General features: G+C 34.0%; 101 protein-coding genes, 2 tRNA genes and 6 pseudogenes (2 of these 109 cut by a window edge). 64 read left to right on the top strand and 45 right to left on the bottom strand.

Annotated elements, in window-relative coordinates; all coding sequences use genetic code 11:
- The 3 genes from P5P89_RS07800 to nadD all read left to right on the top strand — a co-directional run.
- Positions 1-733, top strand: the 3' portion of a protein-coding gene (locus P5P89_RS07800) for a YicC/YloC family endoribonuclease (protein WP_278011427.1). It extends 128 nt beyond the left edge of the window; only the last 733 of its 861 coding nucleotides appear in the window; the start codon falls outside the window, past its left edge; its stop codon occupies positions 731-733.
- A gap of 64 nt (positions 734-797) precedes the next feature.
- Complete coding sequence (gene gmk / locus P5P89_RS07795) at positions 798-1370, top strand: guanylate kinase (protein ID WP_031455082.1); 573 nt, start codon at positions 798-800, stop codon at positions 1368-1370.
- 107 nt (positions 1371-1477) lie between these two features.
- Positions 1478-2059, top strand: coding sequence for a nicotinate (nicotinamide) nucleotide adenylyltransferase (gene nadD, locus P5P89_RS07790; protein WP_278011426.1), 582 nt, complete (start codon positions 1478-1480; stop codon positions 2057-2059).
- A gap of 158 nt (positions 2060-2217) precedes the next feature.
- Here the strand turns inward: nadD and P5P89_RS07785 are convergent, their stop codons facing one another.
- The 11 genes from P5P89_RS07785 to P5P89_RS07735 all read right to left on the bottom strand — a co-directional run bounded on the left by P5P89_RS07785 (position 2218) and on the right by P5P89_RS07735 (position 11028).
- Positions 2218-2811 carry a rhodanese-like domain-containing protein gene (locus tag P5P89_RS07785; RefSeq protein ID WP_278011425.1) on the bottom strand — a complete coding sequence of 198 codons (594 nt, stop codon included), beginning with the start codon at positions 2809-2811 and terminating at the stop codon, positions 2218-2220.
- Between the two features lie 47 nt (positions 2812-2858).
- Positions 2859-4328, bottom strand: coding sequence for a nicotinate phosphoribosyltransferase (locus tag P5P89_RS07780; protein ID WP_278011424.1), 1470 nt, complete (start codon positions 4326-4328; stop codon positions 2859-2861).
- Positions 4329-4335: 7 nt separating this feature from the next.
- On the bottom strand, positions 4336-4788 hold the full coding sequence (locus tag P5P89_RS07775; protein WP_110307111.1) for a nucleoside 2-deoxyribosyltransferase domain-containing protein: 453 nt from the start codon (positions 4786-4788) through the stop codon (positions 4336-4338).
- The gene (locus tag P5P89_RS07770; protein ID WP_278012000.1) at positions 4742-5332 is read right to left on the bottom strand and encodes an RNA 2'-phosphotransferase; all 591 of its coding nucleotides are present in this window, start codon (positions 5330-5332) and stop codon (positions 4742-4744) included. Before P5P89_RS07770 ends, P5P89_RS07775 begins: the two co-directional genes overlap by 47 nt.
- Positions 5333-5374: 42 nt before the next feature.
- Positions 5375-5902, bottom strand: a complete 528-nt coding sequence (locus P5P89_RS07765; RefSeq protein WP_278011423.1) for an NADAR family protein — start codon at positions 5900-5902, stop codon at positions 5375-5377.
- A gap of 10 nt (positions 5903-5912) precedes the next feature.
- Positions 5913-6995 carry an adenylosuccinate synthetase gene (locus P5P89_RS07760; protein WP_278011422.1) on the bottom strand — a complete coding sequence of 361 codons (1083 nt, stop codon included), beginning with the start codon at positions 6993-6995 and terminating at the stop codon, positions 5913-5915.
- 3 nt (positions 6996-6998) lie between these two features.
- On the bottom strand, positions 6999-7859 hold the full coding sequence (locus P5P89_RS07755; RefSeq protein ID WP_278011421.1) for a hypothetical protein: 861 nt from the start codon (positions 7857-7859) through the stop codon (positions 6999-7001).
- A 2-nt stretch (positions 7860-7861) separates the two neighbouring features.
- The gene (locus P5P89_RS07750) at positions 7862-8197 is read right to left on the bottom strand and encodes a hypothetical protein (protein WP_031455095.1); all 336 of its coding nucleotides are present in this window, start codon (positions 8195-8197) and stop codon (positions 7862-7864) included.
- Between the two features lie 152 nt (positions 8198-8349).
- Positions 8350-9183, bottom strand: a complete 834-nt coding sequence (gene prs, locus P5P89_RS07745; RefSeq protein ID WP_278011420.1) for a ribose-phosphate diphosphokinase — start codon at positions 9181-9183, stop codon at positions 8350-8352.
- 73 nt (positions 9184-9256) lie between these two features.
- The gene (locus P5P89_RS07740) at positions 9257-9949 is read right to left on the bottom strand and encodes an NUDIX hydrolase (protein WP_278011419.1); all 693 of its coding nucleotides are present in this window, start codon (positions 9947-9949) and stop codon (positions 9257-9259) included.
- Between the two features lie 179 nt (positions 9950-10128).
- Positions 10129-11028 carry a LysR family transcriptional regulator gene (locus P5P89_RS07735; protein WP_278011418.1) on the bottom strand — a complete coding sequence of 300 codons (900 nt, stop codon included), beginning with the start codon at positions 11026-11028 and terminating at the stop codon, positions 10129-10131.
- An 85-nt stretch (positions 11029-11113) separates the two neighbouring features.
- Between P5P89_RS07735 and P5P89_RS07730 the strand changes: the two genes are divergently transcribed.
- From P5P89_RS07730 to P5P89_RS07720, 3 genes are all read left to right on the top strand, one after another.
- Positions 11114-11878 carry a type 1 glutamine amidotransferase domain-containing protein gene (locus P5P89_RS07730; protein ID WP_278011417.1) on the top strand — a complete coding sequence of 255 codons (765 nt, stop codon included), beginning with the start codon at positions 11114-11116 and terminating at the stop codon, positions 11876-11878.
- Between the two features lie 4 nt (positions 11879-11882).
- Positions 11883-13040, top strand: a complete 1158-nt coding sequence (locus P5P89_RS07725) for an iron-containing alcohol dehydrogenase (RefSeq protein ID WP_278011416.1) — start codon at positions 11883-11885, stop codon at positions 13038-13040.
- A gap of 422 nt (positions 13041-13462) precedes the next feature.
- Positions 13463-14458, top strand: a complete 996-nt coding sequence (locus P5P89_RS07720; protein ID WP_223682261.1) for an NAD(P)H-dependent glycerol-3-phosphate dehydrogenase — start codon at positions 13463-13465, stop codon at positions 14456-14458.
- Positions 14459-14533: 75 nt separating this feature from the next.
- On the opposite strand, the gene P5P89_RS07715 is transcribed toward P5P89_RS07720, so the two are convergent.
- The 8 genes and pseudogenes from P5P89_RS07715 to P5P89_RS07680 all read right to left on the bottom strand — a co-directional run bounded on the left by P5P89_RS07715 (position 14534) and on the right by P5P89_RS07680 (position 23849).
- Positions 14534-15280, bottom strand: a complete 747-nt coding sequence (locus tag P5P89_RS07715; protein WP_223682260.1) for a tetratricopeptide repeat protein — start codon at positions 15278-15280, stop codon at positions 14534-14536.
- 41 nt (positions 15281-15321) lie between these two features.
- A complete protein-coding gene (locus P5P89_RS07710) occupies positions 15322-17070 on the bottom strand; it encodes a BatD family protein (RefSeq protein WP_223682259.1) in 1749 nt (582 codons plus the stop codon).
- A 141-nt stretch (positions 17071-17211) separates the two neighbouring features.
- A pseudogene (locus P5P89_RS07705) lies at positions 17212-17977 on the bottom strand (tetratricopeptide repeat protein).
- A gap of 40 nt (positions 17978-18017) precedes the next feature.
- The gene (locus tag P5P89_RS07700) at positions 18018-19052 is read right to left on the bottom strand and encodes a vWA domain-containing protein (protein ID WP_223682257.1); all 1035 of its coding nucleotides are present in this window, start codon (positions 19050-19052) and stop codon (positions 18018-18020) included.
- Positions 19053-19140: 88 nt separating this feature from the next.
- Positions 19141-20142 (bottom strand): vWA domain-containing protein, encoded by a 1002-nt coding sequence (locus tag P5P89_RS07695; RefSeq protein WP_278011415.1) that lies wholly within the window; start codon positions 20140-20142, stop codon positions 19141-19143.
- Positions 20142-21774, bottom strand: a pseudogene (locus P5P89_RS07690) (hypothetical protein). Before P5P89_RS07690 ends, P5P89_RS07695 begins: the two are co-directional and overlap by 1 nt.
- Positions 21775-21900: 126 nt before the next feature.
- Positions 21901-22764: a DUF58 domain-containing protein gene (locus P5P89_RS07685; protein ID WP_223682254.1), complete on the bottom strand. Its 864-nt coding sequence runs from the start codon at positions 22762-22764 to the stop codon at positions 21901-21903.
- A gap of 80 nt (positions 22765-22844) precedes the next feature.
- Complete coding sequence (locus tag P5P89_RS07680; protein WP_017497457.1) at positions 22845-23849, bottom strand: AAA family ATPase; 1005 nt, start codon at positions 23847-23849, stop codon at positions 22845-22847.
- A 223-nt stretch (positions 23850-24072) separates the two neighbouring features.
- Here P5P89_RS07680 and P5P89_RS07675 point away from each other — a divergent pair, with 223 nt between their 5' ends.
- The 3 genes from P5P89_RS07675 (at position 24073) to P5P89_RS07665 (ending at position 27156) form a co-directional block, all read left to right on the top strand.
- Positions 24073-24945 (top strand): aldo/keto reductase, encoded by an 873-nt coding sequence (locus tag P5P89_RS07675; protein WP_278011414.1) that lies wholly within the window; start codon positions 24073-24075, stop codon positions 24943-24945.
- Positions 24946-25066: 121 nt separating this feature from the next.
- Positions 25067-25822: an SDR family NAD(P)-dependent oxidoreductase gene (locus P5P89_RS07670; protein ID WP_278011413.1), complete on the top strand. Its 756-nt coding sequence runs from the start codon at positions 25067-25069 to the stop codon at positions 25820-25822.
- A gap of 194 nt (positions 25823-26016) precedes the next feature.
- Positions 26017-27156, top strand: coding sequence for an ATP-binding protein (locus P5P89_RS07665; protein ID WP_223682251.1), 1140 nt, complete (start codon positions 26017-26019; stop codon positions 27154-27156).
- A gap of 36 nt (positions 27157-27192) precedes the next feature.
- On the opposite strand, the gene P5P89_RS07660 is transcribed toward P5P89_RS07665, so the two are convergent.
- Positions 27193-27936, bottom strand: coding sequence for a DUF3298 and DUF4163 domain-containing protein (locus tag P5P89_RS07660; RefSeq protein WP_278011412.1), 744 nt, complete (start codon positions 27934-27936; stop codon positions 27193-27195).
- A 105-nt stretch (positions 27937-28041) separates the two neighbouring features.
- Here P5P89_RS07660 and P5P89_RS07655 point away from each other — a divergent pair, with 105 nt between their 5' ends.
- A complete protein-coding gene (locus tag P5P89_RS07655; protein ID WP_278011411.1) occupies positions 28042-29184 on the top strand; it encodes a cystathionine gamma-synthase in 1143 nt (380 codons plus the stop codon).
- A 57-nt stretch (positions 29185-29241) separates the two neighbouring features.
- Here P5P89_RS07655 and P5P89_RS07650 read toward each other — a convergent pair whose 3' ends face one another.
- Positions 29242-30027, bottom strand: coding sequence for a THC0290_0291 family protein (locus P5P89_RS07650; protein WP_278011410.1), 786 nt, complete (start codon positions 30025-30027; stop codon positions 29242-29244).
- A gap of 324 nt (positions 30028-30351) precedes the next feature.
- Between P5P89_RS07650 and gdhA the strand changes: the two genes are divergently transcribed.
- From gdhA to P5P89_RS07570, 16 genes and pseudogenes are all read left to right on the top strand, one after another.
- The gene (gdhA, locus tag P5P89_RS07645; RefSeq protein ID WP_278011999.1) at positions 30352-31695 is read left to right on the top strand and encodes an NADP-specific glutamate dehydrogenase; all 1344 of its coding nucleotides are present in this window, start codon (positions 30352-30354) and stop codon (positions 31693-31695) included.
- Positions 31696-32147: 452 nt separating this feature from the next.
- Positions 32148-34145 carry a type IX secretion system anionic LPS delivery protein PorZ gene (porZ, locus tag P5P89_RS07640; protein ID WP_340696532.1) on the top strand — a complete coding sequence of 666 codons (1998 nt, stop codon included), beginning with the start codon at positions 32148-32150 and terminating at the stop codon, positions 34143-34145.
- 34 nt (positions 34146-34179) lie between these two features.
- A complete protein-coding gene (locus P5P89_RS07635) occupies positions 34180-35238 on the top strand; it encodes an acyltransferase family protein (protein ID WP_278011409.1) in 1059 nt (352 codons plus the stop codon).
- Between the two features lie 52 nt (positions 35239-35290).
- A complete protein-coding gene (gene recO / locus P5P89_RS07630; protein WP_278011408.1) occupies positions 35291-36004 on the top strand; it encodes a DNA repair protein RecO in 714 nt (237 codons plus the stop codon).
- Between the two features lie 84 nt (positions 36005-36088).
- The gene (locus P5P89_RS07625; protein WP_278011407.1) at positions 36089-37981 is read left to right on the top strand and encodes an outer membrane protein assembly factor BamB family protein; all 1893 of its coding nucleotides are present in this window, start codon (positions 36089-36091) and stop codon (positions 37979-37981) included.
- Between the two features lie 364 nt (positions 37982-38345).
- Positions 38346-39956, top strand: coding sequence for a hypothetical protein (locus tag P5P89_RS07620; RefSeq protein WP_278011406.1), 1611 nt, complete (start codon positions 38346-38348; stop codon positions 39954-39956).
- 205 nt (positions 39957-40161) lie between these two features.
- Positions 40162-43562, top strand: a pseudogene (gene ileS / locus P5P89_RS07615) (isoleucine--tRNA ligase).
- A 10-nt stretch (positions 43563-43572) separates the two neighbouring features.
- Positions 43573-43953 (top strand): TraR/DksA family transcriptional regulator, encoded by a 381-nt coding sequence (locus P5P89_RS07610; protein ID WP_163395408.1) that lies wholly within the window; start codon positions 43573-43575, stop codon positions 43951-43953.
- Between the two features lie 88 nt (positions 43954-44041).
- Positions 44042-44638 (top strand): lipoprotein signal peptidase, encoded by a 597-nt coding sequence (locus tag P5P89_RS07605; protein WP_278011405.1) that lies wholly within the window; start codon positions 44042-44044, stop codon positions 44636-44638.
- Positions 44639-44777: 139 nt separating this feature from the next.
- Positions 44778-47936 carry a UvrD-helicase domain-containing protein gene (locus P5P89_RS07600; RefSeq protein WP_278011404.1) on the top strand — a complete coding sequence of 1053 codons (3159 nt, stop codon included), beginning with the start codon at positions 44778-44780 and terminating at the stop codon, positions 47934-47936.
- An 82-nt stretch (positions 47937-48018) separates the two neighbouring features.
- Positions 48019-49212, top strand: coding sequence for a glycine C-acetyltransferase (kbl, locus tag P5P89_RS07595; protein ID WP_278011403.1), 1194 nt, complete (start codon positions 48019-48021; stop codon positions 49210-49212).
- 111 nt (positions 49213-49323) lie between these two features.
- The gene (locus P5P89_RS07590; RefSeq protein ID WP_278011402.1) at positions 49324-50787 is read left to right on the top strand and encodes an OmpA family protein; all 1464 of its coding nucleotides are present in this window, start codon (positions 49324-49326) and stop codon (positions 50785-50787) included.
- 104 nt (positions 50788-50891) lie between these two features.
- Positions 50892-51092: a transposase gene (locus tag P5P89_RS07585; RefSeq protein WP_278011401.1), complete on the top strand. Its 201-nt coding sequence runs from the start codon at positions 50892-50894 to the stop codon at positions 51090-51092.
- A gap of 29 nt (positions 51093-51121) precedes the next feature.
- Entirely contained in the window at positions 51122-51319 is a 198-nt protein-coding gene (locus P5P89_RS07580) for a hypothetical protein (protein ID WP_278011400.1), read from the top strand.
- A 14-nt stretch (positions 51320-51333) separates the two neighbouring features.
- The gene (locus tag P5P89_RS07575; protein ID WP_278011399.1) at positions 51334-52185 is read left to right on the top strand and encodes an IS3 family transposase; all 852 of its coding nucleotides are present in this window, start codon (positions 51334-51336) and stop codon (positions 52183-52185) included.
- A gap of 54 nt (positions 52186-52239) precedes the next feature.
- A complete protein-coding gene (locus P5P89_RS07570; RefSeq protein ID WP_278011398.1) occupies positions 52240-55005 on the top strand; it encodes a PD-(D/E)XK nuclease family protein in 2766 nt (921 codons plus the stop codon).
- Positions 55006-55654: 649 nt separating this feature from the next.
- Here P5P89_RS07570 and P5P89_RS07565 read toward each other — a convergent pair.
- Together P5P89_RS07565 and P5P89_RS07560 are read right to left on the bottom strand one after the other, a co-directional pair.
- A pseudogene (locus P5P89_RS07565) lies at positions 55655-56432 on the bottom strand (alpha/beta fold hydrolase).
- Positions 56433-56596: 164 nt separating this feature from the next.
- A complete protein-coding gene (locus P5P89_RS07560) occupies positions 56597-57400 on the bottom strand; it encodes a TIGR00266 family protein (protein ID WP_278011397.1) in 804 nt (267 codons plus the stop codon).
- Positions 57401-57575: 175 nt separating this feature from the next.
- Between P5P89_RS07560 and P5P89_RS07555 the strand changes: the two genes are divergently transcribed.
- Positions 57576-57842: a hypothetical protein gene (locus P5P89_RS07555; RefSeq protein WP_278011396.1), complete on the top strand. Its 267-nt coding sequence runs from the start codon at positions 57576-57578 to the stop codon at positions 57840-57842.
- A 179-nt stretch (positions 57843-58021) separates the two neighbouring features.
- Positions 58022-58540, top strand: coding sequence for a ferritin (locus P5P89_RS07550; protein WP_278011395.1), 519 nt, complete (start codon positions 58022-58024; stop codon positions 58538-58540).
- Positions 58541-58599: 59 nt separating this feature from the next.
- Here the strand turns inward: P5P89_RS07550 and P5P89_RS07545 are convergent, their stop codons facing one another.
- On the bottom strand, positions 58600-59892 hold the full coding sequence (locus P5P89_RS07545; RefSeq protein WP_278011394.1) for an aminopeptidase P family protein: 1293 nt from the start codon (positions 59890-59892) through the stop codon (positions 58600-58602).
- Positions 59893-60260: 368 nt separating this feature from the next.
- On the opposite strand from P5P89_RS07545, the gene P5P89_RS07540 reads away from it, so the two are divergent.
- The 3 genes from P5P89_RS07540 to P5P89_RS07530 all read left to right on the top strand — a co-directional run bounded on the left by P5P89_RS07540 (position 60261) and on the right by P5P89_RS07530 (position 62585).
- Complete coding sequence (locus P5P89_RS07540; RefSeq protein ID WP_278011393.1) at positions 60261-61064, top strand: SMI1/KNR4 family protein; 804 nt, start codon at positions 60261-60263, stop codon at positions 61062-61064.
- A 312-nt stretch (positions 61065-61376) separates the two neighbouring features.
- Entirely contained in the window at positions 61377-62111 is a 735-nt protein-coding gene (locus P5P89_RS07535) for an alpha/beta hydrolase (RefSeq protein ID WP_278011392.1), read from the top strand.
- 15 nt (positions 62112-62126) lie between these two features.
- Positions 62127-62585 (top strand): SRPBCC family protein, encoded by a 459-nt coding sequence (locus tag P5P89_RS07530; protein WP_278011391.1) that lies wholly within the window; start codon positions 62127-62129, stop codon positions 62583-62585.
- 81 nt (positions 62586-62666) lie between these two features.
- On the opposite strand, the gene P5P89_RS07525 is transcribed toward P5P89_RS07530, so the two are convergent.
- The gene (locus P5P89_RS07525; RefSeq protein ID WP_278011390.1) at positions 62667-64028 is read right to left on the bottom strand and encodes a hydroxymethylglutaryl-CoA synthase family protein; all 1362 of its coding nucleotides are present in this window, start codon (positions 64026-64028) and stop codon (positions 62667-62669) included.
- A 361-nt stretch (positions 64029-64389) separates the two neighbouring features.
- Between P5P89_RS07525 and P5P89_RS07520 the strand changes: the two genes are divergently transcribed.
- From P5P89_RS07520 to P5P89_RS07505, 4 genes are all read left to right on the top strand, one after another.
- Complete coding sequence (locus tag P5P89_RS07520; RefSeq protein WP_278011389.1) at positions 64390-65055, top strand: succinate dehydrogenase cytochrome b subunit; 666 nt, start codon at positions 64390-64392, stop codon at positions 65053-65055.
- A gap of 15 nt (positions 65056-65070) precedes the next feature.
- Positions 65071-67071 carry a fumarate reductase/succinate dehydrogenase flavoprotein subunit gene (locus tag P5P89_RS07515; RefSeq protein ID WP_278011388.1) on the top strand — a complete coding sequence of 667 codons (2001 nt, stop codon included), beginning with the start codon at positions 65071-65073 and terminating at the stop codon, positions 67069-67071.
- A gap of 52 nt (positions 67072-67123) precedes the next feature.
- Positions 67124-67870, top strand: coding sequence for a succinate dehydrogenase/fumarate reductase iron-sulfur subunit (locus P5P89_RS07510; protein WP_278011387.1), 747 nt, complete (start codon positions 67124-67126; stop codon positions 67868-67870).
- An 80-nt stretch (positions 67871-67950) separates the two neighbouring features.
- On the top strand, positions 67951-68718 hold the full coding sequence (locus tag P5P89_RS07505; protein ID WP_278011386.1) for an amidohydrolase: 768 nt from the start codon (positions 67951-67953) through the stop codon (positions 68716-68718).
- Here the strand turns inward: P5P89_RS07505 and P5P89_RS07500 are convergent.
- The gene (locus P5P89_RS07500) at positions 68715-70409 is read right to left on the bottom strand and encodes an Ig-like domain-containing domain (protein ID WP_278011385.1); all 1695 of its coding nucleotides are present in this window, start codon (positions 70407-70409) and stop codon (positions 68715-68717) included. The two genes, P5P89_RS07505 and P5P89_RS07500, sit on opposite strands and share 4 nt — an antisense overlap.
- 183 nt (positions 70410-70592) lie before the next feature.
- On the opposite strand from P5P89_RS07500, the gene P5P89_RS07495 reads away from it, so the two are divergent.
- The 5 genes from P5P89_RS07495 (at position 70593) to P5P89_RS07475 (ending at position 74913) form a co-directional block, all read left to right on the top strand.
- Positions 70593-71597 carry a hypothetical protein gene (locus P5P89_RS07495; RefSeq protein ID WP_278011384.1) on the top strand — a complete coding sequence of 335 codons (1005 nt, stop codon included), beginning with the start codon at positions 70593-70595 and terminating at the stop codon, positions 71595-71597.
- Entirely contained in the window at positions 71557-73914 is a 2358-nt protein-coding gene (locus tag P5P89_RS07490; protein WP_278011383.1) for a hypothetical protein, read from the top strand. The genes P5P89_RS07495 and P5P89_RS07490 overlap by 41 nt, the downstream gene beginning before the upstream one ends.
- A gap of 20 nt (positions 73915-73934) precedes the next feature.
- Positions 73935-74339 (top strand): methylmalonyl-CoA epimerase, encoded by a 405-nt coding sequence (gene mce / locus P5P89_RS07485; protein WP_278011382.1) that lies wholly within the window; start codon positions 73935-73937, stop codon positions 74337-74339.
- A gap of 136 nt (positions 74340-74475) precedes the next feature.
- A tRNA-Ile gene (locus tag P5P89_RS07480) sits at positions 74476-74549 on the top strand.
- A 157-nt stretch (positions 74550-74706) separates the two neighbouring features.
- Complete coding sequence (locus P5P89_RS07475) at positions 74707-74913, top strand: hypothetical protein (RefSeq protein ID WP_278011381.1); 207 nt, start codon at positions 74707-74709, stop codon at positions 74911-74913.
- 33 nt (positions 74914-74946) lie between these two features.
- Here P5P89_RS07475 and P5P89_RS07470 read toward each other — a convergent pair whose 3' ends face one another.
- Complete coding sequence (locus tag P5P89_RS07470; protein ID WP_278011380.1) at positions 74947-75537, bottom strand: riboflavin synthase; 591 nt, start codon at positions 75535-75537, stop codon at positions 74947-74949.
- Between the two features lie 57 nt (positions 75538-75594).
- Here P5P89_RS07470 and pdxA point away from each other — a divergent pair, with 57 nt between their 5' ends.
- From pdxA to accC, 6 genes are all read left to right on the top strand, one after another.
- Positions 75595-76644 carry a 4-hydroxythreonine-4-phosphate dehydrogenase PdxA gene (gene pdxA, locus P5P89_RS07465; protein WP_278011379.1) on the top strand — a complete coding sequence of 350 codons (1050 nt, stop codon included), beginning with the start codon at positions 75595-75597 and terminating at the stop codon, positions 76642-76644.
- A 106-nt stretch (positions 76645-76750) separates the two neighbouring features.
- Entirely contained in the window at positions 76751-77293 is a 543-nt protein-coding gene (locus P5P89_RS07460; protein WP_278011378.1) for a YceD family protein, read from the top strand.
- 9 nt (positions 77294-77302) lie between these two features.
- Positions 77303-77497 (top strand): 50S ribosomal protein L32, encoded by a 195-nt coding sequence (gene rpmF, locus P5P89_RS07455; protein ID WP_008465217.1) that lies wholly within the window; start codon positions 77303-77305, stop codon positions 77495-77497.
- 173 nt (positions 77498-77670) lie between these two features.
- Positions 77671-78669 carry a beta-ketoacyl-ACP synthase III gene (locus P5P89_RS07450; protein ID WP_278011377.1) on the top strand — a complete coding sequence of 333 codons (999 nt, stop codon included), beginning with the start codon at positions 77671-77673 and terminating at the stop codon, positions 78667-78669.
- A 23-nt stretch (positions 78670-78692) separates the two neighbouring features.
- Positions 78693-79181, top strand: a complete 489-nt coding sequence (gene accB, locus P5P89_RS07445) for an acetyl-CoA carboxylase biotin carboxyl carrier protein (RefSeq protein WP_110307307.1) — start codon at positions 78693-78695, stop codon at positions 79179-79181.
- A gap of 98 nt (positions 79182-79279) precedes the next feature.
- Positions 79280-80626, top strand: coding sequence for an acetyl-CoA carboxylase biotin carboxylase subunit (accC, locus tag P5P89_RS07440; protein WP_163395367.1), 1347 nt, complete (start codon positions 79280-79282; stop codon positions 80624-80626).
- Positions 80627-80913: 287 nt separating this feature from the next.
- Here the strand turns inward: accC and P5P89_RS07435 are convergent, their stop codons facing one another.
- Entirely contained in the window at positions 80914-82164 is a 1251-nt protein-coding gene (locus P5P89_RS07435) for an OmpA family protein (RefSeq protein WP_278011376.1), read from the bottom strand.
- A 451-nt stretch (positions 82165-82615) separates the two neighbouring features.
- Here P5P89_RS07435 and P5P89_RS07430 point away from each other — a divergent pair, with 451 nt between their 5' ends.
- The 5 genes from P5P89_RS07430 (at position 82616) to P5P89_RS07410 (ending at position 85317) form a co-directional block, all read left to right on the top strand.
- Positions 82616-82912, top strand: coding sequence for a hypothetical protein (locus P5P89_RS07430; RefSeq protein WP_269233667.1), 297 nt, complete (start codon positions 82616-82618; stop codon positions 82910-82912).
- A gap of 27 nt (positions 82913-82939) precedes the next feature.
- Positions 82940-83227, top strand: a complete 288-nt coding sequence (locus tag P5P89_RS07425; protein ID WP_278011375.1) for a hypothetical protein — start codon at positions 82940-82942, stop codon at positions 83225-83227.
- A gap of 14 nt (positions 83228-83241) precedes the next feature.
- A complete protein-coding gene (locus P5P89_RS07420) occupies positions 83242-83538 on the top strand; it encodes a PepSY-like domain-containing protein (RefSeq protein WP_278011374.1) in 297 nt (98 codons plus the stop codon).
- A gap of 15 nt (positions 83539-83553) precedes the next feature.
- Entirely contained in the window at positions 83554-83850 is a 297-nt protein-coding gene (locus P5P89_RS07415) for a hypothetical protein (protein ID WP_278011373.1), read from the top strand.
- Positions 83851-83976: 126 nt separating this feature from the next.
- Positions 83977-85317: a sigma-54-dependent transcriptional regulator gene (locus tag P5P89_RS07410; protein ID WP_278011372.1), complete on the top strand. Its 1341-nt coding sequence runs from the start codon at positions 83977-83979 to the stop codon at positions 85315-85317.
- On the opposite strand, the gene P5P89_RS07405 is transcribed toward P5P89_RS07410, so the two are convergent.
- Entirely contained in the window at positions 85314-87755 is a 2442-nt protein-coding gene (locus P5P89_RS07405) for an ATP-binding protein (RefSeq protein WP_278011371.1), read from the bottom strand. The two genes, P5P89_RS07410 and P5P89_RS07405, sit on opposite strands and share 4 nt — an antisense overlap.
- Before the next feature lie 134 nt (positions 87756-87889).
- Positions 87890-89790: pseudogene (locus P5P89_RS07400) on the bottom strand (S9 family peptidase).
- Between the two features lie 293 nt (positions 89791-90083).
- Here P5P89_RS07400 and P5P89_RS07395 point away from each other — a divergent pair.
- From P5P89_RS07395 to P5P89_RS07380, 4 genes are all read left to right on the top strand, one after another.
- Positions 90084-91196, top strand: coding sequence for an NAD(P)/FAD-dependent oxidoreductase (locus tag P5P89_RS07395; RefSeq protein WP_278011370.1), 1113 nt, complete (start codon positions 90084-90086; stop codon positions 91194-91196).
- The gene (mtgA, locus tag P5P89_RS07390; protein ID WP_278011369.1) at positions 91196-91963 is read left to right on the top strand and encodes a monofunctional biosynthetic peptidoglycan transglycosylase; all 768 of its coding nucleotides are present in this window, start codon (positions 91196-91198) and stop codon (positions 91961-91963) included. Before P5P89_RS07395 ends, mtgA begins: the two co-directional genes overlap by 1 nt.
- 18 nt (positions 91964-91981) lie before the next feature.
- Positions 91982-92905 carry a lipid A deacylase LpxR family protein gene (locus tag P5P89_RS07385; protein ID WP_278011368.1) on the top strand — a complete coding sequence of 308 codons (924 nt, stop codon included), beginning with the start codon at positions 91982-91984 and terminating at the stop codon, positions 92903-92905.
- A 115-nt stretch (positions 92906-93020) separates the two neighbouring features.
- On the top strand, positions 93021-93350 hold the full coding sequence (locus P5P89_RS07380) for a YegP family protein (RefSeq protein ID WP_278011367.1): 330 nt from the start codon (positions 93021-93023) through the stop codon (positions 93348-93350).
- A gap of 200 nt (positions 93351-93550) precedes the next feature.
- On the opposite strand, the gene P5P89_RS07375 is transcribed toward P5P89_RS07380, so the two are convergent.
- Entirely contained in the window at positions 93551-94114 is a 564-nt protein-coding gene (locus tag P5P89_RS07375; RefSeq protein WP_278011366.1) for a DUF6642 family protein, read from the bottom strand.
- 153 nt (positions 94115-94267) lie between these two features.
- On the opposite strand from P5P89_RS07375, the gene P5P89_RS07370 reads away from it, so the two are divergent.
- Positions 94268-94471, top strand: a complete 204-nt coding sequence (locus P5P89_RS07370; protein ID WP_278011365.1) for a hypothetical protein — start codon at positions 94268-94270, stop codon at positions 94469-94471.
- A 360-nt stretch (positions 94472-94831) separates the two neighbouring features.
- Here the strand turns inward: P5P89_RS07370 and P5P89_RS07365 are convergent, their stop codons facing one another.
- The 3 genes from P5P89_RS07365 to P5P89_RS07355 all read right to left on the bottom strand — a co-directional run bounded on the left by P5P89_RS07365 (position 94832) and on the right by P5P89_RS07355 (position 96382).
- Positions 94832-95695, bottom strand: coding sequence for a hypothetical protein (locus P5P89_RS07365; protein ID WP_278011364.1), 864 nt, complete (start codon positions 95693-95695; stop codon positions 94832-94834).
- A gap of 308 nt (positions 95696-96003) precedes the next feature.
- On the bottom strand, positions 96004-96258 hold the full coding sequence (locus tag P5P89_RS07360; RefSeq protein ID WP_278011363.1) for a GIY-YIG nuclease family protein: 255 nt from the start codon (positions 96256-96258) through the stop codon (positions 96004-96006).
- A gap of 50 nt (positions 96259-96308) precedes the next feature.
- Positions 96309-96382 (bottom strand) — tRNA-Ala (locus P5P89_RS07355).
- Between the two features lie 177 nt (positions 96383-96559).
- Between P5P89_RS07355 and P5P89_RS07350 the strand changes: the two genes are divergently transcribed.
- The 3 genes from P5P89_RS07350 (at position 96560) to P5P89_RS07340 (ending at position 98745) form a co-directional block, all read left to right on the top strand.
- On the top strand, positions 96560-97324 hold the full coding sequence (locus P5P89_RS07350) for an enoyl-CoA hydratase/isomerase family protein (protein WP_278011362.1): 765 nt from the start codon (positions 96560-96562) through the stop codon (positions 97322-97324).
- A gap of 161 nt (positions 97325-97485) precedes the next feature.
- Positions 97486-97938: a 6-pyruvoyl trahydropterin synthase family protein gene (locus P5P89_RS07345; RefSeq protein ID WP_163395349.1), complete on the top strand. Its 453-nt coding sequence runs from the start codon at positions 97486-97488 to the stop codon at positions 97936-97938.
- A 63-nt stretch (positions 97939-98001) separates the two neighbouring features.
- Positions 98002-98745, top strand: a complete 744-nt coding sequence (locus P5P89_RS07340) for a UDP-2,3-diacylglucosamine diphosphatase (protein WP_278011361.1) — start codon at positions 98002-98004, stop codon at positions 98743-98745.
- On the opposite strand, the gene P5P89_RS07335 is transcribed toward P5P89_RS07340, so the two are convergent.
- The 7 genes and pseudogenes from P5P89_RS07335 to P5P89_RS07305 all read right to left on the bottom strand — a co-directional run bounded on the left by P5P89_RS07335 (position 98746) and on the right by P5P89_RS07305 (position 105968).
- Positions 98746-99693 (bottom strand): cytochrome c3 family protein, encoded by a 948-nt coding sequence (locus tag P5P89_RS07335; RefSeq protein WP_278011360.1) that lies wholly within the window; start codon positions 99691-99693, stop codon positions 98746-98748.
- A gap of 339 nt (positions 99694-100032) precedes the next feature.
- Complete coding sequence (locus P5P89_RS07330) at positions 100033-100389, bottom strand: hypothetical protein (RefSeq protein ID WP_278011359.1); 357 nt, start codon at positions 100387-100389, stop codon at positions 100033-100035.
- 157 nt (positions 100390-100546) lie between these two features.
- Positions 100547-101830, bottom strand: coding sequence for an MFS transporter (locus P5P89_RS07325; RefSeq protein ID WP_278011358.1), 1284 nt, complete (start codon positions 101828-101830; stop codon positions 100547-100549).
- Positions 101820-103519: pseudogene (recJ, locus tag P5P89_RS07320) on the bottom strand (single-stranded-DNA-specific exonuclease RecJ). The gene P5P89_RS07325 and the pseudogene recJ overlap by 11 nt, the downstream one beginning before the upstream one ends.
- Positions 103520-103726: 207 nt before the next feature.
- Complete coding sequence (locus P5P89_RS07315; protein ID WP_278011357.1) at positions 103727-104071, bottom strand: HopJ type III effector protein; 345 nt, start codon at positions 104069-104071, stop codon at positions 103727-103729.
- A 117-nt stretch (positions 104072-104188) separates the two neighbouring features.
- The gene (gene rsmI, locus P5P89_RS07310) at positions 104189-104914 is read right to left on the bottom strand and encodes a 16S rRNA (cytidine(1402)-2'-O)-methyltransferase (protein WP_278011356.1); all 726 of its coding nucleotides are present in this window, start codon (positions 104912-104914) and stop codon (positions 104189-104191) included.
- 37 nt (positions 104915-104951) lie between these two features.
- Positions 104952-105968, bottom strand: a complete 1017-nt coding sequence (locus P5P89_RS07305) for a hypothetical protein (protein ID WP_278011355.1) — start codon at positions 105966-105968, stop codon at positions 104952-104954.
- 230 nt (positions 105969-106198) lie between these two features.
- Between P5P89_RS07305 and P5P89_RS07300 the strand changes: the two genes are divergently transcribed.
- Complete coding sequence (locus P5P89_RS07300) at positions 106199-106783, top strand: thymidine kinase (protein ID WP_278011998.1); 585 nt, start codon at positions 106199-106201, stop codon at positions 106781-106783.
- Between the two features lies 1 nt (position 106784).
- Entirely contained in the window at positions 106785-107231 is a 447-nt protein-coding gene (locus P5P89_RS07295) for a hypothetical protein (protein WP_278011354.1), read from the top strand.
- A 66-nt stretch (positions 107232-107297) separates the two neighbouring features.
- Here P5P89_RS07295 and rpoN read toward each other — a convergent pair whose 3' ends face one another.
- The 4 genes from rpoN to P5P89_RS07275 all read right to left on the bottom strand — a co-directional run bounded on the left by rpoN (position 107298) and on the right by P5P89_RS07275 (position 113625).
- Positions 107298-108758, bottom strand: a complete 1461-nt coding sequence (gene rpoN, locus P5P89_RS07290; protein ID WP_278011353.1) for an RNA polymerase factor sigma-54 — start codon at positions 108756-108758, stop codon at positions 107298-107300.
- A gap of 142 nt (positions 108759-108900) precedes the next feature.
- A complete protein-coding gene (gene asnS, locus P5P89_RS07285; RefSeq protein WP_278011352.1) occupies positions 108901-110346 on the bottom strand; it encodes an asparagine--tRNA ligase in 1446 nt (481 codons plus the stop codon).
- 334 nt (positions 110347-110680) lie between these two features.
- Positions 110681-111211 (bottom strand): STM3941 family protein, encoded by a 531-nt coding sequence (locus tag P5P89_RS07280; RefSeq protein WP_278011351.1) that lies wholly within the window; start codon positions 111209-111211, stop codon positions 110681-110683.
- Positions 111212-111258: 47 nt separating this feature from the next.
- Positions 111259-113625: an efflux RND transporter permease subunit gene (locus tag P5P89_RS07275; protein ID WP_278011350.1), complete on the bottom strand. Its 2367-nt coding sequence runs from the start codon at positions 113623-113625 to the stop codon at positions 111259-111261.
- A 179-nt stretch (positions 113626-113804) separates the two neighbouring features.
- On the opposite strand from P5P89_RS07275, the gene P5P89_RS07270 reads away from it, so the two are divergent.
- The 3 genes in view from P5P89_RS07270 to P5P89_RS07260 are tightly spaced (at most 10 nt apart) and all read left to right on the top strand, a layout consistent with a single transcriptional unit that may run on beyond the window.
- Positions 113805-114134 carry a DMT family transporter gene (locus P5P89_RS07270; protein WP_278011349.1) on the top strand — a complete coding sequence of 110 codons (330 nt, stop codon included), beginning with the start codon at positions 113805-113807 and terminating at the stop codon, positions 114132-114134.
- Between the two features lie 10 nt (positions 114135-114144).
- Positions 114145-114906 carry a sensor histidine kinase gene (locus P5P89_RS07265; RefSeq protein ID WP_278011348.1) on the top strand — a complete coding sequence of 254 codons (762 nt, stop codon included), beginning with the start codon at positions 114145-114147 and terminating at the stop codon, positions 114904-114906.
- Positions 114869-115343: the 5' portion of a LytR/AlgR family response regulator transcription factor gene (locus P5P89_RS07260; RefSeq protein WP_278011347.1), read on the top strand. 245 nt of this gene lie beyond the right edge of the window; only the first 475 of its 720 coding nucleotides appear in the window; its start codon is at positions 114869-114871; its stop codon lies off the right edge, out of view. Before P5P89_RS07265 ends, P5P89_RS07260 begins: the two co-directional genes overlap by 38 nt.

The raw sequence follows: 115343 nt of genomic DNA, 5'->3' as shown, positions 1-115343 counted from the left end.
TGAAATGGAATTGGGTTTACGAACCCTGATTTCAACCAGACTGGAAAGAGGAAAAGTCGATTTTGCGATTTATGTTGAAAGTACTTCAGAGCAGACTTCTACGAAGGTAAATGTTCCGGTTGTAAAAAATTATATAGTCCAGTTAAGAGAAGTTTATCGGGATGCTGATGAAACCGAATTGATGAAAATGGCGGTCCGTATGCCGGATGTTTTGAAAACAGAGCGTGAGGAAATAGACGAAAACGACTGGGAGCAGATTCAGGTAATCATTGATGAGGCATTGCAAAATATTTTAAGTTTCAGAAAAGACGAAGGAGAGTCGCTTGAGAAAGAATTCAACCTTCGAATTGGTAATATCCGCCAATATATGAATGATGCGCTGGCTCTTGATCCGGAACGTGTTCAGGCGATAAAAGACCGTTTGCATACAGCCATTTCTGAACTTCAGGTAAATGTAGACGAAAACCGTTTTGAACAGGAATTGATCTATTATTTAGAAAAACTGGACATTACTGAGGAAAAAGTTCGTTTGACGAATCACTTAGATTATTTCATTGAAACTTTAAACGGAAATGAAGCTAACGGCCGTAAACTGGGTTTTATTACTCAGGAAATGGGGCGTGAAATCAATACCATGGGTTCAAAATCGAATCATGCCCAAATGCAGAAACTGGTAGTGATGATGAAGGATGAACTGGAGAAGATTAAGGAACAGGTACTAAACGTATTATAAAGTAATCAGTAAGTGAATAATAATTAGCTATTCACCAATTACTAATTACTAATTGCATATAAAAATGAATAAAGGAAAATTAATTGTTTTTTCGGCACCTTCAGGATCCGGAAAAACAACGATAGTAAAGCATTTGCTGAAACAGGAAGATTTAAATTTAGAGTTTTCAATCTCAGCAGCTTCCCGTGACCCGCGCGGAGAAGAAGTCAACGGGAAAGATTATTATTTTATTTCGCTTGACGAATTCAAAAAACACATCAAAGCAGAAGATTTCCTGGAATGGGAAGAAGTATACCGAGATAACTTTTACGGTACTTTAAAATCGGAAATTGAAAGAATCTGGGCTTTGGGTAAAAATGTAATTTTCGATATTGATGTGGCCGGAGGATTGCGCATCAAACATAAATTTCCCGAACAGACTTTAGCCGTTTTTGTAAAACCACCAAGTGTTGACGAATTAAAACGCCGATTAAAAGAACGCTCTACAGAAAGCGAAGATAAAATCAATATGCGTATTGCAAAAGCTTCGGTTGAACTTGCGACGGCTCCTCAATTTGACGTGATTATTAAAAATTATGATTTAGCTGTAGCTTTAGAAGAAGCGCATCAGTTGGTAAAAGACTTCGTAAATAAGTAATTATTCCACAAAGATACACAAAGACAAAGCGCCGAGATTCGCAAGTATTTTTTTAAACTTTGCGAATCTTTGTGCTATCTTAGCGAATCTCTGTGAAACCTCAAAAAATGAAAATAGGCCTCTACTTCGGAACATATAACCCCATTCACATTGGTCATTTGATTATTGCCAATCATATGGCGGAGTTTGCCGGTTTAGATCAGGTTTGGATGGTGGTTACGCCTCATAATCCTTTAAAAAAGAAAGCTACTTTGCTCGATGATCATCACCGTTTACAAATGGTGTATCTGGCAACTGAGGATTTTCCAAAAATAAAACCTTCGGATATTGAGTTTAAATTGACCCAGCCGAATTATACTGTAAATACACTCGCACATTTGCATGATAAATACCCCAATCATGAGTTTTCATTGATTATGGGAGAGGATAATCTCAAAACACTTCACAAGTGGAAAAACTATGAAGTACTTTTAAATAATCATGATATTTACGTTTACCCGCGTATTTCAGAAGAACCGGAAAATACCGAACTAAAATCGCATCCAAAAGTTCATATTATTGATGCGCCTGTTGTAGAAATTTCGTCTACTTTTATTCGGGAGAATATTAAGAAAGGGAAAAATATTCAGCCACTTTTACCTTCAAAAGTATGGGAATATATTGATCACAATAATTTTTATAAAAAGTAAAACGCAATTTTTGTCATTTCGAGGAACGAGAAATCACATAAAGTGAAGACACACAGTACGTCGCTCTCTGGATGTGATTTCTCGTTCCTCGAAATGACAAACTAGTACAAAAAAGCCTGAATGGATAAAATTCAGGCTTTCATTTTTTATGATGTTTCTTATTTCACTTCGGTTCCTTCAAATTGTATTCTCGAATCATTCACATTGACCAGCTCATCGAGTTCATAGATATTTTTATAACCGTATCCATAAAGGTTAATGTGTGTTGGAATATTCAATGCCAGCATAATGGGTTTTCTGTTGGACAGAATCTGGGTTTCGATATTGGTTTTGGGTTTCGCCATCTTCGAAGCAAAATCTATTGGATCTCCATCAAAATTATTATTGCAGTAAATCAATATTCTGGTATTTGGATCCGGAATTAACTTTAAAAGGTTTTCCTGCGTAAAGTCAGTAAAATCAAGATGAATCGCTCCTTTTAAATGTTTTCTGTTGAAACGAAAATCGGAACGGGAATCCAAAATTACTGTGTTTTCTTCCTTTGCCATTTTCAAAAAAACATCCAGACTCACTAAGTTTTTTTCTCGTTGCTTTTCTAATTCGCTCACCAGATTTTTAAAATCATCATAATCAACCAGTGCTTTTGGATATTGGGTGTCTTTTTCCATCTTTTTTCTTTTGTTTACCTGTGAATGGATAATGCCGGTTATAAAACAGCAGCCAGCTAAAATGATAAGAGCTGTAATTTTCATAGTTTTATATTTAGTTCAGATTAAATCTGTTTATAACCGGCGTATTTTTATGCCTCAACACTTATACCTGCACTGACACGGGCTCTTATATCACTTAAAGACTGATCTGCCAAAAGTTTCCCGTCTCTGAAAACTTCTTTCAGTTCACCTTGTTTTTCTTCATCCCATGAAACATTATCTGTTAAATGATATACACCGTCAACCAAATCAATTTTCATAAGGCCTTTTGCAGATTTTTTGGTTCCGTCATCCGTGATCGGATCTTTGAAGATCGCTCTTCCTTCTCCATCAACTTCGCCATAAGTAGCTTTCATCGCAAAACCAAAAGTATCTCTGGTATTATATTGATACGTAAAAGAACCAATTCCCAAAACTACATTGGTAGAAGCGAATCCTTTTGCTTTTAATCGCTCACAAATCTGAATCGCTCTTGTTACCGTAATACTATCGCCGTAAATAGCGCCAATTTGCGGTACTAATTCTTTAAAACCTTTGTCATTTACACTTCCGCCAAAAACATCCCAGATAAGTTCGATAACACCTTTCTTTTCCTGTTCTGTTTTACCGTTCGGGTTTCCGCAGATGATATCTACCGGATCACCGCTGTCAGGACGGATTACCACTTTTCCTTCTCTTGAAATGATTTCTTCTTTTAAGCGCGGCAGATAATCAGTCAAAACTTTCCATAAATCCCATGTGTCAGAAACGATAGAAACAATTCCTTTTGGATATACTTCTGTAATTAATCTTTTGAAAGTTTCACATTCGCCTTCTGTAGTTCCCATACACATTACAGAATGTTCAGTTGCGGCAACAGAACCTGCGATTAATTCGGTATCAGAATTGGCATTGTAATATTCTTCGAAGAAATCAATCGCCGGAATGGTATCTGATCCTGTAAAACTCAATAAGTGTCCGGCTGCAGAAGTCACGGCAGCTTCGATTCCGCCCATTCCTCGCATAGAGAAATCATGTCCCTGCCAGTTGACAAAATCAGGTACAGATGAAGTCTCTTCCGCATATTTGTCTAGTACTTTTCTGTATTCTCTTGCGATGGTAGCTGAGTTACATGGCAGCCAGATTACGGCAGAAAGCAAGGTTTCGAAATAATTCGTCAGCCAGAAAAATTCCGGAATGGTATTGTACATCGTAAACATTGGCACTCTCAACGGAACGCTTGCACCTTCCGGCAACGCTTTAAAAACCATCGGGATATAGCCTAAATCATGTAAATCTTCGATATGTTTAGTCCCTACCTGGTTTTCGCCCAAATAATTATTGATTCTTCGGGCGTATTTTTTAACCACTTCCTCTTTTGGCTGTTTAAAAAAATACGTATCAAAATCATGAATAATGTATTTTTTGATGAAATACTGCAATCCGAAAAACACCACTTCTTCAAGACCTTCGATTCTTGATTTTCTGGGTGTCCAGTTAGAATATACTAAAGTGGTTTTGTCCGGGTATTGCCTTCTGTGGTCAACTTTGTAACCATCGGTTAATAATAGTGGGTTCATGTACTTGTTATTTTAGTAAATTAAGGATTAACTCTTCTAATGTTTTAAATTGTTCTACTGCATATCTTTTACATACAATATCGATGTTGCCTTTACGCCAAAAATCTTCTTCTACAACCACTTTTATTTTCTTCGATTGTGCATAAAGACCAAATTCAAGTAAGGATATTGGTGACATTGTATTTCCTGCAAAATACATAATTATAATGTCTGCTTTTTCTAATGCATTCAATTCCCAGGTTACTTGTTCATTGAAATTATCATTTTCTATGGTTTGTGACCAGCTGGAATCCCACTCATTTCTTCTGGGATTAAAAAGGATAAATTTATTTTCTAATAATTCCTCACACTTTTTTTGCCAATTTATCGCTTTGTCCATCTCAATAGATCCAGCTAAAAATATGGTTTTTATATCATCCTGCAGTGGAATTTCTTCTGGAGATCTGTAAATTCTTTTCATGATTAAACTCAATATATTTTGGAGGAACTTCATCAGTCAGCCAGACATTGTTTTCAGATAAATAAAATCGAAATCCATCTTTAAACATTTCACCGCTTTTAATTTTAAGAATTTGAGCAATTCCTCTTCGGCTTCCTACTTTTATTGCCGTTTCTTTATCTTTTGAAAGATGTACGTGTTGCCGGCTCATTTTTTTTAAACCTTCTTTGCGGATACTTTCCATAAACTTTCCAACTGTTCCATGATACAAATATTCAGAAGGTTCAGTTTCGGCCAGATTTAATTCAACTGAAATCGAATGTCCCTGACTTGCGCGAATTCTAGTTTTATCCTCGTTATAAGCGAAACGCTTTTTATCATTATTTTCCACTACGTAATCTAAAAGTTCGGCGTCCATACGATTCCCTTTTTTATTACATCTCTCTATTAATTCATTGACATCTGCCCAGCCATTTTCGTCGAGTTTTAATCCGATTTTTTCTGGTGAATGTCTGAGCACCAGACTCAAAAACTTGCTGGCGCTCTTTGCTATATTTTCATTCATTACCAATGATATGTTCCAATAGAACATTTTTATTATTTATAATTATTTCAATTCATCTCTAACCTCCATTAAAGCAAAACCTAAAAGATTCAAGCCTTTCCACTTTTCAGGATTTAAAGCATCTTTATGGTTTCCTGCCATTCCGATTCCCCAAATTTGGTCAACCGGACTTGCTTCTACTAAAACTCTTTCTTTTGTATTTAATAAAAAGGTTTTCAAATCAGCATTTTGACTGAATTTATGATAGTTCCCTTCTTTTACAATTTCATATCGGTTTTCTAACCAAACCGTATCAACATAATTTTTGACTTCTCTACCCAATTTTTTAGCTTCAGCTGGAGAATCAGCTTCAAGAATTTTTTCTAAAATTTTCTGATCCTGAAATAATTCTGCTTTCTTGGCCATCATCCAGTGTTCGGCAGTCTTATAAGTTATTTTATCTACTTTAAAAGAACTTAACCACCATTGACTGAAACAGGTTTTTGTGATTTTTCCGTCTTTGTTTGGCTGATGTCCCCAGAAAAATAAAAACTTACTTTCCGGAGCTATAGTATTTATAGTGTATTTCATTTTTCTCTTTTTATTGAAACAAAGAAGTAATGTTTTTAAAATCTTTCGAATCAGGTGAAAATGATCCGTAGATTTCATTGAATTCCGTTGTGAGGCTTTCAAACTCATAATCCTGCTCCAGCTGATCCATACAGGTTACAACCAAATTTCGTTTTGCCATTGGGCTGTAAGCTGCATCGAGTTTTAGAGCATAATTTAAAAGTTCATAATTCAGACTTCCAAATCGTAAGTGTTTTTGGTATTCGTTAAAAACACAAGTTTCTTCTTCGTTGTTTCTTAATTTTATTTCTCCTTCATTTGCCATCCAGCCGTGTCCGTGGCGGGTTGCATAACTTCGGGTTACATAATACACTGCTACATCTTCAATCTTTAGTTTATTACAAATTTCAATGGCATTTTTTGAAGTTGTATTGGCATAGGTTACATTTGGGAAAACACCGTGATCCATGTCTAGCAGAATTCCCTGACTGCCTTCAAAAATGAGATTTTCGTATTTTGAAAGGAACGTATAATCGACAATATTCCATTTCAATTTATCGATTGCTTCCAGATATTGAATGACTTCTTCGTCAATTTCACTTTCGTTTAAAAAACCATAATAATAGGCGATTTGGTTTAATTTTTCTAAAAGCATTTCGCGGGGCGCAATCAAATCGATGGCAAACAATTTATACGGACCTTCGTTTCTTTTCATGGTGGAACCAATGCCTTTTCCGCAGGTTCCGTTTTCGATGTTTCGCACATTTCCTCTGTTGTGCCATACATCAAAAGGAGTGGTGACTTTTGCTAAAGGATGAATGTACAAATCCAGATTAGCGTCTTTTTCTTTTAATTCTTCTCTTTCATTATATAAAAAGAGTGGATGAATCGTGCAATGCTCGCTGTAATAAGAAGGTAATCCCCTAAGTGCACCGCTCGCAAAACTCGAATGAATGTGTTTTTTACCATTAATCATTACGGTATGCGCCGCTTGCTGTCCTCCTGAAAACCGTATAACTATAGATTCAGGATTTTGTCTCGCCAGAAAATCTGTTGTTATGCCTTTTCCTTCATCACCAAATCCTAAACCTATAACTATTTTTGCTGTTTTCATGTTCTAGAGCATTTCAATATTATCTAATCCGTCAAGCGGAATTGTTCCTAAACCTAAACCAGAATTTTTATGTTTATCGCAAATGATCTTGGTAATGATATTTGGAATTTCCCTGTGATCTTCGATAGACAAACAGTTTTGTCCCAATAATTCTTTCCACGCTACATTTGCTGTTATTGCCTGATCAGAATGTAAAACACTAATATGATATACTTCGTATCGTTTTTGCGCTTCTTTTAATAATTCAAGAGCAGTATAAGTTTGTTGTCCCTGACCCATAATTTCCTTTATGGCTGATGCTGGAAGTGTGCCTAAATTTGGTTCATCACCAACAGTAAACAACAATCCTTTTTGTCCTCTTTTTTCGAAAGCGTCGGTTTTGGTATGAAAAGCGGCAAAATACCATGCCAAAAGATAACTTTCTCCGGCGTTTCCACCACCGCCTGATTCAATATACGTTCTGGTTAACCACATATCCAGCTCTTCGTCTCCAGATTCAAACTGACCGACCTGAAGTGGATATCTGTCACATTCGTGATCGCCAATTCCTAAAAATAAAAGTGCGGGATCCGGAACGCCACCCTGAATAATTCCACCCATCAATTTTGGCAATCCTTCTTTAATCAATTCGTGTGGAATATGTCCCATGCTTCCCGTAACATCCAGTCCTAAAATAATCGGAACTGAATTGGGATGCACTTCAGAATCTCTGGCTTCCCGAAAAGTTATGCCATTCGGATTCATAGATTCATGTGCCATTCGTAAAGAATTCTGTGTGAAAATTTCACTTGCAGATTTTTTTCCATAACCTGCTGCTTCTGCTCTGCTTAAACGAGCTCCTAAATCATATCTTGTACCTCCCATAACTAAAATGTTTTACCAAATAAATATTCGAATCGTTTTTTTGTAACTTCAAACTGAATATTTAGATTTCTGATTGTTAATGATAATTCCATGTCTTTTTGTACAAAAGCTTCCGGTTGAAAATCGGCAAAAGTCAGACTGTTTTTATCCAGCGGACTAATATCAATTAATCCTTCTTGTTCTCTTTCGAGCCTTTTGATTTTTAATTCAATATCTTCGACTCTTCTTCTGTAAATTAATTCAGAATCCTCACCAATTGTTTTGGCTCTGTCTTCTCTAATCTGATCATTGTTTCTTTTTAAAGATTCAATAAATCTTGGTTTTAAATCGTCGCTCATAATTTTTGTGGTTTTGTTTCAGGTTTTCTTTGTTTCAGGATTCAGGTTCCAATAAACTTGAAACTGAAATGCTAAACATGAAACGGTTAATAGAATTTTATTTTAGGTTTCACCTTAAGCAGATAACTTGAAACCTGAAACTTGAAACTTTTTTAAATTAACGTTTCAAGCCCAATTACCTGAACACTTTCACCTTCAAAATCTTTTACAGAATTCGTTGTAAATATTTTGTCAAAACAATCTAAAACTTCAAATCCTTTATTGAAAATTCCGTGGCTTACGGCTAGGTATAATTTACCTGCATTTTTCTTTTTTAGTTCTTCGGCTAATCCTACGAAAGTTCCTCCTCCGTCGCAGATATCGTCTACAATCAAACAATCTATTCCGTTTAAATCGTCTTCATACACTTTGAAACCAGATAATTTTCCGGTTTTTACGTCACGGCTTTTGCTGCATTCTACTACATCAATTCCGCCTAAGAATTCAGAAACTTTATAGATTTTCTTCAAAGCACCACCATCGGGAGAAATCAATTTTACGTTTTCGCCAATTACCTTTAAAACTTGTTGGATAAAAGTATGATTCGGAACCACTTCGCAGTTGTTTACCAATGCGGGAGTAACTTCAGAGTGTGCATCAAAAACATAAACTTTATTTAATTGAAGTGTATTGATAATATCTGCATACACTTTTACAGATAAAGATTCTCCTTTAATCATTACACGATCTTGTCTTGCTGCCGGGAAATACGGAATAAAAAGATCAATGATTTTAACGTCCATTCTGCGTAAAGCATCAACAGTAATACACAACAAACCTAAATCGTTGAATGAATTTAACCGGTGAGTTATGGTTACTTTTTGTGTTGTATCAAAATCAGGATTGATTTTAATATGTGGTTCTCCTCCAGAAAAGGTAAAACTTTGAAACTGGATTTCTTCCTGGTTAAGGATAGGAGCGAATTTTGGGTCGAGATTTAGTATCATAGTTTTTAGTTTGCGTTAATTATACGCAAATATAGAATTATATTTTTGATTGACAATTTATTTTGTGTAAAAATTACGCAAACTTTATTTCAAAGTGAAAGCCTTTTTTAGTTAATTCACTATATTTCAATTTGTTAAACTTAAAAAGTTTTGCCGGACGCCCGCTTTTTGAGGATCCAAATTGTTCTGTTTCTTCAATGATTTCAAAACTTAATATCTTTTTTCTGAAATTTCGTCTGTCAATTTCTTTCTCTAAAATGGTACAGTATAAGTTTTCAAGTTCAGAAAAAAGGAATTCTTTAGGCAGTAAGTCAAAGCCAACCGGCTCATAAGTAAGCTTCGCTTTTAGGCGTTCAATAGCCTTTTTTAGAATATTGTTATGATCAAATGCTAAGGTTGGAACCTCATTAATTTTGAACCACTGTGCATGTTCGGCATCAGAATCGGCTTTGATGGTTAATTTGGAAGGGTCAACCAGGGCAAAATAGGCCACAGAAATCACACGATTTCTCGGATCTCGATTTACATCATCACCAAAAGTAAAGAGCTGTTCAAAATAAGTAACGGTAACATTGGTTTCTTCTTTTAATTCTCTTTTTACTGCATCCTGCAACGATTCGTCATTTTTGACCAAACCGCCCGGCAACGCCCAATACGATTCCTGTGTACCAAATTTCTGTTGTATTAAAAGGACATACAATTGATTGTGCTGGTAGCCAAATACAATTGCATCAACAGCTACTCTGATATTTTGAATGTTAGTCATATTCTAAATGCGTAAGATTTACACAAATATAAAGTTTTATATTTCTTACGCTGAGCAATTTAAATTTTAACCCACAAAAAAAGATTGGGATAAACCTGATTTTGCTATAGAACAAATTTAATGTGCAATAAAATATCCATGCTCATCATTTTTGATGATTTTTTTTGGAGTAATGATTTTTAAGTAGATAATGCAATTCTGACTTCGTTGGCAATGATATCAAAAAACGTCTTCAAATTGTTGTTTTTAGCCGCCAACAAATAAACATATTCTTCAGGAACATGAAAGCTATTCCATATCAGTTGTAATTTATTTTGCTGAATAAATTTTCTGGCATTACAATTCCACGTTACAGCAACACCGGAATTTTTCGAAAGTATTTCCAGCATTTCATATTCTGATGGGATAATATAATTGGGAACCATTGACGGTCTCTTTTTATGGAAAGCATAAAGCCAGAACAATTTTATATGTGGAATTCTGGCATCATGTGAATACCATTTTTGTTCGTTCAGCCACTGTTCCGCTTCAGCAAAATTATCTGATTTTAGTTTCTGACGAAATTCAGTAATATCTAAATTTGTTGGTCCAACCAATACTAATTTAATCTTAGCAACCGTTTCCTGAATGGTATCAAACGTATCGTATTTTTTGGAAACAATGGCAAAGTCCAGTTTTTTAGAATCGACTAATGAAAACAGCGTGTCATCATCGGCAAAAGTAAAATCGATTAAATCAAATTTTGCAATTAAAGCATGGCCAACACTGCTGAAAAGATGTTTTGAGATGCCCACAGAAATTAAGCGCGTAGCATCTTCAGCTTTTGACCTAAAAGTAGTTTCTACATTTTCAAGACGGTCAAGTGCATCTATAATCAAGTTATTCAGTAACTTAGCATACTCTGTTGGTTCTACGCCTTTAGACTTTCGAATAAATAATTTATTTCCAACATGAGCTTCCAACATTGAGATTTGCTGACTAACTGCCGGCTGACTCATAAAAAGCTCTTTTGCGGCAACAGAAAAGTTTCCGTTTTTGTAGACCGCCTTAAATGTTCTATACCATTCTAAATTGACCATAGCTATAAATTTACTTATAACAAACATAGTTTATTTTATTTTTACAAATATCATATAAGGTGTAAATTTGTTTAAAATTAATCAAATGAACAAAATAGCATTATTTGCAATCATAATCTTAACAGCGAGTAGTATTTCGACTACTGCTCAAAAATTAAATAAAAAAAAGATGAAAAAAGTATTATTTGTGCTTACGAGCCATGACAAATTAGGAGATACAGGTGAAAAAACAGGATTTTGGACAGAAGAATTTGCTGCGCCATATTATACCCTTATAGATCAGGGATATGTTGTCGAAATTGCAAGTCCTTTAGGTGGCCAGCCGCCAATTGATCCAAAAAGTAATGATCCGAGTGCTGCTACAGAAGACACTAAACGCTTTGATGCGGATTTAGCTTTACAGGAAAAGTTAAAACATACGCATAAAATTACAGAAGTGGATCAGAAAGATTATGATGCGGTTTTTTATCCGGGTGGTCACGGACCAATGTGGGATTTGGCCGTTGATCAAAATTCTATCGCTTTGATTGAATCTTTTTACAATCATAAAAAACCAGTAAGTTTTGTTTGTCACGCGCCGGCAGCATTAAAAAATGTAAAGATTGATGGTTCTTATCTGGTAAAAGACAAAAAAGTTACGGGATTTTCAAATACTGAAGAAGAAGCAGTTGGATTAACAAAAGTGGTTCCGTTTTTATTAGAAGATGCCTTGAAAGCAAATGGTGGTGAATATTCAAAAGGAGCTGATTGGGCAGCTTATGCAGTAGAAGACGGTTTGTTGATTACAGGTCAAAATCCGGCTTCATCAAAACTGGTAGCTGAAAAATTAATGTCAAAATTAAAAAAATAAGCAGATGTTAAACTTTGAATTATACAATCCGACAAATTTAATTTTCGGGAAAGGACAAATTGAAAAACTTTCGACTTTGGTTCCAAAAGACGCTAAAATATTATTGGCTTACGGTGGTGGAAGTATTTTTAAAAACGGAATTTACGATCAGGTAATCAGCAATCTGAAAGGTTTTGAAATCGTAGAGTTTGGCGGAATCGAACCAAACCCTAGATTCGAAACTTTGATGAAAGCGGTTGATGTTATTAAAGCTGAAAAAATTAATTTTATTCTCGCAGTAGGAGGAGGATCTGTTATTGATGGTGTAAAGTTTATTTCGGCAGCTGTAAATTTTGATGGGAATCCGATTGATATTCTTCAAAAGAGAATTTTAATTAAAGAAAATGCAATGCCGTTTGGAACAATTTTGACTCTTCCTGCAACAGGAAGCGAAATGAATTCAGGATATGTGGTTACGATCGAAGCGACTCAGGAAAAATTAGCTTCAGGCGGAAGTGCATTATTTCCACAATTTTCTATTTGCGACCCAACTGTAATTGCATCTTTACCTAAAAGACAACTTGAAAATGGTGTTGTAGATGCTTATACTCACGTTATGGAGCAATATTTAACGTATCCAACCGATGCTTTTCTTCAGGATCGAATTGCAGAAGGAATTTTGCAGACTTTAATAGAAGTTGGTCCAGGCGTTGTAGAAAACCCAACCGATTATACTTTGGCTTCTAACTTTATGTGGAGCTGTACAATGGCTTTAAACGGATTAATCCAGAAAGGTGTTCCAAGCGACTGGGCAACGCATATGATTGGCCATGAACTGACAGCTTTATACGGAATTGATCATGCCAGAACTCTGGCAATTATTGGTCCAAGTTTATATAAAGTCATGTTTGAAACCAAAAAAGGAAAATTAGCACAATACGGAAGGAGAATTTTCAACTTAACTGGTTCAGACGATGAAGTTGCCAAAGAAGCGATCAATAAAACCGTAGAGTTTTTCCATACAATGGGAATGGATACCAAACTTTCACAATACACGAATGATTACGACAGAACAGCAGATTTTATTGTAGGCCGTTTTGAAGAAAGGGGATGGAAAGGCTTAGGCGAAAAGCAGCTGGTAACGCTGGATAAAGTGAAATCTATTGTAGAAATGAGTTACTAAAAAATAAAATTTCAAGTTTTTTTAAATTCCAAATTCCAACAGTAACCTAAATTATTGGAGTTTGGAATTTTTGTTTGAAGTTGAAATACCCATTTAATATCAATAAATAGAAATTGTTATTTGGAGCTTAAATTTTGGAATTTGCATTAAAAAAAGGCGTTCTTAAATTTTTTTAGGAACGCCTTTTTAAAATACTAAAACAAAACTAACTAACTCAATTCTTACTAAATTCATTTAATAATCTAATTAATAGTAGTTTACAACGTAACTGTTTGTTTTTTATTGTATAGGAGGAGAAATATTTTTCATTTTTTCGAAATTTTTTAAAAATGTTGTATTTAAAGCTGTTTTGAAAAATTCTTAAATCACATTTTGTGATATTACTGCATTATTAAGTACTTTTGCTTTAAATTAATAAAATAATGAGCCAAAATTTAAAATTTGCAGTAATTGGTGGTGGGAGCTGGGCAACAGCTATTGCAAAAATGTTGTGTGTGAACCTGGATGAAATTTCGTGGTATATGCGAAATGATGCTGCGATAGAACATCTTTTAAAATATAAGCATAATCCAAATTATTTGAGTTCAGTTGAGTTTGATATCAATAAACTTAAATTAACCAACGATATAAACGAAGCGATTGAATATGCAGATTACCTTATTTTTGCAATTCCTTCTGCTTTTTTAAATGCTGAATTAGAACATTTGACAGTTTCTCTTGAAAATAAAATTATCTTTTCAGCCATTAAAGGAATTGTTCCTGAGACAAGTTTGATTGTGGGTGAACATTTTCACATTCAGTACGATATTCCATACTACAATATAGGGGTTATTACAGGACCCTGTCATGCTGAGGAAGTAGCTTTAGAAAGACTTTCATATTTAACGATTGCCTGCGGTGATCCGGAGAAAGCCTGTACAGTTGCAAAATCCTTATCCAGTAATTATATAAAGGCTAAAATTTCAGATGATATCATCGGAACTGAATATGCGGCAATGCTGAAAAATATTTATGCAATAGCTGCCGGAATTGCACATGGTCTGGGATATGGCGATAATTTTCAGTCTGTATTGATGAGCAACGGAATCCGTGAGATGCGAAAATTTATCAAGAAAGTACACAGAATGAAACGAAATATCAATGATTCTGCTTATTTGGGGGATTTACTGGTAACAGGATACTCTGTATTTTCAAGAAACCGAATGTTCGGCAATATGATCGGAAAAGGGTATACTGTAAAAAGTGCTATGATGGAAATGAGTATGGTTGCCGAAGGATATTATGCAACTAAAAGCGCTTATAAATTAAATCAGGGTTATGGTGCCAAAACACCAATTATTGATGCGGTTTATGCAGTATTGTATGAAGGAAAGAATGCCAAGACTGTTTTCAAAAAACTAACAGAATCTTTAGATTAAGAATTAAAAAGTTCAAGATATACAAAAAGAGTTCGTTTCTATCGCAGAAGCGGACTCTTTTTGTATAATAATTTTCTATTTTACTTCTTTTATAGCAGAAGCATCAATCCAGCCTTCGGTGCCATCCGTCAATTCAATTTTTTTCCAGTTTTCAAGGGATTCGGTTACATAAACCTTAGCACCTTCGTGCAATAAGAAAATACTTGATGCTCCTTTTTGAGGTTCACTTCGTACTTCTGTCATTTCAGCAAAAACGATTGCAGGACGATCATTATTATAATGATCTTTTTCAGTTATTCCTGCTGAAACACTTAATAATAAGGCAAACAGTAAAATAAACATTCCGATAAAATAGATTCTTTTGGAAAGTGTAAGCTGTGAAAAATAATAGCCAATAAAACTAAGCAGAAAAGCAAATGCAATTCCTACCGAAATCCAAGCCCATGTATTGTAATTAAAAATACCTGTAAAATTCTGAACCAGCTTTGCAAAACCAACCTTTGGGACTTCTTTAATTTCGTCTATTGTGAGTTTTTTGGCAAATTTGAGATTGTTTAAAGTTTCAGCATCATGTGGTTTCAGGACAAGAGCCTTTTCATAATTATAAATCGAAAGGGCCACTTTATTAAGTTTGTAATAACAATTCCCTAAGTTAAAATACAACTCGGCAGAGTGTTGTTTTTCATCCTTAATAATGCTTTCATAAGTTTGTGCTGCTTCCTGGTATTTTCCCTTTTGATATAAGGCATTTGCTTTTTCAAAACTGCCCTGAGCAAAGAAAACCTGTGAGATTAATAAAAAGAGATATACTATATTTTTCATTTTCTGTAAATTTTAACCTTTCGTAAACTTTGACGTTAGGTTTAAATAATTTGTTTTTCTAATTCCGAAATAATCAAAACAGCTTTGTCATAATCCTGTTGGATAGATGTGCCTGATGCAGGTGCATATCTCGCAAACTCGCAGTTCTCGGTCAAATTAATAAAGTTCTGAACCGTTTCCGGATTTACACTTCTTGATAACAGCAATTTGCGAATATTGTCTTTGCTCATTTCTGAGGTCTCAATGTGTAATTTGGCTTTCAGGAAATTATGCATTGCTTTTTCAAGGGCAATATAAAAAGGTTCTTTATTATTAAGCTGTTTCTTGGCTTCAGACAAATATTTCTTCGCCAGTTTGTTATTCATTTTAATTCTGTTACCGGTAACATCACTATCGATTGCCTCTTTTTTCTTCTTGGCAATTACAATAATTGGTAAAATGACAAAAGGCAGTAACAATAAACTGTAATATAAATCGGAGCCGTAAAAATCATCTTTTGCAGTCGAAACTAAAACCGTTTTTGGTTTGATATATTTAAATTGCTCTGATTTTGTAATCACATTTTTAGATGTATGTGAGGCCACTGCTTCAGCCTGAACAGGACCATCCAAAACATCAATCATGATTTCAGGAGAAGTTATGGTTTTATAGCTTCCGGAATTCAAATCAAAATACGAGAATTCCATTGGTTTTATAGCATACTTTCCTTTAAATTGAGGTATGATGGTATATTTGTCCGAAATTTTTCCAGACATTCCTGCAAGTGATGTATTTACTTTTTCGTCATGAACCGGATCATACATTTCTAATGCATTAGGTACAACTGGTTTTGGCAAGGTAAATAGTTTCATGTTACCTGTTCCGTTTGCACTAACAATCAAATCAAGGCTTTCTCCACTTTTTAAGGTAGTTTTTGATGGGGTAACGGTAAAATCAAATTTACCTACAGCTCCGGTAAAACCAATAGGTTTATTTGCCTCAGGAAGTGCTCTTACATTGATTGTTTTGGCTCCGGCAGAAACGGTTTTGTTTGCGTCATCCAGCATCATCTGACCAAACATGTTCCGGCCTCTTGGTACCTGAATTCCTATGTCTAAAGAAAGCGGTTCAATAGTAAGTTTTCCTGATTTTTGAGGGTATAAAATCGTTTTTTTAAGGACTACAAAGTAAGAGCGTTCACCTTTGTACATTCCCTCTTCAATTTGAAGCTGTTTGATGTCAATATTTTGATTCCAAAAGTCTTTGTATTTAGGTTTAGCCAGTTCTTTAAATCCTGTTACACCAATACCATTAAAATATAATTTATAAACCACTGTAATAGGTTCATTTATATAAGGATTCGTTTTGGAAATTTCCGCAATCAGATTCAGTATCTCATTTCCGCCCCCTTGATGCTGTTGTTGTGAATTTGGATCTCTTTCTTGTGGAACTGCATTGGTAACCGTTATTTTTATGGGAGATGTTTTATAAACCTGCCCATTATATTCAATTGAAGCCTGTTTGATGGTAAATGTACCTTTTTGATTCGGCAGCAAAAAATAAGAATAAATTTTCTGAAATGAACTTCTTCCATTTACCCATGACTGACTTATCTGCTGGCTTGGCCCTCCTACAATCCTGAAACCTTCAAAAGAAGGCTGGTCAAAGTTATCCCCATCAACATTCATGATAAAGTCAATACGGAGTCTTTCGTTAACTCCAAGCGTATTCTTGCTTACCCTGGCTTCAAACTGAACCTGAGCCATAAGTCCCTGAAAAGTGAATAGTAATAGAATTAAATATCTTTTCATTACTTGTTTAATCAATTTTTGTTTGTTGTTAGTAGTTTATAGTTTCTGTTATCTTCTAAAAGTTTATTCTTTTAATTTAGATGAAATGGTAAACTGTTTTTATTAAATCAGAAAAACAATTAACCAAAAACAATAACAATTCTACCAGTCTTTTTCTGCTTTTTTAGGACTTCCTTTTACTTTTTGGGCATTAACTTTATCCTGAATTTTTTTCTTCATTATTCACAGCATCTAATAAATTCTGGACACGATCTTTTGAAATTCCTCCCGGCATAGGTTTTGGCTCTCCGTTCTGGTTTGATTTATCATCTTTTTTGGGATCGTTTTTACCGTCTTTTTTATCTTTGTCCTTATCGCCTTTGTCGTCTTTTTTCTGATCGTCTTTGCCGTCTTTTTTATCTTTATTGTCGCTGTCCTTTTTCTGATCGTCTTTTTTATCGTTCTTTTTATCCTTGTCCTTATTCTTGTCGTTTTTCGGAGGGTTTTCTTTTAGTTTTTGTTTGGCTAAAGCATAATTGTAACGTGTCTCATCATCAGTAGGGTCGTTACGCAAAGCGTTTTTATAAGCTTCAACAGCCTGAGTATAATCTTTTTCTTTCATAAAAACATTTCCTAAATTATGGAAAGCTTTGTGTTTTTCAGGTCTGGTTTTGGCATTTTTAATTGCCTTTGCATAAGCATATTTTGCTTCTGATGCCTGGTTTTGTTTGTAAATTGTATTTCCTAAATTATAAGAAGCTGTAGCTTTTTTAGGAAATTTTGATTGTGAAATCCTGTAATTTGCCTCTGCATCAACAAATTTATTCTGTTTATATTCTTCATTGGCTTCAGGCAATGTTTTGTCTTTTTCCTGAGCAGAAACTGCCAAAGAAAAGGTTAGTAATATATAAAGAAGTAAATTTTTCATTCTGTGTTTTTATTTTTTTGCTCCCGATTTGTCAGAACAATTATTTCTTTTCGTTAAATAAATTCAACTCGTTTATCCAGTTTGTTTTTCTTTCCAATAAAAAGATATCCAGAAATAACAGGAAAAAGGCAAAGCCTAAAAACCATTGAAACTGCGATTGAAACTCTGCCATTTGTGTTGCTTCAAACTCAGTTTTCTGAATATTATTCAAGGCATTTTTTACATATTCCAGTACTTCTTTTGTACTTCCTCCATAAACATACCCGCCTTTGGTTGCTTTTGCAATTGCTCTTAAACCTTCCTGATTTAGTTTTGTAATAACTGTTTCACCATTTTGGTCTTTCTGATAACTTCTGACTACACCGTTTTCCTTCAACGGAATTGTGGCTCCTTTTTCTGTTCCAACACCAATAGTAATGATTTTCATTCCAATTTTATTGGCTTCATCTGCAGCTGCTTCAGCACCTTCAGAGTGATCTTCTCCATCAGAAATAAGGATTAAAAGTTTGCTGGTTTTACTTTTTTCATCGAAATAGGTTGCTGATAATTTAATCGCTTCGTCAAGTGAGGTCCCTTGTGATGACACCATTCCGGGATTCATACTTTGCAGAAACATTTTAGCGACACCGTAATCTGTTGTAATTGGTAAGACTGGGAAAGCGCTTCCGGCATAAGCTACAATTCCGATCCTGTCGCTGCCTAAATTATTGATAATCTGAGAAACCAATTGTTTGCTTTTTTCTAAACGGCTCGGTGCAACATCCTCAGCCAGCATACTTTTTGAAACGTCAACAGCAAAAACAATATCAATTCCTTCACGTTTTACAGTTTCCATCTTGGTTCCAATTTTTGGATTAACCAGTCCAATAATCAGAAAGGCTAATGCAAAAAGAAATAATACTAACTTTAAAACCGGTTTAAAAACAGAACGTTCCGGGCTTAGTTTTTTTACCATTTCCAAATCACCAAACTCACGCTGTTTTTTTCTTTTCCAATACAGATTAAAAAGAAAAATACATGCCACAATCGGGATGAGAAATAATAGATATAAATATTTTTTTTCGTCTAGTTCCATAAATGTTTTTAAATTCCAATTTTAAAAATTCCAAATTCCAATTTGTTTTTTGGAATTTCATTTTTGGGATTTTTTAATTTTTTCAAAATTAAATGAAGCTTCTGTAAACAGTGTTTCTTAAACCCACTTCCAACAACAATAATATTCCTGATAACAAAACAAAAAACCTGTATTTTTCATCGTAATCGTAGAATTTTAATTCCTGAATTTCAGTAGTTTCTAATTTGTTTATTGAGTTGTATATTTCAGCCAGTTTATCATTACTGGTGGCTCTAAAATAGGTTCCATCCGTTTTTTTGGCGATACCTTTCAGTAACTGTTCATCAATTTCTACTTTTTGCATTTTAAACAAGAAACCGCCGTTTGGGGCATATGCATAAGGAAATTCAGCCATTCCGTTAGTCCCGATTCCAATAGTATATACTTTTATCCCATATTGCTTTGCAATGTCAGAAGCTGTTTCCGGCTCAATGAATCCCGCATTATTTACACCATCTGTCAAAAGAATAATCACCCTGCTTTTTGCTTTACTGTCCTTAAGTCGGTTTACAGCCGTTGCAAGTCCCATCCCAATTCCGGTACCATCCTGTAATACATTATCGTATTTGATCTCCTTAATAGCTTCTAAAATGATGGCTTTATCGCTGGTAACAGGTGTTTTAGTGTAGGCTTCAGAGGCATATAAAACAATTCCGATTCTGTCGTTTGGTCTTTCGTTAACAAAATCAGCCGCAACTCTTTTTAAAGCTTCCATACGGTTGGGCTTTAAATCTTTTGCAAGCATACTTCCCGAAACGTCAATTGCCATTACAATATCAATCCCTTTCGTTGTTTTAGTTTCGTTGCTGATGTCAACAGTTCTCGGTCTTGCTAAAGCCACAATCAGAGAACACAGAGCGATAATCCTGAAAACATACAAACAAGGTTTTAATTTTGTTAATAGTGATTCGCTGTTTTTAAAACCCTGAGTTGAACTCATTTTTAAAGTAGCCGATTGCTGATTGCGTTTCCAGAAAAACCATCCTATTGCAATTGGGATTAATAAAAACAGCCAAAAAAATTCCGGATTTAAAAAAGTTATTTTTTCCATTAGTTGCTTGCTCTTTTAAGTTCAACAGAATTTAAAATTCTATCCGAAATATCATTAGCATACGTATCTCCTTCTTCATGGAATATAGCAATTTGCTGTAATCCGCCATCTTGTTTAAACATCAGGACTTCGTAGTAAAGTTTAGCGCTTGTTTTCAGGTTTTCATTAATAAAGGTAAAAGTTCCGTACCCTTTTATTCCCGTAATGCCTTCTTTAGTTTCAAAATCTTCTTGTTTTGTAATCATATTTCTGGCACCCTGAGCTTCGATTATTTTTAAATTGCCTTCAAGGGCTTTTGATAAATCAATTTCTGTAGGGTTTTTAAATTTAGCTGTAGAAACCGTTATATAAAAATTATCAAGTAAACTTCCGTAACCAAAAAGCTGCATTTCCTTTATAAGGGCCATAGCCTCTTTTGGTAATACTTTTTGAGTATCAAGTCGTTGTAAAACCCTTGGGGTTTCAATTAAAACACCAGGATTGCCGTACTCGCTTTTTATCCATTCCCCTTCCAGTAATTCTTTGGTTGGGTGTCCAATTATATTGTCTTTTACATAATTAAAGCCTTTAGTGACAACGAAATAAGTAGTGGTTGCAGTAAGTAAAAAAACTACAGTTGCAGCAGCAATTGCAATACGTTTATTTCTTTTTTCTTTAACTGAAGCTGAATTTGTTTTTGTTTTTGGGCTTCGTTTAATAATTGATCTTCTTCCTCAACAGGAACTTCTGTAGGGATAGCATTATCCAGCGTTAAAATTGCTTTTTGAATCTTATTTCTGTCTTCAGTAATTTCAAACTCTAATGGTTTTGATTTTGCAAATTTCACCAAATCTGCCTGTCTTAAAACACGTTCCAGATTTTCAACAGTTTCGGGAGTAAGGCTCATTTTCTTTTTGGCAGAAGCCGTTTTAAGACCCTGAATCAGTTCAGAAGTTGTGCTTTCCATTGCCGGAATCTGAATTGCTTCTTCTATATAATTACGGGCAATATCAGTCAGTTCACTATAATATTCTTTTACTTCGCCTTTTTGCCAAAGTTCTTTTTTCTCAAGATTGTTTAATAAGCTTGTCGCTTTTTCAATAGGCGTTTTATAAACTTCTTCTTCAATTTTTTCTTTTGGTGTTTTTTCATATACCAATAAACGAAAACACCAATTCCTATAATCAGAACTACAATCAAAAGATAAATCCACCAGTCTCCAATACCGTTTTCAACAGTTGAGATATCTTTAATATCATACATTTTTTGCTGTAGAGTATCCACTTTCACACTGGCTACTTCAACTGAAACCGGATCGCTTAAATGAGGCTTTTTATCAATCAGAATCTTAACTGGCGGAATAACATATCTTCCGGAATCAAATTGTGTCAAGCCATATTTTTTGATAAGCTCATAAGTGCCGTCTTTTTTAACGGTGTCAATTGGGTACGATTGAATCACTTCTAATGGACCAATGTTTTTTAAAGCAGGAAATACAACTTTAGATTTTGAACTTACGATCGTTTTAAGCGTTAGCTTAAACTCGGCGCCAATTTTATTTTTTGTAGTATCGATACTGGTTTCAATCTGCTTATTTTGTGCAAAAACAGTTGAGGAAAGTAAAAATAGAAATATGTAAAATTTTAATTTCATTTGATTTGATTTCAGATTTTAGTCTAAAATGAAGCTTAAAACAGATTCAGCTTAAGCGATTTATTTTCGATTATTCTTCAAATTAATCTAATATTCTAACAAACTAAGATCTCTGATAATCTAAAATTATCTTGATTTGAAATACCCCAGTAATTTAGTTACGTAATTTTCATCAACTCTTGTGTTTACGACACCAGCTCCGGATTTGCTGAAAATTTCCTTAAAGTAGCTGACACGTTCCTGATAGTGTTTTTCATAATTCATTCGGACTTTTTTAGAACCGGTATCTACGAGCTGAATTTTTCCGGTTTCCGCATCAAGCATCGTTACCATTCCTAAATTTGGGATTTTTTCTTCACGGATATCGTAAACCCGAACACCTGTAATATCATGTTTTTTAGAAGCAATTTTTAAAGTGTGCTCATAATTTTCAGACATAAAATCTGAAATCATAAAAACAATTGCTTTCTTTTTTTGTGTTCCTGAAAGAAACTTTAAAGCTTGGGCGATATCTGTTTTTTGGCTTTTTGGTTCAAATTCGATCAATTCACGAATAATTCTCAAAACGTGCGAACGCCCTTTTTTTGGCGGAATGTATAATTCAACATTATCAGAAAACAATATTAATCCAATCTTGTCGTTATTTTGTGTAGCGGAAAAAGCCATCGTTGCAGCAATTTCAGTTACGATGTCTTTTTTAAACTGACTTTTTGAACCAAAACCTTCAGAACCCGAAATGTCTACCATTAAAACCATAGTCAGCTCGCGTTCTTCTTCAAAAACTTTTACGTGGGCTTCGTTATAGCGTGCGGTTACATTCCAATCGATGTTACGAATATCATCGCCATATTGGTATTGGCGTACCTCGCTAAAAGTCATCCCGCGCCCTTTAAATGAAGAATGGTATTCTCCTGAAAAGATGTGATTGCTCAGTCTTTTGGTTTTGATTTCTATTTTCCGTACTTTTTTTAAAAGCTCTTTTGTATCCATTCTATTTGTTTAAAGTTTAAAGTTTAAAAGTTTCAAGTTTGTCTTGCAACAACCTGAAACTTGAAACTTGAAACAAATTTTTAAGGTACCTCAATCTCGTTTACGATTTTGTTGATAATGTCTACAGAAGTAATGTTTTCAGCCTCAGCTTCATACGTTATTCCAACTCTGTGACGAAGTACGTCATGTACAACAGCACGAACATCCTCTGGAATTACATATCCACGGCGTTTGATGAATGCATAACATTTTGCCGCATTGGCTAAATTGATACTTCCACGTGGTGATGCTCCAAAACTGATAAGCGGTTTTAAGTCGGCTAGTTTATACTTTTCCGGATAACGGGTAGCAAAGATGATATCTAAGATATATTTTTCGATTTTTTCGTCCATGTAAACTTCACGAACGGCTTCCTGTGCACGCAGAATTTGTTCTACAGAAACTACCGGATTTACTTTTTCGTAACTTCCTTTTAGGTTTTGGCGAATTACAAAGCGCTCTTCGTCAATTTTTGGATAATCTATAACGGTTTTCAGCATGAAACGGTCAACTTGAGCTTCAGGAAGCTGATAAGTTCCTTCCTGTTCAACAGGATTCTGAGTAGCCAATACTAAAAACGGACGATCAAGCTTAAAAGTGGTATCTCCAATTGTAACCTGTTTTTCCTGCATTGCTTCCAAAAGTGCAGACTGAACTTTGGCAGGAGCACGGTTGATCTCATCGGCAAGTACGAAGTTAGCAAAAATTGGCCCCTTTTTAATAGAGAATTCGTTTGCTTTAATGTTGTAAATCATGGTTCCGATAACATCGGCAGGTAATAAATCCGGCGTAAACTGGATACGGCTGAAAGAACCCTGAACTGCTTGTGATAAAGTATTAATCGCCAAAGTTTTTGCTAAACCAGGAACACCTTCCAGTAAAATATGCCCTTGTCCTAATAGCCCGATTAATAAACGCTCGACCATGTGTTTCTGGCCCACAATAACTTTGTTCATTTCCATTGTAAGAAGGTCTATAAAAGCACTTTCTCTCTCAATTTTTTCATTTATCGCTCTAATGTCTAAAGTCGTTGTATTTTCTTCCATATAAATATTTTTAAAAACCTTTTAAAACTTGTGATTTTTATACCTGATTTTTGAGAGTGCAAATTGAATATTTTTTAAGAAGTAAGATGTTAAAAAATGGTTAAAACTTCGACCAAAACCCTAATTTTAAGGACGAATTGTGAATCTATTTTTATATTTTTAAGAACTTTGGTGATTATGCTGTAAGCAGACATCATTATTACTAAAAATAATACAACAAAACATGAGCAAAACTTTATTATCACCTGTAATTTCAGGGGTTAGGAATTGGGGAGTTTGGGATAAAAATCTTACATCAAAAGAAATGGAAAGCATGATACAGCTCTGTATCGAAAACAAAATTACTAGTTTTGACCACTCCGATATTTACGGAGATTACACCACCGAAGCAGATTTTGGAAAAGCACTTCATGACAGTAAAATTTCTCGCGAAAAATTGCAGTTAATTACCAAATGCGGTATTCAGATGGTTACCGAAAACCGTAATAATAAAGTCAGGCATTATGAACATTCTAAAGAATATATAATCTGGTCAGCAGAAGAATCCCTGAAAAAATTAAAAACAGATTATATCGATGTTTTTTTACTGCAAAGACCAAGTCCGTTAATGCAGGCTGATGAAATTGCTGAAGCGGTTGAAAAGCTAAAAACAGAAGGGAAAATCATTGATTTCGGTGTTGGGAATTTCAGCAATTCACAAGTTGAGTTAATTCGTCAGAAAACAGATGTTAGTTATCATTCAGTACAATTCTCAGCTACGAATTTTGAGCCAATGACAGATGGGACTTTTGATTATGCACAAATACACGGAATCCGTCCGTTGGCATGGAATCCGCTGGGTACTGTTTTTAGGGAAGATAGTCAACAAACACGTCGTCTGAAGAAATTACTTTCGACATTAGTAGAAAAATATCATTTAGGATCTGATACACTTTTATTAGCATGGATTTTAAAACATCCGGCAAAAGTGATTCCGGTTGCAGGAACTGTAAATGTCGCCAGAATTCAATCATTGATGAAAGCAGTAGAACTTGAAATGGATAAGGAAGACTGGTTTGCAATATGGACTGAAAGCAGGGGAGAAGAGTTGCTTTAAAATAATAATTTATAAACATAACAGAAGTAAAATTCGCTTAAGCGAAAATAGTTGTCACAAATTAAAATGGAGTTTTCAATAAATGAAAGTTGTTTAATTTATGGCAAAACATATAGTCAGGATGAAAAAAACAGTTTTAATTACCGGTGCTACAAGCGGAATTGGGAAGGCAACAGCTCAGATTTTTGCACGAAATCATTATAAAATTATCATTTGCGGAAGGCGTAAAGAACGATTAAGCGAACTCGAAAAAGAACTTTCAGGATATACTGAGGTACATTCTTTGTCTTTTGATGTCAGGGATAAAAATGCTGTTTTTGAAAGTATAAATTCCTTACCGGAATATTTTTCGAATATTGACGTTTTAATTAATAATGCAGGGAATGCACACGGATTAGATCCAATTCAGAATGGTGATATTGATGATTGGGATGCCATGATTGATATCAATGTAAAAGGACTTTTATATGTTTCGAAAGCTATTATTCCGCAAATGATTGAAAGGGAATCGGGACACATTATCAACATTGGTTCAACAGCCGGAAAAGAGGTTTATCCGAATGGGAATGTATACTGCGGATCAAAACATGCTGTGGATGCTATTACTCAGGGAATGCGAATGGATTTGAACCCACACAAAATTAAAGTAAGCGGAATACATCCGGGTTTGGTTGAAACAGAATTTAGTGAAGTACGTTTTAAAGGAGATACCGAAAGAGCTTCAAATGTTTACAAAGGTTTTGATCCTCTGAAAGCAGAAGATATAGCCGAAATTATTCATTTTGTAGTTTCAAGACCTTATCATGTCAATATAGCTGATTTAATCGTGATGAGCACGGCTCAGGCCTCTTCAACAATTGTTAAGAAAAATATTTAGAAGATTTTTTAACACATAGAAACATAGTTTTGCTTTATCTTAATGGTATTTCATTTGCATCAATTCACATAGCTATGTGTATTTAGAAAAAGTGAAACGCCTTTTATAGGTTGTAATAATCTATGATTCTATGTGTTTAAAAATAAAAATTTGTGAAAATTAGTGCAATTTGTGGCAAAAAATAATCAGCGAAAATGATCAATAAACGCCTTTTAATAAAAAACCTGCTTGCTCATAATGACGAGAGCAGTTTTTATGACAAAAAAAGGCAGTTGAATCTGCATTCACGCGAAGGAAAAGGAAAGTTTCTGAAACATATCTGCGCTTTGTCAAATTCAAACCCTGCCAATAATTCTTATATAGTTGTTGGTGTTGAAGATCATGATAACGAAATTGTGGGCGATGATTTCTTTGATGATAGTCGGATTCAGAATCTTGTCAATGCTTTTCTGGAAAATCCGCCTAAAATTCAGTACGAAAATGTGCCTTTCCCCAATCTTCCAAAAGATAAGGTGATTGGACTGGTTACGATTAAGCCCAAAAGCCAGATTTCATCTTTCAAAAAAGGAATTCATACTATTCCGGCCAATAGTATTTTTATTAGACGGGGAAGCAATTCGGTTCCTGTAGAAGGTGAAATTGAAAAAAATTATCAGAATACCGAAACAGTTATCGGAATCGAAAATAGTTCCCGAAACAGTATCCAGTATACGCTTGACGGTGTATTCGATTTTATGAATTTCAGGCATAAAGATATGTCTCCAAAATATCGTGTTTTTAAAGAATTGTTTGTTATCTGCTGGGCCGGAGTACCAAAAAAATCCAGAGATAAAACCTTTCTCTCGCGGGTAGATATTGAATTGATAAATGAACAGATCAAGCTTTTTTATTCGGCTCAGGATGTTGTTACAATTGTTTTTGATGATGATACTTTTACCATAACCGAATATGTTCCTCTGGGTTTAAACGATAAAACCAGTTATTATCCACTAGAAAAGCAAACTATACATTTTTTTGACAACGGATATTATAAAATTGACCGTCAAATGCTTTTTCAGCCTCCGGAATTCAATAGACGAATGCTTTTTCATATTTACAATTCGAATATTGCATTGCTTCAAAAACTGCAAAATGGTTTTGCTTTGTCAGAGCGTGAATTAAAAGATTTAGAAAACCTGCCTTCCACTTTTATGATTTGTTATCTGAATGGTTTTGACGAAGCCAAACAAAAACTTATTGATGCCAAATTACTTTTAAAACCGTTTAGCCAAATATATCTTTCTTTTAAGGAATCATTACGGGTTTTACGTAAAATGAAATATGATGTTCAGTAATCTTCTGCAGAGATTTACTGTTGTGATATGACTTAATCATTTGAATTTTAAATATTTACTTATCTGTTCATACGGGAACAAAATCTCTTTTGGACCATCCGCATAGGAAGCTGTTTCATACGAATTGTAATATAGTAACAGGCCTTCCTCAGTGTAAAATATATTTTGAGGCAATTGAAAAACATCTTTTTCGAACATCAATCCTGTTGCATTTATGTTCGCTTTAGCCGGTATTTTATATTTTTTTCGGAACTCTTTTTCGGCGAAAGCCTTAAACTCCTTTTCGTTTTTAAATAATTCATCGCTAAAAATGGTTTTTCCGGTATCAGGATTAAATAGAAGCGAACGAAAGCCCTGATATCCGTGAGCACCGCCTGTAAAAGTATAGTGATCCAGTTTAATGTTTAAAATCTGATCGGATTGATATTCAATATTTCCTTTCACTTTAGCTTCCCAGCCGAATGTTTCAGTTGGGAATTTTTTATGCATTTCTTCATAAGAACCAATAAAAGAATCAACCAGGCTTTTATAATCTTTAACTTCTGAAGGTTTTTCTCCGAAATAAACAATGTCTTTTAAAACACCTAATATCTTTTTATTAATACTGTCAGCTACAACAGGAATATTTTTTGCAATTGGCACTTCGATTGTAATTTTAGGACAGTCTTTTTTGCACGGTATTTTAGATTCTTTTTCAAATACCTCATTTTCAAAAGTTAATGTTTTTGTGCAGCCTGTTAGTAATAGGAGCACCGCGGCCAGAAGACAATAAAGTTTCATCTTAAAAAGTGTTAATTATACTTAAAGGTAAGAAGTTGTATCTGGATTTGAATAAATTTAAAAGTAAATTTGTGAAAGTATTAAGTATTTAAAATTTATAACTATATGAAATTCAATACAAAAGTGATCCATGGAGGTCAGCATCATGATCCGGCTACAGGAGCTGTTATGCCTCCGGTGTATCAGACCTCAACATATGTTCAGACAAGTCCGGGTAAGCCATTGGGTGATTATGAGTATAGCCGTGCCTCAAATCCTACAAGAACGGCTTTAGAAAATGCATTGGCAAGTATTGAGAATGGTACCCGCGGACTTGCATTTTCATCGGGTTTAGCGGCTACGGATTGTATCCTGAGATCATTTAAAGCAGGTGATGAAGTAATTGCTATGGATGATTTGTATGGAGGAACTTATAGAATGTTCTCCAGAATTTACAAAGACTCGGGAATTAAATTCCATTTTGTTGATATGACTGATATTGCAAAACTGAAATCTTTGATCAATGAAAACACCAAGTTAATCTGGGTAGAAACGCCAACAAATCCTTTAATGAAGCTGGCCGATATTGAGGAAATCGCCAAAATCACAAAACAAAATAAAATCTGGCTGGCGGTAGACAATACTTTTGCAACACCTTATTTGCAAAAACCACTTGATTTAGGTGCTGATATCGTAATGCATTCAGCAACCAAATATTTAGGAGGCCATTCAGATGTTATTGCCGGAGCCTTAATTGTGAAAGATGAAGCTTTGGGTGAACAACTACATTTCCAGCAATTTGCAACCGGTGCAACATTAGGACCAATGGATAGTTTTCTGGTTTTAAGAGGAATAAAAACACTTTCATTAAGAGTTCAGAGACATTGTGAAAACGGAGAAAAAGTGGTTGAATTTTTAAGTAACCATCCAAAAATTCAAACCGTTTATTATCCTGGATTAGAAAGTCATCCGTTTCATGAAATTGCTAAAAAACAAATGAAAGCTTTTGGTGGAATGGTGTCTTTTACTTTCACTTCAGGTAGAAAAGAGGATTCAATTGTTTTTTTAGAGAAACTTAAGGTATTTACTTTAGCTGAATCTTTAGGAGGAGTAGAATCATTGGCGAATCATCCGGCTTTAATGACCCATGCATCTATTCCGGCAGATAAAAGAGCTGAGGTTGGAATTACAGATGACTTGGTGCGTCTAAGTGTAGGCATTGAAGATGCTGAAGATTTAATAGCGGATTTAGAACAAGCTTTATCATAAAAAACAAAACCCCAACACGAAAGAATTGGGGTTTGTATTTTAATATTATTATTGCTTTTAGAATTCTAAATAGTGGGAATATCCAAAATTAAACCACACTTGCGAATCATTTGCTTTGTTTTCTTTGTAAAGATCCCGGTTCGGATTTAATCCATCAATCCAGTCAGAATTGAATCCCTGATAGCGTACTTCAAACAGCAAATCGTTCATTTCATCCAATTTATATTGTACCCCAACTCCAAGAAGAAGAGAAAATGCAATGCCGTTTTCGGATGCAAAACCATATTTATGCCCGTCTGATGGTACTAAATACTTGTCAAAAGTTGTTGCTGGCGATCCTAATGGGCCAAGAGAAGAATTCGCTTTAGTGTCATAGTAACTTGCCATAGCACCAACACTTAAATAAGGATAAAAACTGCCTACATGTTTTTCGAATTCATGAATCGTCATGAAGGGAGAGTAATTTATTTGAGCTCCAATATTAAGCATACTGGTTTTTCCACTCATTGCTTTTAGTTTTTCTTTCCCGGCAGATGGCTTGCCTTCAATCCATTTTCCATAATGCTGAAAGTTGGTATGAGAAAAAGAAATTTCAGAACGAACTTTAAAGTGTTCATTAAAATATTCATTGCCATTAGCAGCGGATGAAAAGTTGATCCAGTGAACCGCACCAATTCCAAATCCGGTATTTCCGATATTAGTAGATTCATCGTGTCTTTGTCCGTAATCAGACTGAAAAGCTACTGGTCCGGCAAAGAATCCAATTTCGTAGGCTAATTGTGCATTTGATACCGTGGTAATACCAAATATTGTAAAAAAAGTTAAGGCTATTTGCTTGAACATGAGTTTTTCGGCTTTCAAATCATGGGCAAATATATAAAAAACATAATCGACTTTAAAATAATTAATTAGGCAATTAAAAAATAACTATAAAAACACTTAAAAAGTTAATCATAATATTCAGTTTAGGCTGTAATGTAATTTTTGTAAATGAGAATTTTAAATTTGTTTGAAAAATATATAATTCTCGTAAAATTGTTATAAAAGATAATTTTCAAATTGATTTTGCTTTACCTTTGTTATGGATAACGAAAACGTTTTCTTAATGAGGTTTTCTTATTTAATTGTACAAATAAATGATTTGTAAGCATAATTTATTTCAAAATGATGAAGCAAAAAATAAATGAGTTTATGGCTCTTGTAGAGTCAAAAAATCCAAATGAACCTGAATTTCTTCAGGCCGTCAGAGAGTTCGCAGAAACAGTAATTCCGTTTATAGCTGAACAAAAAAAATACGATGGAAAAAACTTACTTCTTAGAATAGCAGAACCCGAACGATCCATAATTTTTAGGGTTCCATGGGTAGATGATAAGGGGGAAATTATTGTAAACAGAGGTTTTCGAATTCAGATGAATTCAGCAATTGGTCCTTATAAAGGCGGAATCAGATTTCATCACACAGTAAATCTTTCTGTTTTGAAATTTTTGGCTTTTGAGCAGGTTTTTAAGAACAGTCTGACAACTTTGCCAATGGGAGGAGGAAAAGGAGGTTCAGATTTTGATCCTGAAGGAAAATCTGATGGTGAAATTATGCGTTTTTGTCAATCATTCATGACAGAATTATGTAGGCATATCGGCCCGGATCTGGATGTACCTGCTGGGGATATTGGTGTTGGCGCCAGGGAAATAGGATACTTATTTGGTCAGTATAAAAGAATCAGAAATGAATTTACCGGTGTTTTGACCGGAAAAGGTCTGGCTTATGGGGGATCATTAATCAGACCAGAAGCGACAGGTTATGGAGTAGTATATTTTACGGATCAAATGCTTCGTACTATTGGTCATGAAATAAAAGGAAAAATAGTGGCTATTTCAGGGTTTGGAAATGTTGCCTGGGGTGTTGCTTTAAAAGTAAATGAGCTTGGAGGGAAAGTAGTTACAATTTCTGGTCCTGACGGTTACATTTATGATGAAGAAGGGATTTCTGGAGAAAAAATTGATCACATGCTGGAAATGCGGGCAACTGGAGACAACAGGGCAGAAAGATATTTAGAGAAATATCCCAATGCTGTTTTCTATAAAGGGAAAAGTCCCTGGGAAGTAAAAGTGGATATCGCTATTCCATGTGCCACTCAAAATGAATTGAATGGTGAAGATGCAAAAAAGCTTATTGATAATGGTGTTCTGTGTGTAACCGAGGCTGCAAACATGCCTTCTACGTTAGATGCAATTAAATTGTTCTTAGATAATAAGGTCCTTTTTGCTCCGGGAAAAGCGGCAAATGCGGGTGGAGTTGCTGCATCCGGATTAGAAATGACCCAAAATTCTATTCGCCTAAACTGGACAAGTGAAGAAGTGGATTTGAGACTAAAAGAAATAATGGTTGGAATTCACAATCAGTGTAAAAAATATGGCGCTGAAGAAGATGGATATGTAAACTACGTAAAAGGAGCTAATATTGCCGGCTTTGTTAAAGTCGCCGATGCGATGCTTGCTCAGGGAGTAGTATAGCTTTTATTTAGATTTTAAAGAGTGCCTTCATTTTATTCTTAAAAATATAAAATGAAGGCATTCTTAGTTTTAAAAAGCTTCTGATATGTTTAAAATAGAATTTTAAAAAAGAACAAAAATCAAATACTTTCGTTTGTAGTATATTTGTCAATCTGAATCTTTCAAGCAAATGAAAAAAAGTTTCTTTATATTCTGTTTCTTTTAATTGTTCAAAATTGTTTTTCTCAGGGAGCATTATCCTGGCAGGGCTATTTTTCGTATAATATTATTAAAGATATTTCTGTAAGTTCAACAGCTATTATTGCTGCCTCAGAAAATGCTTTGTTTTCAAAAAACTTAACGTCAAATGTTCTTAAAACCACGACTACCATTGATGGGCTTTCAGGACAGACTATATCTTCAATACATTACAGCGAAGCTTTAAAAAAACAATTATAGGCTATGAAAACGGTTTGATAATTGTCGTAAATGAAAAAGATGGAAGCATGTTAAAAGTTGTAGATATAATTAATAAACAGCTACCATCTAATTTAAAAAAAATCAATCATTTTATGGAGCATAACGGATTGATTTATGTTTCCTGTGATTTCGGAATTGTACAGTTTAATTTGGCAACTTCAAAATTTAGAGATACTTATTTTATTGGGGATGCGGGTGCAGAAATCAGTGTAAAACAAACTACTTTTTTTAATGGTTTTATTTATGCGGCTACTTCAGATGGAATAAGAAGGGCAGACAACAATAATCCTAATTTAGTTGATTATAAGCAGTGGACAGTTGTTAACTCAGGTGATTGGTCCAGCATAGAAACTCTGGATGCGGAACTGATTGCAATTAATACTGGTGGATATATTCATAGATATAATTCAACTTCTTTTATTGGATTTTTACAGCTGCCTCAATCGGCGACAGATATGAGGGCTATTAATCATCAATTGTTTGTTACGACACCAGCTTCGATTTATGTTTATACGAATCAAATGGTTCTAAACCGTCAGATTTTGAATACTCAGGTTTTAGATGCAAGTTTGAATTTTAGTTGTACAACTGCTATTGATGATTTTATTTATATTGGCACTAGAGAAAATGGTTTGTTTAGTTCTTCCCTTTCAGTTTCAACAGTTTTCGAAAATAAAACACCAGATGGACCTTCAAAAAATAACATTTTTTCAATTTATGCTGCTTCAAATCAAACTTGGGCTGTATATGGCGATTACGATTTGTTTTATAATCCATATTCTTTAGATAGTTATGGTATTAGTAAATATAGTTCGTCTGGTTGGTTAAATATTCCATATGCCAGTGTCTTAAACGCACAGTCAATAACCAGAATAATTGTAAACCCAAAAAATACAAATGAGGTTTTTGCAAGTTCTTTTTTCTCAGGATTGTTAAAAATCGAAAATGATATTCCAACTGTTTTATATAATGAAAAAAATAGCGGTTTAGAAAGTCTGACAGCAGGAGGGCCGACTTATATTGATATTCGTATTAATGAAACCGCGTTTGATCAAACAGGGAATCTTTGGGTAACTAATAGTAGAATAAAAAATGGATTGAAAGTCTTAAAAACAAACGGACAATGGCAAAGTTATTCTATGACAAGTATTCTTATGACAGCTGAAGATGTAAGTTATGCTGATATTGTGGTTGATAAAAATAATATAAAATGGATAGCAACAAATAGAGATGGAGTAGTTGGTTTTAACGAAACAACAAATACGTTTAAGAAAATGACAGCGGGTAACGATGTTGGAAATTTGCCAGTTGCTGATGTCAGAGCGCTAGCAATTGATACGAAAAATCAACTTTGGATCGGAACGACAAAAGGACTTCGCATTTTGACAAATGTAGGTAGTTTTCAATCCGAAAATCAATTAAAAGCAAATCCAATTATTATTATGGAGGATAATTTAGCTCAGGAATTATTATATGAACAATTTATCACTTCAATTGCCGTTGATGGAGCTAATAATAAATGGATAGGGACTGTAGATTCAGGTGTTTTTATGGTATCGCCAAATGGCCAGGAAACAAAATATCATTTTACTATAAACAATTCGCCCTTACCAGCTAATACTATAAACGATATCAAAATCAATGATACAACTGGTGAGGTTTTTATTGCGACTAATAAAGGAATGATTTCTTTTAAAGGGGTAGCAACAGAAGCAGCCGATAATTTAAATAATGTATATGTATACCCAAATCCAGTACGACCATCATATACGGGAACGATTAAAGTAGCCGGATTAATAGATAAGGCTAATGTTAAAATAACTGATGTAGAAGGAAATTTAGTTTATGAGGCAATATCAGAAGGAGGAACAATAGAATGGGATACAACTGCTTTTGGTCGTTATAAAGTAGCATCAGGAGTTTATATGATTTTTATCTCTTCAAAAGATGGTGCTGAAACAAAAGTTAAGAAAGTTATGATTGTAAGATGATTTGATTGTGATTCATAAATGATTTAGGTTCAATATGAAAAGATTACCAAATTTAACTTCATTAAGATTTATTTTGGCATCGTTGGTTGTGCTTTTCCACACGTTTCAATTTAGTAAAAACAGAGGTTTTACTTCTTATGATAATTTTTCCATTTTTGATAAAGGAGAAGAAGCTGTTTTTATGTTTTTTTCATTAAGTGGTTTTTTAATTATAAGACAATTATATGTTGAGAAGTTAATTTTTAATTCAATTAATTTACAGCACTTTTTTTTAAGAAGGATTTTAAGGATTTTTCCATTGTACTATTTAATATTAATTTTTGGATTACTATATTACAGGGTTATTTTGTCATGGTTTGGATTTAATTTTCAAAATAATTATGATTTGTTACATGGTGTTTTTTTATCAGCCACTTTTTTTTCAAATATTTTTGCTTCATATAAACCGGGAGGGATAATAGAAATATTATGGTCAATAGCAATAGAAGAACAGTTTTATCTGCTAATAGCGCCATTAATTTTTGTATTGCCATTAAAAAATATTGTGAGGTCCTTGTTATTTTTTACAGTTTTATATTTCTGGCTGTATTTTTCAGGTTTTGTTGATTTTTTAAAAAGCTATAAAATGCTATTTTTTTATTTTTCTTTTAGTGGGATGTGTTCAGTCTTATTGTTTAATGAAAAGATAAGGATTCAAAAAATCAGATATTTTATTTTTATAACTCTTGCGGTATATTTTACAACATCTATCTTTAAAGACAATTTAAGTAATTGGGCTTATCATTTTTTTAGTATGGTATTATTCGGATTGACGATTTGCCAATTAGTGGAAAAACCAATCCTGATATTGGAAAGTAAAGTATTGAATCATTTGGGCAAAATATCATATGGTATATACATGTATCATGCTATAATGATGCAAATTGTAGGATTAGTTTTTTTAAAATTTAATTTTCACTTAAAAATATCAAGCTTTTGCTCAATAATTATTTTTAATTTTTTAGTTTTTACTTTTACAGTTTTAACAGCAAATTTGTCATATAGATATTTCGAAAGTTATTTTTTAAATTTGAAGAAAAAACTAAGGAAATAATAATTTTTGACATGGCTAATTTGAATTTTAACGCTATTTGAATATTTAATATATGCTGGTTAAAACCAAAGCAATCGTAATCTCATCGTTAAAATTTCAGGAAAAAAGCCTGATCGTAAAATGCTTTACACTTTCAAACGGACTGAAATCTTATTTTGTGCGTGACGCTTTTTCAAGTCGGAAAGCAAGCCAGAAAATTGCTTATTTTCAGCCTCTGTCTATTCTAGAAATAGAAGCAGTACATAAAAATAAAGGCAGTCTGGAAAACTTTAAAGAAATCAAAATAGCCGTTCCTTTTCAGACTATTCATACAGATCTTGTAAAAAGTACCATGGTGATGTTTTTGTCTGAAATACTGCATTATTCAATACAGGAAGAAGAAAAGAATGAATCATTGTTTGTGTTTTTAGAAACGGCGCTCACATGGCTCGACCATCACGATGAAATTTCTAATTTTCATTTAATTTTAATGTTGGAAACTACAAAATATTTGGGTTTTTATCCTGATATTTCAGAACTTGATTTGCCCTATTTTGAAATAAATGACGGTGTTTTTACACTTCTTCGCAGATCAAATTCTTTGACAGAACACGAAACAGATTTGTTAAAAAAACTACTGAGTTTAAAATTTGATAATGATCAGAAAACCTTTCACGTGATAGAAAGGCAAATACTGCTAAAGATTCTGATTGATTATTACAGCCTTCATTTAGATGGTTTCAAAAAACCTAAATCACTTGAGGTTTTGAAAGAAATATTTTCTTAAATAAAGTTTAATTTGTATATATTCGCAGACAATTATTTCAATCATAATTGCCACATATCTATTCATTAATTAAAAAAATCTACTATGAAGAGAATTACTTTTTCAATTATTTTACTTCTGGCTGTTTCGATTTCTGCTGTTTCTCAAAGGAAGTATGATGAAATTGTTACAACAGAAAATGCCGTTCAGGATTTAGTGCAAAACGAAATTACCGGTGTTGTTGTATTTAAGGAAGGCGGAACCATAAAAGGTTTAGATCCGGAAACAAAAAAAATTGTCTGGACCCTGACTAAAGATGATTTTGGAACTACTTCAGCAGGAGATATTTTGACAGATCCTGATTTTGGAAAAATTTTTAAGGAGAAAAGCGATTTAACCAGTGTTCCGGGAAGTCCATACGTTGAAGCTTATATCAATAGCAAATATTTAATTATTAATACCGATAGCGGGAAAGTAGTTTACAATTCATCTAAAGAATCGTTCTGGGTAACGCAGTCAGATTTTATTCCTGAAACAGACGAATATCTGCTTACTTTGAAAAAAGACGGTGACATGGCAATCGCTTTATTGGATATGAAAACAGGAGAATTGAAATGGAATACTACAGTAGATAAAGCAAAATCATTATTTAGTTTTTCCTTCAAAGAATCTGCAAACACAAATATTGCGACAGTACACGGATCAGTTATTTACTATTTGTTGTACGGAAAATTATATTCTTTCGACAGAAACTCAGGGAAATTAAACTGGAAAGGTGAAGAAGATTATTCAAAGTTCTTTTTAACTCAAAATGATAAAAATATTGTTGTAGTTAATAATGCAGGAACTTTTTCTACAAAACAATATTTGAATGTATTGAATACTGAAACAGGAAAAAGTATCTGGAAAGAATCTATCAAAACAAAAAGAGTGGTTTATCTGGAAGACTGGGGAACAAAAATCTTAGTAGCTCACTACAGCGGTTTTAATTTTTATGATTTAACTTCAGGTGAAAAAATATGGAAAAAAGATGCTCGTGGAGACGGTTTAAAAAGAGTTATCCCAATCGATCAGGATTTCTTATATGTAGCTGAAAACGAAATGATGCTAATCAACAAAGACGGTGAAAAACTTTGGAAAAAATTCATCGAAATTTCTGACGACAAAGAAGATCCAATTTATTATTTAGGAAAAGTAGGTGAAAAAGTAATGTACCTGACAGGTACTTACGGAAATATGGTTGATTACAAATCAGGAATTAAACTTTGGAAGCGTAATATTAATTTTGATAAAAATCGTCCGGTATTACCTGCTTATGATGAAGCTACAAATTCTTACGTAGTTTATAACGACGAAAAATTATACAAGTTTGATCCAAGTATTAGCGATAAACCAGAGCCTTTCGCAAAAGTAAATATCAAAAAAGAAAAAGAATTAAACAGTATAGAGCAGTTTCCTTGGGGAGTTGTACTTTCTGGACCAGTTGAAGTAATGGGGGTAAATGTAGACGGAACAATTAAATACCACCATACTTATACACAGCCAGGTGAAGGAACAAGACGTCTTATTAAAAGTGCTGCTATTGCAGGAAGCATTGGTATGGGTATAGGTTCAGCAGTAAGCGATATCAAAGGAGCTGAATTAACAATGACATACCGTGATTCTTCAGGAAAGATGAGATCCACAGTTATAAAAAAGGAAGATAAGACTAACCAGGATCAGGCAAAAGCTTATGCAGCAGGATCAGCAGCTCTTGGCATGGTAGCAGCTAAATTTAATTCCCGTTTTAATGCGATGAAACAAAACAGAGATTTCTCTTATATTTTTGCAAAAGCAGATACTGGAGAAAAAGTTTTGGTTAAAGTGAGCAAATCAGATGGAGTAGAGGTTGATAAAATTATTTTCAACAATAACAAACCAGTATATGAAATTGATCCGGCAACTCAGAATATCTTTTATGTTTCTGATAAGTCTATTCAGATCTTTAATAAAAAATAATAACAGAAAACCTTTAAAGCCATCAGAAGATAATTCTGGTGGCTTTTTTTTGCCTATGAAAAAAATAATACTCTTAATCGCGTTATTTCTAATTGGTGCAATTCAGGCACAAGAAAAGATAAACTCCAAAAAAAGAAGTTTTATATACCTGTAATTGAATATTCAGAGTTTCCTGTTCTTGATAATACATTAACTCAAACCACTTTTTATCAGGTTGATAAGAGGTTAATACAAGAAGAGCCTATCTTAAAGAAAAATTATTTTAATATTGAAGGATTTATAAAAGATCCTGCAAATGGAAAGCTACGAATTTATTTAACTATTGAATTGCCACAATATCAGGCAACAAAAATCGATAGTACATTTGATAAAAAAGAAGAATACGTGGGAGTTTTTTGCATTTTCTAATTATAGTGTAAAGATAAAAGTAGAAGCAAAATGTGCTGATAAACTTCTATTGTCGGAGGATTTTAATACTGTAGAATCTTATACAATTGGTGTTAGTTCTCAAAAAGATAAATTGAGGGATGCAGTAATTACAAATAATAAAAAAGTTGCCGAGGCAGAGAAAAATGGCAATTACACTGCTGAAGAGTTAGGATTGGATGCAATGATTTACAGTTCTGTGGGCACAATACAAAACTATCTTAATTACAAATTAAAGTATGCTACAGGCGAATCTAAAATAAAATTTGAATTTGTAACTTCAAAAGGACATTCTGAATACAATCAAATGCTGGCATTTGAAAATGAAATTACGGCTCAGATGGAAAAAGTAACCCTTGAAAAAGGTTTAGACGAAAAGCCTTTATTGCCGCATTTGCAATATCTGGAAAGTTTATTGGTGAAATATCCGCCTTCACCTGCAAACGAAAACATCCGGTTTATAGTAACCAACAATTTAGCCGAAACTTATTTTTTACTTGAAAATAAAGAAAAAGCATTAATGTATGCCAATTTGCTTATTGAAAATGATAAACAGGATTCCAGAGGATCTTCAATCGTAAAAAAGGTAAATAAAGGCTATTTTGCCGATAAAAAAATAAGAAGCCATACTACACGTTTTGCAGATCTTAAAAAATTGGGTCTCAAAATAGCAGAAGAAAAAGAAGAAAAGCGATTAGCCTTTTTTGAAAAAATAGAGCAGCAGGAAGCAGAATGGGAAACTGAAAAAGCCAACCGTGAAGCAAAACTGGAAAAAGCCAAAATCCAAAGGAATAATATGCTCGATTCTATTCCGTATCAGCTTAATGCTAAATTGTTAGCAAAAGTAATTGCCAGTCTGGGAGGAAGTGATGCTTTGAAGAAAATTGAAAAAGCACATCTTTTTTCTAAACTTACTATTGAAGGAAATAAAGTGCCTCAGACAGAAGAAAAATGGGCGACAAATTTCAATTATCTTTTGAGAAAAAAAATGCCTGAAAGCTATTATGAAATAATGAATGGAGCTGAAGCCTGGAGCCATGATGACCGTGAAAGCGGGGTAAATGCAAAATGGGCAAAACTTACTTCTTACGATCATAATAACTTATCTAAAAATGCTGATTTAGTAAACTTTATTTCTGATTTAAGACTCGATTTGTGGAATAATTTTGAAGTTTTGGAAGATGAAATGTATGAAGGAAGATTATGTTATCATTTAAATTATTTTGAAAAAACGTTAAGTACAGGAAACAGAACAATTCCAAAAACCGATTATCATGTTTTTATTGATAAAGAAAACTTCAATATAGTTTCAACAGAAAAAACAGAATTTGATAACGGAAATAAGAGTTTCTTCGAAAGAAAACTTTTTGGGGATTATCGTCCGGTTGCAGCATTAAATTCAGGAAAAATTCCGCATAAGATTAATTATGAAATAGAAGACTTTAATGGCGAAACATTATATCAGGAGGTACGCGAAAAAATAGAAGTAAACCCAGTTTTTGGAAACAGAATCTTTATGAAAGAAGTATATTTTGGAGGATTTAAATAGTACTATAAATTTCTTTAAAAAAGAATAACATAGAATTGATTGCTTTCTGCTTATTAACTCAGATTTTTGAGACAGGTACCAGAAAGTAATCAATTCTTTTTGTTTTTGCCCCATTATCTCTAGATAAAAGTGTGAAATTTCAAGAAATTGATGGACAATAATTCAAAATTCCTTACTTTCGCACCTCGTTTAAGAAAAGGATAAAATGAGCACAAAATTTACTGAATACAAAGGACTTGACTTACCAACGGTAGCATCAGAAGTTCTTGATTTTTGGAAGAAAGAAAATATATTTGAAAAGAGTGTAACGACTCGCGAAGGTGCAGAACCTTACGTATTTTTTGAAGGTCCACCTTCAGCAAACGGATTACCGGGAATTCACCACGTGATGGCACGTGCGATTAAAGATATTTTTGCAGATATAAAACTCAAAAAGGTTTTCAGGTAAAAAGAAAAGCCGGATGGGATACTCACGGTTTACCTGTAGAATTGGGTACTGAAAAAGAATTAGGAATTACAAAAGAAGATATTGGCAAAACGATTTCGATCGAAGAATATAACGAAGCGTGTAAAAAAACCGTGATGCGTTATACCGACGTATGGAATGATTTGACCGAAAAAATGGGGTATTGGGTTGATATGGAAGATCCGTATGTGACTTATAAACCAAAATATATGGAATCTGTTTGGTGGCTTTTGAAACAAATCTATGATAAAGGTTTGCTATACAAAGGTTACACGATTCAGCCGTATTCTCCAAAAGCAGGAACTGGATTGTCTTCTCACGAAGTAAACCAGCCGGGAGCTTACCGTGATGTTACAGATACTACAATTGTTGCTCAGTTTAAAACATTGCCAGAAACATTACCTTCATTTTTACAAGGTTTTGGAGATATCCACATTTTAGCCTGGACGACAACTCCTTGGACACTTCCGTCGAATACCGCTTTAACAGTTGGACCAAAAATCGATTATGTTTTAGTTAAAACTTTCAATCAATATACTTTTGAGCCAATCAATGTTGTTTTGGCTAAAAACTTAGTTGGAAAACAATTCGGAAAAGGATATTTCGTAAGTGAAGACGACGCTGATTTTGACAATGTTAAAAATGGCGACAAAAAATTGCCATACAAAATCTTAACCGAAGCAAAAGGAGCAGATTTAGTAGAAATCCGTTACGAGCAATTATTACCTTACGTATTGCCATATCAAAATGCTGAAAATGCATTTAGAGTAATTTCTGGAGATTTCGTTACAACGGAAGATGGAACAGGAATCGTGCATACGGCGCCAACTTTTGGAGCAGATGATGCTAAAGTAGCAAAAGAAGCTAAGCCAGAAGTGCCGCCAATGTTGGTTTTAGACGAAAACGGAACTGCAGTTCCTTTAGTTGATTTGCAAGGTAAATTCACTTCACATGTTGGGGATTTGGCTGGGAAATACGTTAAAAACGAATATTACGATGCAGGACAAGCTCCAGAGAAATCTGTAGATGTTGAAATCGCTATTCGTCTGAAAGAAGAAAACAAAGCTTTTAAAGTTGAAAAATACGTGCACAGTTATCCACACAGCTGGAGAACAGATGAGCCGTTATTATACTATCCTCTAGATTCATGGTTTATCAAAGTAACCGATGTAAAAGATAGAATGTTCGACCTGAACGAAACTATCAACTGGAAACCTAAATCTACTGGTGAAGGACGTTTTGGAAACTGGTTGAAAAATGCCAACGACTGGAACTTATCTCGTTCTAGATATTGGGGAATTCCGTTGCCAATTTGGAGAACTGAAGATAAAAAAGAAGAAGTTCTTATTGGTTCTGTTGAAGAATTATACAATGCGATCAAGAAATCTATCGAAGCTGGTTTTCAAAAGGAAAACCCATTTAAAGGTTTCGAAATCGGAAACATGTCTGAATCAAATTATGATTTAATTGATTTGCACAAAAATGTAGTTGATCAAATTACTTTGGTTTCGGCTTCAGGCCAGCCAATGAAACGCGAAAGTGATTTAATTGATGTTTGGTTCGATTCTGGAGCAATGCCTTATGCACAATGGCATTATCCTTTCGAAAACCAAGATAAAATTGATGGTAATAAAGACTTCCCTGCAAATTTCATTGCAGAAGGAGTAGATCAGACTCGTGGATGGTTTTATACGTTACATGCTATCGGAACTTTGGTTTTTGATAAAGTAGCGTACAAAAATGTTGTTTCGAATGGTTTGGTTTTGGATAAAAACGGACAAAAAATGTCTAAACGTCTAGGAAATGCTACAGATCCTTTTGAAACAATTGCAGAATACGGTCCTGATGCCACACGTTGGTACATGATTTCGAATGCCAATCCGTGGGATAACCTGAAGTTTGATATTGAAGGAATTGCTGAGGTTCGCCGTAAGTTCTTTGGAACGCTTTACAATACGTATTCATTCTTTTCGTTATATGCTAACATCGACGGATTTAAATATGCTGAGGCTGAAATTCCGTTAAACGAAAGACCTGAAATCGATCAGTGGATTATTTCTGAATTACATACGCTAATAAAATTTGTTGACGAATGCTACGAAGATTACGAGCCTACAAAAGCAACAAGAGCGATTTCTGATTTCGTTCAGGAAAATCTAAGTAACTGGTATGTTCGTTTGTGCCGTCGTCGCTTCTGGAAAGGTGAATATGCCAAAGATAAAATTGCAGCTTACCAAACGCTTTATACTTGTTTGCTTACAATCAGTAAACTGAGTGCTCCCGTAGCTCCTTTTTTCATGGATAAACTGTACAGAGATTTAACTGCTTCGACAGGAACTGAGGATTTTGCCAGTGTTCACTTGGCTGAATTCCCGAAATTTGTCGAAAACTTTGTTAATAAAACGTTGGAAAGCAAAATGCAGAAGGCGCAAACGATCTCATCTTTGGTGTTGTCGCTACGTAAAAAAGAAATGATAAAAGTTCGTCAACCTCTGCAAAAGGTAATGATTCCGGTACTTGACGAGAATCAGTGCGCTGAAATTTTAGCTATTTCTGACCTGGTAAAGGCGGAAGTAAACGTAAAAGAAATAGAACTTTTAGACGATGCTTCAGGTATTTTGGTGAAACAGATTAAGCCTAATTTTAAAGCATTAGGACCACGTTTTGGAAAAGATATGGGATTGATTTCCAAAGAAATACAGTCTTTTTCTGCAGATCAAATCAATCACTTAGATAAGGAAGGAACGTTAGATATTGTTATTGCTGGAAATAGTGTAACTTTATCATTAGAAGACGTCGAAATAACCTCTCAGGATATTGAAGGATGGCTGGTTGCAAATTCAAACGGAATTACAGTTGCGCTTGATATCACAATCTCTGAAGAATTAAAAAATGAAGGTATCGCGAGAGAATTAGTAAACAGAATTCAGAATATCCGTAAAGATTCAGGATTTGAAGTTACTGATAAGATCAAAGTACAAATAAAAAGAGACAGTATTTTAGAAGAAGCTGTTTCAAAAAACGCAGATTATATTAAATCTGAAACATTAACAGACGAACTAGTTTTTGCTGACGCTTTAGAAAACGGCACAGAAATTGAGTTTGATGATATTAAAACAATGATATTAATTTCAAAATAAGTATAATACCATGATAGATGAAATTACAAGATACTCTGATGCAGATTTAGCAGAGTTCAAAGAAATAATCCAGGCAAAAATTAAAAAAGCACAAGAAGATCTTGATTTGATCAAAAGTGCCTATATGAACGATTTGAATAACGGAACAGACGATACTTCTCCAACATTTAAAGCTTTTGAAGAAGGAAGTGAGACCATGTCCAAAGAAGCAAACTCTCAGTTGGCTATCAGACAAGAGAAATTCATTCGTGACTTAAAAAATGCCTTATTCCGTGTTGAAAATAAAACATATGGTATTTGCAAAGTAACAGGTAAGCTAATTGGCAAGGAAAGGCTTAAAATCGTTCCTCACGCCACAATGAGTATCGAAGCTAAAAATATGCAAAGATAATTACCTTAAAATACCAAAGAATTAACGCTCCATAAGGGGCGTTTTTTTTGATTTAATTGTTATTTTTGCCAACATTAAAATTCACAACATGTCATTAAGAAAAGCGTATCTCCTCATATTTATAATATTATTAATTGATCAGGTTTCTAAAATCTATGTAAAAACAAATTTTATTTTAGGTGAAGAGGTTACGATTTTCAATTGGTTTAAGATACATTTCATAGAAAATGAGGGAATGGCATGGGGAACTAAAATCCCTGGCGAATATGGAAAATTAATTTTGACTGTATTTAGGATTTTTGCCGTTTTTGGGATTGGGTACTGGTTGTGCGATGCTGTAAAAAAACATGCTTCTTCTTATTTAGTTGTGGCCATTGCACTTATTTTTGCGGGAGCTGCCGGGAATATTCTGGATTCTGTTTTTTATGGAGTTATTTTTGACAGCAGTTATAATAATTTAGCCACTCCTTTTTCTCCTGAACCTTATGGTAGATGGTTTCATGGTTTAGTTGTAGACATGTTTTATTTTCCTATCTGGAAAGGGGATTTGCCTGCATGGATTCCTTTTTTTGGAGGAAAGCGATTTGAATTTTTTAATGCTATTTTTAACGTTGCAGACGTAGCTATTTCTACAGGTGTAGGTATTTTGCTTGTTTTTAATAAAAGAGCATTTCCAAAACATTGATGTTATTTTAAAAATTCAAAAAAAAATAAAATCCAAATTCCAATAGTATGTGATTACCCATCATCTATTGGAATTTGGATTTTGCATTTATTGGTTTTAATATTTAATGTGCTATTTTTACAAGACTAAAACCAAGCTTATGCAAAGCCCGTCTTTCTCAATTTACGATGCGTCTGCAGGTTCCGGAAAAACCTACACTTTGGTTAAGGAATATCTCAAAATTATTCTTTCCTCACCTAAAAATGATGCTTATCGGAATATCCTTGCAATAACTTTTACTAATAAGGCAGTTCATGAAATGAAAGGTCGAATTGTTGGAAGTCTATCTGAATTTGCTAAAGAAGAGCCTACAGCAAAAGCTATCGATTTGATGCAAGATTTGTCCCGGGAAACAGGGCTTTCTGTAATTAAAATCAAAATAAAATCTCAAAATATTATCAAGCATCTTATTCATAATTATGCTGCTTTTGACATTTCTACCATCGATAAATTTACCCATAAGGTAATCCGTGCTTTTGCTCATGATTTAAATTTGCCCATGACTTTTGAGGTGACTCTGGATACCGAAAATTTGTTGATTGAAGCTGTTGACGCCATTATTGCACAGGCAGGTCAGGACGAAACACTGACTAAATTGCTGATTGATTTTACAATGGAAAAGACCGATGATGATAAAAGCTGGGATGTTTCGCGAGAAATTCTGGAGACTGGAAGATTGGTGTTGAATGAAAATAATCGAAATGAAATTATTCATTTTAACGATAAAACAATTGAAGAATTTGTTGAAATTAAAAAGAAAATGCTGGCTTTCTGCCAGGAATTAGAATCAGAAAATAAACAATTTGCAATTGAGGCACTTTCTTTAATTGATAAAAACGGAATCGACTTAAGATCTTTTTCCCGCGGGACTTTTCCAAATCATTTAGAAAGTATTCGTGACGGAAAATTTAATCCCAGAAATAAAACTTTTCATGAATTTGAAGATATTGCAATTAATAAGACGGCAAGTGACAGAGCTTTGATTGAAAATAGTATTCCGCAACTGCTTCTGATATTAGATAAAGTCTATAAAAACTTTGAAAAAAGAGATTTCTACAAAGCCTTTCTAAAAAATATTACGCCACTTTCTTTATTGAATACGGTTAGTAATGAACTGGCTAAAATTCAATCGGAACAAAATGTTTTGTCAATTTCTGAATTCAATGCGATTATTCATCGCGAAATTCAAAATCAGCCTGCGCCATTTATTTATGAACGTCTGGGAGAACGATATCGTCATTTTTTTATAGATGAATTTCAGGATACTTCAGAGATGCAATGGCAGAATTTGATTCCGTTAATTGATAATGCACTTTCAGGACAGGATGATTTTGGTAATAAAGGGACTTTAATGATTGTGGGAGATCCAAAGCAATCAATTTATCGCTGGAGAGGAGGAAAGGCAGAGCAATTTATTGAGCTAAGTAAAGATTTAAATCCGTTTAATAACCCCGATAAATCTATAAAACATTTAGATACGAATTATAGAAGTTACAGCGAAGTAATTGATTTTAATAATGCTTTTTTTAAATTAATTTCTGCTGAATTTTCTAATGAGGATTATAAAAATTTATACGAAAATCATAGTTTTCAGAATGCAAACTCTAAAAAAGGTGGGTATGTAAATATTTCTTTTCTCCCTATAATCGAAAAAAATGATTCTGCAGATGAAGAAGAAGCGATTGAAAAGTCAGATTTATATGTTCTGGCAACATTAAATACAATTCAGAAGGTTCTTCGTGAAGGTTTCGAATATAAAGATATAGTAATTTTAACCCGTAAAAGAGATCAGGGGATCGCTATTGCAAATTATCTGACAGAACAAAATGTTCCGCTTTTGTCATCAGAAACATTGATGATTCAAAATGCTACTGAAGTAAGGCTGATCATTCATTTGCTGAAGTATGTCAATAATGGCATTGATTTGGAGGCAAAAGCAAATTTTCTGCATTTTTTAGGAAATGAAAAAGAAATTGCGATGCCAATACATGATTTTATTGCAGAAGGAATGAATCAGAAAGCTGAAAATGATTTTGAAAAATGGCTTTTAATCTTTGATGTTTCACTTTCTTTTGAAAATATTCGCAAAAAATCACTTTATGAAGCTGTGGAAATCATCATTTCCAAATTTATTCTTCCTTCTGAAGGAAATGCTTATGTGCAATATTTTCTTGATATTATTCTGGAGCGTGATATTCGAAATCAGGCAGGAATAGCTGATTTTCTGGCTTATTGGGATAAGAATGGAGAAAAATTTAGTATTCCCTCTCCCGAAGGAAATAATGCAGTTCGTATTATGACAATTCATAAATCTAAAGGTTTAGAATTTCCTGTTGTAATTATGCCTTTTGCAGAAGAAGATTATAACAGAAAACCCAAAGATAAACTCTGGCTGGATACTGAAGAAGCAGATTTGGGTGTTCCGAAAGCTCTCATTGATAATAGTAGTGCTGTAGAAGGTTTCGGAGAAAATGCTTCTGCTGTTTTTAATTTAAAAAAACAAGAGGAGTTATTGGATAATATTAATGTTTTGTATGTAGCATTAACAAGAGCTGAAGAGCAATTATATGTTATTTCTCAATCGCTAAAAGAAAGAAAGGATGGAGAATTTCCAAGCAATATGGCTTCATTTTTTATTAAATTTTTAATCGATAAAGGAATTTATGATCCTGATAAAATGGAATATGAATTTGGAAATTCAAAGAAGCTTTCCGCCTCTGATAAAACAATGGTTGTTTTGAAAACAATTCCGGTTGTTTCGGAAGTTTTAAATCCGAAAAATATTAAAATTGCTCAGCGTGAAGCCTTAATGTGGGGGACACACCAACAAGAGGCAATTTCATATGGTAATATTGTGCATGAGATTTTAGCTTTCGTGAAAGATAAGTCAGATATTGAATTAGCACTTGCAAAGGCAATTGAAAATGGGTTGATAACACAAGATCAAAAAGAAATTGTTGCTAAAACACTATTTGAAATCGTAAACCATCCAGAGATAAGTAATTGTTTTAATGAACAAAATACGGTGTTAAATGAGCATACAATTGTTCAAAAGGAAGGGAAAATCTTAAAACCGGACAGAATTGTGTTGACAAAGGATATGGAAGCTTATTTGCTGGATTATAAAACCGGAGCTAAAAATCCTAAATATATACATCAAATTCAGGAATATCAAAATGCAATTGAAGATTTAGGATACAAAGTGTTAAAAAGAACCTTGGTATATATAGGTGCTGAAATTGATGTGGTAAATTTGTGATAAAATTAATCAGATGTTAAATGATTTACGTAGCTTTAATTTTGCTAATGTATTAGTTTTTAACATATTATAAAATATTAAGATGTACGGAAAAATTAAAGAGTATTTACAAAATGAGCTCCACGCAATTGAAGAAAACGGGATTTTTAAAAAAGAACGTATTATAACCTCTGCTCAGAATGCAGAAATTACTATTTCTACAGGAGAAAAGGTTTTGAATTTTTGTGCTAATAATTATTTAGGACTTTCATCGCATCCTGAAGTTATTCAGGCAGCAAAGAATGCAATGGATACACACGGTTTTGGGATGTCATCTGTTCGCTTTATCTGCGGGACACAGGATATTCATAAAACTTTAGAGAAGAAGATTGCAGATTTTTATGGTACAGAAGATACTATTCTTTATGCAGCCGCTTTTGATGCTAATGGAGGAGTTTTTGAACCCTTATTAGGAGAAAATGATGCTATAATTTCAGATAGTTTAAATCATGCGTCTATTATCGATGGTGTTCGTTTGTGTAAAGCAGCTCGTTATCGTTATGAAAATAGTAACATGGAGGATTTAGAGCAGCAGTTAATTAAGGCTAATGAAGCTGGAGCACGCTTTAAATTAATTGTTACAGATGGTGTTTTTTCGATGGACGGTCTTGTAGCACCGCTGGATAGGATTTGTGATTTGGCTGATCAATACGATGCAATGGTAATGGTAGATGAATGTCATGCTGCCGGGTTTATTGGAGCGACAGGAAAAGGAACCCTTGAGGCAAAAGGAGTAATGGGAAGGGTTGATATTATAACCGGAACACTTGGTAAAGCCCTTGGAGGTGCAATGGGAGGATATACTACTGCCAAAAAAGAAATCATCGAATTGCTACGCCAGCGTTCACGTCCTTATTTGTTTTCAAATTCTTTAGCTCCCGCAATAGTGGGCGCTTCTATTAAAGTTTTTGAGCTTCTGGAAAAAGATACGTCTTTAAGAGATAAATTGGCCTGGAATACCAGTTACTTTAAAGAGGGAATGAAAAAAGCAGGTTTTGACATTATAGATGGGGATTCAGCCATTGTTCCTGTGATGTTATACGATGCAAAATTATCCCAAGCTATGGCTGATGAGCTTCTAAAAAAAGGAATATATGTAATTGGCTTCTTTTTTCCTGTAGTTCCTAAAGGGAAAGCACGAATTAGAGTACAGTTATCTGCAGCTCATACTAAAGAACATTTAGACAGAGCAATAGAAGCATTTATATTTGTAGGGAAAATGTTAAAAGTTATATAATTACCATTTTGAGCAATTTTTGTAGGTTTTTTTAACATAACATTTTGTATTTAAAAAATTACGTGTTACTTTTGTCTATAATTAACTAAATTGTAATTAAAAAAAATAAGTATGAAACATCTTAACAAACTTTTTGTTGCTGTACTAATGGCGATGGGTTTAAATGCTCACGCACAGGACAGTAACAATCCATGGGCTATCTCTTTTGGGGTTAATGCCGTTGATACCAGAACAAGTTCTGGTTCAGGAAGTGGTTTCTTTGATCAACACTTTTCTCAGCCATTTGGTGTTAAAGACAACTGGAATATTCTTCCTTCTTTATCTTACATTGGTGTATCTAGATACGTTGGAAGTGGTTTTTCTGTTGGTTTACAAGGTTCTGTAAACAAAATTGATAAATATGTTGTATTTAATCAGCCGGGTTTTGGCCCTTCTGATTCAAGAGGTAATACTGTATACAATCCAGGAGATTTAATGTACTACGGAATTGATGCCACTATTAAATATAGCTTCCAGGAATTAATTAAATCTAAAGTAATTGATCCTTCGTTATCTGTTGGTGGAGGTTATACTTTCTTTGGTGATAGTAGTTTTGGAACTGTGAATCCAGGTGTTGGTTTAACTTTTTGGTTTACAGATGCTATTGGTCTTGAGCTTGCTTCAAGATATAAATGGGCTGTAGGCGGTGATAGAGATACAAATGGTGAGCCAGATGCTCCATCTCACTTCCAGCATACTGCAGGCTTAGTTTTTAAATTCGGAGGTAAAGATACTGACGGAGACGGAGTTTACGATAAAGATGATGCATGTCCGGATGTTGCAGGTTTGAAACAATTCAACGGTTGTCCTGATACAGACGGAGACGGAATTGTTGATGCTTCTGATGCTTGTCCAGATGTATTTGGTTTAGCTGCATTAAATGGATGTCCTGATACAGACGGAGACGGAATCGCTGATAAAGATGATGCTTGTCCGGATGTTGCTGGTTTAGCCGCTTTAAAAGGTTGTCCTGATGCTGACGGTGACGGAGTTGCTGATAAAGATGATAAATGTCCTAATGAGGCTGGTCCAAAAGAAAACGGTGGTTGTCCTTTCTTAGATGCTGATAAAGATGGAGTTTTAGATAAAGATGACGATTGTCCTACTGTAGCTGGTCCAGCTAGTAACAGAGGTTGTCCTGAAGTAACTACTGAAGCTTTAGAAGAACTTAAAGTTCAGGCAAGAGCTGTTTACTTTAACTCAGGTAAAGCTACATTCAAAACAGGAGATAAAGAAACTCTTGCAAGATTGGATGCAATTAAAGAAATCCTTAAAAACTATCCTAATGCGAAATTCAGTATTGAAGGTCATACAGATAGTGATGGTTCAGATAAATTGAATCAAAAACTTTCTGAAGACAGAGCAGCAGCTGTTATGAATGCATTAATCGAAAGAGGAATTAGCGTTGATAACTTAGTTTCTAAAGGTTTTGGTGAGTCTCAACCAGTTGCAAGTAATAAAACTCCAGCAGGTAAAGCTCAAAACAGAAGAACTGAAATCAAACATATTGGTTCTAAATATGAAGGTAAACTATAATTTACTTTTCTAAATAATTTTAAAAAGCCATTCTTAATTGAATGGCTTTTTTTATTTTTATCATATGTCCCGTCCTGAAATAGCGATACACAAAAACAATCGTTATGGAAGAATACAGCAATTATGTAAAGCGCACCCAGCGAGATTACAGCATGTCCTTAAAACTTCAAATCGTTAGAGAAGTTGAGCAAGGTAGTTCATCAATTACCCAAATTAGAAAACAATATGGCATTCAAAGCCATGCTACAGTTCTGGGCTGGTTACGAAAATTTGGTAACTTTGATTGGGAAAACAATCTCCTTTGAATATGGCAAAGTCACCCGAACAAAAAATTATGGAACTTGAAGCCCAAGTCAAGCTATTAGAAAAACAAAAGGCTCTTTTAGAACGACAAGCTTACGTTGCAGATAAAAAAGCAATCTTGTTTGACATGATGATTGATTTAGCTGAGAAAGAATATCATATCGATATCCGAAAAAACTCTGCACCCGAACAATCGCCCGCTTCAGAGCAAAAGAACAAAAAACAGTAGCGTTTACCTGTTATTTGTTCGGGATAGACAGACAGGTTTATTATCGAAAGACTAGAAGAATAGCATCCAAACAAAACAAAGCCAAAGAAGTAATTTTGATGGTGGATAATATCAGGAAGACAATGCCTAGAATAGGTACTCGAAAACTATATTATCTTTTGTTGGATAAACTTCAATTAATGAAAATTGGAAGAGATAAGTTCTTTGATATACTCAGAGCCAATCATTTATTGATACATCCTAAAGGAAGTTATCATCTAACGACTAACTCACATCATCGATTTAATAAACATCAAAATCGAATTCTGGATTTAGAAATTAACAGACCAGAGCAAGTTTGGGTCTCTGATATAACCTATCTAGGAAAAAGAGATAATCCTTGCTATTTAAGCTTAGTCACAGATGCTTATTCTAAAAAGATTATGGGATATTATCTTGCCGATAACATGAACACAGAAAGCAGTTTGAAGGCTTTTAAAATGGCTCTTAAACACAGAAACAACAAAAAATTACCATTGATACATCATTCAGACAGAGGGATTCAATATTGTGCTAATGACTATCAAAAGCAGCTTAATAAAAATAAAATTCTATGCAGTATGACACAAAACTCTGACCCTTATGAAAATGCAGTGGCAGAAAGGATTAATGGTATTTTAAAACAGGAATTTATGATTGACAAATACAATCAAAAAGCAGAAATCATGCAAAAAATTGTAAAAGAAGCTATTGATATCTATAATGAAATCAGACCTCATTATTCTAATTACATGCTTACTCCAAATCAGATGCATAACCAAAACAAAATTAAAATGAGAACCTATAAAACAAAAAACAGTAGCAAAACTGAGCTTGCTACTGTCTAAAATTGTACTTTTATTTTTTATTAATCCTGTATCACTTTTTCAGGACTAGACAATATGATAAACACTTCTTTTTTAGAAAAAATTGCAGCTACTATTATTCAGGATTATTTCGATAGATTATTTGAAATTACTATTGTTCTTCCTAACAAAAGAGCTAAGGTTTTTTTGATTGAAGCATTAAGGAAACAAACAGATAAAACCATTCTCTCTCCTGATATTATTTCAATTGAGGATTTTGTACAAGAAGTTGCTTCTATTCGTTCTGTTGATTCAATTGAATTATTTTTTGAATTTTACGAAGTTTATCTCTCTGTTACAGAAAAACAGCATCAGCAGTCATTTGAATTATTTGCAAATTGGGCAAAAACGCTTCTTCAGGATTTTAATGAAATTGATCGTTATCTTCTTGAACCTACGCATGTTTTGTCTTATCTAAAAGATATTGAAGATATTAAAAAGTGGGGTATTGAAGTTGAAAATAAAACGAAACTACTTGAAAATTATATTGATTTTTGGAAATTGCTGCCAATTTATTATGAAGCTTTATATAGCCATTTGTTAAATAAAGGTTTTGGTTATCAGGGGTTAATATATCGTGAAGCAGTAAATAACTTAAATCATTTTTCAAACGCTATTTCGAATAAAACTTATGTTTTTGCGGGTTTTAATGCTTTAAATGCTGCTGAAGAGAAAATAGTACAGCATCTTTTAGCTCTTGATCAGGCAAAAATTTATTGGGATATAGACCAAACGTTTTTAAATGACCCTTACCATGATGCAGGGCTTTTTGTAAGGCGGTTTAAAGAAAACTGGAAACATTATAAATCAAATCCTTTTGAGTGGATTACGGATGATTTTTCCCAGACAAAGAATATTCAGGTAATAGGAACCCCAAAAACTATTGGACAGGCAAAACTTTCCGGAAGCATTATTGAAAATATTCTGAAAGATAATCCAGGTTCTTCTCTTGATAAAGTAGCAATTGTGCTTGGTGAAGAAAATTTACTGATACCAGTTTTGTATTCTTTGCCAAATTCTGTTGGTGCATTGAATATTACTATGGGGTATTCAGGTAAAAACAATCCGGCACAAATTTTAATCGCCAAATTGTTCAAAATGCATACAAATGCCCTTTCAAGAAATGGGGCAAGTTATGTTTTTTATTACAAAGACGTACTTGATATTCTCACGCATCCGTTGATTCAACCTTTTGCTAAAACCAATCAATTAGTTAAAATCATAAAAGAAAATAATTATACTTTTATTACCCATACAAGATTAAACGAACTCAATTTTAATCCGTCAGATTTATTTAGTCTCCTGTTTCGAAAATGGGAAAATGGGGCTCTGGCTGTACTCGAAAGTATTTCGGCACTTTTACTTTTGATTAAAGAAAATTTCAGTAATGACAATGAAGAAGAGAAAATCGCAAAAACTTTTGTGTTCTCTGTTTTTAAAGTTATCAATAAGTTAATCAATTATTATTCTAAGCATACTCATATAGATAATATTCAGACTTTGTATGCAATTTATAAGCAAGTAATAGATGTTGCAGAGGTTTCTTTTGAAGGAGAGCCTTTAAATGGTCTGCAAATTATGGGGGTCTTGGAAAGTCGCGTCCTTGATTTTGATACAGTAATTATAACTTCTATGAATGAAGGGAAATTTCCTGCCGGCAAATCTCAAAATTCATTTATTCCATATGATGTGAAGAGGGAGCTTGGGTTGCCGACTTTTAAAGAAAAAGATGCTATTTATACGTATCATTTTTATCATTTGCTGCAAAGAGCTAAAAATATTTATCTGATACATAATACCGAAAATGACGGACTAGATGCCGGTGAACGCAGCCGATTTATTACACAATTAGAAGTGGAAAAGCAACCAAAGCATAATTTAACTTTTGATATTTACAATCCGGTACTGCCAACAACTGCATATAAACCAATGTCAATTCCAAAGTCAGATGCCGTAATGGAGCGTTTAAAAGAAATTGCTTCCACGGGATTTTCTCCTTCTGCACTGACCAGCTATATTCGGAATCCAATCGATTTTTATTTTCAAAAAATACTTCGCATCCGGGAAGTCGAGGAAGTCGAAGAAAATATTGCTTTGAATACCTTGGGGACTATTATTCACGGGACATTGGAAGCTTTGTATACGCCTTTTATCGGGAAATTTATTTCTGAAGAGGATATTTCTAATTGTTTTAAGTTGTTGGATGATGAAGTTTTAAAGCAATTTAAGTTGGTTTATAAAGAAGGAGAAATTAAGAAAGGTCGTAATCTTCTGGCTTTTGAAGTTGCAAAACGTAATGTTTCTAATTTTTTAAAAATGGAATTGGAAGCAATTAAAAACGGCGATGCAGTTAAAATTCTTGCTTTAGAAAAAACTTTCGAGCGAGAACTGATTAATTCGAAGCTGTCATTTCCTGTTTTGATTAAAGGAAATGTGGACAGAATTGAACTACGCAACGGAAAGATAAGAATCATCGATTATAAGACAGGAAAAGTTGAAAAAGCTAATGTTATTTTAAAATCATGGAACGGATTGACCCAGGAGCTTAAAAATGATAAAATTATTCAGGTATTGGCTTATGCTTTTATGTTTGAAAAGCAAGCTGGGGAATTTCCTGTAGAAGTAGGAATTATTTCATTTAAAAATTTGAAGTCTGGTTTTTTACCGTTCGGATTTAAGGAAGATAAAGAATTGGATATCACTGTTACTAGTGAAACTTTAAATAATTATTTGAATGAAATAGTATTGTTATTAAATGAGATTTTTGATGCTAATATTCCTTTCGAAGAAAAAATAAATTGATTGTCAGAAAGCTATTGAATATATTCGGATTTTTAAAGCTGCTAGATAATTTGTTTTGCCGAATGACTCTTCAAAAGATGTCTCCAATCATAATAGATTGCTTTGAACGTGTTGATAAGATCAAATAAACAAATAAAAGGAATAATTATTACTATAATCATGATTATCAGAATGCAATCAAAATTTCTACTAGGTTGGTTTTGATTAAAGAGGCAAACTGCATCAAATAAATAAGAAAGTAGATCTTATTGAGAAGGTTATTTGTCAAATACATCCTTATATTTTAATTATATATTTTTAATTACCGCAATTTTATAAATTATTAAATTAAATTTTATTCTTTTATCTTATTGTTTTTTAATGAGGTATAAATTATTAAGTAAGATTTTTTATGCAGTTTATTTTAAAAAGAAAGAATTGATGTGTTATTAATAAAAGTGATACTAACACTTATTTTTAGGTCGTATTTTAACAGTCATTCATTGAAAAGTTATATTTATTCAAATACCTTTGTCGCGTCTAAAAAAATATATTATTTTAGAAATTTGACATGAGAAGTCAAAATTAAAGCGATTAAGATTTTGCCCCCGATAATGAAGAAAGGCCGTTTCACAATGATGATCGGTCTTTTTTCTATTTTACGCAATTCTTAATACCTGAAAAAATCAGAGAGAACTTTTTTCAAATCTTCCTTATTCTCAATTTGGCTCATGTGCCCGTCATCAAAAGAAACAAGTTGCACATTTGTATTTTTGATTTGGGATTTATTTTCATCATAATTTAAAACAGGATCTTTTTTTCCCAAAACCAATAAAACAGGAAAAAGGTTTTGCTTTAAAATATTTTCCCTGTCTTTCCTGATTTTCATTCCTTCCAGTGAAGCTACAATTCCCTGCAAAGGTGTTTTTAATGCTTCTTTTTTTACTTTTTCAATTTCATTTGCAAGATGCTCGCGATTATTTTCACTAAATAAATTTGCAATCGCCATACTAACAAAGCTGGCATAGTTTTGTTTTACCGCTTTAATAGCGCGTGTTCTGTTTATTTTTTTCTGCGCTATCTTCTTTGGAAGTCGAATTTAGTAAAACTAGTTTTTGTAGCTTTTCCGGATATAATTCGGCGAAAGCCAGACCAACGTAACCGCCCATTGAATGCCCAAGAATTATCGCTTTTTCAATTTTCAGATTTTCTAAAACTGCATTGACAGCTCTCGCATTTTCTTCCATTTCATGAACATAACCTAAACATTCGGATTCGCCGTGGCCTAATAAATCAATGGTAATTATGCGATAAATCTCAGAGAAAAAAACGGCATAATCATGCCACATTTTTTTGTTTTCCAGAAAGCCGTGAAGTAAAACAATTGTTGTTCCTTCGCCTGAATCAGTATAGGATATGGTGGTGTTTTTATATAGAACGGTTTTCAAAATGAAGTTTTATAATGTGAAAAGCAAAGATAAGAAACGATAAACCATATAAGATATTTAAGTTTAAAATATGAGTTTTAGCTGTTATGTTGTATTGTTTTCTTATAACAATTGCGGTTTTGGTATAAATAAAACAGTCTTCATTTTTGAAATCTATTTATAGATTAAAATCGATTATCTCCATCCAAAAGATTTCCCAATCCGCCAAGAAGGCTTCCTTCGTCACGGCTGTTTCCACCGGATCTTGGTGCTGATGCAATGATACGGTCGGCTAACCTGGAGAAAGGCAATGACTGTACGTAAACCGTTCCCGGACCTTTTAAAGTAGCATAAAACAAGCCTTCACCGCCAAAAATAGAATTTTTGATCCCGCCAATAAATTCAATATCATAATCGACGTCTTTGGTAAAACCAATAATGCATCCTGTATCTACTTTCAGGACTTCACCGTGAGCCAAAACTTTTTTAGCCATTGTTCCTCCGGAATGTACGAACGCCATACCATCTCCTTCAATTTTCTGCATGATAAAACCTTCTCCGCCAAATAAGCCGCGACCTAGTTTCTGAGAAAATTCTATTCCGACAGAAACACCTTTGGCAGCGCATAAAAAAGAACTTTTCTGGCAGATAAATTTCCCCTGAAATTCGGTTAAATCAATTGGAAGGATTTTTCCCGGATAGGGTGACGCAAACGAAACTTTACTTTTGGTATTACCTTGATTTAAAAATGCGGTCATAAACAAGCTTTCGCCGGTAAGGACTCTTTTTCCGGCATTTAAAAGTTTGCCAAATAAACCCGATCCTTGTTGTTGTGAACCGTCGCCGAATATGGTTTCCATCTGAATATTATTTTCCATCATCATAAAGCTGCCTGCTTCGGCTATTACAATTTCCTGTGGGTCTAACTCTATTTCAACATATTGCATTTCTTCTCCAAAAATCTGATAATCTATTTCGTGTGCCTGCATGATTTCTAAGTTATATAGTTTTAAAATAAGTCGAATGATGCTCTATAATGTTACAGCTTTTATATTATTAAGAGATTTTAAAAACAAAAACAGCTTTTGTTATTTTAAATTAGTCTTAATTATGTATTTAATTCGTTTAAATTCTATATTTTTGCAGCGTTATAATTTTATCAGAATGGCATTAGTTAGCGATTTGACCACCAAAATATTATTTGAAACCGAAAAAGGATATAGTTATCAGTGTGATTTGACTAATAGTATCATCATTAATTTTACTGATACAGTGTCAAGTTATAAAATTCAGGATTTTTTAATTTTTCAAAGAAAAGTCAATAGTGTCGATATTTTAGATATGCTTTATGATTTGTCTGATCATGCTGATGTACAGCTGATTGAAACTACTAAAAAAATTTCTCCAGAAATCTTACCATCTGTGAAATAGTGCAGCTTCGTGAATTATTAAACGGGACTAAATTTACACTTAGTTTGCATTCAATGCTTTGCAGTATTGCAAATGTTGAGCTAATTTAGATTCTTACTTAGATTAAATCCAAATTTTCAGGCGATTAAGGCTTTTGTTTTTATATTTTGTAAATTTACATGTATAAAAAATTAATGATTATGAAAGATTTACTAAGAACCAGTACTTCATTAACCGAAGGAATAGAAAATATATTGAACTTACAGGCAAAAATAGAAAGTGACGCTTCTAACAAATATTTAGCTATGGCTGCATGGTTAGATAGAAACGGGTACGCTAATACAGCATCATATCTCTACAAGCAGGCTGAAGAAGAAAGAGAACATTTTCTTAAAATTTTCAAATTTATTACAGATATGGGTGGGATTGCAGTTACGCCATCTGTTCCGGAAGTGCAGCAGGAATTTGCTTCTTTCAGGGAAGTATTTGAAATCGCTTTGCAAAATGAAATTGCCGTTACTCAGGCAATCAATAGAGTAATCGCAAAATGCAGAGCTGAAAATGACTATGCTACAGAAGATTTTATGATGTGGTATGTGGCTGAGCAAAGAGAAGAGGAGAAAAATGCAAGAAGAGCCTTAGAACTTTTTGAATTGATCAACGAAAATGAAGCTGACGGCAAATTTCAATTGGATGTGCAAATAGCAAAAATCGGGTAATAACCGATTTATAAAATTTAAAAGCCCTTAATATGTAAAGTATTAAGGGCTTTGTTTATTTATGAATTCATCAACGTTTCGATTTCGTCCACTTCAACCGGAATATTGCGCATCAAATTGAAAGGTTCTCCTTTTTCCTGAACCACAACATTGTCCTCCAGACGAATTCCGAATTTTTCTGCAGGAATGTAGATTCCCGGTTCAACCGTAAAAACCATATTCGCTTTCATAGGTTCGTGAAGCAAACCATAATCGTGCGTATCCAGTCCCATGTGGTGAGACGTTCCGTGCATGAAATATTTTTTATAGGCTGGCCAGTCCGGATTTTCGTTCTGAACATCGGCTTTGTCAATTAATCCCAAACCTAATAATTCAGAAGTCATGATTTTACCCACTTCAACGTGATATTGTTTCCAAAGTGTTCCAGGTGTAAGCATTTTTGTAGCTTCATTTTTTACTCTTAAAACAGCATTGTAAACCGCTTTCTGACGATCTGAAAAACGTCCTGAAACCGGAATCGTCCTAGTCATATCGCTGGAGTAATTGGCATATTCAGCAGCAACGTCAAGCAGAATCAAGTCTCCGGCTTTACATTGCTGGTTGTTTTCGATATAATGTAAAACGTTGGCATTATTTCCCGAAGCGATAATCGGCGTATAAGCAAATCCTTTAGAGCGGTTACGAATGAATTCGTGTGCCAGTTCGGCTTCGATTTCGTATTCGGTAACATTTGGTTTTACAAATGACAACAATCTGCGGAAACCTTTTTCGGTAATATCACACGCATGCTGAATCAAATCGATTTCTTCGCTTTCTTTTACAGAACGGATTCTTTGTAAAATCGGGTTACTTTTTGCCACATTGTGTGCCGGGTATTTTTCTTTCCACCATTTTACAAAACGGGCTTCACGTGTTTCAGTTTCAACAGCAGCGCGGTAATGCTCGTTGGTATTGATGTACATCGTATCAGCATACGTCATCATTTCGTTCAAAACTTTATGAAAATCCTGCAGCCAGTAAACCGTTCTGATTCCAGAAACCTGAAAAGCACGTTCTTTGGTCAGTTTTTCGCCTTCCCAAATCGCAATATGCTCGCTGGTTTCTTTCAGAAAAAGTATTTCTTTCTGGTTTTCATAAGGTGCATCCGGAAACAAAAGCAAAATACTCTCTTCCTGATCCACACCGCTTAGGTAAAAAATGTCTCTGTGTTGTGCAAAAGGCAAAGTACTGTCGGCACTAACAGGGTAAATGTCGTTTGAATTGAAAATGGCAACAGAATTAGGTTTCATTTCTGCCGTAAATTTTCTGCGGTTTTTTATAAAAAGATTGCTGTTTATTTGATGATATTTCATAATTGTTTCATTTTTGAACTTGGAATTTCAAAATTACATATTTTAAGCAATCAACGTAAAATTGATTATTAAAGTTTTCATATTTATTTTTGTTCAATTTTGTCATCTCGACGAAGGAGAGATCACACTCGTAACTCCACAAAGATTGGCAATTTTGTTTCACGCAGATTTAGCAGATTTTGGCAGATTTTTTTCTTTAAAAGTTGTATTGACCCCAATCTTGTTATCTCGACAAAGGAGAGATCTCCGCAAGTAGCTCGACAAAGAAAAACGTTAATCTTTGTTAAGAAATAATGGATGTATTTTGTAATATTGTTTAGATATTAATATACAATAATAAATTTGAGATGGATAATCTGCATAGTAAAATGTTAGATTCTATAAAGGACTCTAAATGGGTTTTAGATGAAATATATATGTTTCTACCAACTGAACCAGAAGAAAATCTTATAGCATTTGAGGCTAAATTTAATGTTAGAATACCAGAAGATTATCGATTTTTCTTGTTGAATGTTTCAAATGGTATTGTGAACAAAAATAAATGGGGTTTAAATTTAGTCGAAAAAATAGATTTTGTAGATTTTTTTTATGAAGATAACGAATACAATCCATCCATTCCTTTTGAATTAACTAATAAAGTGGTTTTTGGTCGTGGCTCTGATTGTAAAGAAGTTTCTCCTTATCCTTATGAAATAACTTTTGATCAAAACTATGATATTTTTGAGAAAGGATATTCAAATGGGCAAATTCATATAGCAGGTTATGGTTGCGGTACAAGTGCATTTATTGTAGTTAATGGGAGTGAATATAGTAATGTTTGGGTTGATGATTTTTCTTCAAATAATGAAGTGTATCCCGAGTATGATTTTAAAAGTAATAGACCTCGTTTTTCTTTTACTGATTGGTTAATTGAAGGTGTTAACAGGGAAGTTACTATTCACGGTCAGAACATTGAATGGGAAAAAAGGATTAAACTAGAGGAAAAGGCTAAACAAGATAAAATTGATGAACAAAAGAGAGAACTTGAAATAAAAAGATTAGACCAAATTAAAAGAGAAAAATTTGCTGAGCAGAAGAGAGAAGTTGAAAGAGAAGAACAAAGAAGTAAAAAAACTCATAAAAATTTGCTTATATATTTGATTGATAAAATGTTTAGTGTCAAAAAACGATAGTGTGGATTTGCAATCCGTGCCCACAAAAGTATCTAAATGTCATTCAGAAAAAATATCTACTACAATTATTTAAAGAAGACGATTTTAGCGGTTCAGGATTTTAGAGAACAACCGAAGCAATTTCCGCTTCGGTTTTTTTATGGAGTTATTCAGAGAAATGCTAAATTTGAATGTTTACATTTTTATAAGTGAAATATTATTTACAATACAAAGAATTGATGTCACCCTGAGCGGAGTCGAAGGCTTGTGAATTCGAAAAGGCTTCGACTCCGCTCAGCCTGACACTCATTTAATTTAATAAAGCAACTTGATATGGCGGGAAAAAGATGGAAGCTGAAAAAAGTTTTAAAAACAATCTGGATTACAACAGGTGTATTGTTTACTATCTGGCTGTTCTATTCCTATGAATCGGACGGTGTAGACAAGTCTTTTTTGCAAAGCAATGATTTGGTTCAAGTAGAAGATCTTTCTAATTATTATTCATTTACGCCTAAAAAAGAATTTAAAAATGTTGTTATCTTTTACCCAGGTGCAATGGTCGAAGCAGAAGCTTATGTTCCGCTTTGCAGAAAACTTGCTGATCAAAACATGAGGGTTTATTTAATCAAAATGCCATGGCGACTAGCCTCAAAAGGATATAATAAACCCAAAGATTTACATCTTTTTGGCGATGATTCTAAAACTTACATTTTAGCAGGACATTCGCAGGGCGGAAAAATGGCAGCACAGTTTGTCTATGAAAACCCTAAATTGACTGACAAACTGATTTTGATAGGAACTTCTCATCCAAGAGATATTTCTCTGACAGATGCCGAAATCCCAATCTTAAAAATTTACGGTTCAAAAGACGGCGTGGCAGATGAAGGGTCGATTATGAAAAACAAAACAAGACTGCCTGAAACTGCAAAATTTTTAAAGATAGAAGGAGCAAACCATTGTCAGTTTGGTTATTATGGTTTCCAACTTGGAGATGATAAAGCGACGATTAGCAGAGAGCAGCAGCAAAAAGAAACTTTAAATGCAATTGTTTCGTTTATAAATGAATGATTAAAGAATATAAATATGGCTTCAGAAAATATTTCAGTAAACCCGGAATGTGAAATTGTAACAACGAGAATTGTGCAGTTCCCAATAGAACTCGCTTACTTCGCATGGACAGAACCGGAACATTTAAAAAACTGGTGGGGTCCAAAAGGTTTTACCAATACATTCAATGAATTTGATTTGCGCCCAGGTGGGAAATGGAGTTTCATTATGCACGGACCTGATAAAGGAAATTATGCAAATGAGTGTGAATTTCTAAAAATTGAAAAGCCCAGTTTTCTAAGCTGGAAACGCCATTCGAAACCACTTTTTCAGGTAGCAGTATCTTTTGAACCTGTTTCAGGAAACTCCACGAAGATTGTTTTTAAAATGATTTTTGATACGCCTGAAGAATGCAATAAATTAAAACCATTTGTAGTCGATAAGAATGAAGAGAACTTTGATAAGCTTGAGGTCGAATTATCAAAAATGATTTAATAGAAAGTTCTGATATAAAAAAACCGAAGCTAATTAAACTTCGGTTTTTTGGAATTTGGATTTTTAAAATTGGAATTTAAATTAATCCACCCATTTATAATAACGCGCTCCGATTAAAGTCGGAATCTCTTTTTCGATTCGGTCTAAAACCCATTCGTTTTTTGGAGTTCTGACACTTTGTTTTAGTTCTTTTTTATGAAGGCTTTCGTAAGTGTTGAAATCAATTTCAGTGCTTTCCGCTAAGTTTTCAAAAAGCTTTACATTCTCTAAAGCCGATTGCCATTCCGGTTGAATCGTACCTTCAAAAACTTTTGATTTTGATCCGCTTCCGTAAGCTAAGAAACCAAATTTAGTTCCGGCAATTGCTGCGTTTGTATCATAAAAATGAGCCAAAGTTGATAATAATCCCATAAAGATAGATCCGGTGTAAAGATTTCCGATTAAAGAAGAAGCCAATTCTGCAGGCTGTAATTTCTCGGTAACAAAACTTCTGTAATTATCCGATTTTGCCACTTCTTTAATTTTTGCCTGATAATCTGCGGGCACAATATCATCGGCAATAATTTTTTCGGCGCTGTCTAAAGCATAAATTTCAGATAGCATTCGTCGACCCTGAAAAGAATAAGGCAGATGCATGATAATGCTATTCCATGTTTTGTATAACGTTCCAGTAGTGTTTTTTAGTTTCTTGAATGAAAAGTAGGCAGCACGCGTACGATCCATATAACATTGGTTTGAATACTGACCATCAAAAACCGGCTGATCTTTATGGATTTCGATTTCGGCTTCTAAATTGTCAAACCACGAATTGTTATTTGTATTTTGTGTAATGGCTTCTTTTGAAATGCTTCTGTACGGTTTAAAAAAGTCAAAAACACCTTTTGTGCTTGTAGCCCAATTGTCATCAAAAGCAATGATTTTTGGATTTGCAGTAATCAGCATCGCAACAGCTCCGGCACCTTGAGTATATTCTCCGCCGGAGTTTAAATCGTATTTGGCAAAATCACTGGTTACTACGATTGCTTTTTTCGCCGGATTCAATTTTACAAAATCAAGGCAGTTTTGCATGGCATCAACTCCTCCGATACAAGCGAAAGTAAAATCAACAACGTCACATTCAGCCAAAGTATCTTCGCCAAATTTTTGCTCCATTAAACTAATTAAATACGAAGCAATTGGTTTAGAACTGTCAATACTGCTTTCGGTGCCAACATAGATCCGGCAGATTTCGTTTAGGTTTATATTGTTGTCAATGATGAGTTTTGTTAAAGCGTTTGCTCCAAAAACTACGGCGTCCTGATGAACATCCGGAAAAGTCATTTTTAATAATCCAAGACCTTTTTCTAATTTTTCTGGTTCAATATTTCTGGCAATCGCCAAAGTTTTTATGGGTAAATGTATGTTGGCTACATCAAAAGAAATAGCATCAATTCCTGTTTTCATTCTTATTTTTTTTGAAGTCGGTAAAGGTAAAGTTATTAGAATGGAATGACAATTTTTACAAGTATAAAATTCTGGCTTAAGGGGAGTTTTGGAGAAAAGTAGTCAGAAGTTGCAGTAAAATAATAATTTAGCAGTGTTTTGTTATTTTTTTATGGGATTACTATTTTCTGAAATTAAGGTGGTAAATTATAAATTTGAAAATTTTTATAATAATTTAATGCGTATTCTGTTTTTTTAATACGTAAAAGTACGTATACGTAGCGTATTTTAAAATCATTATAAATAACAACGAAATGGTTGTAGTTGATATGTAATTGAGTTATTTTTGCTTAATTTTTTAAAACAAACTACTTAAACACTTATGGCACAATCTGCACTATTGAATGCTTCCATCTTAAAGAAAGTAGCTATGGCTCTTTCGGGAATATTCTTAATCACTTTTTTAGCGCTGCATGTTACCTTAAACTTCATTTCTGTTATTAGTGAAGACGTTTTTAACGAGGCTTCACATTTTATGGGTTACAATCCGCTAATACAATTTGTAATGCAGCCAATTTTGGCAATTGGGGTAATTTTCCATTTCGTAATGGGCTTTGTACTTACTGCTCAAAACAGGGCTGCGAGACCTATTGCTTATGCGAATTATAACGGAGCTGCAAACGCATCATGGAGTTCTAGAAATATGATTATTTCTGGATTGGTTATTTTAGCATTCTTAGGACTGCATTTTTACGATTTCTGGTTTCCTGAAGTTACGTATAAATACATAGCAGGTACAGCACCAGACGCTACAAGGTATTATGGAGAGTTAGTTCACAAATTTCATGATCCAATTCGTACAGGATTATACTGTATATCTTTTATCCTTTTAGGATTTCACTTATGGCACGGATTTGCATCTTCTCTTCAGTCTGTAGGGATGCATAACAAATATTCAAGGTTTTTGGCAAAAGTGGGTTACTGGTTCGCAGTTGTCGTTCCGGCACTTTTCGTAATTATCGCCTTATTTCATCATTTCAAACAATAATTAATATCAATTATAATGGCATTAGATTCAAAAATTCCAAATGGTCCTATAGCGGACAAATGGACAAATTATAAAGATCATATTAATTTAGTAAATCCTGCTAACAAACGTAATCTTGATATTATCGTAGTTGGTACAGGTTTGGCTGGAGGTTCGGCTGCGGCTACTTTGGCTGAGTTAGGATATAACGTAAAAGCATTTTGTTTCCAGGATTCTCCACGTCGTGCACACTCTATCGCTGCACAAGGAGGTATCAACGCAGCAAAAAACTATAAAGGTGACGGTGACTCAGTTTACAGATTGTTTTACGATACTGTAAAAGGAGGTGACTACCGTGCACGTGAGGCAAACGTTCATCGTTTAGCTGAAGTTTCTGCCAATATTATTGACCAGTGTGTGGCTCAGGGAGTTCCGTTGGCTCGTGAATATGGCGGACTTTTAGATAACCGTTCTTTTGGAGGAACATTGGTTTCCCGTACATTCTACGCACAAGGACAAACAGGACAGCAGTTATTGTTAGGAGCTTATTCTGCAATGAACCGTCAGATTGGCCGTGGAAAAATCAAAATGTACAACCGTCATGAAATGCTGGAATTAGTAGTTATTGACGGAAAAGCGAGAGGAATTATTGCTCGTAACTTAATAACAGGAGAAATTGAAAGGCATTCTGCTCACGCGGTAGTAATTGGTTCCGGAGGATACGGAAACGTATTTTTCCTTTCAACAAATGCTATGGGAAGTAACGCAACAGCAGCCTGGAAAATTCATAAAAAAGGAGCGTATTTCGCAAATCCTTGCTACACACAAATTCACCCAACATGTATCCCAGTTTCAGGAGATCACCAGTCTAAACTGACTTTGATGTCTGAATCGTTACGTAATGACGGTCGTATTTGGGTTCCTGCAAAATTAGAAGATGCACAAACTATTCGTGAAGGAAAGAAAAAAGCAACTGATATTGCTGAAGCAGATAGAGATTATTTCTTGGAAAGAAGATATCCTGCTTTTGGTAACTTGGTTCCTCGTGACGTTGCCTCCCGTGCCGCCAAAGAAAGATGTGATGCTGGTTTTGGAGTTAATAAAACCGGAGAAGCAGTTTATCTTGATTTTGCAGCAGCTATCGAACGTTACGGAAAAGAAGCTGCTCACGTTAAAGGATTGAATGAAAATGATAAAGCTTTAGTTACTAAATTAGGAACTGATATCGTGAAAAGTAAATACGGAAACTTATTTCAGATGTATTTGAAAATTGTTGACGAAGATCCTTATGTAACACCAATGATGATTTATCCAGCGGTTCACTATACAATGGGGGGAACCTGGGTTGATTATAATTTAATGACTACAATTCCTGGATGTTTCTCAATTGGAGAGTCTAACTTCTCTGACCACGGAGCAAACAGACTTGGAGCTTCTGCTTTAATGCAAGGTTTAGCTGATGGATATTTTGTATTGCCATACACTATTGGGGATTACTTAGCTCCGGATATTAAAATGGGACCAATTTCTACAGACTTACCGGAATTCGTTGAAGCTGAAAAATCAGTAAAAGATTTGATCAATAATTTTATCAATAATAACGGAACTCATTCTGTAGATTATTTCCACAAAAAATTAGGTAAAATTATGTGGAACAAAGTAGGTATGGCCCGTAACGCTAAAGGTTTAGCTGAAGCTATGGAAGAAATTGCCGCTTTACGTGAAGAGTTTTATAAAGATGTTAAAGTACCTGGAAGTGCTAACGAGTTTAATCAGGAATTAGAAAAAGCAATCCGTGTTGCCGATTTCTTAGAATTAGGAGAATTGTTTGCGAAAGATGCTTTACACCGTAATGAGTCTTGTGGAGGTCACTTCCGTGAAGAATATCAGACAGAAGAGGGAGAAGCACTTCGTGATGACGAAAACTTTGCATACGTTGCAGCCTGGGAGTATAAAGGAAAACCAAGCGATGCCGTATTACACAAAGAACCTCTGGTTTACGAAAACATTAAATTAGTTCAAAGAAGTTATAAATAGTATTTAGAAAAAGTCTTGATACTTATTTCTTAATACTTAATACTTATACAAAATGAAACTTACATTAAAAATATGGCGTCAAAAAAACGCACAAGATAAAGGAGGGATTGTAGAATATCCTATCGATGGAATCGAGCCAGATATGTCTTTCCTTGAAATGTTAGACGTTCTTAACGAAGGTTTAATCAATAAAGGAGAAGAACCAGTTGCATTTGACCACGATTGTCGTGAAGGAATTTGTGGAATGTGTTCTTTATTCATCAATGGTGAAGCACACGGACCGGACAGAGGTGTTACAACTTGTCAATTACACATGCGTATGTTTAAAGATGGCGATACGATTTTTATCGAGCCATTTAGAGCAAAAGCATTCCCAGTAATTAAAGATTTAGTTGTTGACAGAAGTTCTTTCGACAGAATTCAGCACGCAGGTGGATTTATTTCGGTTAATACTTCAGGAAATACAATTGACGCTAATACGATTCCGATTAATAAAGACGATGCTGACAAATCATTCGATGCTGCAGCTTGTATTGGTTGCGGGGCATGTGTTGCAACTTGTAAAAACTCATCTGCAATGTTATTCGTTGGGGCAAAAGTTTCGCAATATGCGTTATTGCCACAAGGTAAAGTTGAGGCTACAGAGCGTGTATTAAACATGGTTCATCAAATGGATTTAGAAGGTTTTGGTAACTGTACCAACACGGGAGCTTGTGAAGTAGAATGTCCTAAAGGAATTTCTCTTGAAAATATCGCACGTATGAATCGTGAGTATTTGGCAGCAAGTTTGAAAGGATAATAAAACACATTTGGGTTTTTAATATGAAACGCATTCATTAATTTGAATGCGTTTTTTTATCTTTATATAAATTAAAAAATATGAAAATAGCTCTTATCCAATCGAATCTTGTCTGGGAAAGTCCAAAGCATAACATTATTAATTTCGAAGCTAAAATAAACGAAATAAATGCTTGTGTTGATTTGATCGTGCTTCCTGAAATGTTTTCAACCGGATTTACTATGAATGCTTCTAAAATGGCCGAAACAATGAAGGGAGAAACTGTTGTTTGGATGCAGGCTTTAGCTAAAAATAAAAATTGTGCTATTGCAGGAAGTTTAATTATTTCAGAGAATAAGAAATACTATAATCGCTTTGTTTTTACTTTTCCATCAGGTGAAATTCAATATTATGATAAAAGACATTTATTTACCCTGGCAGGAGAAGAGAAAGTATATACACCAGGAAATAAAAAGCAAATCGTGGAGTACTTAGGCTGGAAGATCTGTCTGCAGGTTTGTTATGATTTACGTTTTCCTGTATTTGTAAGAAATGTCGAAAATTATGATTTGATTTTATATGTTGCCAACTGGCCCAAAGTCCGCATAAATGCCTGGGACATACTGCTCAAAGCCCGCGCGGTTGAAAACCTTAGTTATGCCATTGGCGTAAACAGAATAGGTTTTGATGCGAACAATCATCAATATAATGGTCATTCGCAGGTGGTTGATTTTCTTGGTAATCCCATTTTAAAGCCTCAGGAAAATGAAGGTGTTTTTATAGTTGAATTAGATAAAAATAGCATGTTGGAAACCAGAAAAAAAATGGATTTCCTAAGCGATAAAGATCTGTTTGAAATACAGGGCTAAAAAACGGTTTTCTTTTTCTTTTTTTCTGCATTTAGCTTTGCTTCTTCATTCTTTTTCGCTAATTCAGGATTGTAAGGAATACTTAAATCAATAGATTCAACTTTGTCCCAATTTGCATGCAGGTCAATTTCTTCCTGATAATAAAATACTTCTTCAGAATATCTTTTTTCTAAATAGTTTCCGGGGTCATACACTTTGTTTTTATTGTCATCATAAATAACCCTTACAGAATATATAGCAGGTTCTAAGAGCTTGAAATCAAAGGTGTTTTTGTTTTCAGAATAGTCACTGGTAAGCACAACGTCTCCTTTTTTATTGGTTAATTCAACTATAATCGGGAAACGTTTTACATTTTGTAGATTCAGTGTAAGATTTCCGTATTCTTCTACTTCACGTGTGTTCAGTTTGTATGATAAAGTATCATTCGATTTTTCATAAAAATCAGTCAATGCGCCGGGTAAAAATGTAAAATTATATTTTTGTGCCGGGTCTTTTTTAAAATCTATATATAGCTTTTGCTCAAACTCATCATATTCTGTTGTATAATCTACAGCTAACGAATCTTTGTTGACTAACTTAATTTTTGACTTATCGAAGTTAACCAGCGGTGTTGCAGTTTCAAGTGTAAACCTGTCTCTGAAATGTATGATTCCGTTTTGCACGGCAGTAATATTCAGGGTGTCTTTTTTCTGGTTTTTGATTCTAAGACTAAACTTTTTATTATAATCGTCCTTACTGACTTCCAGTGATAGAGAGTCGGCTTTTATTGGTTTATACCAAACTTGCAAAGAGTCCTTTTTTGGGAAGCGTGTTATAATGGTTTCTAAAACTTCAGTATTGTTCTTGAGTACAATTTTGGGTTTCGAATCTTTATTAAAGTTCTGTTTTCCTTCATACGGAAGCAATAATCGGTTTCCTGATGCCTGTATTGGTTTGAAAGCTTTTAAAGGAAGCTGCTCTTTAAATAATTCAAGTTCGTAAACAGTATCGTTTGGAATCGTTATAGGTTGTTTGATAAATCCAATTTTATCATCTTTAGGATTAAATTTATTGTTGTTTCCTTTGTCTTTTAAAGCTATCAGGAGATATTTACCAGCCTTTAGATTTTCTAATTTAAAAACGGTTAGACTGTCTAACGTATTGGTTATGTATCGTGGATTTTCTTTATAAACGACAGAGTCCTTAAATTTATCATTGACTTCGTAAAGCATTACAGTGACAAAATTATCAGCAGTTTTATTATAAGAATCTTTAATTCTTCCGTTTAAGGCAAGAGAATCAATATAAGTACCCGTAGAGAAAACATATTTGAATTGATTATACGGATTTCCTTCATTATTATCTGCAATACTTTGTCCGAAATTAAAACTATATGTGGTGTTGGGCTGTAAGGTATCCAGAATTTTTATATTGATAAATTTGCTTGCATTGGTAGGTGTAATAATAGGTGGATTTTTCATTGGCGGAGAAATAATCAACTGTTTATTGGCATTTTTAAGCTTTACATATTCATCAAATGTCAGTGTGATTTCGTCTGCTTTAAAATTGGTGCTGAAATTTTCAGGAGAACTCGATCTTAAAACAGGGCCAAGTGTGTCTTTTAAGCCACCGGTTATGCTGCCGCGCTTCGCGCAACTCATCATTAAAAATACCAATAAAAAAGCAAAATATTTTAAGCTGTTTTTCAACATAACGATTCGTGATTTAATTGCACAAAATAACAATTATATTTGCTTTAATTGAAATTTTTTATCGTTTTATTGGGTTTTGGAATTTTGAAGAAAGCTGTTTTTAAATTTAATAAAAAGTTATAGTTTCAAATTTACAAACGGGATATAATTTCTTACATTTGATTTCAATTTAATTTACAGGTTTTGAAGAAGATTTTCTTTTTAATATTACTTTTCTTTTTGGTTATTTCGTGTAATGATACTCCTAAACCAATTGTCTCTTTTTACTATTGGAAAACAATTTTTAAATTATCTGAAATAGAAAAAGAAGCTCTTCTTGATAATAATGTCTGTAAAATTTATATCCGTTATTTCGATATCGATTTACATCCAAAAGATACAAGTCCTATTCCTTTAACGCCAATTCGCTTTATGGAGAAGATGAATAGTTTTGACATTGTCCCTGTGGTGTATATTAAAAATAAAGTGATGCTGAAACCTAATCTTGATATTGAAGATTTGGCACAAAAAACGGTTAAACTGATAAATGAAATCAATTCTAAAAACAACATCAATAGTAAAGAGATTCAGATTGACTGCGACTGGACACTTTCAAGCAAAGACAATTATTTGAAGTTTATTGAGTTATTTAAAAAGCTTTCGCAAAAGAAAATTTCAGCAACAATACGATTGCATCAGATAAAGTATTTCAGGAAAACCAAAATACCAAATGTAGATTCAGGTGTTTTGATGTATTACAATATGGGGAGGATTGCTCCTGATTCACTAAATTCTGTTTATGATAAAAAAGTTGCAGATCGTTATCTGAAAAGTTTAAAAAAATATCCGCTGCATCTTGATTTTGCATTGCCAATCTATTCCTGGGCAGTTCATATTAGAAATCAAAAAGTAACAGGATTACGTTCAAAGCTCAATATAAATGAACTTAAAAAAGATAAAAATTTTGAACAAATAAGTGCTGTTTTTTTTAAAGTAAAATACGCGAATTATAAAAACGGTATATTTTATGAAGAAAATGATGTGTTAAAAATCGAAGCCATTTCATCAGAAGATTTAATTGAAATGGCGGAAAATCTGAATGACAATAGCTCTCAAAAACCAAACGAAATTATTTTTTACGACTTAGACGAATTCAATTTAAAAAACTATGAAAAGAACATTTTTAAGCAAGTTGTTTCTTGTTTCTAGCACTTCCTTATTATTTGTATATGGAATTATTTATGCCTGTGCTGGCGGAGACGACTGGGATTTTTTCGGTTACAATTCAAACTTTACACCGGAGACTTTTGCAGATAAATCCTATTCACCACTTTTTTTAGCAGGAGATGTTTTTTACGGTATCGGATTTGACACTGAACATAATTCACGCTTCAACGAAAATATCAAATCGGATTGGGGCGCTTATTTTAAAGGGAGTGTAGATGCAGCAACTGTGAATTATTTTTTAATTGGAGATGATAAACCACGCTATTATTCAGATGATAAAAGCACAATAAAAAACAAAGAAGAAATTACCCAGCTTCATGTATATTATAAAAATAAAAAGGAGAATACTGCTTCTGTAAAATGGGGTAAAAAAATCAGCCTTAAAGACAGTAAGGTAAAAAACTTTATTGAGTTTTTGTATTTGGCACAAAAAATTGAAACCGTATCAATTGGCGAAGATTATTGGAGTTATGATCCGGTTGTGGCCAAAACTTTTGATGACCTGAAAATGATTCAGTCAATAGAAAATGTTTACAATACGACTTCAGATCCATTTTTGAAAAACAGATATTGGTTTTTGACGATGAAAGCCCGATTTTATAGTACTGACAAGAAAAAGGCGATTGATTTTTTTAATAAAACAGAAAATTCAGTTCCTAAAAATACGCTGTATTATCGTGCGTTGTCTTATGTTGCAGGAATCAATTACAAGCAGAAAAAATATGCTGTTTCTAATTATTTATATGCACAGGTTTTTGACAAATGCCCTGAGCTTCGAATTGTGACAGCTTACAGTTTTCACCCAAAAAATGATGCCGACTGGACCAAATCATTGGCAATGGCAAAAAATAATAAGGAGAAAGCCGCTCTATGGGCTATACATGGCTATTATAAAGATGAAAAACAAGCCATTGAAAAAATCTATGAACTGGATCCTAAAAGTGAACACCTGAATTATCTGGCAACAAGACTGGTAAATGAACAGGAGCAGGCTATTAATAATTCTTTTCAGCAGAATGCCGGGGAAAATGTGCCAATGAAAAACCAGACTGTGGCAGAAAATAAAACAGAAAATCAGTCAAAAATAGATAAAGCTGGTTTTGATTTAGTCGGAAAAATAGCTGCAGCAGGAAATACAGACAGACCTTATTTATGGGATTTATCCCTGGGATACCTGCAGACTTTAAAAGGGGATTATGCAAATGCGGATAAAAGTTTTGATAAAGCAGTAAAAACGCTTCCAAATACCGAATTGGCAGGCATGCAATTACGTTTGCTTCGTTTTGTAAATAATCTGAGCAAAATAGATAAACTCACCGATAAAAACGAAAAAACAATTTTAGCCGATTTAAACTGGCTTTACAATGAACTTCCAAAAACTTATAAAGGACAAGAGTTTCGCTATCAAAATGCCTCTTCATGGAGCAGAAGTTATTTGTCAGCACTTTACAAAGGCAAAGCTGACCCTGTCATGGCTGAGATATTTGGTGAGTCACGTTATAGCTATTGGAACGATGGAAACTCTTTTTATGATAACGAAAAAAATCTGTTGGATATAAAAGCATTTTTATCTAAATCTAATAAAACCGAAATTGAGAAAATTGGTGCGGGAATTTATAGTTTAAAACTAAAAGATATCAATAATTTTCAGGCTGTTCAGGCAACCTTTAAAAATAAAATTTCAGATGCAATTGGATTTATGCAGCAAACAGATTCTGTTCAGTATCAGACTTTTTTAGGGAATCCGTTCAACGGAAATATTAAAGATTGCCACGACTGCGATCACGTTGCTTATCAAAAAAAGAAATACAGTTACCTTGATTTTTTAAACACAATAAAAACAATGCAGGAAAAACTGGCTCAAAAAGAGGATGTTTACACCAATAGTTTATTGCTTGGAAATGCATTTTACAATATTTCACATTTTGGTAACGGAAGAACTTTTTATGAAATAACGATAGTAGGTTATGGATCAAGTCCATATTCCTTCAGGGATTCGATGAAAGAAATGATAACCAATTGCGATGTTTCAAAAATGTATTATCAAAAAGCATTTGAAGCAGCAGCAACCAAAGAGCAAAAAGCAAAATGTATTTATTTGATATCAAAATGTGAGCGTAATCAATATTACAATAATAAGTACAACAAGGTTAAAAGCTGGTGGGAAATTGAGGATGATAAAATTAATTTTATCGCCTGGAACGGATTTAAAATATTGAAAAAAGAGTATTCGGATACAAAATATTATCAGGATGTAATTGCAGAATGCGGTTATTTCAATACTTATGTCAATCAATAAGTTGTTAATGTATAAAGGCTATGGTAAATAAAATTGAACATATTGGAATTGCAGTAAAAAACATAGATGATGCCAATGTTTTATTTGAAAAACTATTAGGTGTTCCGTCGTATAAAACGGAAACTGTAGAAACGGAAAGTGTAGTAACTTCCTTTTTTCAGACAGGAACCAATAAAATTGAACTTTTAATGGCTACAGATTCCAAAAGTCCAATTGTAAAATTTCTGGAGAAAAAAGGAGAAGGAATTCATCATATCGCTTTTGATGTTGATGATATAAAAGCAGAAGTTGCCCGATTAAAAAAGGAAGGTTTTGTTCTGATAAATGAGCATCCAAAACCCGGAGCCGACAATAAAATGGTTATTTTTTTACATCCTAAAAGTGCAAACGGTGTTTTAATAGAGCTTTGCCAGGAAATCAGGTAGTTTTGATGTTTCAATAATCACTTGATAATCAATTTGATTTTCAATAAGATTTGTTAATATTGAAATTAAGTAAAAATCAGAGTATAAAATATTTGGAACGAATAAAAAATAGTAGTAATATTGCAAACTCTTAACCGGTCCTATAGCTCAGCTGGTTAGAGCACCTGACTCATAATCAGGTGGTCCCTGGTTCGAGCCCAGGTGGGACCACGGTTTAAAAAGCTTCATAAAAATTTATGAAGCTTTTTTTATCATTGCTTTTTTGAATAAAAAAGCAATATATTTGTAGCGGACTTTATAAAGAACCACGCTTTAAAAGTCTGTAAATCAAATTTAAGCAAACTAAGATTAAACTATTTCGTTTTCTATGAAAGTATTAAATAAAGTTCTCACTGTTTTTTTTATATTATTTGGCACTTTGAGTGCTTTTGCACAGCCTCCTTCTCCTGGTGGTCCTGAGGCGCCTCCTTCGCCAATCGATGGAGTTGGTCTTTTGATGTTGGCCTTTTCCGCAATTTCATTAGGGATATATGTAATTTATAAACATAAATTAAAAACAAAAGCTTCAGTGTAAAACTGAAGCTTTTGTTTTGTAAGGAAGTTTGTTTTATTGGTTGATGGAGTAAAGTCTGGTAATATATTTTCCTACTACATCGAATTCTAAATTTACCTTTGTTCCGGTTTTGAAATTTTTGAAATTTGTATTTTCAAAAGTGTATGGTATTATGGAAACGCTAAATTCGTTTGTTTTAGAATTTACTACTGTCAAGCTGACTCCGTTTACTGTTATAGATCCTTTTTCGATAGTGATATTGCTTAGGTTTTTGTCGTATTCAAAAGTGTAATTCCAGCTTCCGTTAGCTTCTTCAATTTTTACACAGGTTCCGGTTTGATCTACATGGCCCTGTACAATATGGCCGTCAAGGCGATCACCGAGTTTCATTCCTCTTTCTAAATTAACTATGTCGCCGACTTTCCAGTCTCCAATATTAGTTTTTAAAATAGTTTCCTCGATTGCTGTTACGGTATAAAAAGTGTCTTTTATCGCTACAACCGTAAGGCATATTCCATTATGGGATACGCTCTGGTCAATTTTTAATTCATTTGTAATGGATGAATCGACCGTTATGTGAAGGTTGTTTTGGTCTTTTTTTATTTCTTGAATCCTTCCTAAGGTTTCTATGATTCCTGTGAACATTGTGGGTTTTATTTACTAAATTTGCACATCAAAATTAGTAATAAATAATTGGAGGTCATGAATAAAAAAGCAGAAAATATAATTGTTGGAATTTCGATTGGAGATTTAAACGGTATTGGAAGCGAAGTTATATTGAAAACATTCGAAGATTCCCGCATGTTGGAACTGTGTACACCGGTTATTTTTGCAAATGCCAAGATACTTTCTTTCGTTAAAAAAAGCTTTACGTCTACTGTTCAGTTTCATGGAGTTGACAAGTTGGATCAGATTATCCCTGGTAAACTTAATGTTTTTAATCTTTGGAGAGAAAGTGTTGATATAAATTTAGGCACAAATGATGAGAGAATAGGGGGGTATGCTATAAAATCTTTTGTGGCTGCTACTAAGGCATTGAAAGAGGGAGAGATTGATGTTTTAGTGACTGCTCCTATAAATAAGTACAATATCCAGTCAGAAGATTTTAAATTTCCGGGACATACAGATTATCTGGATCAGGAATTAGAAGGAAATGCATTAATGATGATGGTTCATGATGACTTAAGAGTTGGTCTGCTGACAGATCATGTTCCTTTAAATGAAGTTTCTTCTCATTTGACAGAAGAACTAATTACAAGAAAAATTGAAACGGTTAAAAAATCGCTAATTCAGGATTTTAGTATTGTAAAACCTAAAATTGCTGTGTTGAGTTTAAATCCACACGCAGGTGATGGGGGCGTAATAGGAAAAGAGGATGATTTAGTTTTAAAACCTGTATTAAAGAAAATCTTTGATGCAGGAACTATGGTTTTTGGTCCTTTTCCTGCAGATGGTTTTTTTGGAAGCGGCCAGTATGAAAAATATGATGCGGTTGTAGCAACATATCACGATCAGGGATTGATTCCTTTTAAAACATTATCATTTGGAAAAGGAGTTAATTATTCCGCAGGGCTTAATAGGGTAAGGACATCGCCTGATCACGGTACTGCTTATGATATTGCAGGAAAAGATATGGCAGATTATAATTCTTTTAAAGAGGCTGTTTATCTGGCAATTGATGTTTTTCGTTCACGTAATCAGTATGAGGAGATTACAGCAAAGCCCCTTAAAATAAAAGAAAAACAGTTATAAACAAAAAAAGGTGAATAAGATTATTAGTTTTATAATAATTTTATATCTTTGCACCCCAATTCAGGTGTCTGGGTTTTAGATCCTAATTGTACAAATTGATGTTGAAATGAGCAAAACAAAAGAATTTTTAATTCCTTTCGTGGGATTAAAGCTAGGGAAACACCATTTTGAATATCAAATAAATAAGAAGTTCTTTGAGGACTTTGATTATGATGAGTTTCAAAATTCGGATATCAAAGTTACTTTAGTTTTAGATAAGAAAAGCAATATGCTGGAACTGGATTTTAAGCATAAAGGAACAGTAAATGTACCTTGTGATCTGACCAGTGAAGATTTTGATTTGCCTGTAAAAGGAAAGATGAAGCTCATCGTTCGTTTTGGAGAAGAATTTAATAATGACAATGAAGAGTTGTTGATTCTCCCTCATGGTGAATTTGAAATAGATGTGGCACAATACATTTATGAAATGATTGCATTGTCAATTCCGCAAAAGAGAATTCACCCGGGTGTAAAAGATGGAACGTTGCAGACAGAAGCCCTGACAAAACTAAAGGAGTTAAAAGTTAAGGAACAAAAGGAAGAGAGTAAACAAGAAGAAGATATTGACCCGCGTTGGGAAAAATTAAAAAAACTATTAACGGATAAATAATATAGTAAAATGGCACATCCTAAGAGAAAAACCTCGAAAACAAGAAGAGATAAGAGAAGAACACATTATAAAGCTACTGTAGCTCAAATCGCTACATGTCCTATTACAGGTGAGGCGCATTTATACCACAGAGCTTACTGGCATGAAGGTAAAATGTATTACAGAGGGCAAGTTGTTATCGATAAATCTGAAGCGGTTGCTTAATACGTTTTTGTAAATGATATTAGAACTCTCACTATGTGAGAGTTTTTTTTGTTGGTTACAACTTTCTTTTTTAAAGAAATTTACGACAATACGTTTAGATTTTTTTTTGTAATTTTCAAGTCTTTTAAAAATTTTTCAAATACCCTGTATTTGAGAGGAAATAATAGAATATAATGAATACAATCACAGCCGCAATTACCGCTGTTGGAGGATACGTTCCTGACTTTGTACTTTCTAACAAAGTACTAGAAACAATGGTTGATACCAATGATGAATGGATCACGACCCGTACGGGAATAAAAGAAAGAAGAATACTTAAAGATGCTGATAAGGGAACTTCCTATCTTGCTATAAAAGCAGCACAGGATTTAATAGCAAAAGCCAATATTGATCCGTTGGAAATTGATATGGTAATAATGGCAACAGCTACACCGGATATGATGGTGGCGGCTACTGGTGTACATGTTGCCACAGAAATCGGTGCAACTAATGCATTTGCTTACGATTTACAAGCGGCTTGTTCAAGTTTTTTATATGGAATGTCTACTGCAGCTGCTTATGTGCAGTCAGGACGTTATAAAAAAGTACTGTTAATTGGGGCAGATAAAATGTCATCAATTGTAGATTATACAGACAGATCTACCTGTATTATTTTTGGAGATGGAGCCGGTGCGGTTTTATTTGAGCCAAATTATGAAGGTCTGGGATTACAAGATGAATATTTACGAAGTGATGGTGTTGGACGTGATTTTCTTAAAATTCCTGCAGGAGGGTCTTTGATTCCTGCTTCCGAAGAGACCATTAAAAACAGACAGCACAATATCATGCAGGATGGTAAAACGGTATTTAAATATGCTGTTACCAATATGGCTGATGCTAGTGAATTAATTTTGCAAAGAAATAATCTGACAAAAGAAGATGTGAACTGGTTAGTGCCACATCAGGCAAACAGACGTATTATTGATGCTACTGCCGGAAGATTAGATCTTGAAGAAGATAAAGTATTGGTCAATATCGAAAGATATGGTAATACCACTTCTGGAACATTACCATTAGTACTGGCTGACTTTGAGAATAAGTTTAAAAAAGGAGATAATGTTATTTTTGCCGCTTTTGGTGGTGGATTCACCTGGGGATCTATTTACTTGAAATGGGCTTACGATAAGAAATAAATTAAAACTAAAAACGAATCATTATGGATTTAAAAGAAATTCAAAACCTAATCAAATTTGTAGCAAATTCGGGAGTTGCAGAGGTGAAGTTAGAAATGGATGATGTAAAAATCACTATCAGAACAACTTTAGAAACAAATGTAACTGAAGCTACTTATGTACAGCAATTACCAGCTCAGGCTGCATTGCCGCAAGCAGTTGCTCCGCAGCAAACTGCACCGGTAGTTGTAAACGTAAATAGTGAAGCGGCTGCTCCTGCTGAAAATTCTAAATTCATTACTATAAAATCTCCAATTATTGGGACATTTTACAGAAAACCATCTCCGGATAAACCAGTTTTTACTGAAGTAGGAAGTACTATCGCTAAAGGTGATGTTCTTTGTGTAATTGAAGCAATGAAATTATTCAACGAAATTGAATCAGAAGTTTCAGGTAAAATTGTAAAAATTCTTGTTGACGATATGTCACCTGTAGAATTTGACCAGCCTTTGTTCTTAGTTGATCCATCTTAATTTTAGATCGTTAGATCGTTAGATTTTAGACTTTTTCGGAAGTGCTTTAAATCTAATTATCCAATTATCTAATTATCTAATTATCTAATTTTAAAAAGATGTTTAAAAAAATATTAATTGCGAATAGAGGAGAAATTGCACTACGTGTAATTCGTACGTGTAAGGAAATGGGAATCAAGACTGTAGCGGTTTACTCTACAGCCGATGCGGAAAGCTTACATGTTAAGTTTGCAGACGAAGCGGTTTGTATTGGTCCTCCTCCAAGTAACTTATCGTATTTAAAAATGTCAAATATTATTGCTGCCGCAGAAATTACAAATGCAGATGCAATACATCCGGGATACGGATTTCTTTCAGAGAATGCTAAATTCTCTAAAATTTGTCAGGAGCACGGAATCAAATTTATTGGTGCAGCTCCTGAAATGATCGACCGAATGGGAGATAAAGCTTCTGCAAAAGCTACAATGAAAGCAGCAGGAGTACCATGTGTGCCAGGTTCAGACGGATTATTAGAATCTTTCGAGCATGCACAAAAAGTGGCTAAAGAAATCGGATACCCGGTTATGATGAAAGCTACTGCTGGTGGTGGTGGAAAAGGAATGCGTGCCATCTGGAAAGAAGATGAGCTTTTAAAAGCTTGGGAAAGTGCACGTCAGGAAGCTGCTGCAGCTTTTGGAAATGACGGGATGTACATGGAGAAACTTATCGAAGAGCCACGTCATATCGAAATTCAGGTTGTTGGTGATTCTTACGGAAAAGCATGTCACCTTTCTGAAAGAGACTGTTCTGTTCAGCGCCGTCACCAAAAATTGACTGAAGAGACACCTTCACCTTTCATGACTGATGAATTGCGTACAAGAATGGGAGAAGCGGCTGTGAAAGCAGCTGAATTCATTAAATACGAAGGAGCAGGAACTGTAGAATTTTTAGTGGATAAACACAGAAATTTCTATTTCATGGAAATGAATACCCGTATTCAGGTAGAGCATCCAATTACTGAACAGGTAATTGATTATGATCTGATCCGTGAGCAGATTATGGTTGCTGCCGGAATTCCAATTTCTGGTAAAAACTATCTTCCTGAATTACATGCTATAGAAGTTCGTATTAACGCTGAAGATCCTTATAACGATTTCCGTCCTTCACCAGGAAAAATTACTACGCTGCACATGCCGGGAGGTCACGGAGTTCGTTTAGATACTCACGTTTACTCAGGATATAGCATTCCGCCAAATTACGATTCCATGATTGCGAAGTTAATTACAACAGCGCAGTCCCGTGAAGAAGCTATCAGTAAAATGAGAAGAGCTCTTGACGAGTTTGTAATCGAAGGTGTGAAAACGACAATACCTTTCCATAGACAATTAATGGATGATCCAAAATACATTGCAGGAGATTATACGACTGCTTTTATGGATACTTTCAAAATGAATAGTCCGGAGTAATAATATTAAACCTCATTGAAAAATGAGGTTTTTTTATGCCTTGATTTTAGTATATGTTGATTGTTTAAATCCATATTTAATTATGACAACTAAAAGTAAGTCTTTACAGTGCTCATTCTTATTTTAAATTTTGAAAAGATCTTAATCCCTCAGTATTATAAGGTGCAGAGGTTTCAGCTGTCTTAGTAGTCTTAGGAATTAAAACAAGCGACCGTATTTATAAGATAAAAAAAATGCCAAATCTTGCGTGATGTGGCATTTTTAATTATTAGATTACAAGCGATGTGTTAGTTTTTTATTTTGAAAGTAACTCTTCGAACTAACTTTCTTGCGGTAGCAGACTCTTTATCTACAGAAGAATCTACACCACCTCTCATGACATTAATTCTTTCAGGCGCAATCTTCGCTTTAAGAAGAATTTCTTTTACATTGTTCGCTCTTTCATCTGCTAATTTTTCGTTGTATGAAGCATCACCAATTTCATCAGCATAACCCGTAATGTCAACAGAAGCTGAAGGATTGTTTCTTAAATAGTTTAGTACAAAATTAATACCATCCATAGAGGATTCATTTGGAGTAGATTTGTTGAAATCGAAATAAGCGGCAACATAACCTCCGTTCACTAAATTTGTGATTGATTCCTTATCGCTCAATGGAGCATCAGATCTGCTTGGATAAGTTTTTGTTAAGTACCTCTCTAACTCATCAGGTATGCCGTTATTATTTAAGTCAACAGCTCTTCCTTTAGAATCCACCATCAGTCCTGCAATAGTGTTAGGTTCTAAATCTAAATAATCAGCTACACCATCTTTATCACTATCATTTAACATTTTTTCAAGCTGATCAATTCTTTCTCTTTGAACAATTACTTCATTATCAACAATAGTAACCCAGTCAGCATGTTTTTCGTTTTTTCCCAGATACAATGTCAAACCTATAGTACCATTAAATAAAGCTCCGTTGAAACCTTTTTCCGGATTTAATGCAGCTGCATCATATGTGTGATTTTGAAGAGCATTCACAAGAGTTGAAAAATCTCCGGTAAGAACCAATTTGTTAGAAAGTTTAACCTGACCTGTTACACCAATAATGAAATTAATCATTTTGTCGTCTATTGTAGAATTTTTATCTTCAAAATATGCAGCACCAAAACCTGTATGGCCTAATAAACCAATTGTCTGTGTCCAGGTTTCAAAATTCATAATTCTCCCTAAGTTAGCTACACCCTGAATATCAAATCGATAATATTTAGTGTCAAAAGGGGTTGAGTTTTTTTGTTCCTGGAAACTATTGAATCCTAAATCAGCCTTCAAACCAAATTTATTATTAAGCATGTATCGAACCCCTAAATCAACAACATACGGACTTATAGTTGACGTATAATATTTCATTGGTTTTTGTGGTTTGTTAAATCCCCCTGCTAATTCGATAGACCATTTGTTGAAATTGCCATCAGCCAAACTTTCGACACTGCTTGTTTGAGCATTAGTCTTTACAACTGTTACAAGCAGAACAAGTAATAGTATAATTTTTTTCATTTTATATTCCAATTTTAAAATTTGTGCAAAATTACAACTTAATTTTTAACATTTAAGCATGAGGCTAACACAATTATTATGAATTGTTTGCGATTATGTTAAAATTTTTTTTGAGGTTATAATTTTTGTATTATTATTCTGTTTATTCTGCATCATTTTCAAATGAGTTCAAAAATTATTCTGTGAAAGTTATATCAATCGTATTTAATCTCCACTAAAATGTCAAAATATTAGAATGTAATATCTATAAAACACTTTTGTGTATATTTTTTACACACAGGTTGTGTTAAATTATACAGTTGTTACTGGTTTTAAAAATGTTTTTACTTGGCTAACTTATTAAAAAATAGTACTTTAGATGTCTGAAGGCTTTATTTTTGATTATGGCACAATAATTTCTTTCTCTAATGTGTAAAACAATAATTAAATAATAATTTAAAATATACACATTATGAAAAATTTATTTTTATCAGCCGCAATTGTTTTGGGAGGTTTAACTTCATTTGCATCAACTTCTCCAATTTCAAATAATATTGTAAAAACTATTACAATTCAGGACGAATATACTGAAGTAAAATTAGAAGAAGTGCCAGCTGCAATTACAGAAGCTCTTAAAAAAGCATATCCGGATGCTGTGCTTACAAAAGCATATAAAAATGAGAAATCAGAATATAAACTAGATGTTACTGTTGGTGACAAAGTAGGTAATCTTTTTGCTAATGCAGATGGATCATGGATTAAAAAATAATTTAAGTAATCTTTAAAATGATTTATTATGAAAAAGATAATCTTAACAGCAGCAATAGTTTTAGGAAGTTTGTCAATTCAGGCATCAATATTAAGTCCGGCAAATACAATTACTAAAACAATATTTCAGGACGATTACAAAGAAATCGATGCTGTTCCGGCAGCCATTAAAACAGGTTTAGATAATGCTTATCCAGGTGTAAAACTTGAAAAAGCATTTGTAAACAGTAAAAAAGAATATAAAATTGAAATTACAGTTAGAGGTGAAAAATCTACTGTTTTCACAGACGAAAAGGGAAATATTCTTAAAAAATAAATAAAAGAAGCATTATGAAAAAATTAATTTTATCTGCAGCAATTATTTTAGGAGGTTTATCAGTTCAGGCAGCTATTCCTCACGTAAAAATTTCAAATGTTAATTCTTTCTTTTTTCAGGATGAATACACAGAGGTTGCTTCAGATGCAGTACCGGCAGCTGTAAAGTCTACAGCAGAGAAATCTTTTCCAAACACTAAACTTGAAAAGGTATATAAAAATGCTAAAAACGAGTATAAACTGGAAATTTCGAATGGCGACAAGAAATATACAATTTTTACAGATGCATCAGGAAATGTCATTAAAAAGTAACTAAATTAAATCATTATGAAAAAGTTAATTTTATCCGCAGCGATTGTTTTTGGAAGTTTATCAATCTATGCATCAACAATTACTGATGCTCAACCACAAAAAACTTCCCTAATATTTCAGTCAGAATATACTGAAATTAGCAACGACGATGTTCCCGCAGCTGTGAAGACAGCTCTGGAAACAGCTTATCCGGGTGCCGTGCTTGAAAAAGCGTATAAAAACGACAAAAATGAATACAAATTAGACATAGCAGTTGGAGACCAGAAAGCTACTGTTTACTCGGATGCTGAAGGTAACTGGTTAAAAATATAATTAGGTGAATTAGATTTATGTTTTTGGTGAAAAAGAGATTGCTTAACAGCAGTCTCTTTTTTTTGCATAATTTTGTGAAAATACTGTATTAATAGTGGTATTTTAGCAAAAAGTCCCAAAAAGAACATGCCGAAGATATTATTAATAGAAGACGATATTTCATTTTGCAAATTATTGGAAAGGTTTCTGGTAAAAAAAGCATTTGATGTAACTATTGCTTTCTCCGCAGAAGAAGCCCGGTTATATATCAAAAAAGAATCTTTCGATTTGATTTTGACAGACCTCCGTTTGCCTGATGCTGATGGTATTGTTTTGATGTCTGAATTTAAAACGTCTCATCCTGAAATCCCTGTTATACTTATGACAGGCTACTCTGATGTAAATACTGCCGTAAAAGCAATTAAAAACGGAGCATCTGATTATATCTCGAAACCATTTAATCCTGATGAAGTTTTATTGGTTATTACCAATGCACTCCAAACGGCACCAACTGAAAAAGTTGTAGTAAAAGAAAAAAAAGCAGTAAATAAACAGGCTTCTCCGGAAAATGAGTTTGTTAAAGGAATTTCTGTCGCTTCCAAAAAATTATTAGAGCATATTAAACTGGTAAGTCCTACTGACATGTCTGTTTTAATTATAGGAGAAAGCGGCACAGGAAAAGAAATTATCGCAAAAAGCATCCATCAGCAAAGCCAAAGAAAAAACAATAATTTTATAGCAGTTGACTGTGGTGCGATTCCGAAAGAATTGGCAGCGAGTGAGTTTTTCGGACATTTAAAAGGATCTTTTACCGGAGCAATAAGTGACAAAACAGGATATTTTGAAGCAGCAAACGGAGGAACCATTTTTCTGGACGAAATAGGGAATCTTTCCTATGAAAATCAGATTCAGTTGTTAAGGGCACTTCAGGAACGAAAAATAAAACCAGTCGGCAGCAATAAGGAAATTAATGTTGATATCAGGATTATTACAGCTACCAACGAAGATTTGCGTGAAGCTGTTAAAAATGGTGATTTTCGTGAAGATTTGTATCATCGAATCAATGAATTTTCTATTCAGTCGCCTTCATTAACCGACAGAGGAGAAGATTTGATGGTTTTTGCCGATTACTTTTTAGAGAAGGCAAACCAGCAATTGAATAAAGATATTATAGGATTTTCACCCGAGGTAGTAGCCATTTTTCAAAAATACAGCTGGCCGGGAAATTTACGTGAACTTCAAAATTGTATCAAACGTGCTACGCTTTTGTCTCAGGGAGATTTTATCGAAAGTGATGTTTTGCCTATTGAGTTTTTTCAAACAGAAAAACTGGGCAGTTCAGGAAGTTTTTCTTTGTCTGACAATGAAAGGGAAGCCATTATTCATGCTTTATCCAGAACTCAAAACAATAAATCTGAAGCAGCAAAGCTATTGAAAATAACCCGAAAAACGCTTTACAATAAATTAAAACAGTACAATATTGACTAAAGGATTTCTTTTTTTAAACCATCAAATAACAAGTCTATTTTGGTTTTTAAACTACTAAAAAGAGCGTGTAAATTTGAGTTTTCTAAATTATTTTGTTCTAATTTTTTCAGGATTTCACCAATTTCCTGTGCCTGAATCTGTCTGAACATTGGTGCCATCCTGTGACTGATCGCATTTACTTCGGCTATATTTTTTTTCTCAACGGCATTTTCTAAATCTTTTAAATTTCGGATTGTACTTTCTATAAATGATCTGATAAACTCTTTTGCTGATTCATTATCATTTCCTAAAAACTCTTTTAAAGTTTCTAAACAATAAGTCTTTGAAGAAAACTCTTCTTCTCTTTTTACAAATTTATTGTCATGACTTATAGTATTGTCTAAGACTTTCTGAATGGTTTCAAGTAAGACTTTGGGTGAGTAAGGTTTGTTTATTACTGTGGAAAATCCGGCATTCGTGTAAGTAGAAAAATCTAAATCGGTCCTTCCTGTTATAGCGATGATGGGCTGATTTTTATAAAATGAGCCTTTTTTACTTTTCAATTTTTTAATAAACAAGAACCCATCAATTTCGGGCATCTGAATATCTGTAATGATGAAATCAAATTTAGTATTCAGTATAGTTTCTAATGCTTCTGCAGCATTTGTAAATGATAAGACCTGATGCCCCTGCTGTTTTAAAACAGTACTTGTAAGGTTCAGTAAATTGATATCGTCATCCAGAACGATAAAAGTAAATTTTTCTGAATTTGTAATGATTTCTTTTGATTCAGGTTCGGGCAGGCTTACACTTGTATCAAATAAGAGCGGTAGTTTAATTTCAAAAGTGCTTCCTTCTCCAAATGTGCTTTCAAGCTTTAATTTTCCGCCTAAAATCGAAATGATTTTTTGACAGATAGCCAATCCTAAACCTGTTCCGCCATATTTTTTTTCGATGTTTTCATTTGCCTGGGCGAATTCTTCAAATACCAGTTTCTGATTTTCTTTCTCAATTCCAATACCGGAATCTTCAATGGTAATGGCAAAAGAATCATTTTCTTCAGCGACATAAGCACTGATTCTTATAAAACCCTGCTCCGTAAATTTATAGGCATTTCCAATAATGTTGCTCAAAACCTGTTTTACACGAAACGGATCGCCAACAATTTTTGAGTTCAGTTTTTCATCAACATTAATAATCAGGTCAATTTCTTTTAGTTTGTAAACGGTCTGGATACTTCTGGCCACTTCATCAATAATTTCAGGCAATAAAAAGGGAACTTTTTCAATTGTTATTTTTCCTGCTTCAATTTGAGAAAAATCTAACAAATCCTTAACCAGCTGTGTAATATATTCAGATGAATTTTTTATGTTTTTAATAAAATACGACTGTTTGGTATTCACATCAGAATTGCTCAAAAGTTCAGAATATCCTACAATGGTACTCAGCGGGGTTTTTAAATCATGGCTCACTGTAGATATAAGCTGTTCACGACTTTTAAGAAGGTTTTTGGTCTTAAAGTTGGCAATTTCCAACTGTTTTTTATACAATTGCGATTTCGAATAATCACTTACAATGATGATAGAGAAAACCACAGTCAGTAGTAAGCCCACTATTGCTGAAACCGTCACGATTTCATTTACTTTTTTAAGTGATTTTTCTTTTAATGAATTGTTTTTAATGGAATTGATAATAATTTCCCTCTCAATTATCCGAAGAACTTTTCGGAGCTGTTCAGAAATTGCAATTTCATTTTTAAGCAGTTTATTTTCTTCAAAATTGAGCGACTCTTTTTTCTTTTCAGCTTTTTGTTTTACGTCACTCAAAAGCTTTTTAGAATTGGCTAAAATCGAATCAGAAGCCTGTTTGCTTAAAGTATTAGTACTATCGTCAGGAATATTCTGATTTAGATAATCAACATATTTTTGCAGTACATTTCGCTGATAACTTCCCAAATCATTGGGGTTTTGAGTAAAATCCTGAAGTTCCAGTTTTCGAAGTTTAAACTCCATTTTGGTAATTTCATCAATGGCGTTATTTACAGAAACTTCATCATCAGCCTTATTTTTTATAGTTTTTAATTGTCTGATGTTTTCTGTTTTTTCAGACAATAAATAAGCAACGCTGTCGAGCAAAACCTTTTGATATTCTGTGGTTACAATCTGTTTCAGTGTATCTAATCTGGATTTTAAGGAGTCTGTTTCGATAAGGTAGCTTTTGAAATCTTTTTCAGAGTTGGTCTGAATTGTTTTTCGGGCTAAACTTTCTGTTTTATATACATTTGAAAAAAGCTTGCTGACTCTTAATATTTTAGTTTTTTCAAAAGCAATTTTATCTTCTAACTTATTGTAAACTACATTTTCAGAATATAAAAACCATCCCACAACCACTACTAATCCGATCAGGGCAAGGTAGCCGAAAAGTACTTTAATGGGCATATAGCTTCTTTTGCTTTCCATAAATTGGTATTGAGAAATTCCTTTTTTGAAATGATTACTGCAATTTATTCAATATTTTCTGTTTTAAAAAGCCAAACTTTCTATAAAAAAAGCCACAGAGTGTAAATCTGTGGCTGGAATATTTTGCTTATGTATTAAAGGGTTTCGTTAAGCCATTTAAAAAATTCGTTTTGCCAAACCTGTGCATTTTGAGGCTTTAAAACCCAGTGATTTTCATCAGGAAAATAAAGAAAACGGCTTTTAATTCCTCTTAACTGTGCAGCCTGGAAAGCTTCCTGACTCTGTCCGATTGGTACACGGAAATCTTTTCCGCCCTGAATGATTAAAATAGGCCTGTTCCAGTTTCCAACCAAAGTTGCAGGATTAAAAGTCGTATATGCTTTTTGCGCAACTGCATTGTCCTTTTCCCAGTAAGCCCCGCCAAAATCCCAGTTGTTAAAGAAAACTTCTTCGGTGGTTCCAAACATACTTTGTGTATTGAAAACACCATCATGCGCGATAAAAGTTTTAAAACGGTTTTTATGAATTCCGGCTAAATAAAATACAGAGTAGCCTCCGTAGCTTGCGCCAACACATCCTAAACGGCTTTTATCAACGTAGTTTTCTTTGGCTACATCATCAATTGCAGAAAGGTAGTCGTCCATAACCTGACCTCCCCAATCCTTACTGATCTGTTCGTTCCATTCTACACCATGACCCGGCATTCCGCGACGGTTTGGCGCAACAACTACATAGCCTTTCGCAGCCATTAAAGAGAAATTCCAACGGAAAGAATACGATTGTGTCAACGGGCTTTGAGGTCCTCCCTGACAGAACAATAAAGTTGGATATTTTTTTGAAGCATCAAAATTTGGGGGTAAAATTACCCAAACCAGCATTTTTTTGCCGTCAGTTGTCGTCACATAACGTTTTTCGGTTTTGCTCAAGGTTAATTTTTTATACGTTTCAGTATTGATATTTGATAATTGTTTCCAGGTATTTTTCTTCAGATTAAAAGAAAAAATTTCTGAGGCATGATTCATATCAGATCGTGTTACGATAATATCATCTCCGGAGAAACCAATTAAGTCGTTTACATCAAAATCACCATTTGTCAATTGACGAACTGTAATTGCAATTCGTGTCAAACCCGGAAAATTTACTGTAAAAAGCTGTTTAGTTCCATCAACCGGTGCAACAAAAAAGACATTTTTACCATCCTTGTTCCAGATAAAATTATCTACAGTTCCGTCCCAGTTTGCAGTTAAATTTTGTTTGATTCCTTTAAACTCAACAATAATATCATTTTTATCAGACTCGTAACCGTCACGTTTCATCTGCAGCCATGATAAATTTCCTGTTGGAGAAAATTGAGGAGCTGTATCGTAACCTAAATTGTCTTCGGTTCTGTTTATTGTTTTTTGAGTTTCTAAATTATACTCATAAATATTTGTGTTTGTAGAAACGGCATAATCAGTTCCGGCTTTTTCTTGCACACATACAATATGCTTTTGCTGTCTGGCGACCAGATGTAATCTTCATCACCGCCAAAAGGTTTTTGTGGGCTGTCAAAATTTTCATCTTTCAAAATGTCAATTCCTTTTGCGCCATCTTTGTTTTCTTTGTAAAAAACATGATTAAATTTTCCTTCATTCCAGGTATCCCAATGGCGATAATCTAAACCATTATAAATTTGAGCATCCGATTTGTCAAGATTCGGATAAAAATCTTTTCCTAAAACTTTTTCCAGTTTTACTTCTTCATTATACACCAAATATTTTCCGTCAGGCGAAATGTTTTTATCAGTCAGAACCTCTTTAGTGTCTTTGATTTCAGTAGCGTTTCCTCCATTTACAGGTAAAATGTAAAATTTAGAAATAGACTTGTTTTCCTCTACAGAAGGAGTTGAAACTTTGTAAACAACATTTTTACCGTCTTTCGAAAGTCCAAGTGGTGTTACTCTTCCTAATTTCCATAGCAGTTCCTGCGACATTACATTTTGTCCGATAGCATTTAAACTCATCATTATTAAGGTTATAAATAATACTTTTTTCATAATAAAAATCTAATTTTAGCAGCGCTAAAAATACTAATTTAAAATCCCAAATTTTTAAAATCCAAATTCCAATAAGTGTTAAAGTTAAAAAAAAAGAAATTCCATTTTTTTAAATTCCAAACTGTTTATCTAAACGGAGTTGAAGTTTTCAATTCCATCTAGAGATACAAAACTCTACAAGATTAAGTTTTGCAATTTTGTCTAAAGATTGGAATTTAGGATTTAAAAATATTGTAATTTAACCCAAGATTGGGATTTGAGATTTAAAATATTGGAATTTAATAAATGCTACGATGGAACTTAGTTATTGGGAACTAAAAAACTGGTTTACAAATGTAGACTATACCATAGTTGGAAGCGGGATTGTAGGACTTCATGCAGCATTGCGATTGAGCGAAAGATTTCCGGGAGCTAAAATACTTGTATTAGAAAAAGGAATGCTGCCTCAGGGGGCAAGTACTAAAAATGCAGGTTTTGCCTGTTTTGGAAGTATTTCTGAAATTATGGAGGACTTAAAAACACATACTGAAGAAGACGTTGTCGAATTAATAGAAAAACGCTGGCAGGGTTTGCAACTGCTTAGAAAGCGACTTGGAGACAATACCATAGATTTTAGACCTCATGGGGGTTATGAATTATTCTTAAAAGAGGATGAATTTGGGTTTAACGAATGTATTTCTAAAATTCCTTTTATAAATGAAGTTTTAAAACCCCTTTTTAAAGCAGATGTTTTTACAAAAGAAATTGACCGTTTTGGGTTTGAAAATATTCAGGAGTATTTGCTTTTTAATCCTTTTGAAGCGCAGATTGATACTGGAAATATGATGCAGGAATTGCTAAAACAGGCTGTTGCTGCTAATATTTTAATCCTGAATCAGCAAACCGTTACTTCTTTTAGTGATGCAAACAATCATGTCGAAGTGGTGATGAATGATTTTAGTTTTAATTCTAAAAAATTACTTTTCGCTACTAATGGTTTTGCAGAATCTTTGACAAATGGAGCTGTAAGGCCTGCAAGAGCACAAGTTTTAATTACAGAACCAATTCTAAATTTAGATATTAAAGGTACTTTTCATTTAGAAAGGGGCTATTATTATTTCAGGAATATCGGTGACAGAATTTTGCTTGGAGGAGGAAGAAACTTAGATTTTGAAACTGAAACGACAACCGAATTTGGCCAGACCAAAATTGTGCAAAATAGATTGGAAGATTTACTGAAAAATGTAATTTTACCAAATAAGGATTTTCATATTGCCCATCGATGGAGTGGTATTATGGGAATCGGAAACAGTAAAAAACCTGTTGTGTCCCAACTGTCTGATAACGTGTTTTGTGGAGTTCGTTTAGGCGGAATGGGAGTAGCTATAGGTAGTTTAATAGGAACAGAATTAGCAGATTTAATTTAATGGCAGCCAAGAAACCAACACCAAAAAAAACAACCGCAGGCAAATCGAAACCTGCTTCTAAAAAATCAAATCGTAGTTTGGGACAAAAAATCAAATGGTTTTTCATCAAAGCTGCTTTATGGTTTTTCGGAATTTCTATTGTATGGGTTGTAATTTTAAAATACGTTCCGGTGTTTTTTACACCACTTATGGTGATACGTGTAATAGAGAATAAAATGTCTGATAAAGAAGTGTATTTCGACCATAACTGGGAACCTATAGAAAAGATTTCCAAAAATCTTCAAAAAGCTGTTATTGCCAGTGAAGACGGAACTTTTTTGTATCATAACGGATTCGATTTTAAAGCACTTCAAAAAGCCTATAAAAGCAACGAACGCGGTCGCAGGATTCGTGGAGGAAGCACTATTTCTCAGCAAACAGCCAAGAATGTTTTTCTCTGGCAGGGAAAAAGTTATTTCCGCAAGGGACTCGAAGCTTATTTTACAGTTCTAATTGAACTAATCTGGGGCAAAGAACGTATTATGGAAGTTTACCTGAACAGTATCGAAATGGGAGATGGGGTTTATGGTGCTTATGCCGCAACAGAATACTGGTATAGACGTGATGCATCAAGCCTGACACCAATGCAGGCAGCAGGTATCGCGGCCATTTTGCCAAATCCAAGGAAATTTAAAGCAACGGGATCTTCAAGTTATATCAACAGAAGAAAAGAAAGAATTGTTCGCGAAATGCGCGCCGTTGGTAAAATAAATTATGATGGAAAGTAAAAAAGCTTTTTTCTGCTTTTGATATTCCTGACAGCTTTTGGCTTTGCCCAGAAAAAGACTGAAATCGGTTTTATTACTGATAACGATTTGTATACTTCCTCTAAAAATGATATGTATTATACAAATGGACTGGAAATTTTTTACAGGTTTTTGTCGAAAAATAACAATGAAAAGATCAATAAAAAAATCACCGAATTTAGGATCGGTCAATATATTTATAATCCGAGGTTTATTAATGAGGAAGCTGTTACCATAAACGACCGCCCTTTTACCGGATATCTTTTTGCGGAGGCTGGACGCAGTTTTTTTTATCAGAGTGAATCAGTTTTTAAAATCGACTTTCAGTTAGGCTTCATGGGACCGAATGCTTTTGGTAAAGAAATGCAGGAAAGTTTTCATCATATCATTGGGTATAAGAAAGTATATGGCTGGGAAAATCAGCTGCATAATGCCCTGGCTGTACAGACTCATGTTATGTATTCGAAAAAAATATTTTCTAGGAGGCATCATGACTATGTAGATTTTCATTATCAGTCAGAAGCAAATCTGGGAACTATTTTTACAGGAGTTTCTACAGGATTTTTAGCCCGGTTTGGGTTTAAAAAACTATTGCCGGTTTACGACTCAAATCTGCATGACGCTTCGGTAAGTTTAGAAACTCAGTATACTATTCGGGAATTTTACTTTTATGCGATGCCCAGTGTGAATTATCAGTTTTATGATGCGACGATTCAGGGTAGTATGTTTAATGATACAAGTCCCCTGACTTTTGATCTGGAACCCTTGCGTTTTAATGCTGAAGCAGGTTTAAAATATCGCTACAATAATTTTAATATATCGTATTCATTTTTGTATCGTGGAAGAGAATTAAAAGACCCTGTTCATAATACTAATACCGGCTATTTTTACGGTTCGATTCGGTTAGGGTTTTTACTGAAATAAGTTGTAAAATTTACAATTTAAGGATAACCATAAAATCGTATTTCTAAGTTTTGTACTTTTATATAATGCAGAATAAAATTATTTCTAACCAATAACTTAAAAGCAAAAAAACAGCATGGGAAAATTTGTAATTACCAAAAGAGCAAACGGAGAATTTCAATTTAATTTGAAAGCCGGCAACGGTCAGACGATTTTGACAAGTGAAGGATATTCGACAAAAGCAGCTTGTTTAAACGGAATAGAATCTGTAAAAACGAATTCAAAGGACGATTCAAAATTTGATAAAAAAGAATCTTCTAGTGGGAAGTTTTATTTTTCATTAAAGGCTTCAAACGGACAAATTATTGGAAGCAGCGAAATGTATGAAAGTGCTTCCGGGAGAGATAATGGAATTGAATCTGTAAAAACTAATGCCCCGGATGCTTCAACTGATGATCAGGCTTAGGTTTAGATTTGTAAATAATATGATTAAAAGCTCTCGTAATCGAGGGCTTTTTTTGTTAACTTAGGTCTTAAAAAGTTGAAATTTCTAATATAGCCCTGATGGGAGCGGCATCCTTTTTCCTGCTCCTTTACCAGGAAAAAGATATAGCGGACAGCAGGACAAAACGTCTTATTGAAAACAAATAATCTGCTTCTAAAAAACTAATAATACAGCCTAAAATCCAGAAGTTTACAAAGATCGTAATGCTTTTCGTAGAGTGTTTCTGCAATTTCAATGAGGTCGTCCTCTTCCTGGCATAATTTGAAAAAAGCTTTGTCAACAGAGCCGGTACTTGTAAAATTGTTCGAAAACGTACCATAACCGGAAATCGCTCGTGCTCCGGTAATATCCAGGAAATACTGTGCTTCATCTTCGTTGAGGTCTAATATTTTTGAATTGGCAAAATGCAGGATTTTACCTTTCATTTTACCTTCAAAGATTTCGGCGATTTCTTCGAGGCTGTAATAGTAGTTATTGAGGCAGATGTTGTTGGCTTCGCCTTTCATTACCAGATAAATGATTTCGTAATCTTTGAAATTATGATCGTCATAAAGCAGATTATTCAGGCTTTCCTCGAGTCCTTCAATAGTATCGCAGGTTTTGTGAATGCTGGAAATTCCCTGATTAAAAGCCAGTTTTTCAAGACTTTTAACCACTTCGGTAGCAGTGTCGTTTTCTACATCTTGTACACCTTCCAGGCAGAAAATAAATTTATCAGAATCCATGGGATTTAATTTTTATAGTCGATTCAGGTTAAAAGCGTTTTTTTGTCTGTTGTCAGCAATTTAATTATAATTACTTAGATAGAAAAGCCTGTTATAACCGATTTGTACAATTACAGAGGTTTAACATTTTGATAATATCCGGAAAATTTTAAAATGATAATTTTAGTAAAATTTAATGATATGGAAATCAATTGGATAATAATTGCGGTTGTAGCAGTAGTGTTAATTTTGCTGATTTTATTTATGATTAGAAAAAATCAAAAAGAGAAAAAGAAACTGACAGAGTTTCTAAACAACGACTATAAAAAATCTGAAGAAGACGAACCGGATTTTGAAGATATTGCTAATGAGAAATAAAAAAACTCAGGTTTTTGAACCTGAGTTTGTAGTTTGTGGAGAATACCGGATTCGAACCGGTCACCTCTAAAGGCGAGAAGTAAGCTTTAACAACATATGTTAAAAATTTACCTTTACATAGAAGATAGTCTAGCTTTACTAATTTTTTTTGAAATTTTCAATTCGCTTGGTATACAAATTAGTGCCAAAAATTATTGCACCCATTACAAATGGAACAAAATGAGAAATTTGCCAGAAAAGAGCTGTTCCGCTATTTAGTCCTTCATCTATTGTTTCGAATATTCCTAAACCTATGAAGAATAAACAACCGACAAATAAAAGAAATTGAATTTTATAATTTATTTTAAACATGGCTTAAGATTAATTAGGTGATATAAAAATTCTAATAGGTTCAGTGACAAGGTCTCCATTCAGATCTAATTTAATTAACTCTACTTCAACGTTTTTAATAGGTTTCTTCATTGGAGGTACTAATTTTTTACCACCTCCTTTGCATGCTGCACCCCATTCAGCGCTTGCCCAAACAAATCCTACAACAGCGAATGCTGTAGCTGTGCCAAATGAACCGACTTCAATAGTAGCTAACCCTACAAATGCTATTCCAACACCTATAGTTGCAGATAAACAACTTCCAAATAATTTTCCGCTTTTACCAGTTATTCTTCCTCCATTAAAAAATAATGGATCAAAATTATTCATTACTTTTAAAGCATCGATAAAATTATAAAATCGTTGTAATTTATTGTTAGTCATGGGTAGTGCTAAAATTGCATGTTCAAACTTGGATATGGAAATGTTAAAATTATTAGTACTTTCTAAATCATCCTTGAAAGCAGTTACAATCGCAAGTTCTTCAGTGCTAAATAGATTCAAATCATCTAAATATTGGATATTCTCTTCATATGTTTGATCTAATATGGGTGCTGTTCTATCATCAATTTCAATGCTTATTTGTTGACCAGCTAAAAAATCGTAATATTCTTCATAAGGTAATTCAGGAGCAACAGGTTCTGGGGTAAATTTGCTTGCTAAAATTTTTTTAGATTTTATTTCAGCATCTTTTTCGCTTATGGCTTTTGTAACTGTGACAATATCATTATAACTTAATCTATGTACGGTATGAGTTTTGTGATTTACGGATTCTTCTTTAGTATCGCACGATGATATTAAAATAAATGCAATCAATGAAATTAAAAATCTTGGCTTTAATAAATGTTCCATCATTTAGTTTCGTTTAATTAAATTAATAATTTTTTAAAGTCTTTTTAAATTTCTTCTCCGGATGAAATTTGTATCAAATATAGGAAAAATCTGTTAATTTTATTGTGAGATTAAAATATTTTTAATGGTACTAAGAAGAATTGTTGGTAGTAATAAATTATCATAGTTTTTGAGTAGAAATGACTCTGCCGGGAACTTAAATATATTGTACCCCGAGAAAAAAAGCACCTATATTGCTATAAGTGCTTAGTAATGTTTGTGGAGAATACCTGATTTGAACCGGTCACCTTCCCGAATGCTTTCGGGACGCTCTATTCAATTGAGTTATTCAATAATAGATATTCAATATATTTCCTGCTTTTCTTTTTCTTGATTTCCAGCTCTCGTCTAACTGCTTCTGCTCTTGTTTCAAAATTTTCTGAATATTTCAACACCCAATCTTTAGCTGTTTTAGTAAAAGTACTTCTTCCATTCAAGTGATCGTTTAATCTCTTTTGTAAGTTTTCACAAGAGCCGATGTAATATTTGTCCAATATCTCAGAATATAAGATGTAAGTGTAAAACATAGAGTTAAAATAAAAAAACTCAAGCCTTTTGGACTTGAGTTTGTAGTTTGTGGAGAATATCGGATTCGAACCGATCACCTCTTGCCTGCCAGGCAAGCGCTCTAGCCAAATGAGCTAATCCCCCGTGTATAAAGTGTTGCGCCGTCACCTTCCCGAAAGCTTTCGGGACACTCTAGCCAAATGTGCTAATCCCCCGTTTCGAGAGCAAATAAAGTCAATTAATTTTCAAAAACCAAATTTCAAATCAATATAGCTCAAAAAATAGTTATCAAAACCGTAACTTTACTTTAAAACTATATTTATGAGTACAGAAAATCAAAACGGAAGTTTAGCAACTTCCTTCCAAAATACGGTGGCAACCATTCAGTTTGGACACCCTGCCAGCAATTCTTTTCCGCGTGAGTTGTTAGATCGACTAACAGCAGAAATCAATTTGTTAAGCCGAAATGAAGCGGTTTCAGTTATTATCCTCCAAAGCGAAGGTTCAAAAGTATTCTGTTCCGGAGCTTCGTTTGATGAACTGCTGGCGGTACAAAATGAAGAACAGGGAACCGAATTTTTCTCCGGTTTTGCGCATTTACTAAACGCTATGCGTAATTGTACAAAGCTAATTATTGGACGCGTTCAGGGAAAAGCCGTTGGAGGAGGCGTGGGCATTATAGCTGCCTGCGATTATGTTTTGGCAACACCTGAGAGTGCCGTAAAACTCTCGGAACTCGCTATTGGTATCGGACCGTTTGTCATTGAGCCTGCTGTTTCCCGTAAAATCGGTAAAATGGCGATGACCCAAATGACTTTAGCCGCACACGAATGGAAATCGGCAAGTTGGGCCTTGCAAAACGGACTTTATTCAGCACTTCATAATGCTGATGTACTGGATGCAGAAGTGGAAAATTTTGCACAAAAACTCAGTTCATACAATCCTGAAGCTTTACTTGAAATGAAGAAAATTATTTGGGAAGGCACAGAACAATGGGAGTCTATTCTGATTGAGCGTGCTAAAATTACAGGTAAACTGGTTTTGTCAGACTTTACCAAAACGGCTTTATTGCAATTTAAAAAGTAGTTTTGTCAGGAGCTGTTCCTGCTCTCCGCTATATCTTTTGTGGCGAACCCCGCCACAAAAGGATGTCGCTGCGATCAGGGCTAAAACCGTAAATCAAGACCTTTTTCTATTAAAAGACCATTTCTCACATCTATTTCCTAAATTTGCAGAAAAAACAACCGATGAGTAATATCAGAATTACAAAACAATTTAGTTTCGAAACCGGACACGCTTTGTACGGCTACGACGGAAAATGCAAAAACGTTCACGGACACAGTTACAAATTATCGGTAACGGTTATTGGTTCGCCAATTACGGACCGATCCAATGTAAAATTCGGAATGGTGATTGATTTTTCGGATCTAAAGAAAATTGTAAAAGAAGAAATCGTCGATCAGTTTGATCATGCAACTGTTTTTAACGAAACTACACCACATATCGAATTGGCAAACGAACTGAAAAATCGTGGGCATCATGTAATTTTAGTAGATTACCAGCCAACGAGCGAAAATATGGTAATTGATTTTGCCAAAAGAATCATATCGCGCTTACCTGCCGGAATTTCACTTTTTTCACTAAAACTTCAGGAAACGGATTCTTCATTCGCAGAATGGTTTGCGTCTGATAATCTTTAATTAGTCGAAAGTCAAAAGTGAAATGTTTTGCATCTCACGTCTCACAATTCACATCTCACAACAATGAAAAAAATATATTTTGCTTCTGATCAGCATTTCGGAGCTCCAACTCCCGAATTGAGCTTGCCTCGTGAAAAAAAATTCGTAGCCTGGCTTGATGAAGTAAAAGAAGATGCCGAAGCTATTTTTTTATTAGGTGATCTGTTCGATTTTTGGTTCGAATATAAAACGGTTGTTCCAAAAGGTTTTGTTCGTATTTTAGGTAAACTGGCTGAGCTTCGTGATAGCGGCATCCCAATTTTTTTCTTTGTCGGAAACCATGATTTGTGGATGCATGATTATTTTGAAACCGAATTGAATATTCCGGTTTATCATGACAATAAAGAATTTACTTTTAGTGGAAAAACATTCCTGATTGGTCACGGGGACGGAAAAGGTCCCGGAGACAAGGGATATAAAAGAATGAAAAAAGTCTTTACAAATCCGTTTTCAAAATGGCTTTTCCGTTGGCTGCATCCTGATGTTGGTGTGAGTTTAGCACAATACTTATCGGTAAAAAACAAACTCATTTCCGGTGATGAAGATGTGAAATTTCTGGGTGAAGAAAATGAATGGCTGGTTTTGTATGCCAAACGTAAACTCGAAACCAAGCATTACAATTATTTTATCTTTGGCCATCGCCACCTGCCAATGATTATTCCAGTCGGAGAAGATTCAAAATATGTCAATTTGGGTGACTGGATTGGTTATTTTACGTACGGTGTTTTTGATGGTGATACTTTTGAACTTAAAAAGTTTGAAAAATAATTAATTTTTGCCTGCTGGATAAATAGCTATTTTGTGTGTTCTTAGTGAATAACTGTTAACAGCTGAACTGTTTGATTGCTGAAAACGGATTACTTTCGAATTTTGTGTTGGCATATGACATTCTACGCAATTATTCGCTAACCCCGATTTTGAAATTGTTTTTAAAGTTGCAGCTTTGTGCTGTGTACTTTGATGGCAGCTCATACAGATTTTAGAATACGAAATACTTTTTTTGGGTGTATCCTGATGAGGATTATGACAGGTAATGCAGTCCATAGTCTGACTTTTCTGAAAACACTTGCTTTGAGAAAGCAGGCCTAACTGGTTCCCATGAACGTCATAATTCATAGTGTCTTTTGGATTTCGGTTTTCCTGAAAATAAACGGATAGACTTTCTCCTGGTTTAAATTGAAATCTTGATTTTAGTTTCATTTTATCATTCCCCGAATGGCATAAGGCGCAGGCATCAATTCTTTGCTGCCTGTTCAGATTACGAAAAGAAACCATATTTTGAGCTTTTTTTAAATCAGGAAATTTTCGATGTGTCCGAACATGCTCTTTTGCCGGGCCATGGCAGCGCTCACAATCTATTCCGTAAATTAAAGTGTTTTTGTTCATGAAATTATGGACTTCCATTCCCATATAATTATAAGCTTCTGAACTGCTTGTAGTCACATAGTCGCTTCCAATATTAGAACTGTGGCATGAAAAGCATTCTTTTTGTATTTTTTTAGTAAAATCAGCATTAGTAGCAGAATAATCCGGACTTGTTGCCCAGTTGTTTATAGATTTATAGTAAGAAATGGGTAACTCATAAAAATTATGATTTTTCCAGTAACCGCTGGTTTGTGCATGTTTAAAGCCAAAGAGAACGTCGAAAGGATAAGCTTTAACTTCTTTTCCGTTTTCATACAATACCTGATAAAGGGAATCGTTACGTTCCTCCATTACCAGCTTTGTGTTTTTATCGTAGACGAAAGTATTTTTGCCATTTGTAAAATGTCCTAAAATATTTTCTTTAGTTCCGGGTAATGTGGCTTTGTAATGGGCACTGAGAATAGAAGTTTCATGCAGCTTTTGATGACATTGAATGCAGCTTTCAGAACCTGCATAATCGGTTCCACGGGGATCAATATAGTCATCGGATTCATTTTTGCAGCTTGTTAAAAGCAGGGCAAAGAAAAAAAGGTAAAAAAAATATTGGCTTTTTTCATTATTGTAAATATACTTTTTTAAAATAAATATATTCCAATTATGAAAAATAACTGTTAAATAATTTTGAATTTCTTAGTTTAAGCCCGGTCCGTATACATATTCATCCAGATCCAACCGGAATAAAGTTCCTTCAATCAAATCCTTTATTGATTTTATTTCTTTCATCGAAACGGCCAAATCTACTTGTGATAAAGGCGTTTTGAGTAAAAATTTATGACAGCTGTTTTTTAACTGGCAGGATTCACAACAAGTATTTTCAATAAGGCTGTCCTCAATCAAATCACAAAACTGATTCAATTCGACAACAGAAAGATAAAATCCGGTTTCCCTGAAAACCAATTGTACTTTATCTAAAATTGTTTTGTTTTCCTTTTTCCAATAAAAGGCCACTCCAAAATTATTGTGGTATATCTGTTCAATATCTTTCATTATAAAATCCTTTATTTCAACAAATATAAATATTATTTATATTAATTCTAAATAAAAAATTCATAAAATTGTGAAAAAATCTTTACCATATAAGTCATATAAGTTCATTTTAGTTTACATCGTAATTTTTTAAATGAACTTATGACTATGTTAAAATTTATCTGTTTAAATCCTGATGATCTTCCATATCTCTATTTAGATCCAAATTTCTAAAAGTTGGTGATTTAAGTGCGGTTACAATAACCGTTAAAAGGGTCACACTTCCACCAAAAACAACTGAAGTTACAGTTCCCATCAATTTGGCAGTCGCACCGCTTTCAAAAGCACCCAATTCATTAGAAGATCCAACAAAAATTGAATTTACAGCACCAACACGACCACGCATATGATCCGGCGTTTTAAGCTGCAGGATAGTTTGCCTGATTACAACCGAAATTCCGTCAGCAAGTCCACTCAAAAATAAAGCGAAAACAGAAAGCCAGAAATAAGTTGAAAGACCAAATAAAATGATCGACAATCCAAAAACAAATATGGCTGCTAAAAGTTTCTTTCCTGCATTTTTATTTAAAGGTACATAAGCGGAAACGAGTACTGTAATGAAAGATCCTACTGCAGGAGCAGCTCTTAAGATACCAAAACCTTCAGAACCCACTTTTAAAATATCCTGAGCAAAAATAGGCAATAAAGCAACGGCTCCTCCAAAAAGTACCGCAATCATATCAAGCGATAACGCACCTAAAACAATCTGATTTTTGAATACAAAAGTCAAACCTTCAGTAAGACTGTCTTTTATAGATTCACCAATTTTCGGATTTAAGATTGGTTTTTTGCTGATTTGCGATAAGGCAATTAAGGAAAGAATAGAAAATCCGAATACCAGACACATAGACCAGTGAACACCAATCCAGTTAATTGAAAACCCTGCCAATGCAGGACCCATAACGGCTCCAATCTGCCAAACTGTACTGCTCCAGGTCGCCGCATTTGGATATACTTTTTTAGGAATGATCAATGATAAAAGAGAGAAAATAGTTGGTCCCATAAAAGAACGAACAATTCCGCCGACAAAGACAAGAGCATAAATGGAATATAAAATGTAATCTTTAGACCAATCTCCAACAACTTTTGGCCAGGTTAGCAAGAAAAGTCCAAAACTTATGACTGAGAATCCTAAAATACATTTTACCAATAATCCTTTCTTTTCTCTCTGATCGACAATATGTCCTGCAAACAAAGCCATTGAAACGGCAGGAATAATTTCCATCAAACCAATAAAACCTAATGACAGCGGATCTTTTGTCAAACTGTAAACTTCCCATTCAATCACAATAAACTGCATCGACCAGGCAAAAACCATTGCAAAACGCAACAATAAAAACACGTTAAATTCTCTATAGCGTAACGCCTGATACGGGTCGTTTTTCTTTTCGTTATTTTTCATTACTTCTAATATCTTTCAGCATCAGCTGAGTTGAAATGTTACCGTTCCATTCATTTTCAGCAATGCAATAAGCCAGTTGAAACGGATTTTGATTTTGTACAATATTTATTTTTTTTCCGAGTCCAAAACCAATAGCGGCTATTCCGTCAGAGTTGTTTTGTTTGACAAAGAGCCTTAAATGTTCTTCTTCTGAACCAAGATTTTTGGCATATCCGGTATCTTTTGTATTTCGGGTCATAAAAACCGGAGTCATGTTTTGTGGGCCAAAAGGTTCAAATTGTTTTAAAATCCGAATTAATTTTGGGGTAATATCTGGGAAGTCAATTTCGGCATCAATTTCGATTTCCGGAGTACGCATATCAGGATGAATAGTTTCTTCGACGCATTTCTCAAAAGCGGCTTTGAAAGCCATATAATTTTCTGCCTTCAAAGTCATTCCGGCGGCGTACATGTGTCCTCCAAATTGCTCGAGATGTTCTGAGCAGTTGTCTAAGGCATTATAAACATCGAAACCTTTTACAGATCTTGCTGAAGCAGCATATTTATCTCCGCTTTTAGTGAAAACCAAGGTCGGACGATAATAGGTTTCAATTAATCTCGAAGCTACAATTCCGATTACGCCTTTGTGCCAGTCTTCCTGAAAAACAACGGTTGAAAAACGTTCTTCTTCGTTGTTCTCTATAATTTGCTGAAAAGCTTCTTTGGTGATTTTTTTATCTAAATCTTTTCGGTCAGCATTGTATTGCTCAATTTCTGACGCAAATTGCTGGGCTTGTTCGAAATCAAATTCGGTTAATAGTTCAACCGCATGATTTCCATGTTTGATTCTTCCAGCGGCATTAATTCGTGGAGAAATAATAAATACAACATCCGTAATATCTAAGGTTTTCTTTTTTACCTGATGTACCAAAGCTTTAATCCCCGGTCTTGGCTCGCTGTTGATAACCTTTAACCCATAGTAAGCTAAAACCCTGTTTTCCCCCGTAATCGGAACTATATCTGCTGCAATTGCCGTAGCCACCAAGTCAAGATACGGAACTAAATCTTCTATAGTTTCGTTTCTGTTCTTACCTAAAGCCTGAATCAGTTTAAAACCAACTCCGCAGCCGCACAATTCGTCGTAAGGGTAGGAGCAGTCTTCTCTTTTGGGTCTAAGACCGCAACAGCATCAGGGAGAATTTCGCCAGGTCTGTGGTGATCGCAAACTATGAAATCAATGTTTTTTGCTTTTGCGTAGGCGATATGATCAATAGATTTTATTCCGCAGTCTAAAGCGATAATCAAAGAAAATCCGTTATCGTCTGCAAAGTCAATTCCTTTGTAAGAAATTCCGTAACCTTCGTCGTAACGGTCCGGAATGTAAGTCGCAATATTTGGGTAATGGGATTTCAAATACGAAGAAACCAAAGAAACCGCAGTTGTTCCGTCAACATCATAATCGCCAAAAACCAGAATGTTTTCCTGATTTTCAATCGCTTGTTCAATTCGGGCAACGGCTTTATCCATATCTTTCATTAAATATGGATCATGCAGATGTTCTAAAGATGGGCGAAAGAAATTTTTAGCCTCTTCAAAAGTTTCAATTCCACGCTGAATCAAAAGTGTGGCTACAAAATCTTCTACATTTAAGGCTTGTGCCAGATGTTTGATTTTATCTTCAGAAGGTTTTGGTTTTATGGTCCAGCGCATTTTGATTTTAGATTGTTGATTTTAGATTTTAGTCCCGATAGCTATCGGGACTAAAAAACGTTTAATCTGATGTTTATTTTTTAACCACAAATTACACAAATTTCCGCCAATTCAACTTGCGAAAATTTGTGTAATTTGTGGTTGAATATTTTGTGTTTGACTTTTTCAGAATTTTAATTAGTTCAGAATGTGGAATTCTAACTAAAATTATTTTGCTTCTAAAGCATTTCCTTCAAACTGAATTCCGTCCCAGCCCAAGTTGATGAAATTTCTAATATTTTGGTGGTTTGTTCCGTTCGGATCGCCTAAAACTTCTTCAAAATAAAAAGCGCCAAAGCAGGCTAAAGTTTCTTCTTTGCTTAAATCCTGCAATTTCGCAAAAGAGAATAATTTGCAGGAACCTGAATTTTCGCCTGCAGCGTTATGCTGTGTTCCGTTTTGAAAAGCAGTTGGCGTAAAGTTGTAGTTTTCTTCAATTACGGCAATAGTTTCAGGAAATGTGATTTGTGTTGGGGTTTGTTTTACTTTTTCTAAAAAGGCTTGAATGCTCATGACTTATTTTTTTATGCTTAGTTTTTTAACCACGAATTACACAAATTTACGCAAATTGAATTAGTGAAAATTTATGTAATTTGGGTTTTATTTGTTTATTAATCTGTGATAATTATTTCAATTTTCGTCTTCGTCGTCCTTCGAATATTTACTTCTTTTAGCTTCTTTTTCTATTGTTTTCCCAGCAACAACAACAACAATTTCACCTCTCGGTGCTGTTTTTTCAAAATGTGCCAAAACTTCTTTCGCAGTTCCTCGTACATTTTCTTCGTGTAATTTTGATAATTCTCTCGAAACACACACTTGTCGGTCCCCTCCAAAATAAGTAATAAATTCAGCTAATGTTTTGACCAATTTATGTGGTGAAACATACAAAATCATCGTTCGGGTTTCTTCGGCTAAAGCCAAAAATCGTGTCTGGCGTCCTTTTTTCTCTGGAAGGAAACCTTCAAAAATAAATCGGTCATTCGGTAATCCGCTGTTTACTAAGGCGGGAACAAAAGCCGTTGCACCCGGAAGGCATTCTACTTCAATTTTATTTTCAACACAGGCCCGGGTCAGTAAAAATCCGGGATCTGAAATGGCCGGAGTTCCTGCATCTGAAATTAAAGCAATCGTTTCACCGGCTTTCAGGCGGGCGATTAGATTTTCGGTGGTTTTATGTTCGTTATGCATATGATGGCTGTGCATGTGCGTGCCAATTTCAAAATGCTTTAAAAGTTTACCGCTCGTTCTGGTGTCTTCGGCCAAAATCAGATCGACTTCTTTCAAAACACGAATGGCGCGAAAAGTCATATCTTCAAGATTGCCTATTGGCGTTGGAACGATATATAGTTTTGACATAGTTTATTTATGAAATGTAAAATGTGAAACGAAAGGGTTATGAAAATTTCTTCTCAATAATTCCCAGAAAACGTTCTTCATAATCCTCTTTTCCCTGCCAGTCGTTATAATCCGGTTTTACCATCGTTTCTATGAATTCTTTGGCTTCACTGAAACTGTCAAATGTTAACAGTTGATTTAAAACACGGCTGTAATCTTCGGTATTGTTTCCGAAAAGATTTTTGGTAAAGGCAATACGGTCATTCAGATCAATATGGAAACCTCTGGCCAGTTTTTCATTTAACGGAACTGTCTTTGTTTTTACTGGTTCTGCAATTGTAGCCTGAACTGGTGCCTGTTTCTCCTGAAATTCATTTATTGAAGCTACAGGAGGAGAAGAAACATCTTTAACATCATCTACTTTAACAAATTGTGCATCTACATAACTAACACCCAGAATATCTTCCAGCGAAATTGTAACAGCGTCCGATTTTGCAGGAGTTTGTGCTTTTGATTCTTCAGGTTTTATTTCTTCTTTTTCTAATTCAAATACAGGTTTAAAATCCGGAATTGGTTTTAAATCGCTTACTGTTTTGAAAGAAAATTCTTCAGATGGTTCTGTTTGTGTCTTGGTTTCAGCAACAGGTTCTTCCATTTTTGCAGCCATTTCCTCTACTTTTTCTATAGGAATATCGACTACAGTTTCTTTTTGCGCAGTAACTTTTGGAACTTCAGCAACGACTTCAATCGGAGTTGATTCAATAATTTCAGGTTCGGCAATAACTTCTGCTTCAGTTACAGTTTCTTCAACAACAGCCGGAACTGTTTCTTCAGCCTTAATTTCTGCAGGAAGATTTTCCTCTTTGTCAAAAACAGTTGCAATCTGAGATTCTATTTCGCTGTATCCGATAGTGGGTTTTATATCGTCGAAATTTTCTTCTACAAATTTTAGTACAGTTAATTTTTCATATAATTTCTGTGTTTCCAGATACAATTGATTGATATCGGATTTGTTTTTAAGCTTTAAAATTCGATGTGCAATGCTGATTAAATCGGCTTCCAGTTTTTTTTTCATAACTATTGAAATTATAGTGAATAGGGTATTTTAGTATATTTTGAATGTCTTTTTTATTTGCGAAAGAAATTCGCCTGATATTTATTTCTGTTAATAAAACGCGAGCGAATCTTCAATTTCATAAAAATTCTCTACTTTTGAAAAAGTGTAAAAGGACAATTTTTTACATGAGTTTATTACCAGTACAAAGTAATAAAAACTATTCATTTTTAAAGGTAGAAAAATACAAAATGTTTCTCGAAAATACAGTAAATCACAAAGAACAATTTGGCTGGATTGAAGTTATTTGTGGATCAATGTTTTCGGGTAAAACCGAGGAGTTAATCCGCAGGCTCAAGCGCGCCCAATTTGCCAAACAAAGAGTCGAAATCTTTAAACCTGCCATAGATACCCGCTATCATGACGAAATGGTCGTTTCACACGATGCTAATGAAATTCGCTCAACACCGGTTCCCGCAGCAGCCAATATTGCTATTTTAGCTCAGGGCTGTGATGTGATCGGAATTGATGAAGCCCAATTTTTTGATGATGAAATCATAACGGTTTGTAACGATCTTGCGAATCAGGGAATTCGTGTTATTGTTGCCGGTCTGGATATGGATTTTAAAGGAAATCCATTTGGTCCAATGCCGGGACTTATGGCTACAGCAGAATATGTTACAAAGGTTCATGCCGTTTGTACCAGAACCGGAAATCTGGCCAATTACAGCTTTAGAAAAACGGATAATGATAAATTGGTAATGCTTGGCGAAACCGAGGAATACGAACCGCTTAGCCGTGCAGCGTACTTTAATGCGATGAAAAAAAGCCAGTAGAATGAGTGATAAGCCTAATAATACAAACATGAGAAAGCAGAATATTTTATTTTTAGCAATTATTGTAATTGCAATGGGCGTTGCGGGCTATTTCTATTTTTTTATTGCTGAAAGTACTGAAGAAGCAAATAAAGAAGTAACGGAATTAGTAGTGAAATACAATAAAAATTGCCCGTTGCTTATTCAGGAAGGAATTCGTCTGGATAGCGTAAGTTTACATAAAGAAAGAACGGTTCAGTACAATCTTACCTTGTTGAATGTTGTGAAAGAAAAAGCTGAGGTAAATGTTATAAAAATGGAAATAGAGAAAAGCTTAATCGGTACAGCAAAAGCAAATCCGGGGCTACAGGTTTTTAGAGAAAATGATTATGCATTGGTTTATAGTTACAGTGATAAAAATAAAGTGTTTTTATTTAATGTAAAAATATTCCCGGACCAGTATAAGTAAGCTTTTTAATCCAAATAAAAACCCGACAGAATCTGAATTTTGTCGGGTTTTCTATTTGTAAAAAAATTAAATCTTTTTCCTCATCCTTGCAACCGGAATATCCAATTGTTCACGATATTTAGCAATTGTTCTTCTCGCAATCGGATATCCTTTTTCTTTTAAGATTTCAGCCAGTTGATCGTCTGGAAGTGGTTTTCTTTTATCTTCTTCTTCAATGGTATTTTTAAGGATTTTTTTGATTTCCAAAGTAGAAACATCTTCTCCCTGGTCATTTTTCATCGCTTCAGAGAAAAATTCTTTTATCAGTTTTGTTCCGTATGGTGTTTCAACATATTTGCTGTTAGCGACACGTGAAATCGTCGAAATATCCAGACCAACCATATCCGCAATATCTTTTAAGATCATGGGTTTTAGTTTGGTTTCGTCACCGTCCAGGAAAAATTCTTCCTGATAATGCATAATCGCATTCATGGTCACAAATAATGTTTCCTGACGCTGTCTGATCGCATCAATAAACCATTTAGCCGAATCCAGTTTTTGTTTGATAAACTGAACAGCATCTTTCTGAGCCGTAGATTTATCACGCGAATCTTTATACGTCTGCATCATTTCCTGATAATCTTTAGAAACGTGCAGGGAAGGGGCATTTCTTCCGTTTAAAGTTAGTTCCAGTTCGCCGTCAACAATTCTAATCGCGAAGTCGGGAACTACATTTTCTGTGACTTTATTATTTCCTGTAAAAGAACCGCCCGGTTTTGGGTTTAATCTTTCGATTTCGTGAATCGCTTTTTTAAGCTGTTCGTTCGAAACACTATATTTCTGTAAAAGTTTATCGTAATGTTTTTTGGTAAAAGCATCAAACTGATTTTCGATAATGTCAATCGCTAAATCAACATATTCTGTTGGTGTTTTATGTTTTAACTGAAGCAATAAGCACTCCTGTAAATCACGTGCGCCAACTCCTGAAGGTTCGAGTTCGTGAATGACATGCAGCATTTTTTCGACCATTGCTTCATCAGTATAAATACCCTGAGTAAAAGCCATATCGTCAACAATATCCGGAATACTTCTGCGAATGTAACCCATATCATCAATACTTCCAACGAGGAATTCAGCGATTTCGCGTTCTTCATCATTCAAAATAAAAGTATTCAGCTGATTGATCAAATCCTGATGAAAACTTATTGGCGAAGCAAAAGGTGTTTCACGTTCTTCTTCGTCTCCATAATTATTAACCTGAGTTTTGTAATCAGGCGTATCGTCGTCACTTAAGTACTCGTCAATGTTAATGTCTTCCGCTTCGATTCTGTCTGATTCTGCATCATCATAATCGTCGTAGTCTTCATTAGCGAATTCATCTGCTTCGTATTCGTCTTCCTGTCCTGCCTCTAAAGCCGGATTTTCGTTCATTTCTTCCAATAAACGTTGTTCAAAAGCTTGCGTAGGCAACTGAATTAACTTCATCAGCTGAATTTGCTGTGGAGATAATTTTTGGGATAATTTTAAATTTAAAAATTGCTTTAGCATTTGTTTTTGTTAAAAGTTTCAAGTTTCAAGTTTCAGGTTGAAGAACGTGCCACAACTTGAAACTTGAAACCTGAAACAAATTTTATTATTTTAATTCACGTTCCAATAACTTGAAACCTGAAACTTTTTTAAACTAAATCGATTAAAACTCAGCACTTCCGGGAGTTCTCGGGAAAGGAATTACGTCTCTAATGTTTGTCATTCCTGTTACAAACAATACCAGACGCTCAAATCCTAAACCGAAACCTGCGTGAGTTGCTGATCCAAATCTTCTGGTGTCTAAATACCAGTATAATTCTTCTTTGTCAATTCCTAGTTTTTCCATTTTTTCGACAAGAACATCGTAACGCTCTTCTCTTTCAGAACCACCAACGATTTCTCCAATTCCAGGGAAAAGAATATCCATTGCACGAACTGTTTCTCTTCCTGGTTCTGTGTTGTCGTTCAAACGCATGTAAAACGCTTTAATGTTTGCCGGGTAATCATATAAAATTACTGGACATTTAAAGTGTTTTTCAACCAGGAAACGCTCGTGTTCTGACTGTAAATCAGCTCCCCATTCGTTGATTAAATATTGGAATTTCTTCTTTTTATTTGGCGTTGAATCTCTTAAAATGTCAATTGCTTCGGTGTAAGAAACACGTTTGAAGTTGTTTTCCAATACGAAGTTCAGTTTCTCTAACAAAGCCATTTCGCTTCTTTCTGCCTGTGGTTTCGATTTTTCTTCTTCCAGAAGTCTTCCTTCTAAAAATGCCAAATCATCTTTACAGTTGTCTAAAGCATATTTAATTACGTACTGAATAAAATCTTCAGCCAAATCCATGTTGTCGTCAAGGTCGTTGAAAGCAACTTCTGGTTCAATCATCCAGAATTCTGCCAGGTGACGTGAAGTATTTGAATTTTCTGCTCTAAACGTTGGTCCAAAAGTATAAATCTGACCCAAAGCCATTGCGAAAGTTTCCCCTTCTAATTGTCCCGAAACCGTTAAGTTGGTATGTTTTCCAAAGAAATCTTTTTTGAAATCAATGTTTCCTTCTTCATTTTTTGGAAGATTATCCAAAGGCAATGAAGTTACCTGAAACATTTCTCCAGCACCTTCAGCATCAGCTCCGGTAATAATTGGCGTATTTACATACACAAAACCTTTTTGCTGGAAATAGCTGTGAACCGCATAAGATAAAACCGAACGCACACGCATAATCGCACCAAAAGCATTTGTACGTACGCGCAAGTGAGCGTTTTCACGTAAAAATTCTAAAGAATGTTTTTTAGGCTGCATTGGGAATTTCTCAGCATCAGAATCTCCAAGGATTTCTAATTTTGTAACCTGAATTTCGTATTTCTGACCCGCACCTTTACTTTCAACCAAAGTTCCAAAAACTGAAACCGAAGCTCCGGTCGTGATTCTTTTTAAAGTTTCTTCCGGTGTATTTTCAAAATCAACTACACATTGAATATTATTAATCGTAGAACCGTCATTAAGCGCGATGAACTGATTATTTCTAAAAGTTCTCACCCAACCTTTTGCATTCACTTCCTGTAACGTCGTCGTACTGTTTAATAAGTCTTTAACCTTTGTGTGTTTCATTTTTATATATAATTGATATTAAATAATATTCGTTTTGAACAACTGCAAATATAATCGATAATAATTAATTTTTGAAGCTGTTTCCCGCTCTTCGCTATATCTTTCTATTTTTAAAGGAAAAATAGAAAGGATGCCGCTACGATCAGGGCTAGGGCATTTGGTTTCATGAGAGCCCAATCTTTTATATGAATATATGATTTATTCTCATTTTTGTCATTCCGAGGAACGAGGAATCTCCGTAAGTAGCTCTACAAAGATTAGCGATCATTGGAGCGGAGTTTCTTGCGGAGATTCCTCGTTCCTCGGAATGACAAACTATGTTTGACTTCCTAGTTTAATTCTTGTATTTCTTCAAATTTTGATTTAATACTTTCATAAGTTCAGCATGATTTATTTGCATTGAAACTGCTGAAAGGCAAAATGGTGAACCGTAATTGGTAAAATTAAATTGCGTTAATTTTTTCCGTATTAGATTCTTTTCATTTTCAATCCAATAATCGGGATTATTAATTTTAATAAGCACCATTTTTTGGCTTTGAATTTTTAGTTCTGAAAATCCTTCAATATTGTTCCATTTTATAAATTCTGATGAATTCTTTTCCGGATTAACATTAATCCCATTTTTATCAATAATTAGAAAAAGCTTATTTTTTATTAATTGTTTGATTGAAAGGGAAAAGCATAAGCCAAAAAACAAAACAGAAATAATTCCAATCCCTTTTATTAAAATCGGGCTTCTTAATCGAAAGGTATTCAAGTTTTCTGCATCCATGAACATACAAATTCCAATAACTACAAATAGAAAAGAACCAATTAATAATAAGAACGTTTTTTTCTTACTTGAGTAGATTTCGATTTTTTCCATTATTTTTTAATTCGTGCCAATTCGTGAAATTCGTGGCAAATAAAAAACTATTTCTCCAAATTCTCCAATTCCTCTTTTCTCGTTTTCTTTTTCTCAAAAGTCAAAACCAATGAAGGTAATACCACCAAGTTAGCAAACATTGCAAAAACCAAAGTACAAGAAATTAATCCTCCTAAAGCAATTGTACCGCTGAAGCTTGATAATGTAAAAGTTGCAAAACCTAGGATCAAAACGATAGAAGTGTAGAATGTACTTACTCCAGTTTCTCTTAAAGCGCTGAAAACAGATTTTTTTACTTTTCCTTTATTTTGAGTCAATTCATCTTTGTATTTTGCCATAAACTGAATTGCATTATCAACCGAGATTCCGAAAGCGATACTGAATACCAAAATTGTAGAAGGTTTAAGCGGAATTCCGAAATAACCCATTAATCCAGAAGTAATACAAAGCGGTAAAATATTCGTAATCAAAGAAGCTGCTACCATTTTGAACGAACGGAATAAATACAGCATCAAAATTGCAATAGTCAAAATTGCAAACAATAATGACTCGATTAAGTTATGCGCCAAATAAGTTGTTCCTTTCTGGAAAACTAAAGCTTTTCCTGTAATCGTAACTTCGTAACGGTCTTTAGGGAAAATCTCATCAATTTTTTTGCGAAGTTTTCCCTCTACTTTTGCCATTTCATCTGTTCCGATATCTTTCATAAAAGTTGTGATTCGCGCGTATTGTCCGGTTGAATCAACGTAAGCTTTCATTAAGTTCTCTTTACTGTTTTTGGTCGCGTTTTTAGCATAACTCAAAATAAAAGTCTGCTCCTGTGAAGTTGGCAATTGGTAATATTCCGGATTTCCATTATAGAAAGCCTGTTTAGAATATTTTACCAGATTCACTACAGAAACCGGTTTTGCCAGTTCCGGAATTTCAGAGATAGTATTCTGAAGTTCATCCATTTTACGAATCGTCGAAGCTTTCATAACACCTTTTTTCTTTTTAGTGTCAACCATGATTTCCAACGGCATAACCCCGTTGAATTCTTTTTCGTAAAATAAAATGTCCTTAAAGAAAGAAGCTGTTTTTGGCATTTCGCCAATTAAACTTCCTGAAACTTTCATTTGTCTGACTCCATTTAAACTCACAAGAAACAGAACAGCGTAAATGCAATAAACGATTGTCTTTTTGCCTTTAACGATAGTTGTAACGGTGTTTAAAAGCGTCGAAATATACGTTTTATCTAAGTGATATAAATGTTTCGCTTTAGGCAATGGCATAAAACTGTAAATAATTGGCACGATAAAAAGTGTCAGCGTATAAACAGAAAGCACGTTGATAGAAGTTACTAATCCGAATTCAAACAGCAATTCGTTTCCTGTAATCATCAAAGTTGCAAAACCAATTGCAGCTGTTAAATTAGTCATGAAAGTAGCATGTCCAATTTTTGAAATAACACGCTGTAATGCTTTTGCCTGATTGTTATGCAATTTAATTTCCTGCTGGTATTTATTAATCAGGAAAATACAGTTCGTGATTCCGATTACGATAATCAGCGGCGGAATAATAGCAGTTAAAATCGTGATTTTATAGCCAAACAATCCCAGTGTTCCAAATGACCAGGTTACGCCGACAATTAAAATAACAATCGAAATAAACGTAGCTCTGAATGAACGGAAAAAGAAAAAGAAAATTAGGGAAACGGTCAATAGAGAAGCACCGATAAACAATCCGATTTCGCCTTTCATATCATCTGCATTGATGGTTCTGATATATGGCATTCCGGAAACTTTCAAGTCAATACCGGTAGTCTTTTCGAATTTGTTGATTTTAGGAACTAAATTTTCAAGGATAAAAGTCTTTCTTCCGGCAGTGTTTACCAGTTTTTTGTTGATGTAAATTGCAGAACGGACGCTTCCGCTTTCTTTATTGAATAAAAGGCCTTCGTAAAAAGGTAAATTATGAAACAAATCGTACTGAACACTTTTTAAATAGGCAGGGTCCAGAACTTTGCTCTGATCGATAAAGGGAGAAAGCACAAATTTTTCGTTAACAGTGTCTTTTTCCAGTTTTTTTAAATCATTTAAAGAAACTACCAAATCAACTTCTTTCGATTTTTTTAAGCCTGTCATCAATTCATTCCATGCAGCATAATTTTTTGGAGTAAAGAATTTAGGATCTTTAAAACCAATTACAACCAGGTTTCCTTCTTCTCCAAACTTATCCAGGAATTTTTGATATTCTTTATTGGCAATATGATCCTTAGGAAGCAGGTTGGCTTCTGTATAAGTCATCGCAAGATTTCTCCATTGAAAACCAAAGAAAATAGTTAAAGCAGCAAGGATAACTAGAATTATAATTCTGTTTTTAAGTATGATTCGGGCCAGTTTTTCCCAAAAACCTACTTTTATAGCGTTTTTCATAAAATTTGTAAAATGGATGCAAATGTAGTTAAAAGTGCTAAAAATCATTTAGTAATGACATTGTTTTTGCGATTTGTTAACATTAATTAACAAACCTAATATTTAGATAATTACTATTTTGGTGTGAATTGTATGCGGGCTTTTCTCATCTTTGTAGTATAATTTTAAAGAAGAAAAAAATGAATTGGATTTTGCTAATTATAGCAGGGCTTTTTGAAGTAGGTTTTGCATCTTGTTTGGGCAAAGCCAAAGAAACAACCGGAATGACATCTACCTATTGGATGATTGGTTTTTTTATCTGTCTTTCGATTAGTATGACTCTGCTTTATAAAGCCACGCAGGTTTTGCCAATTGGTACAGCTTATGCAGTTTGGACTGGTATTGGTGCCGTTGGAACTGTTTTAGTCGGGATCTTGATTTTTAAAGAACCTGCCACTTTCTGGAGGATATTTTTTCTTTCTACTTTAATTGCTTCGATAATTGGGCTGAAGTTTGTTTCCAGTCATTAAAAATCAACATATGCAGGACAACAATACCATAACTTTTATTTTTTTAGCCATAATTTTATTGCTGATTGTCATCATTGGTTTTATGGTGTATCAATTAATGCAGTCTAAAAAAGCAAAAGAAAATGCCGAAGAAAGTTTTTATGCGCTCGAAAGAAAAGTAAACGACTTACAATTAGAAACTTTAGAATCAAAACTGAATCCGCATTTGTTTAAGAACATTCTGAATTCGATTCAGTCGCATGCGTATCAGACTTATTTTGCTTTGGATAAACTGGCCAATGTGCTGGATTATATTTTATACGAAAGCAAAAAGAAGTTTGTTACTGCCAAGGAAGAAATTGATTTTGCATTAAACCTGATTGAAATCAATAAAATAAAAATTAGTCCGCTTTTTGAGCTTAAAATCAAAACTAACATTAATAAAGAGGACAAATTATACGAACAGCCTTTACTGGCGCCGTTAATTTCGATCGATTTAATTGAAAATGCCTTTAAGCATGCTGATCTGCAAAGTGCTGATGCCTTTATTTCGGTTGTTTTTGAGTTTAAGGACAATGCTTTCTTTATGACAGTTTCGAATAAAATTTCAGATAAAAAAGTCCTGAAAAAGGAACGAAGCGGTTTAGGAAATACAACTTTAGAACACCGTTTAAGAATTATCTACAAGAACAATTTTAAACTTGAAAGGTTTACAGAAAACGATATTTATATAGCCCATCTAAAAATAGACTTACTTGAATACAAAACTGAAATGCTTGCTTCTGGACGATGAGTTACCGGGATTAACGTATCTGAAAATGCTTTGCGAACAAATTCCCGAAGTAGAAATTGTAAAAACGTTTAATAATCCTGAAAAACTATTGACCGAAATTCCGGATCTCGAATTTGATTTATTAATCTCAGATATCGAAATGCCTGGAATTGACGGCTTGCATCTGGCTGAAATGATTCAGGATAAACTCGTGATTTTTTGTACAGCTTATAAAGATTATGCTGCCGATGCTTTTAACATCGATGCTGTAGATTATATTACAAAACCTGTAAAACTGGAACGTTTGCAAAAAGCAATCTCAAAAGCTTTTGAACGATTCAATAAACCTGAAACAGCCAAAAAATTCATTCAGCTAAATACAGACAAAGGCAAAACCTTATTGTATTTTAGTCAGATTCAGTATATCAAAACATCTTTAAGTGACAGCCGTGACAAAA

Source organism: Flavobacterium gyeonganense (genome assembly GCF_029625295.1).
In the GTDB taxonomy this organism is placed as follows: Bacteria; Bacteroidota; Bacteroidia; order Flavobacteriales; family Flavobacteriaceae; genus Flavobacterium; species Flavobacterium gyeonganense.
The sequence above is the reverse complement of the archived record's forward strand: the minus strand, read 5'-3'. Positions and strand labels throughout refer to the sequence as shown.

Coding starts and splice junctions, on each gene's coding strand:
- gmk (WP_031455082.1), top strand. CDS start 798: ATGAATAAAGGAAAATTAATTGTTTTTTCGGCACCTTCAGGATCCGGA.
- nadD (WP_278011426.1), top strand. CDS start 1,478: ATGAAAATAGGCCTCTACTTCGGAACATATAACCCCATTCACATTGGT.
- P5P89_RS07785 (WP_278011425.1), bottom strand. CDS start 2,811: ATGAAAATTACAGCTCTTATCATTTTAGCTGGCTGCTGTTTTATAACC.
- P5P89_RS07780 (WP_278011424.1), bottom strand. CDS start 4,328: ATGAACCCACTATTATTAACCGATGGTTACAAAGTTGACCACAGAAGG.
- P5P89_RS07775 (WP_110307111.1), bottom strand. CDS start 4,788: ATGAAAAGAATTTACAGATCTCCAGAAGAAATTCCACTGCAGGATGAT.
- P5P89_RS07770 (WP_278012000.1), bottom strand. CDS start 5,332: ATGAATGAAAATATAGCAAAGAGCGCCAGCAAGTTTTTGAGTCTGGTG.
- P5P89_RS07765 (WP_278011423.1), bottom strand. CDS start 5,902: ATGAAATACACTATAAATACTATAGCTCCGGAAAGTAAGTTTTTATTT.
- P5P89_RS07760 (WP_278011422.1), bottom strand. CDS start 6,995: ATGAAAACAGCAAAAATAGTTATAGGTTTAGGATTTGGTGATGAAGGA.
- P5P89_RS07755 (WP_278011421.1), bottom strand. CDS start 7,859: ATGGGAGGTACAAGATATGATTTAGGAGCTCGTTTAAGCAGAGCAGAA.
- P5P89_RS07750 (WP_031455095.1), bottom strand. CDS start 8,197: ATGAGCGACGATTTAAAACCAAGATTTATTGAATCTTTAAAAAGAAAC.
- prs (WP_278011420.1), bottom strand. CDS start 9,183: ATGATACTAAATCTCGACCCAAAATTCGCTCCTATCCTTAACCAGGAA.
- P5P89_RS07740 (WP_278011419.1), bottom strand. CDS start 9,949: ATGACTAACATTCAAAATATCAGAGTAGCTGTTGATGCAATTGTATTT.
- P5P89_RS07735 (WP_278011418.1), bottom strand. CDS start 11,028: ATGGTCAATTTAGAATGGTATAGAACATTTAAGGCGGTCTACAAAAAC.
- P5P89_RS07730 (WP_278011417.1), top strand. CDS start 11,114: ATGAACAAAATAGCATTATTTGCAATCATAATCTTAACAGCGAGTAGT.
- P5P89_RS07725 (WP_278011416.1), top strand. CDS start 11,883: ATGTTAAACTTTGAATTATACAATCCGACAAATTTAATTTTCGGGAAA.
- P5P89_RS07720 (WP_223682261.1), top strand. CDS start 13,463: ATGAGCCAAAATTTAAAATTTGCAGTAATTGGTGGTGGGAGCTGGGCA.
- P5P89_RS07715 (WP_223682260.1), bottom strand. CDS start 15,280: ATGAAAAATATAGTATATCTCTTTTTATTAATCTCACAGGTTTTCTTT.
- P5P89_RS07710 (WP_223682259.1), bottom strand. CDS start 17,070: ATGAAAAGATATTTAATTCTATTACTATTCACTTTTCAGGGACTTATG.
- P5P89_RS07700 (WP_223682257.1), bottom strand. CDS start 19,052: ATGGAACTAGACGAAAAAAAATATTTATATCTATTATTTCTCATCCCG.
- P5P89_RS07695 (WP_278011415.1), bottom strand. CDS start 20,142: ATGGAAAAAATAACTTTTTTAAATCCGGAATTTTTTTGGCTGTTTTTA.
- P5P89_RS07685 (WP_223682254.1), bottom strand. CDS start 22,764: ATGGATACAAAAGAGCTTTTAAAAAAAGTACGGAAAATAGAAATCAAA.
- P5P89_RS07680 (WP_017497457.1), bottom strand. CDS start 23,849: ATGGAAGAAAATACAACGACTTTAGACATTAGAGCGATAAATGAAAAA.
- P5P89_RS07675 (WP_278011414.1), top strand. CDS start 24,073: ATGAGCAAAACTTTATTATCACCTGTAATTTCAGGGGTTAGGAATTGG.
- P5P89_RS07670 (WP_278011413.1), top strand. CDS start 25,067: ATGAAAAAAACAGTTTTAATTACCGGTGCTACAAGCGGAATTGGGAAG.
- P5P89_RS07665 (WP_223682251.1), top strand. CDS start 26,017: ATGATCAATAAACGCCTTTTAATAAAAAACCTGCTTGCTCATAATGAC.
- P5P89_RS07660 (WP_278011412.1), bottom strand. CDS start 27,936: ATGAAACTTTATTGTCTTCTGGCCGCGGTGCTCCTATTACTAACAGGC.
- P5P89_RS07655 (WP_278011411.1), top strand. CDS start 28,042: ATGAAATTCAATACAAAAGTGATCCATGGAGGTCAGCATCATGATCCG.
- P5P89_RS07650 (WP_278011410.1), bottom strand. CDS start 30,027: ATGTTCAAGCAAATAGCCTTAACTTTTTTTACAATATTTGGTATTACC.
- gdhA (WP_278011999.1), top strand. CDS start 30,352: ATGAAGCAAAAAATAAATGAGTTTATGGCTCTTGTAGAGTCAAAAAAT.
- P5P89_RS07635 (WP_278011409.1), top strand. CDS start 34,180: ATGAAAAGATTACCAAATTTAACTTCATTAAGATTTATTTTGGCATCG.
- recO (WP_278011408.1), top strand. CDS start 35,291: ATGCTGGTTAAAACCAAAGCAATCGTAATCTCATCGTTAAAATTTCAG.
- P5P89_RS07625 (WP_278011407.1), top strand. CDS start 36,089: ATGAAGAGAATTACTTTTTCAATTATTTTACTTCTGGCTGTTTCGATT.
- P5P89_RS07610 (WP_163395408.1), top strand. CDS start 43,573: ATGATAGATGAAATTACAAGATACTCTGATGCAGATTTAGCAGAGTTC.
- P5P89_RS07605 (WP_278011405.1), top strand. CDS start 44,042: ATGTCATTAAGAAAAGCGTATCTCCTCATATTTATAATATTATTAATT.
- P5P89_RS07600 (WP_278011404.1), top strand. CDS start 44,778: ATGCAAAGCCCGTCTTTCTCAATTTACGATGCGTCTGCAGGTTCCGGA.
- kbl (WP_278011403.1), top strand. CDS start 48,019: ATGTACGGAAAAATTAAAGAGTATTTACAAAATGAGCTCCACGCAATT.
- P5P89_RS07590 (WP_278011402.1), top strand. CDS start 49,324: ATGAAACATCTTAACAAACTTTTTGTTGCTGTACTAATGGCGATGGGT.
- P5P89_RS07585 (WP_278011401.1), top strand. CDS start 50,892: ATGGAAGAATACAGCAATTATGTAAAGCGCACCCAGCGAGATTACAGC.
- P5P89_RS07580 (WP_278011400.1), top strand. CDS start 51,122: ATGGAACTTGAAGCCCAAGTCAAGCTATTAGAAAAACAAAAGGCTCTT.
- P5P89_RS07570 (WP_278011398.1), top strand. CDS start 52,240: ATGATAAACACTTCTTTTTTAGAAAAAATTGCAGCTACTATTATTCAG.
- P5P89_RS07560 (WP_278011397.1), bottom strand. CDS start 57,400: ATGCAGGCACACGAAATAGATTATCAGATTTTTGGAGAAGAAATGCAA.
- P5P89_RS07555 (WP_278011396.1), top strand. CDS start 57,576: ATGGCATTAGTTAGCGATTTGACCACCAAAATATTATTTGAAACCGAA.
- P5P89_RS07550 (WP_278011395.1), top strand. CDS start 58,022: ATGAAAGATTTACTAAGAACCAGTACTTCATTAACCGAAGGAATAGAA.
- P5P89_RS07545 (WP_278011394.1), bottom strand. CDS start 59,892: ATGAAATATCATCAAATAAACAGCAATCTTTTTATAAAAAACCGCAGA.
- P5P89_RS07540 (WP_278011393.1), top strand. CDS start 60,261: ATGTTAGATTCTATAAAGGACTCTAAATGGGTTTTAGATGAAATATAT.
- P5P89_RS07535 (WP_278011392.1), top strand. CDS start 61,377: ATGGCGGGAAAAAGATGGAAGCTGAAAAAAGTTTTAAAAACAATCTGG.
- P5P89_RS07530 (WP_278011391.1), top strand. CDS start 62,127: ATGGCTTCAGAAAATATTTCAGTAAACCCGGAATGTGAAATTGTAACA.
- P5P89_RS07525 (WP_278011390.1), bottom strand. CDS start 64,028: ATGAAAACAGGAATTGATGCTATTTCTTTTGATGTAGCCAACATACAT.
- P5P89_RS07520 (WP_278011389.1), top strand. CDS start 64,390: ATGGCACAATCTGCACTATTGAATGCTTCCATCTTAAAGAAAGTAGCT.
- P5P89_RS07515 (WP_278011388.1), top strand. CDS start 65,071: ATGGCATTAGATTCAAAAATTCCAAATGGTCCTATAGCGGACAAATGG.
- P5P89_RS07510 (WP_278011387.1), top strand. CDS start 67,124: ATGAAACTTACATTAAAAATATGGCGTCAAAAAAACGCACAAGATAAA.
- P5P89_RS07505 (WP_278011386.1), top strand. CDS start 67,951: ATGAAAATAGCTCTTATCCAATCGAATCTTGTCTGGGAAAGTCCAAAG.
- P5P89_RS07500 (WP_278011385.1), bottom strand. CDS start 70,409: ATGTTGAAAAACAGCTTAAAATATTTTGCTTTTTTATTGGTATTTTTA.
- P5P89_RS07490 (WP_278011383.1), top strand. CDS start 71,557: ATGAAAAGAACATTTTTAAGCAAGTTGTTTCTTGTTTCTAGCACTTCC.
- mce (WP_278011382.1), top strand. CDS start 73,935: ATGGTAAATAAAATTGAACATATTGGAATTGCAGTAAAAAACATAGAT.
- P5P89_RS07475 (WP_278011381.1), top strand. CDS start 74,707: ATGAAAGTATTAAATAAAGTTCTCACTGTTTTTTTTATATTATTTGGC.
- P5P89_RS07470 (WP_278011380.1), bottom strand. CDS start 75,537: ATGTTCACAGGAATCATAGAAACCTTAGGAAGGATTCAAGAAATAAAA.
- pdxA (WP_278011379.1), top strand. CDS start 75,595: ATGAATAAAAAAGCAGAAAATATAATTGTTGGAATTTCGATTGGAGAT.
- P5P89_RS07460 (WP_278011378.1), top strand. CDS start 76,751: ATGAGCAAAACAAAAGAATTTTTAATTCCTTTCGTGGGATTAAAGCTA.
- rpmF (WP_008465217.1), top strand. CDS start 77,303: ATGGCACATCCTAAGAGAAAAACCTCGAAAACAAGAAGAGATAAGAGA.
- P5P89_RS07450 (WP_278011377.1), top strand. CDS start 77,671: ATGAATACAATCACAGCCGCAATTACCGCTGTTGGAGGATACGTTCCT.
- accB (WP_110307307.1), top strand. CDS start 78,693: ATGGATTTAAAAGAAATTCAAAACCTAATCAAATTTGTAGCAAATTCG.
- accC (WP_163395367.1), top strand. CDS start 79,280: ATGTTTAAAAAAATATTAATTGCGAATAGAGGAGAAATTGCACTACGT.
- P5P89_RS07435 (WP_278011376.1), bottom strand. CDS start 82,164: ATGAAAAAAATTATACTATTACTTGTTCTGCTTGTAACAGTTGTAAAG.
- P5P89_RS07430 (WP_269233667.1), top strand. CDS start 82,616: ATGAAAAATTTATTTTTATCAGCCGCAATTGTTTTGGGAGGTTTAACT.
- P5P89_RS07425 (WP_278011375.1), top strand. CDS start 82,940: ATGAAAAAGATAATCTTAACAGCAGCAATAGTTTTAGGAAGTTTGTCA.
- P5P89_RS07420 (WP_278011374.1), top strand. CDS start 83,242: ATGAAAAAATTAATTTTATCTGCAGCAATTATTTTAGGAGGTTTATCA.
- P5P89_RS07415 (WP_278011373.1), top strand. CDS start 83,554: ATGAAAAAGTTAATTTTATCCGCAGCGATTGTTTTTGGAAGTTTATCA.
- P5P89_RS07410 (WP_278011372.1), top strand. CDS start 83,977: ATGCCGAAGATATTATTAATAGAAGACGATATTTCATTTTGCAAATTA.
- P5P89_RS07405 (WP_278011371.1), bottom strand. CDS start 87,755: ATGGAAAGCAAAAGAAGCTATATGCCCATTAAAGTACTTTTCGGCTAC.
- P5P89_RS07395 (WP_278011370.1), top strand. CDS start 90,084: ATGGAACTTAGTTATTGGGAACTAAAAAACTGGTTTACAAATGTAGAC.
- mtgA (WP_278011369.1), top strand. CDS start 91,196: ATGGCAGCCAAGAAACCAACACCAAAAAAAACAACCGCAGGCAAATCG.
- P5P89_RS07380 (WP_278011367.1), top strand. CDS start 93,021: ATGGGAAAATTTGTAATTACCAAAAGAGCAAACGGAGAATTTCAATTT.
- P5P89_RS07375 (WP_278011366.1), bottom strand. CDS start 94,114: ATGGATTCTGATAAATTTATTTTCTGCCTGGAAGGTGTACAAGATGTA.
- P5P89_RS07370 (WP_278011365.1), top strand. CDS start 94,268: ATGATAATTTTAGTAAAATTTAATGATATGGAAATCAATTGGATAATA.
- P5P89_RS07365 (WP_278011364.1), bottom strand. CDS start 95,695: ATGATGGAACATTTATTAAAGCCAAGATTTTTAATTTCATTGATTGCA.
- P5P89_RS07360 (WP_278011363.1), bottom strand. CDS start 96,258: ATGTTTTACACTTACATCTTATATTCTGAGATATTGGACAAATATTAC.
- P5P89_RS07350 (WP_278011362.1), top strand. CDS start 96,560: ATGAGTACAGAAAATCAAAACGGAAGTTTAGCAACTTCCTTCCAAAAT.
- P5P89_RS07345 (WP_163395349.1), top strand. CDS start 97,486: ATGAGTAATATCAGAATTACAAAACAATTTAGTTTCGAAACCGGACAC.
- P5P89_RS07340 (WP_278011361.1), top strand. CDS start 98,002: ATGAAAAAAATATATTTTGCTTCTGATCAGCATTTCGGAGCTCCAACT.
- P5P89_RS07335 (WP_278011360.1), bottom strand. CDS start 99,693: ATGGAGGAACGTAACGATTCCCTTTATCAGGTATTGTATGAAAACGGA.
- P5P89_RS07330 (WP_278011359.1), bottom strand. CDS start 100,389: ATGAAAGATATTGAACAGATATACCACAATAATTTTGGAGTGGCCTTT.
- P5P89_RS07325 (WP_278011358.1), bottom strand. CDS start 101,830: ATGAAAAATAACGAAAAGAAAAACGACCCGTATCAGGCGTTACGCTAT.
- P5P89_RS07315 (WP_278011357.1), bottom strand. CDS start 104,071: ATGAGCATTCAAGCCTTTTTAGAAAAAGTAAAACAAACCCCAACACAA.
- rsmI (WP_278011356.1), bottom strand. CDS start 104,914: ATGTCAAAACTATATATCGTTCCAACGCCAATAGGCAATCTTGAAGAT.
- P5P89_RS07305 (WP_278011355.1), bottom strand. CDS start 105,968: ATGAAAAAAAAACTGGAAGCCGATTTAATCAGCATTGCACATCGAATT.
- P5P89_RS07300 (WP_278011998.1), top strand. CDS start 106,199: ATGTTTCTCGAAAATACAGTAAATCACAAAGAACAATTTGGCTGGATT.
- P5P89_RS07295 (WP_278011354.1), top strand. CDS start 106,785: ATGAGTGATAAGCCTAATAATACAAACATGAGAAAGCAGAATATTTTA.
- rpoN (WP_278011353.1), bottom strand. CDS start 108,758: ATGCTAAAGCAATTTTTAAATTTAAAATTATCCCAAAAATTATCTCCA.
- asnS (WP_278011352.1), bottom strand. CDS start 110,346: ATGAAACACACAAAGGTTAAAGACTTATTAAACAGTACGACGACGTTA.
- P5P89_RS07280 (WP_278011351.1), bottom strand. CDS start 111,211: ATGGAAAAAATCGAAATCTACTCAAGTAAGAAAAAAACGTTCTTATTA.
- P5P89_RS07275 (WP_278011350.1), bottom strand. CDS start 113,625: ATGAAAAACGCTATAAAAGTAGGTTTTTGGGAAAAACTGGCCCGAATC.
- P5P89_RS07270 (WP_278011349.1), top strand. CDS start 113,805: ATGAATTGGATTTTGCTAATTATAGCAGGGCTTTTTGAAGTAGGTTTT.
- P5P89_RS07265 (WP_278011348.1), top strand. CDS start 114,145: ATGCAGGACAACAATACCATAACTTTTATTTTTTTAGCCATAATTTTA.